The following is a 91,906-nucleotide window of genomic DNA, read 5'->3' as shown; positions in this document are numbered from 1 at the left end:
ATCAACGAACTGATCGACCATGTGCGTGAAGTGCTGAGGGCGATAGATTGACAAACTGGGCGCGGATACCCCTCCCCTCGAGGGGGAGGGGGACGCTGTGCAATTGGAGAGAGTTTGAATGGCTGCCCCCGGCGAGAATCTGCGAATCAATTCAGACCGTTTGTGGGATTCCATCATGGAGATGGCGAAGATCGGCCCCGGCATTGCCGGTGGCAACAATCGCCAGACCGTGACCGACGAGGACGGCGAGGGCAGGCATCTGTTCAAACGCTGGTGCGAGGCGGCCGGGCTCGAAATGGGCCTCGACGAGATGGGCACCATGTTCGCCCGCCGGGAAGGCGCCGATCCCAGTCTGCCGCCGGTCTATGTCGGCAGCCATCTCGATACGCAGCCGACGGGCGGCAAATATGACGGCGTGCTTGGCGTCCTCGGCGGGCTGGAGATCATCCGCTCGCTCAACGATCTCGGCATCACCACCAGGCATCCGATCGTCGTCACCAACTGGACCAATGAGGAAGGCTCGCGCTTTGCCCCGGCGATGATGGCGTCCGGCGTGTTCGCCGGCGTGCTGGAGCAGGCGGACGTGTACCAGCACACGGATAAACAGGGAAAAAAATTCGGCGAGGAGCTGGAGCGCATCGGCTGGAAGGGCACCGAGAAGGTCGGTGACCGCAAGATCCACGCCTTCTTCGAGCTGCATATAGAGCAGGGGCCGATCCTCGAGGATGAAGGCATCGACATCGGCGTCGTCACCCACGGCCAGGGGCTGAAATGGCTGCAGGTGACGCTGACCGGCAAGGAGGCGCATACCGGTTCGACGCCGATGCCCAAGCGCCGCAATGCCGGGCTCGGCATGGCCCGGGTGATCGAGCTGGTGCACGAAATCGCCATGGACTACCAGCCCGATGCCGTCGGCGCTGTCGGCCATATGGAAGTGTTTCCGAATTCGCGCAACATCATCGCCGGGCGCACCGTCTTCACCATCGACATCCGCTCGCCCGAGAAGGAAGTGCTGGACGCCATGGACGGCCGCATCCGCGAAGGCATCGACACGATCTGCGAGGCGCTCGACATCCAGTACAAGGTCGAACAGGTCGGCGCATTCGATCCGGTGACCTTCGACGCCGGATGCGTCAAGGCAATCCGCGATGCCGCCGATCGTCTCGGCTATTCCCACCGCAACATCGTTTCCGGCGCCGGTCATGATGCCTGCTGGATCAACCGGGTCGCGCCGACCGCCATGGTGATGTGCCCCTGCGTTGACGGGTTGTCACACAACGAGGCCGAGGAAATTTCGAAGGAATGGGCAGCGGCGGGTGCCGACGTGTTGTTTCATGCGGTGGTGGAGACAGCGGGGATCGTGGCGTGAACTAAAATCTGGGTTCAAACGACGCTCACAAAGAAGCGCGACAAGAACAAGGGAACACGAAAATGACCAAAGTCATCCGAAACGGCACCATCGTCACCGCCGACCGCACCTGGAAGGCCGATGTGCTGATGCAGCACGGCAAGATCGTCGCCATCGGCTCGAACCTGCATGGCGACCATGAGTTCGATGCCACCGGCTGCTACATCATGCCGGGCGGCATCGATCCGCACACCCATCTCGAAATGCCGTTCATGGGCACCTATTCGGCCGATGATTTCGAGTCCGGCACGCGCGCAGCGCTGTCCGGCGGCACGACGATGGTGGTCGATTTCTGCCTGCCGGCGCCGCAGCAGTCGCTGCTCGAAGCCTTGCAGATGTGGGACAACAAGACCTCGAAGGCGTCCTGCGACTACTCCTTTCACATGGCGATCACCTGGTGGGGCAAGCAGGTGTTCGACGAGATGGCGACCGTCGTCGACAAGGGCATCACTTCGTTCAAGCACTTCATGGCCTACAAGGGTGCGTTGATGGTCGACGACGACGAGATGTATGCGTCGTTCCAGCGCTGCGCCGATCTCGGCGCGCTGCCGCTGGTGCATGCCGAGAACGGCGATGTGGTCGCTGCCTTGTCGCAAAAGCTGCTCGCTGCCGGCAACAACGGCCCCGAGGGCCACGCCTATTCGCGGCCGCCGGAAGTGGAGGGCGAGGCGACCAACCGCGCCATCATGATCGCAGACATGGCCGGCGTGCCGCTCTATGTCGTGCATGTCTCCTGCGAACAGAGCCACGAAGCCATCCGCCGCGCCCGCCAGAAGGGCATGCGCGTGTTCGGCGAGCCGCTGATCCAGCATCTGACGCTGGATGAGAGCGAGTATTTCAACAAGGATTGGGACCATGCGGCGCGCCGCGTCATGAGCCCACCCTTCCGCAACAAGCTGCACCAGGATTCGCTGTGGGCCGGCCTTCAGGCGGGATCGCTGCAAGTGGTGGCGACCGACCACTGCGCCTTCACCACCAAGCAGAAGCGCAACGGCATCGGCGATTTCACCAAGATCCCGAACGGCACTGGCGGGCTCGAAGACCGCTTGCCGGTGCTGTGGACGACCGGCGTCAACACCGGGCGGCTGACGATGAACGAGTTCGTCGCGGTGACGTCGACCAACATCGCCAAGATCCTCAACATGTATCCGAAGAAGGGCGCCATCGTCGAAGGTGCCGATGCCGACATCGTCGTCTGGGACCCGAAGCGCAAGAAGAAGATCACGTCGAAGAAGCAGCAGTCGGTGATCGACTACAACGTCTTCGAAGGTTTCGAGGTGACGGGCCTGCCGCGCTTCGTGTTTTCGCGCGGTGAACTGTCGATCGAGGAAGCCGAGGTCAGGGCCAAGCCCGGCCATGGCGAGTTCGTCGCCCGTGAACCGAACGCGGCGGTCAACCGGGCGCTGTCGACCTGGAAGGACATTACCGCGCCTCGCAAAGTGGAACGCACCGGCATTCCGGCGACCGGGGTCTGAGGTTGCCGAATTCCGCAGCGCTCATGTCGTTGGTCGTGGCGATGGCGATCGCCGGTCCCGCAACCGCGGCCGACAGGCTGCTCGGTTCTTGGGGCAACGATGCCGGCTGCGTCGTCGCAAAGGCCGGTTATCAGGACGGCGACGACTATATCGTGCTGACCGCGGAGGGCATCGAGACCTGTGGCAGCGGCTGCCGGTTCGCTCAGCAATTGACCTCGACGCCGGGTACGCAATCGCTTGATGCGACCTGTTCGGCCGAGGGCGAGGCGGGGACGACGGCTGAAACCGTTGTGGTCACCAACGAGGGCGAGGGTGGTTTCTTCGTGACCATTCCCGGCCTTGAGGAAATGGGGCCGTTGCAACCGTGTTCGTGATTTTGGATTGGGGGGAATGAGCGTGCGTGGTTTTGGTCTCTTTGTAACGGTGCTTGCCGTTCTGGCCGCTGGTCAGGCTTTCGCGGCAGGCATCGACCTGTCGAAGCCCTATGGCGACAAATATGGCTGCATCAACCGCAACGGCCAGGAACTCGCCGCCGATCGGATGCTGCTGTTGACCGACGAGGCATTGGTCACCGCCGCCAGCGCCTGCACCTTCACGGACAAGCAGGCCCAGGCCGATGGATCGCTGGTGGTGACGGCAACCTGTGAAGCGGAAGGCGAAGAGGGCTCGGAGCCGACCAAGTTCACCATCAAGCGCAGCGCCAAGAACGCCAAGAAGCTGACGATCGCCGACGAAGACGGCAACGTCATGGGGGAAGTCTCGCGGTGCAAATGACCGCAGTCCTGCCGGTGTCAGGCGACCAGCGCATCCAGTTCCGGCAGCAGGACGACGCTTTCCTGTTCGTTGGGATCGGTGCGGGCGATGACGGCCGAGGATGGAGCGTTGCTCAGATTGGCCGGCAGATGCGGCACGCCGGCAGGAATGTAGAAGAGGTCGCCGGCCTTGACGACGATGTGGTGCTCCAGCCGGTCGCCATACCAGGTGTGGACCTCGCCGGAGAGCACATAGATCGCCGTTTCATGGCTTTCATGCAGGTGCGCCTTGGCACGGGCGCCGGGCGGCAGGGTGAGCAGATGCATGCAGATGCCGGACGAGCCGACCGTCTCGGCGGCAATGCCGGCGAAATAGGTCAATCCCTGCTTGCCTTCATAAGTGCTTTCAGGGCGGATAAGGTGACAGGTGGGTTTGGGCGACATCGGCAAGGCTCCGGGCGTCGGTTGAGTGGGATTGGACGAGTGGAAAACAACATCAGCGCAAATGTAACGGCATTTCATCGGGCGCGGCAGCGGCTGCGAAAGGCAGGCTGCGGCCAATGACGGGAACCTCGCCAGCCGTCGTTTCGGCAAGCAAACTTGGCCTCACCTTTCAGACCAATGACGGTCCGGTGCAGGCGCTCTCCAATGTCGACCTGACCATCGGCAAGGGCGAATTCGTCTCCTTTATCGGCCCGTCCGGCTGCGGCAAGACGACCTTGCTGCGCGTCATCGCCGATCTGGAGAAGCCGACTTCGGGCACCATCTCGGTCAACGGCATGACGCCGGAGCAGGCGCGCGAGAAACGCGCCTATGGCTATGTCTTCCAGGCGGCCGCGCTTTTCCCCTGGCGCACGATCGAACGCAATGTGGCGCTGCCGCTGGAGATCATCGGCCTCTCCCGGGTCGAGCAGGCCGAGCGCATCAGGCGCACAATGGAACTCGTCAATCTCTCAGGATTCGAGAAGAAATACCCCTGGCAGCTTTCCGGCGGCATGCAGCAGCGCGCCTCGATCGCGCGAGCGCTCGCCTTCGATGCCGACCTGTTGCTGATGGACGAGCCATTCGGCGCGCTGGACGAAATCGTGCGCGACCATCTCAACGAACAGCTTCTGGAACTGTGGGCGCGGACCAACAAGACGATCTGCTTCGTCACCCATTCGATTCCCGAGGCGGTGTATCTGTCGACGCGCATCGTCGTCATGTCGCCGCGCCCCGGCCGCGTCAGCGACGTCATCGAATCGACGCTGCCGAAGGAGCGGCCGCTGGATATCCGCGAGACGCCGGAGTTTTTGGCGATCGCCGCCCGGGTGCGCGACGGCCTCAGGGCAGGGCATAGCTATGATGATTGAGGGGGTGGCCCATCGCGACTTCGTCATCCTAGGGCGGAGCAAGGAGCGAAGCGACGCGACGCAGACCCTAGGATCCATGCCGTTACCTCAACGTTCCGCAGCGGTGCAGGCCGATGCACCTTACGCCGTGCGTTCGAAGGCGAACATTCTGGACCGCTTATACCCCTCGGCCAACGTCACGGAATGGATCCTAGGGTCTGCGCGACGCTTCGCGTCGCTCCGCCCTAGGATGACGAACGCGAAGGTGGTCGGCCTTCGCTTCGCTCCCTCCACCCTCTCCCCGGTGGGGAGAGGAGGAGGGCCGCGCTAAAATGGACACCTTCCGCGACAAGCTCATCCCCGTCACCTCGATCCTCCTGGGCGTGGTCGTGCTCTGGTATGTCTTTGCCGTCATCCTCAACGCGCCGTTCCAGCGAGACCTCGACCGCCGCGCCAACGAGACCTCCACGTTCAGCGAGTTCATCGGCAAGACGTTGTCGCAGCCGAAGCCGACCCTGCCGGCACCGCATCAGGTGGCGGTGAATTTCTTCGAGAACACCTTTCTGCGGCCCATCACCTCGACCCGCAGCCTTGTCTACAATGCCTGGGTGACCTTGTCGTCGACGCTGCTCGGCTTTGCCTTCGGCACCGCGCTCGGCATCATCATCGCCGTCGGCATCGTCCATGTGGCGACGCTCGACCGCAGCCTGATGCCGTGGATCATCGCCTCGCAGACGATTCCTATCCTGGCCGTGGCGCCGATGATCATCGTGGTTTTGGCGGCGATTGGCGTCACCGGTCTCATCCCGAAGGCGATGATTTCGACCTATCTGTCGTTCTTCCCGGTGACGGTGGGCATGGTGAAGGGCCTGCGCTCGCCCGAGATCATGCATCTCGACCTGATGCACACCTACAATGCCAGCGCCTCGCAGACCTTCTGGAAATTGCGCGTGCCGGCTTCCGTGCCATTCCTGTTCACCTCGATGAAGGTGGCGGTGGCGGCGAGCCTGGTCGGCGCCATTGTCGGCGAATTGCCGACCGGAGCCGTTGCCGGGATCGGCGCCAAGCTGCTCGCCGGCGCCTATTACAGCCAGTCCATCGACATCTGGTCCGCGCTGGTTGCCGGCTCGGTGGTGGCAGCACTTCTGGTCATGGTGGTCGGCATTGCCGGGCGCCTCGTCGACCGCGCCATGGGCGGGAGGCCGGCATGAACTGGCTGAAGCCCTCCTGGCAAGCGGTGCTGGCCCTTCTCCTGTGTCTTGTCGCTCTGGCGCTCGGCGCGATGTCTAAGCCGGAAGCGGCTGCACTTGCAGATCCGGCCGCCAGCTTCGACTACCCCTATTTCGGAATAAAGACGCCGATGATCGTCCTGGGCATGCTGGCGGGGCTGATCTCAATGCTCAGGATTTCGGAGCTGGCGGAGGCCGTGGTGCTGTTTGTCGGCGCCCACCTCGTCGCCTGGATGCTGATCTCGGGCATTACGGGTTTCGAAGGCACAGCATTGGCGCCGTACTTCCTGCTGCTCGCTGCTGCCTGGCTGCTTGCCTGGCGCTGCGTCGCGGTGCTGTCCGGTCTTCGGCCGATGGAAAAAGGGGTGCGGATGGCGCTGCGCCTGATCATCCCGGCGATCTTCGGCGCCTGGATCCTGATCATCTGGGAAGCGGTGACGCGCGGCGCCGGCATCCCCTTCATCCTTTTGCCGCCGCCAAGCGCCATCGGCGCGCGCATTGCGAGTTCCCTGCCGGTGCTCGGCGCCGATGTCCGGCAGACCATCTTCAAGGCGGTGATCTTCGGCTATGTCGTCGGCAGCGGCGCCGGCTTCCTCGTGGCGATCGCGGCCGACCGCGTGCCGTTCCTGCGCCGCGGGCTCTTGCCGATCGGCAACATGGTCTCGGCGCTGCCGATCATTGGCGTGGCGCCGATCATGGTGATGTGGTTCGGCTTCGACTGGCCTTCCAAGGCAGCTGTCGTCATCATCATGACCTTCTTCCCGATGCTGGTGAACACGGTCGCCGGCCTTGCCGCCTCCGGCCATATGGAGCGCGACCTGATGCGCACCTACGCGTCGGGCTACTGGCCGACGCTCTTGAAGCTCCGGCTGCCGGCAGCGGCGCCCTTCATCTTCAATGCGCTGAAGATCAACTCGACGCTGGCGCTGATCGGCGCCATCGTCGCCGAATTCTTCGGTACGCCAGTCGTCGGCATGGGCTTCCGCATCTCGACCGAGGTCGGGCGGATGAACATCGACATGGTCTGGGCCGAAATCGCAGTTGCAGCCCTTGCGGGTTCGGTCTTTTATGGCGTGGTCGCTCTCGTCGAGAGAGCCGTCACGTTTTGGCATCCCTCTGTCCGTGGTGGATAGGGCGGTGGGTTTTGGGTGTTAACTTCAGAGGGTAAAAACATGAAAAGACTGATCATTCCGATGCTGGCCAGTGCGATGTCGCTGGCCGCGTTCCAGGCCATGGCCGCCGACAAGGTGACCTTGCAGCTGAAATGGGTCACGCAGGCCCAGTTTGCCGGCTACTACGTCGCCAAGGCCAAGGGTTTCTATGAGGCCGAAGGCCTCGACGTCGACATCAAGCCGGGCGGTCCCGATATCGCGCCGGAGCAGGTGATCGCCGGCGGTGGCGCCGATGTCATCGTCGACTGGATGGGTGGGGCGCTCGCCGCGCGCGAAAAGGGCGTGCCGCTGGTCAACATCGCCCAGCCGTTCAAGAAGGCCGGCATGGAACTGGTCTGCCCGAAGGACGGCCCAATCAAGACCGAAGCCGATTTCAAGGGCCATACGCTGGGCGTCTGGTTCTTCGGTAACGAATATCCGTTCTACGCCTGGATGAACAAGCTCGGCCTCAAGACCGAAGGCGGCCCGGACGGTGTCACCGTTCTCAAGCAGAGCTTTGACGTGCAGCCGCTGATCCAGAAGCAGGCGGATTGCATCTCGGTCATGACCTACAACGAGTACTGGCAGTTGATCGACGCCGGCTACAAGCCGGAACAGCTGACCGTGTTCAACTACTCGGCGATGGGCAACGACCTGCTCGAAGACGGGCTCTATGCCTCGGAAGACAAGCTCAAGGATCCGGCCTTCGAGGACAAGATGGTGCGTTTCGTGCGCGCTTCGATGAAGGGCTGGAAATACGCTGTCGACAACAATGACGAAGCCGCAGGCATCGTCATGGATAATGGCGGCCAGGACGAGAATCACCAGAAGCGGATGATGAGCGAAATCGCCAAGCTGATCGACAATGCCGACGGCAAGCTCGATCCGGCGACCTACGAGCGCACCGCCAAGGCGCTGCTCGACCAGAAGATCATCACCAAGGCGCCGACCGGCGCCTACACCACGGCGATCACCGACAAGGCGATCAAATAAGCCTGGTTAGGTCGTTTCGATCTTGAGAGCGACGAAGAGCGGTTCGAAAGAGCCGCTCTTTTTCTTTGTTTGATGCATGTCGTTGCCCCAAAACCGCTGCACACTTTTGGGCGACATGCATTCAGAGGCGCCGTTCCTTTATGGTGTTCATGACGAAGCTGGTCTCGATCGAGGCGACGCATTTCAGCCGGGCGATCTTTTCCTTGATGAAGCGCTCGTACTGGTCGAGGCTGCCGGTCACCACCTTCAGCACATAGTCGCGCGACCCGGTGACGAGGTGGCATTCCAGCACCTCTTCCCAACCGCGGATCGCCTCCTCGAACATGACGATCTCGTCCTCGTTCTGGCGGCTGAGCCTGACGGTGGCGATGGCGACCATGTTCCAGCCGAAGGCGGCGGGATCGACCAGCGTGGTGTAGCCTCTGATAATGCCGGCTTCCTCCAGCCGCCGTACCCGCCGCAGGCAAGGTGACGGCGACAGGCCAATGCGCTCGGCAAGCTCGTTGTTGGTGATGCGGGCGTCGGCCTGCAGTTCGCGCAGGATTTTAAGGTCGAAATCGTCGGCTATCTTCTGCTGCACTTTTGCTCGCTCCTGGCAGTTTGTTGCCGGGATGCAGCCATGTGGGGCCGAAAATAGCAAGGACTGATGGATCGGGATCGCATAAATTGCCGCACGAGACTCCTCCAGAACGCAGGAAAAACCATGACCGCGCCGCGCCCGTCGAAAACCCATATCGGCAACCACAAGCTCCATCCCGAGACGCTGATGCTGAGCTACGGCTTTGATCCGCAGCTGTCGGAAGGCGCCGTCAAGCCGCCGGTGTTCTTGACCTCGACCTTCGTGTTCAAATCGGCGGAAGAGGGACGCGATTTCTTCGATTACACATCCGGCCGCAAGGAGCCGCCGAGCGGCACGGCGTCCGGCCTGGTCTATTCGCGCTTCAACCATCCCAACTCAGAGATCGTCGAGGACCGGCTGGCGGTCTATGAGGGGACGGATGCCTGCATCCTGTTTTCGTCGGGCATGTCGGCGATCGCCACGACGCTGCTCGCCTATGCCCGTCCGGGCGACGTCATCCTGCATTCGCAGCCGCTTTACGGCGGCACCGAGACGCTTTTGACGCGCACCCTGTCCGGCTTCGGCATCGGCGCTGTCGGTTTCGCGGATGGTGTGGACGAGAAGGCGGTGCGCTCGGCTGCGGACGCTGCCGTGGCGAAGGGCCGCGTCTCCGTCATCCTGATCGAGACGCCGTCAAACCCGACCAACAGCCTGGTCGATATCGCGCTGATCAGAAAGATCGCCGACGAGATCGGCGGCAAGCAGGGCTCGACGCCGATCATCGTCTGCGACAACACGCTGCTCGGCCCGGTGTTCCAGCGACCCATCGAACACGGCGCCGATGTCTCGGTCTATTCACTGACCAAATATGTCGGCGGCCATTCCGACCTGATCGCCGGTGCGGCCATGGGCGGCAAGGCGGTGACCAAGCCGATCAAGGCGCTGCGCGGCGCCATCGGCACGCAGCTCGATCCACATTCCTGCTGGATGCTCGGCCGCTCGCTGGAGACGCTGTCGATCCGCATGGAGCGCGCCAACGACAATGCGCGCCTGGTGGCTGAATTCCTGCGCGATCATGCCAAGGTCGAGAAGGTGCACTACCTGCCGTTCCTCCGCGAGGATACCTCTGCGGGCCGCGCCTATAAGGCGCAGTGCAGCGGCGCCGGCTCGACCTTTTCCTTCGACATCAAGGGCGGCGAGAAGGCGGCTTTCGCCTTTCTCAACGGGCTGCAGATCTTCAAGCTGGCGGTGAGCCTCGGCGGCACGGAATCGCTTGCCAGCCACCCGGCGGCGATGACCCATTCCGGCATTCCCTTCGACGTTCGTCAGCGCATCGGCGTGTTGGAGACGACGGTCAGGCTGTCTATCGGTGTCGAGCATCCGGACGATCTGATCGCCGATCTGACGCAGGCGCTGGCAGCGGTTTGATCGCCTGGCCAGGAGGGGCGGGCAATTGCGCCTTTTGTTTGCGACCGGTCACAAAACCGTGTGTTGGGAAACATTACGCTGTTCGGCCGTTCCAGCTTAGGCATGCGCGCGTCGGGGAGCCGCGGCGCATGTGACATGCAATCGGAGGTTCTTCATGCGCACACAATCCTTCCTGCCGGCGTTTTCGGCGCTCGCCGTTTCGGTCGCCTTTCTGTTCGCGTCACCCGCGATGGCCGAGGTGGTGAAGTACAAGGCCACACTCGATGGCAGCCAGCAGAATCCGGCGGTCACCACAAAGGGCAAGGGCACCGCTACCTTAACCTTCGATACCGCCAAGAAGAAGCTCAGCTGGAACGTCAAATATTCCGGCCTCAGCGGGCCGGCGACGGCTGCGCACATTCATGGCCCGGCGGCGATGGGTGCGAACGCAGCGCCCGTGATCCCGTTCAAAGGCAAGCTCAAAAGCCCGATCAAGGGTTCGGCGGAACTGACCGACGCGCAGGCCGCCGACCTCGCGGCCGGCAACTATTACGTCAATGTCCACACCGCCGCGAACAAGGATGGCGAGATTCGCGGACAGATCGAGGCGGCGAAGTAGGGCCGGACAGAATAGCGATTGCTTTGGAAGCCAAGCAATTGGCTTTCCGACCGCTGCGCGGAGCACTCCTCAACCCCCCACAAGGAGGGAGATCGGATTTCGCGACTGCTTCGCCAATCAGGCCTTGTCGCGGATCTGCGTCATCGTCCGCGTCGGGGTGATCGCCTCGGGATCGAGCCTGATCTCGACGATCGCCGGCTTGTCGCTTGCCCGGGCGCGCTCGAAGGCGGGGGCGAAATCGGCCGTCTTCTCGACCGTTTCGCCGTGGCCGCCATAGGCGCGGGCAAGGGCGGCAAAGTCCGGGTTCTTCAGGTCGGTGGCGACGACGCGGCCGGGATAGTCACGCTCCTGATGCATGCGGATGGTGCCGTAGATGCCGTTGTTGACGACGATGACGATGATCGGCAGGTCATACTGGACGGCGGTGGCGAATTCCTGCCCGTTCATCAGGAAGCAGCCGTCGCCGGCAAAGGCGATCACGGTGCGGTCCGGGTGGAGCGCCTTGGCGGCGACCGCAGCCGGCGTGCCGTAGCCCATCGAGCCAGAGGTGGGCGCGCCTTGCGTGGCGAAGCGGCGGAAGCGGTGGAAGCGATGCACCCAGGTGGCGTAATTGCCGGCGCCGTTGGTCAGAATGGCGTCGTCGGGTAGCACCTTTTCCAGGTAATTCATGATCGGTCCCATCTGGACCGGGCCAGGGCCGCTTTCAGGCGGCGTCGACCAGTCGAGATAGGCGGCATGTGCCTTCGCTGTCTCATCTGCCCAGGACGGCGTGCCAGCCGGCTTGCGGTTGGCGAACGCCTCGACGAAAGCCGATGGCGAGGCGTTGATGGCCAGCGTCGGCCGGTAGACGCGGCCGAGTTCACCGGCATCGGCATGGACATGGACCAGCGTCTGGTCGGGGTAGGGGCTCTTCAGCAGCGTGTAGTCGGAGGACGGCATCTCGCCCATGCGGCCGCCGATCAGCAGCACCAGGTCGGCCTGCTTGATCGCTGTCGCCAGCTTCGGATTGATGCCGATGCCGACATCGCCGGCATAGTTCGGGTGGAGATGATCGAACAGCATCTGGCGGCGGAAGGAGCAGCCGACCGGCAGCGACCATGCCTCGGCGATGGTGCGCATGCGTGCCACCGCTTCCTCGTCCCAGCGCGTGCCGCCGAGGATGACGAAAGGACGCTTGGCTTTGCCGAGCAGTTTCTCCAGCGCGTCGAGCTCGGCTTCGCCGGGCCGGGTTTCGACCGGTGTGTGTGGCAAGGCCGCGGGCGCTTCGACCAGACTGGTCAGCATGTCCTCGGGCAGCGAGATCACGACAGGACCGGGGCGGCCTGAGGTTGCCACCGCGAAGGCGCGGGTGACGAATTCCGGGATGCGCGCGGCATCGTCGATCTCGACGACCCATTTGGCGATGTCGCCGAAGAAGCGCTTGTAGTCGACTTCCTGGAAAGCCTCGCGCTCCTTGGCGTGGCTGGCGACCTGGCCGATGAACAGGATCACGGGAATAGAATCCTGCATGGCGATGTGAATGCCGGCCGAGGCGTTGGTGGCGCCGGGGCCACGAGTGACGAAGCAGATGCCGGGCTTGCCGGTCAGCCGCCCCTGGCAGTCGGCCATCATCGCGGCACCGCCTTCCTGGCGGCAGACAATGGTGCGGATCGACGAGTCATGCAGCGCGTCGAGCACGGCGAGATAGGATTCGCCCGGCACGCAAAAGATGCGGTCGGTGCCGTTGGCCTCGAGCGCGTCGACAATTAATTGTCCGCCGGTCTTCATTTTCCAGATTTCTCCAGTTCGGCAAGGATTTCTTCGGTGTGTTCGCCAAGGCGCGGTGAGGGGCGCTGATAGACCAGCGGCGTGCCGGACATCACCATCGGCGCGCGTACCGAAGGCAGACGGTTGCCGTGGCCATCGTCGAGGTCGAGGCGCATGCCGCGCGCAATGGTCTGCGGGTCGGCAAACATCTGGCCGATATTGTTGATCGGGCTCGCCGGCACGCTGGCTGCTTCGAGTTTCGCCAGCAGCGGGTCGCGATCCCAGTTCTTCAGCGTCTCGATCATATGCTCGCGCAGTTTCACCCGGTTGGCGACACGGGCAGGGTTGGTGGCGAAATCGGGATCCGCGGCGAGATGGTCGAGCCCGACAGCGGCGCAGAATTTGCCGAACTGGCCGTCATTGCCGACCGCGAGGATGATGTGGCCATCCCTGACCGGTACAACCTCATAGGGCGCGATGTTCATATGCGCATTGCCCATCTGCACCGGCGATTTGCCGGAGACGAGATAGTTGAGGTTCTGGTTGCCGAGTGCGGAGATCTGGGTGTCGAACAGCGCCATGTCGATGTGCTGGCCTTCGCCTGTCTTTTCGGCATGGCGAAGCGCTGCCTGGATGGCGATCACCGAATAGAGGCCGGTGAAGATATCGGAAATGGCGACGCCGGCCTTTTGCGGCTCGCGCCCGGCCTCGCCGGTGATCGACATCATGCCGGCCATGGCCTGGATGATGAAATCATAGCCCGCGCGGGGTGCGTAAGGCCCATCCTGGCCGAAGCCGGTGATCGAACAATAGACGAGCTTTGGATTGATCTTGCGCAGGCTCTCGTAATCGAGGCCGTATTTTTTCAGCCCGCCGAGCTTGAAGTTCTCGATCAGCACATCCGAGGTAGCGACCAGCCGGCATATCGTTTCAGCACCCTCAGGCGTCGAGAAGTCGATGGCGATGGAACGCTTGCCGCGATTGCAGGAGTGATAATAGGCGGCCGACAGGTTCTCGCCGTCATGGCTCATGACGAAGGGCGGACCCCATTTGCGGGTGTCGTCGCCGCCATCGGGACTTTCGACCTTGATGACATCGGCGCCGAGATCGGCCAGCAACTGCCCGGCCCATGGCCCGGCCAGGATGCGGGCCAGTTCGATGGCGCGGACGCCTTTCAGTGGAGGTTCAGCCATAAATCACCAGAGCGGGTCGGAACCGCAGCCTCTATCAATCCGGGATGCCGCTGTCACGAGGCTTGCGCTGGGCCAGCGATGTCACCGTTTCAGCACGCCGTCGGCCCAGGCGGCGAAATCGTCCATGACGGTGTCGCGATTCACCTCGTTCAGGCTTTCGTGGCGGGTGTTGGCGTAAACCTTTGAAACCAGATTCGAAAAGCCCATCGCGCGCATGCGTTTGGCGAGATGATCGATGGCTTTGCCGTAGTCGGAAGCCGGGTCTTTCTCGCCGCCGACGATGCTGACGGGAAGATCGCGCCTTATGCCGGCAAAGCCGGAATCCTTGCCGCCATTCTGCGCCATCTGGACGACGTCGCGCCACATCGAGATCGAGGCATCCCAGCCGCAGAGCGGATCGGCGACGTACTTGGCCACTTCCGCCTCGTCGCGCGACAGCCAGTCAAACAGCGTCTTGTGGTTGGGAACCGCCTTGCCCCAGGCCTGGAAGGTCAGCCGGGGCAAGATACGCGAGGGGATATCGGAGCCGAGCCTGAAGCGTTCATAGGCCAGGATGGTGAGCGCCAGCTGGCCAAGCAGGCCTTGCGAGAAATTGCCGTTCCAGATCGCGGCGGCGTGGACGCGTGGCGAGTGCGCCAACAGGTAGTTGAGCGCCACCGACGCGCCCATCGAGTGGCCGAACAGGATGACCGGGAGGCCAAGCTGCTCCTTTGCGATCAGGTCGTGAACGGCGTCGATATCGGCGACCACCTTGGCGGCGCCGTCGATGCCGGCGAACCTGCCGAGCGGCGCATCAGGCGCCTTGGTCGCGCCGTGGCCGCGGTGGTCGTGGACGTAGACGTGAAAGCCGCGCGGCGCGAGGTAATCGGCAAAGCGCGCATAGCGCGCGGCGTGCTCGGCCAGGCCATGGTTGATCTGGACGACGGCGCGCGGAGTGCCGCTCGCGTGCTTCACGTAAAGGTTGAGCGCGGCCCCGGTCGGTGAGGCCAGCGTCGTCTGCTTGTCAAATGCCATGTCTCGCTCCCTCAGCGACTGTTGGGCGACGGCGCGACCGACGTCAAGGGGGAGGTCGGGAAGCGTCAGCCGCACTTGGTGGAGATGTTTTTTGCGGCCGGCGAAAGAAATCGTAATTCTGACATGTCGTACGTTTCTAGCTTGCGCTATGACACGCTAGGAGTGCTGGAATGCGGATATCGGCAATAGTGGCTGCGGTGTTTTTTGCGCTGGCCGGCGCGGGCGCGGCGCAAGCCGACGTCAAGATGAGCGGCTCTTTCGTGGCAGATGCGGCCTGTCCGGCAACGCAGGCGATCAAGAGCGGCAGGAATCCGGGCAATATCGCGACAACGGCAGGGCAAAGCTACGATCTCCTGGCCGGCAACAAGGATGCGCCGACGCATTATCTCATCCGTGTGCCCGGCGCCGATCCGGAACGCCGCTGGGTCAAGGTCAGCTGTGGCCATGTTACCGGCGGCAGCGCGTCGGCCCAGCCGGCCGCGCCGGCTGATCAGGGCAAGCCTGCGGCTTCGGGAAAGCCCGAATATGTCTTTGCGCTGAGCTGGCAGCCGGCCTTCTGCGAAACCAGATCGAGCAAGCCCGAATGCCAGGCACAGACGGCGGGCGGTTTCGACGCGTCGCATTTCACGCTGCACGGGCTATGGCCGCAGCCGAACGGCAACTTTTATTGCCAGGTGCCGGCGAGCGACAAGGCCAACGACAATCCTGCCCATTGGGGCGATCTGCCGCCCGTCGATCTCGATGCCAACACGCGCGCCGAGCTCGACCAGGTGATGCCGGGCACGGCGTCCAAGCTCGAGCGGCACGAGTGGATCAAGCACGGCACCTGCTACGGCAAGAGCCAGCAGGAGTATTTTGCCGAGGCGCTGAACCTGATGCGGGCGGTGAACGCTTCGCCGGTGCGCGAGCTCTTCACCAAGAATGTCGGCAAGCAGCTGACCTCGGACCAGATCCGCAGCGCCTTCGACAGCGCCTTCGGCGCCGGTGCAGGGGCGCGGGTGCGCGTCTCCTGCCTGGTCGATCCGTCGAGCGGCAGGCGGCTGATCGGCGAGCTGACGCTCGGCCTGACCGGCCCGATCGGCCCGGACAGTTCGCTGGGCAATCTGATGCTAGCCTCGGCGCCGACGACCAAGGCCGGCTGCCCGAAGGGCTCGGTCGATGCGGCCGGGTTCCAGTAGGACATCCGTCTGTCGCTTGGCGACGACGCGGTGATATGGTCTGGACGCATTTCATTCGGCGGGGGTGGCGATGAGTGGCATGACATCAGGCGCGCTGGCGCGGCTGGCTTTCTGGGCCAGAGGGATGACCGCAATCCAGGACGGCCGCATGGAATGGCCGGGCTTTTCCTACACCGATGCCGAGTGGGCGCGCATGCGCGTGCTCGCCGCGCCGATCGGGGCCGGTCGCTACCAGCTGTTCACGATGGTCAATGCGGTGATCTTCATTGCCATCGCCGCGCTCGGGGTCGTCTGTGTCTTCCTGCCGCTGGCAAACCTTTTGTTTCCAGTGCCGGCCGAAACCAGCGCGCTCAAATTCTCGGCTCTGCTGGCGGCCTACGCGTTCCTTGTCATCGGTATTGGCCTGCCGATCTCGATGCGCCTGTCGAGCATGCTCCTGGCGTCCAGGGAGATGCGCGCCGGCCTTGTCACCGAGGCCGGCGACGAGGCGCTGGCGGCAAAGGTGTCCTGGCAGATCAACCGCATCATGCTCATCATGTGCGGCCTTCTGGTGCCGGGCATCCTGCTGTTCATCGCCTACGACATCGATGCCGGTCCGATCATCACCACGCTGAAATGGCTGGCGATCGTGCTGATGGCGGTCTCAGTTGCGGTCGCGCGTTGCAGCAGCGCAAGCGGAGCCAATAGGCGCCAGTGCTTCAGCCGCTTATGCCGCGTCCGCGTGTGAGCCTCCGCACGCCGAAATCTTCGGCATCGTCCCGCGCTTCGCCGACGACGCGGTCGCGTCCGGTGGACTTGGCCTTGTAAAGACGTTCATCGGCAAGGGCGAAGAGATCAGCAAGCGAGCCGACCGTCTCGTTGACGGTGGCGATGCCGGCGCTGACGCTGATGTCGAAGCGGTTTGCGGACGCCTTGACGGCATGGCGGATGTTTTCGCCGAGCAATCTGGCGACCGGATGCGGTTGCGAGCAAAGGATGGCGAACTCCTCGCCGCCGATCCTGAAAACCTGGTCCTGCGCGCCGGCTGCCTGGGTCAGCACCTGGGCGATCGATCTCAGCACCCTGTCGCCCTCGGCATGGCCGAAGCGATCGTTGATCGATTTGAAATGGTCGACGTCGACGATCAGCAGGCTGAGCGGCTGGGCCGTGCGCAGGCTGACGGCGACCGAATTTTCGCCATCGCTGTCAAAACGTCCCCTGTGCAACAGACCGGTCAAACCATCGCGGCCGACATGTTCGACCAGGGCTTCGTAGCGCTCGCGATAGGTCAAGGTATCGAAAACGTCGGACAAACCACGCGGCGCCACGGCCTGCCGCGTCTCGAACCATCTGAGATAGGCGACGAGCATGGCGCTGTAGGTAATGGCCGCGCCCATTTTGGCGAACCAGCCGCCGAAAAAGACTGCGATCGGCGCGCCAGCGACAAAATGCAGGGCGGTGAAAAATCCGGCCTGGTCGAAGGTCAGCACGCAGGCGACGCAAATCAGGATGCGGGAGAACTGAGCCTTGCGCAGATGGTGCCCGAGCTTTTCGTAAAGCAGGATGATCAGTATGGCGTCGATAAAGAGCAGTGTCGTGCCCCAGGCCATCAGCCAGCCCATCTCGTCGATGAAGCCGATGTCGGGCATCTTGCCATCGGGAAGGGGTGCGATGGCATGCATGCGCAGCAAAAGCCCCAAGCCAATCATCAGGGCGTTGCCGAACAGCAGGCCGTAGATGGGCTGGCGCACGGTTGCCGCGTCTTCCTTGATGTAGAGCAGAAGCAGCATGACCACCTTGCCGGAAAACAGCACCGCCGAACCCGGCGAGACCATGCCAAAGGGCAGTTCGACATAGAAGACGCTGGCGAGATAGGTTTCGAGGAAATGCATGGCGCCGAGCGCGCAGATGAAGACGCCGAGGCCGGTGCGGTCCCTGAAGCGGAACAGCGTGACCATGACGCTGAAATAGACGACCGCTTCGGCAAGGAGCAGGAGACTGTTCAGCACTGCCGTTGGTCCGATCTTTCTCTCGATCGCGCAAAACCGGCGATCCCTCCCGATCCTGTTGTGACTCCGAAGTGTTAACCGGAGATTTCAGCGCGGCTGTGGGCGGTTGAAAACTTGGCGGGCAGTGCACGCCCGGCTTGAAATGGCAAAAGCGATTGCCGTTCGGCCCGGCATCGCCTACATAGCGCCCAAACCTCCATTCAATCCGACATTTTCGGTCAACTGTCAGGGAAAGCGCGCGTGGCTCGCCAGTTCATCTATCACATGTCCGGCCTGTCCAAGGCCTATGGCACCAAGAAGGTGCTCGATAACGTCCACCTGTCCTTCTATCCGGACGCCAAGATCGGCATTCTGGGCCCCAACGGCTCGGGCAAGTCGACGATCCTGCGCATCATGGCGGGGCTCGACAAGGAGTTCCAGGGCGAGGCGTGGCTGGCCGAAGGCGCCACGGTCGGCTACCTCGCGCAGGAGCCGCAGCTCGACCCCAAGAAGACCGTGATGGAAAACGTCATGGAAGGCGTCGCCAGGAAGACCGCCATCATCGAGCGCTACAACGAGCTGATGATGAATTATTCCGACGAGACGGCCGACGAGTCGGGCAAGCTCCAGGACGAGATGGACAGGCTGAACCTGTGGGATCTCGAGCAGCAGGTCGAGATGGCGATGGATGCGCTTCAGTGCCCGCCGGGCGATTCCGAAGTGACCAACCTGTCGGGCGGCGAGCGCCGCCGTGTCGCGCTTTGCCAGCTTCTGCTGCGCCAGCCGGACCTGCTTTTGCTTGACGAACCGACCAACCATCTCGACGCCGAGACCACGGCGTGGCTGGAAAAGCACCTGCGCGACTATCCGGGCTCGGTGCTGATCATCACCCACGATCGCTACTTCCTCGACAATGTCACCGGCTGGATCCTCGAGCTCGATCGCGGCCGTGGCATTCCCTACGAGGGCAACTACACCAGATATCTCGACGCCAAGGCCAAGCGCCTGATCCAGGAAGGCCGCGAGGACGATGCTCGCCAGAAGTCGATCTGGCGCGAGCGCGAATGGATCCAGTCCTCGCCGAAGGCGCGCCAGACCAAGTCGAAGGCGCGTATCAAGGCCTATGAGGAACTGGTCGAGCAGTCGCAGAACCGCAAGCCGACCGACACGCAGATCGTTATCCCGTCGAGCGAGCGTCTCGGCAATGTCGTCATCGAGGTCGAAGGCCTGAACAAGGGCTTTGGCGACGAGCTTTTGATCGAGAACCTGTCGTTCCGTCTGCCGCCGGGCGGTATTGTCGGCGTCATCGGCCCGAACGGCGCCGGCAAGACGACGCTGTTCAAGACGTTCACCGGCCAGGAAAAGCCGGATGCGGGCTCGGTGCGCATCGGTGAGACGGTCAAGCTCGGCTATGTCGACCAGAGCCGCGACGCGCTCGATGGCAGCAAAACCGTATGGGAAGAAATTTCCGGCGGCGCCGAAATCATCAAGCTCGGCAAGCACGAGATCAACAGCCGCGCCTATTGCTCGTCCTTCAACTTCCGTGGCGGCGACCAGCAGCAGAAGGTCGGCAACCTCTCGGGCGGCCAGCGCAACCGCGTGCATCTGGCCAAGATGCTGAAGGGCGGCGGCAATGTGCTGCTGCTCGACGAACCGACCAACGATCTCGACACCGAGACGCTGGGCGCACTGGAAGATGCGCTCGAAGCCTATGCCGGCTGTGCCGTCATCATCAGCCACGATCGCATGTTCCTCGACCGTATGGCCACCCACATGCTTGCTTTCGAAGGCGATGCGCATGTCGAGTGGTTCGAAGGCAATTTCGAGGAATATGAGAAGGACAAGCTGCGGCGTCTCGGTGCCGAAGCAGCAGCCCCGCACCGCATGACCCACAAGCGGCTGACGCGGTAAGCGATTAATTCGGGCGGCGAATTCTCAAGATTTGAGGAGCTGAAATGGCTGATTGGTCCGCCGCCCAATATCTGAAATTCGAGGATGAGCGCACGCGGCCCGCGCGCGATCTCGTGGCGCAAGTGCCGGTCGACTTCCCGCGCCGGGTCGTCGACATAGGCTGCGGCCCGGGCAACTCGACCGAGCTATTGGTCGAGCGCTGGCCGGATGCGCAGATCAGCGGTTTCGACACCTCTCCCGACATGATCGAAAAGGCGAGGGCGCGGCTGCCCAGCGTCAATTTCGATCTCGCCGATGCGTTGACATGGCAGCCGGCCGAGCCGGTCAACGTGATCTTCGCCAATGCGGTGTTCCAGTGGCTGCCGACCCATCCGGCTGTCTTCCAGCGGCTGATGGGCTTTCTCGCGCCGGGCGGCGCGCTGGCTGTCCAGATGCCCGACAATCTGCTTGAGCCCTCGCATCAGCTGATGCGCAAGACCGCGGCCGAAATGCCGTTCGCCGTGAAGATGGCGGGTGCTGCCCGCGGGCCGTTGCCGCCGGTATCGTTCTACTATGATCTGTTGTCGCCACTCTCCGACCGGGTCGACATCTGGCATACCGCCTACAATCATCCGCTCGCCGGCGCCGAAGCGATCGTCGAGTGGGTGAAGTCGACGGGGCTGAAGCCGTTCCTCGATCCGCTGGACGCCGACGAGCGCAAGATGTTCCTCGATAGCTACACGGCCAAGATCGCCAAGGCCTATCCAAAGACCGCAAACGGAAAGGTGCTGCTGCGCTTCCCGCGTATTTTCATCGTCGCCAAGCGGGCCAGTTAGTACTCTGGCGAACGCCGCCAATGCCCACGGCTTAAGCCGGCGTTAAACCGGCCGGGCGAGAAAAGGGTTGCGCCGAACCTCTTCGTCGCCCACATGAGAACGACAACGCCTGCGCATGGACGGACTGGATATGCATCGCGTCATCATCAGCGGCATCGGCGTTGAAATCCCTGAAGCAAAGATCACCAATGAAGAACTGGTCGCCAGCTTCAATGCCTGGGTCGACGCTGAGAATGCGCGACGCGAGGTCTCGGGCGAGACGCTGCTGCAGAAATCGGACAGCGCTTTCATCGTCCATGCTTCAGGCGTCCAGACCCGGCATGTCATCGAGCGTGAAGGCATTCTCGATCCGACGCGCATGGCGCCGCGCATTCCGGCCCGGCCCGATGATGCGCTGTCGCTGCAGGCCGAGTTCGGTGTCGCCGCAGCAAAAAAAGCGCTCGACCATGCCGGCCTGAACCCGTCCGACATTGACCTGGTGATCTGCTCGGCCTCGCACCAGCAGCGGCCCTATCCGGCGATCGCCATCGAAATGCAGGAGGCGCTGGGCACCAAGGGCGCCGGCTTCGACATGGGTCTTGGCTGTTCGTCCGCCGCGGCCGCCTTGCACATCGCGGTCAATCTGGTGCGGACGGGCGCTCACAAACGCGTCCTGGTGGTCACGCCGGAGATCATCACCGGTCATCTCAATTTCCGCGACCGGCAGACGCATTTCATCTTCGGCGACGCGTCCGTGGCGATGGTGGTCGAGGGGCTGGCCAAGGGCGAAAAGCGGCCAGGACGCTTCGAAGTGCTGGACACGCGCACCTGGACGCAGATGTCGAACAACATCCGCACCAATCTCGGCTACCACACCCGCACCGCCCAGGACGATCCTTACATGATCAACCTCGAGGGCAATCTGATCAAACAGGTCGGCAACAAGGTGTTCAAGGAAGTCACCGTCGCCGGCCACAAATTCATCGTCGAATTCCTTGCCGAGCACGGGCTGACGCCGCGAGCCGTCCGCCGCTTCTGGCTGCATCAGGCCAATGCGCGGATGAACGCCATGATCCTGAAACTGGCCTTCGGCCATGAACTCGACCACGACCGTGCGCCGATGGTGCTGGAGCGGCTCGGCAACACCGCCGGCGCCGGCGCCATCATTGCGCTGTCGGAAAACCATGCCGACATGAAGCCCGGCGATTTCGGCGTGCTGTGCGCCTTCGGCGCCGGCTATTCGATTGGTGGCGCGCTGCTCAGAATGCTGTAGTCAGGCTGGGGTGAACGGCACCAGCATCGGCACCCGGCGGGCATAGTCGTCATAGGCGCTACCCAGTTCGCCGCGCAGAAAACGCTCCTCAAGCTTTGCCTTGACGACGATGCCGATGGTGAGAAAGACCGCGCCGGCGATGCCCCAGACCGTGCCCTTGGCTGCCATGGTGGCCAAGATCGCCAAGAGCAGCCCGGTGTAGATCGGATGGCGGACCAGCCCGTAGGGGCCGGTGTCGATGACACGGTGCTGGGCCTTCGCCGTGACCGAAGCCGACCAGAGGCGGCCGAGATGCAGCCGCGCCCACCATGCGAATAACAGGCCAATGGTAATGAGCCCGACGCAGATCCACGCTTCGGCAAGGGTCGGAAACCAGAACCGCAGCCGGTCTGCATAGCCGTGCGCGGGAATGAACAGCAGCACCGCGCCGATCATCCACAAAGCGCGATAGCGAAACTCCGCCTGGATGCCCGCGCGCTTTTGCGCGGGGTCGGACCAAAAGGCGGCTAGAAACCAGGACGCTACCCAGATCAGCCAGAGCAATGCGATTGCCGTACCGGGACGCATGGGAGATCTCCACCGACTGTCTCACCATGAAGCCGGCGCAGGACGGCGGCAATGCGGCGCAATACGGAACCGGTGCCGCTTTCAGGTAAGAAGATCGTGATCCGCGCTCATGGGCCGGAAAACATCCACTGCACGCCAAAGGCGTCGACCAGCATGCCGAAGCTGGATCCCCAATATTGCCGCGCCATCTGCACGGTGATCCGACCGCCTCCCGCCATTCGCTCGAAGAGTTCCCGCATTGCAGCGAGGTCGTCGAACTCCAGCATCAATGCGGAGCCTTTCATCGGCTCCGCATCGTCATTGTCGGAGGCATGAAACAGCACGCCCGGACCTTCGAACCGCGCATGCAGCACCTTTCCCCGCATGGCTTCGGTTCGCACCGGCATGCCATTGTCGCCCCAGCGCAGCAGGATGGTTGCCCGGCCGAGGCCGCACGCTTCGTAGAAAGCCAGCGCCGGTTCGCAATTGGTGGTGAAGAACAGCGAAGGGGAGAGCGCATCGGGTTGTTCCTGCTCGGTGCCGTTTGCCGATCACTGCGCCGCCGCAGTAGCGGCAGCTATGAGGGCCTCACCGGTAAATTGCCTGTCACCGATGCCCCAGCCGCCGTCGGGCGCATTGACGATGTTGATCCAGGTGTTTTCGGGCCTGTGACCGGGCACGCAGAGATCGGCGACAATGCTGGCGGCAGCGGCGATGAAGTCCCTGCGGGCTTCGAGCGAGCCGAGGCCGATGTTGGGCAATTTCAACTCGACCATGAGGACAGGCCGATTGGCACCGCCGGCATAGATGTGGTGCGGCGGCAGGATGTGGACAGTACCGCCGACGATCGCGGTGAAGAACGCATTCCCGGTGGCGCCGGAGGCTTCGATCAGGGCGGCGCTGAGACGCGGCAGGATCTCGCGCTCTCCGGCCGGGGTCAGTACGCCCTGCGGTGCGGTTACGGTGATGGGCATTTTTGTATCCTCTCCTGGAGATCGCATGGACTGCAGTTGCTGCTTGCCATGTTTCGTATCGATTGTTACGATACGCGGATAGGATGAGTCAACAGGTTTCGTATCGATCGATATGGATAATTTGGAAAAGTCACGTGGCGGCCGCCCGCGTGCCTTCGACCCCGACCGGGCACTGGATGCGGCGATGCATCTGTTCTGGGAGCATGGCTACGAGGCGACGTCACTCACCATGCTGCGCGAGGCGATGGGGCTGACGCCGCCGCAGATCTACAATGCCTTCACCGACAAGGAGACTTTGTTCCGCAAGGCGCTTGAGCGCTACCACCAGACAGAGATCGGCTTTGCGCTGGAGGCGTTGAGCGCACCGGTGTCGACGGGGGAGGCCATCCGGCGGTTGCTGCTCGGGGCAGCGGAGGCCTATTCCAGGCCCGGCAAGCCCGGTGGCTGCCTGTTCGTCAGCGGTGCGCTGGCGACCTCACCGCAGGCGCAAGCCATTGCCGATGAACTCAAGACATATCGCAAGGCGAGCGAAGCGGCGATCGCTGGACGGCTGGCGCAGGGCAAGGCAAAAGGTGACTTGCCGGAAGGAATTTCCGTCGAGGGCTTCGCCAAATACCTGGCCGGGACCATGAACGGCATGTCGATCCAGGCGCGGGACGGCGCTTCGGTGGAAGAGCTGCGGGCTTTGGCCGAAACCGCTCTTGCGGCCTTGCCGTTCGGGAGGCAAAACCAACGGCATGATTCAGAGACAGGACACCACGCTGGACCTTTTCCCCGAAGCTGAGAAGCCGGTCGAAATCATCCCGGCCAAGAAACTGGCCGCCAAAGTGGCGGCACTCTACGTCGCGCCATCAGATCATTTTCAGACTCGCCCGGTGGAAGCATTGCAGCTTGGCTTCGACGGCATATCAGGCGACTTTCATGCCGGCGCTACGCGACGCTCCGGCGGGCGCGAACCCTGGTATCCGCGCGGCACCGAAATGCGTAACGAGCGACAGGTATCGATTGTCGCGGCGGACGAGCTCGCCGTCGTCGCTAAGCGGATGGGACTAGCCGAGATTAAGCCGGAATGGATAGGCGCCAACCTGGTGATCGAAGGCGTGCCGCGTCTCTCGATGTTGCCGTCAGGCACGCTGCTGTTTTTCAAAGGCGGGGTGACGATCAAGGTCGATACGCAGAATGGGCCGTGTCGGCTCGCCGGGCGTTCAGTCGCCGAGAATGCTGATATGGCCGATCACGAGACGGGCGCGCTGGCCTTCCCGAAGGCGGCGAAGCGGCTGCGCGGCCTGGTTGCCTGGGTCGAGAAACCGGGCAACGTCACGGTCGGCGAAGAGATCTCGGTGCGCGTGCCGGAGCAGTGGATTTATCGACCGTAACTCTGCGATACGAGAGCCGGCTGCGCCGCCGGGACGGCGCAGCCGGATTTAACAGACGTGTTCAGGCCGCCTTGCGGTTCTTCTTCGCGCCCTGCGCCTCGATGGAAACGTGGTCCCATTTTTCCCAAAGCGCGATGCGGTTGGCGTACTCCTGCTTGATCATCGGCAGGCCGCCGTCGCCGAAGAACACTCGCAGCGGCGGCTCGGCAGCATCGACGATTTCGAGCATTGCCGGTCCGGTGGCGTCGGGATCGCCGGCCACGGCGCGGCTGCGGCGCTCGGCCATGGCGGCGCGGGCGGGTGCATAGGCCTCGATCGCTTTCGAGGTCTTGGCAGAGGCGCCGGACCAGTCGGTCGAGAAGCCGCCCGGCTCGACCAGCGTCACATGAATGCCGAACTCAGCGACTTCCAGGCTGAGCGACTGGCTGAAGGCTTCGAGCGCCCATTTCGAGGCGTGATAGAGGCCGAGCGAGGCAAAGGCGTTGACGCCGCCAATCGACGAGATCTGGATGATGTGGCCGGAACGCTGCGCCCGCATGATCGGCAGCGCCGCCTGGGTGACCCAGAGCGCGCCGAAGACGTTGGTCTCGATCTGGTCGCGGGCTTCCTGTTCGCTGACTTCCTCGATGGCGCCGAAATGGCCATAGCCGGCATTGTTGATGACGACGTCGAGCCGGCCAAAGCGCTTGTGCGCCTCGGCTATTGCCGCATCGACGGCTTTCTTGTCGGTGACGTCGAGCTTTATCGCGGCGATGTTGACGCCGTATTCTGCGACGAGATCGGCGAGCGTGCCGGCATCGCGGGCAGTTGCGGCGACACGGTCGCCACGGGCGAGCGCTGCCTCGGCCCAGACGCGGCCAAAACCTTTCGACGATCCGGTGATGAACCAAACCTTTGATGTCATGATGTGGAATCCTTGCCCATGCGGGCCGTGAATTGGGGATGGAAACGGAGGCTTCTCCGTTTCTGCCATATACGGCGCATCGCGCGATTTTCCAGAGGCGAGGAGGAATCTTTTTGCCCCGACCGTCCGGCTGAGCAAGGCGCTCGGCTGGTCAGGGGTAGCGCACCGGGCTCGACCAGGCCGGGTCGTCATGCTTTTGCCAGTAGAGCGCCATCAATCGGCTGGTGATTGCGCCTATCTTGCCGTCGGCGACAGGAGCGCCGTCGATCACCGTCACCGGCATGATGCCGCCGGCCGTGGAGGTGATGAAGACTTCGTCGGCTCCCTTCAGCGCGGCGACGCTGACATCGGCCGGGGTGGCGGCAAGGCCGGCTTCGGCGCAAAGATCGAAGACAGTGCGCCGGGTGATGCCGGGCAGCACGCCGATGGCCGGCGTCGACAGTTGGCCAGCCTTGACGCAGAACACGTTGAAGCCGGGACCTTCGGCGATATTGCCGTTGAAGTCGAGAATGAGCGCCGTCTCGGCGCCACGGTCATAGGCATCGTAGAGACCGCGCACCAGATCAAGCCAGTGGTAGTTCTTGATCGCCGGATCGATCGAGGGCGGCGGAATGCGCACCTTGTCGCTGATGGCGACATGCAGTCCGCGCCGCAACTGCTCGGCATTGGCGACCGAACCGAAAGGAACGGCGAAGGTCATGAAGCGGTTGACCGCCTGGCGCGGATCGCGGCTGAAGGTCGGCGAAGCCCCGCGCGTGCACAGCATCTCGACATAGGCGGCGCGGTGGCCCGAGAGCGCCACGCAATTGTGCAGGATCTCGCTGACGCCATCGCGATCGAACGGGATCGTCATGCGCAGCTTGTCCAGCCCGCCGAAGAAGCGGTCGAGATGCAGGTCGAGGCGGAAGAAGCTGCCGTTCCAGACATGCACGGTGTCGTAGGTGGCGTCGGAATGCAGAAAGCCCCAGTCCAGCACCGAGATTTTCGCCTGCGACATCGGCAGATACTGACCGTCGAGGAACGCGATGCCGTCGGGATAGGAATGCGGATCGATATGGCGGTCTGACAGAGTTGGTAGTGGCACAATACTACCGGCTGCGGCGCTTCGGTTCATGGCGACCGGCCCTTTCGGCTCAATGCGGCATGGTTCAAGCTAATAACCCCGGGCAGAAGGCATAGAGCCACCCGGGTGATGCTGTTTGTCCTAGGTCGGATATTGGATATGCCCTAGGGTCTGCCTTGAAAATATCCAGCCGGGAGGGGCAACATGGGCAGGCGTTTTCAGACCATCATCTTTGCAATTTTCCTCGTCATCATCACCGGCGAGGCCTTTGCGCAGTGCGCTCGCGAGGGGGAGGAGCTGTGCCAGAACGGCCAGACCTATCGCTGCGAGAAGACGGGCAGCGAACTGACGCCGATCTTCCAGAACGTGCCTTGCGTGGTCAACGCGACCGGGCTCAACGGCGTCTGGACCGGCAGCGGCCATCAAAGTCCGGCCGGGGCTGCCGGCGCCGACTGGGCGATCGCCATGACGATTGGCGATGGCGCTGGGTCGATCGATTATCCTTCGCTCGGCTGTGGAGGATCCCTGACCCAGATTTCCCGGGACGACAGTTCGGCGGAATACAGGGAGAACATCACCTACGGCCAGGACAAGTGCATCGATGGCGGCGGCATCACGGTCCGGTTCTTCAAGGGAAGCCTGTCCTGGACCTGGGTCGGGCAGGCCGACGGCCAGCCATACAACGCCGTTGCCGTGCTGAGCCGGCAATAGCCTAATGCATGTCGCTCAAAAGTGGTCCCGGTTTTGAGACAACGACATGCACAAAAAGAGTCATTCCTCTTCATCGTCGGCGTCGAGCAGGCGGGTGGCGCGCCAGCGGGTCAGCACCATGTTGGTCTGCTCGATGACGAAGAACCGCGCCGAGTCGCGGTCGTAGCCGTCGGCCAGCAGTTTCTCATAGTCGGTATGGCCGTGCCTGATATGGGCGATCGTTGCCAGCCATACGGCAATGCCCGGCGGCAGCGTCTTCATATGCACCGCCCCTGCCTCGGCGCGGATTTTCTCCATATCGGCATAGGGCGCCAGCGGCAGCAGTGCGGTCAGCGCCTTGGCGATGGCGCGGCGACGGCCGGTGGGCGCGCTCATGTCTCGTCGCGCCCGGCAATGGTCGCCTCGGCAAACGCGTCTGTCGAGGCGAAATAGGGCTTGATGTCGATCACCGGCGTGCCGTCGAGCACATCGATAGCGTCGATATCGATGCGGCCACTGCCGATGTCGACCGTGATCAGTCCGGCGACATGCAGTCCGATCGGGTTCGGCCGGGCCGGGGAGCGCAGCGAGAAAACGCCTTTCGGTTCAGCCGCATGGCGGGGTTTTTGCACAATCAGTCGCCGCGGCGCGTGATGCAACCAGGACAGTATGATGATGTGGCTGGCGCGCTCCAGCGCAAGCAGGCCCTCGCGATAGGGTGGGTCGATGAAAACCGTCGCCGCCTGTCCGGTTTCGCGGGCCGCTCGCATGTTCTTCGGGCAGCTTTCCCTAGATGTCCATGGCGAGGCGACGCGGCCGATGAACACGATGTGGCCATCGGGCGGCATGCCAGCCGGGTCTGATTGCAGGAGCTTTTCGCCGTCGCGCGTCTCGAACATGGCTTTCGCCTCTAGCACAAGTTTCCAGTCGATCGTGACGGAAAAGCGCTTCCTGGGCATGGGGATCACGCGTGCGGCATTTTCTTGTCAGGAAGCGACATAGGCCTTGCCATGTCGCCAAATCTGACATAAACATATGTTTATATCTTTTCAACGAGAATACGCCAATGCATGTCTCGCTCGATACGATGGTGGATACGTTGAAGGCGGCGGCCGAATCCAGCCGCTTGCGCATCCTGGCCCTGTTGTCGCGTGGCGACCTTACCGTGTCCGATCTCACCGAGATCCTCAGCCAGTCGCAGCCGCGCGTGTCGCGCCATCTGAAGCTGCTGATGGAAGCAGGGCTGATCGGCCGCTACCAGGAGGGCTCATGGGCGTTCTTCCGGTTGTCGGATACCGATTCTGCCCGCGACTTCGTCATGGGTCTGGTCTCCGGCATTCGCGGCGCCGACCCGCAGGTCGAGCGCGATCTCGAGCGGCTGGCTGCCGTCAAGCGCAAGCGGCAGGACCGCGCCGCCGAATACTTCTCCGAAAACGCTGCCAGCTGGGATCACATCCGCTCGCTGCATGTGCCGGACCGTGCCGTGGAAGCAGCACTCCTCAAACTGGTCGGCAAGCGGCCGTTCCAGTCGATGCTCGATCTTGGCACCGGCACCGGGCGCCTCCTTGAGATCTTCTCGCCGCTCTACCGGCGTGGCGTCGGCATCGATATGTCGCGCGAGATGCTGACGGTGGCGCGCGCCAATCTCGACAAGGCCGGCATTGCCAATGCGCAGGTCCGCCAGGGTGACATCTTTGCGCCGCCGGTCGAGCGCGATGCCTTCGACCTCGTCACCATCCATCAGGTGCTGCACTATCTCGATGACCCCGCCCGCGCCATCCGGGAGGCGGCGAGGCTGCTGCGCCCGGCGGGCCGGCTGGTGATCGTCGACTTCGCGCCGCATACGCTGGAGTTCCTGCGTGATCAGCATGCGCATGTCAGACTGGGTTTTTCCGACCGGCAGATATCAGAATGGTTTGCCGAGGCCGGGCTCGACCTCGAAGATGCCCAGGAGTTCGAGCCGCGCGGCGGCAACGAAGCCAGGCTCACCGTCAAGCTGTGGCTCGGCCGCGACCGCCGCATGCTGATCGCCGAGCCTTCAAACGACACGCTACCGGCCAAAGCATACCAAATTGGGGAAACCGCCTGATGAACCAGTTCCGCTTTTCCCGCCGCCCCGACATTGGCGACAAGGTCCGCGTGTCCTTCGAGTTCTTCCCGCCGAAGACCGATGAGATGGAGGCGCGGCTGTGGGACACCGTCACCAGGCTGGAGCCGCTGAGGCCGAAATTCGTTTCGGTGACCTATGGCGCCGGCGGCTCGACGCGCGAGCGCACGGCGCGCACCGTCAAGCGCATCCTCAACGAGACGACGCTGACGCCGGCGGCGCACATGACCTGCGTCGACGCCGCGCGCCATGAGGTCGACGCCGTGGTCCGCGAATTCGCCGAGATGGGTGTGAAGCGCTTCGTCGCCTTGCGCGGCGATCCGGCGGCGGGCGTCGGCACCGCCTACCGGCCGCATCCCGACGGCTATGCCAATGGCGCCGAACTGGTCGGGGCGCTGAAGGGCGCCGGCGATTTCGACATTTCGGTCTCGGCCTATCCGGAAAAGCATCCGGAAAGCCCTGACTTCGCCACCGATTTCGACATGCTGAAGCGCAAGGCCGACAATGGCGCGACCCGGGCGATCACCCAGTTCTTCTTCGACAACGATCTCTACGAGCGTTACGTCGAGAAGGCGCGCCGCGCCGGCATCTATATCCCGATCGTGCCCGGCATCCTGCCGGTGCACAATTTCACCCAGGTCGCCAATTTCTCGGCACGCTGCGGTGCGCTGGTGCCGGCATGGCTGGCCGAGCGCTTCGAGGGCCTGCAAAACGACTCGCAGACGCATGCTTTGGTGGCGTCGGCCGTGGCCGCAGAGCAGGTGCTCGACCTTGTCGAGCGCGGCGTCAGCGATTTCCACTTCTACACCATGAACCGGGCCGACCTGGTGTTCGCGATCTGCCACATGATCGGCATCCGCTCGCATGAGACGGAAGCGGCCGGATCAGCGGCAGCCTGAGCTTCATCGTGGTGTGAAACGGTGATCTGTAATGCAAAAGGCCGGGCGAAAAACCCGGCCTTTCGAATTTGTGGGCTATTTGCTGCTATCTTCTTCCGCTCTGGCGGTTACGGAAGAACGCCTATGATAAGGGCGCCAATGAAGGCAAATGCAGCACAGATCATCAATGCGTTGATTGGCCTCGTAAGTCCCATGTCATAGCCTCCTCTATGAAAGAGCTATGGGCGGAGTCTAGGGTCATTTGTGCCACAGGCAAGCGGAAAATATGCTGCAATGCGACGCGATTGTGGAATTTGCGACCTGCCGCTCGGCGTTAGGCATTGAAACTCTTCGGCAAATGCCCGCTGGCGGGCTGTGAATAAATTGTGACGGGTCTGTGGCGGAAGCGTGGCATGGCAGCGCTACCATCCCTAAAGCGCGTCGCGTTTGAGCGGATTCACGCGACGCGCTTTAGATCTTGTTTTTGTGCATGTCGTTCTCTCAAAACCGGGGCCACTTTTGAGCGACATGCATTTAGCGGCGACCGAACAGCCGCCCGTCGATCGTCACCAGGCCGAAGGCAATCAGCGCCATGCCGCAGAACTCAAACAGAGCGAGCCGCTCGCCGAGGAACAGTAGGCCGAGCAGGATGGCGCTGGCCGGGACGATAAGCGTCACCAGCGACGCGTTGGTGGCGCCGGCCGAGGCGACGAGATTGAAATAGAGAATGTAGGCAAAGGCGGTGGACAGCAGCGCCAGCGCCAACACCGCCGCCCAGACCGGCGGCGAGGCCGAGAACAGGCCGGCCGGGCCATAGGTGAACAGCACCACCGGGATCATGATGATGGTCGACGCCGTCAATTGTCCGGTGGCGATGACTGGCGAGGGCACGCCCTTGAAGCGGCGGGCAATCATCAGCGCGACAGCGTAGGACAGCGAGGCGCCGATCAGCGCGAACTTCGCCCAGACCGGGCCGCCGAGCCCGGCCAGCAGGCCGGGGCCGATCATGACCGCGGTGCCGGCGATGCCGAGCCCGATGCCGGCAAGCTTGTTCCACGACAGCTTTTCGTCCGATGTCAACGCATTGGCGAGGATCAGCGTCCAGAACGGCGTCGTCGCATTGAGCACAGAGGCGACGCCGGCGCCAAGCGCGGTCTGGCCGGCGAAGATCAGCGAGAACGGCACGACATTGTTGGCAAGCGCCAGGAGGAAAAACAGGCCGGCATGCGGAAAGGCGAGGCGGAAGGACGGGCCGCGAATGGCGAGATAGAGCTGCAGCGCAATGGCCGCGATGGCGACGCGAAACAGCACCAGCACCAGCGGGTGCATCTCGGCAACGGCGATGCGGGCAAAGAAGAACGAGCCGCCCCAGATCGCGCCGAGCAGCAGAAGCTGGCCCCAATCCCTGAGCGTCATCGGTCCGCGCTGCACGGATGTCGCGACTATTGCCATTTCGAATCGTCCTCCCCAGACGGCGCGAGCGCCAGTCGGTCAGGCAAAAGGCATATCGGGTCCGGCGACAAGGGCCACCCGAAACCTGATCGGATGGCAGACGTACCCATTTGGACCTAACGCCGTAGCATCAGCGCCGCGAGACACAGAATTGTTTTCATTGCAGCGCCGCGCGTCTCTAGAGACGCGCAAAGGACGCTGCAAGACTCATTCCTGGCGCATGACCCCGAAAGTCGAAATTGACTTTCGGGGTCATGCGCAAGCCGCTAGCTTGGATTAATTGTGCGCAGCCGAGAAGTTAGGGGATTCGTCCATGCAGCGATTCGGGAATGCCCGCGAGGCGGCGCTGGCGCTTCGTCCCGACGATCCGGTCTACTGCTTTCGCCCGCAGGTGCTGAAGGCGGATGCCAAACAATTCATGGGCATGTTTCCCGGGAAGACCGCCTATGCGGTCAAGACCAATGGCGAGCAGATCGTGCTGAAGGCGCTGGTCGAAGCCGGCGTCACCGCCTTTGACGTGGCTTCGCCGGGCGAGTTCGCTGCCGTGCGCGGGGTCTCACCCGATGCCGAGATGCTCTACATGCATCCGGTCAAGGCGCAGTCGGACATCAAGCTGGCGCTGGAGAAATACGCCATCCGCGTCATTTCGCTCGACCATGAGGACGAGATCACCAAGCTGACGCGGGTGGTGCGGGCGCTCGACATCGATCCGGGTGCCATCAGCGTGTTCGTGCGCATCCAGACCAAGGGCTCGGCGGCCTACGAACTGTCGAAGAAATTCGGCGCCGGGCCGGCCTATGCGGTGGAGCTTGCCGAGCGGCTCAACCGCACCGGCTACAAGGTCGGCCTGTGCTTCCATGTCGGCAGCCAGATCGAGGATCCCGACACTTATGAGCGGGCGCTGGCCTCGGCCGACTGGGTGCGCAACCGACTGACCTTCGACGTTGCCGGTCTCGATGTCGGCGGCGGTTTTCCCGCCGAATATGGCCATGACCCCAACCGAAAGCAGGTCGAGATGCCGTCGCTCGGCCAGATCATGTCGCGGCTGTCGGGCGACATCAGGGAATATCAGTTCGACCAGATGCCGCTGGTGGCCGAGCCCGGCCGGGTGATCGTGGCGCGCTGCCTGTCGCTGATCGTGCGCGTGCTGCTGCGCAAGGGCAAGCGGCTCTACATCAATGACGGCATCTGGGCGTCGCTGTCGGATTCCTGGACCGGCAAGATCACGCTGCCGGCCCGTTTCATCCCCGATCCCGCGATCCGCTCGCGCAATGGCGAGGACAAGAACATCGTGCCGTTCAAGGTCTGCGGCGCGACCTGCGATTCCGTTGACATTCTGTCCAGGCCATTCTGGCTGCCGGAAACCGTCGACACCGGCGACTGGATCGAGATCGGCCATATCGGCGCCTACTCGCTGTCGCTCAGGACCCGTTTCAACGGCTTTTATCCCGACACTTTCGTCGAGGTGACGACGCCCTTCGACGAAGGCGACGCGCCGCAGGGGTTTGCGAGTTTGGAGACGATGGCGGATTAGGCCACGCCACCGCCGGCCTGGATGTTTTCGCCGGTCAGCCAACGCGCCTCATCGCCGGCCAGGAAGACGGCGACGTCGGCAACGTCGCGTGGCGCGCCGATCCTGTTGAACGGCGACATGCCGGCAGCGACGGCGCGGTCGCGCTCGGGAAGCAGGTCCGTGTCGGTGAACCCCGGCGACAGTGCATTCACGGTAATCCCGCGCGGCCCGAGTTCGCGCGACAACACGCGCACAAACTGTTCGACGGCGCCCTTGCTGCCGAGATAGAGCGCTGTCTGCGTGAAGAACATCTTTGTTCCGCCCGTGGAGACGGCAATGATGCGGCCGCCGTCACGCACACGGAGCGCCGCTTCCTGAAGGGTGAAGAAGGTGCCCTTGGCGTTGGTGCCGAAGACGAGGTCGAAATCGGCTTCGGTTGCCTCCGTCAGCGATTTGATGACGGCGACACCGACATTGGCAACGACAATGTCGATCGCGCCCAGCTGGCTTTCCGCCTCGTGGAACAAGCGGCGGACCTCGGAAACACTTGAAATGTCGGCCTGGATGCCGACCGCCTTGCCGCCCTTGCCCACGATAGTCGCCACCACCTCGTCCGCGGCCTTCCTGTTGTTCACATAGTTGACGGCAACGGCCGCTCCATTCGCAGCCAGTCCTTCGGCGATGGCGCGACCAATGCCGCGCGAACTGCCGGTAACGATCGCGGTTTTGCCCTGAAGCGAATGAGACATGATCAATTCCTTTCGACCGTTCATTGCCGTGCGAAGCGGCTACCAAGGTCAAAAATAGGCTGAAGCAATTGATCGGATAATAGCCTATGATCTGACAGGCTTGTTAACCTAGGGATACACAATGCGCGGCTCCGAGTTCACAGAACTCAAGGCCTTCGCGGCCATCGTGGAGGCGGGCAGTTTTATCCGCGCGGCGGGCAAGCTTGGAATTTCACCGCCGGCCCTCAGCCAGACCATCCGGCAACTGGAAACACGGCTCGGCGTCCGGCTGCTCAACCGGACGACGCGTAGCGTGTCGACAACCTCGGCGGGCGAGACGCTGTTTGCACGGCTCGGCACCGCGTTCAGGGAATTGGAAAGCGCGGTCGCGGATGTTCATGCGTCGCGCGAACAGCCGGCGGGTTCGCTGCGCATCAACGTGCCGCGCGTGGCCGCGATGCGATTCATCGCGCCCGTACTGGGCGATTTCCAGCACGCCTATCCCGATATCAGCCTGACGGTCATTGTCGACGACATGCTGACCGACATCGTCGAGGGACGCTTCGATGCCGGGATACGGCTTGGCGAGCGGCTGGACAAGGACATGGTGGCGGTGAAGCTGAGCGAGGACCTGCGGATGGCCGCGGTGGCCGCTCCCGCCTATCTCACGGGGCGCAGTACGCCTCGCCATCCCAGCGATCTACATCAGCACCGCTGCATCAACTTCCAATGGCCAAGCGGCGGCAACATCTACCGGTGGGAGTTCGCGCGCGGCAAGCGGGTGCTGGAAGTCGCTGTCGAGGGCAGGCTGACCGTCAACGACACCGACCTGCTGCTCAACGCGGTGTTGGGTGGGGCCGGTATCGCCTACATGATGGACTATCAAGTCCGACCCTGGATCGAAAACGGCCAGCTTGTCCGTTTTCTTGAGGCCTGGTCGCCCAGTTTTCCGGGCTTCTACCTGTACCACCCGAGCACGCGGCACACGCCGCCCACCTTGCGGGCATTCATTGATTTTGTGCGGGAGAGGCGGAGGAGTGAATAGTCAGTACTCAGTACTCAGTACTCAGTAGAGAATTCACTACTCACTATTTCACAGCTTCTCCAGCAGCTCCGGCGTCGGCCAGCCATCGACCGGCAGCCCGAGCCGCATCTGTTCCTTGCGGACGGCTTCGCGGGTGTTGGTGCCCAGAATGCCGTCGACCGTACCGACGTCATAGCCCCTGGCCTCGAGCTTGGTCTGCAATTCCTTCATCTGGTCGCCATTGAGGCCGGTTTCGGGATTGCGCGGGTCGAACTGCTTTGCCCCGCCCAACCGTGCCGCGAGGTTTGCCGCCGTCAGCGCGTAGGTGAAGGACTGGTTCCATTCGAGATAGACGTCGAAATTGTCATAGGCGAGGAAGGCCGGGCCCCTGCGGCCCATCGGCAGCGCCAGACCGGCCTTGAGGCCGTTGTCGATCAGCGGCGTGCCGTCGGGATTGGTAACGCCCCAGGCGGCCCATTGCGACAGCGGCAGCTTGTTGGTGCGGCCGGTCTGCTCCCACGGCATGTCCTCGGGCACGCGCACTTCCTCGATCCAGGGCTGGTCGCGTTTCCAGCCGCGCGACAGCACCTTGTTGGCCGTGGTCATGATCACGTCGGGCACGCTGCGCCTGAGGTCGACGATGCCGTCGCCGTCGCCGTCGACGCCGCGCGCCAGATAGTCGGAGGGCAGGATCTGCGTCTGGCCGACCTCGCCGGCCCAGGCGCCGGTGACGTCGGCCGGCACGACGCCACGATCGATCAGCATCAACAGCGGCACCAGCTGCGGCCTAAACAGCTGCGGGCGGCGGCAGTCATGCGACAGCGTCACCAAGGCGCTCAGCGTGTGGAAATCGCCCTGCACGGCGCCGAAATCGGTCTCCAGCCCCCAGAAGGCGGTGATGATCGGCGCCTGGACGCCGAACTGCTGGTCGGCGCGGGCAAAGACGTCGGCATATTTCTTCAGATTGGCCGCGCCCTGCTTCAGCCGGTAGGCCGAGATCATGCGGTTGGAGAACTGTATAAAGGTCTGGGCGAAGACGCCCTGGGCGCGGTCGCGCGCCAGCACCTTGTCGTCGATGGAAGCGGCTTCCAGGGCGCTGAGGCCGACAGCGCCGACACCGGCTGCCTTGGCTTCCGCCGCCACGCCTTGTTTCCAGGCTTCGAAGTCGCCGCCGCATTCCTGCGCTGCCGCCGGCATGGCCGCGGCGCTGAGCAGCAAGGCCGCGAGCAGCCCGGAGCGCAGTCGGTTCTTCGACTGTTTCCGGCCCTGATATCCCTGTGGTTGCAAATCGGTTCGCATGGACCGTCGAAAAGCAGGCGGCAGCGCCGGTGTCAATGCGTGTTCTGCCGCAGCCACTTTTTCCAGGCGGCTTCGCTGCCGTTGAAAACGTTGATATCGGACTTGCCGGTCATACCGGGAACGATGCCGGTTCCAGTGTACTGCCAGAAGGTGAAGGGGTGGCTGCCGTATTTCTGGCGGGGGTGGCCGGCGACCGAGCGCAGCCAGTAGGGATAGCTGCGGAAATTCGCGAGTTCATTGTCGTCGAAGAAGTCGACCGAGGTATAGATGATCGGCTTCTTGCCGTAGTGCCGTTCGACGATTTCGAGAAAGGTGGTCATCTCCGCGCGCACCGTCGCCGGATCAGGGCGCAGCCGGCAGGTCGGCGATTTCGGGTTCCATTCCATGTCGAGCACCGGCGGCATGGCCGAGCGGTCGACGGGCACGTTCTCGATGAACCAGCGCGCCTGGGTGGCGGCCGGCGTGCAGAAATAGAAGAAATGGTAGGCCGCGCGCGGAATGCCATTGGCCCTTGTGCGGGCCCAATGCTCGCTGAAATACTCGTCGAAACGATCGCCGCCCTCGGTCGCCTTGATGAAGGCGAAGGAGATGCCGTTGGCCTTGGCTGTCGGCCAGTCGACCGACGTCTGGTACTTTGAGACATCGGTGCCGTGAACAGCGTAATTCCAGGGCGCGCCGCTGTCCCATTCATGCGGCTTGGAGTCTTCGAAGCGCGGTGCGCGCACCGCAACCGTCGGGCTGCTGGATGGCGACATAGACGGCACGAGATCGCCGGCGGTCGAGCAGGCGGCCAGCAGCGTCAACGTGATGAGGACCGCGAAACGGCGCATCGCATTTCCCGAGCCGGAATCAGCCGGTCGCTGTTGGGTTTTGTTGCTGCGGGTAGCCCCACCAGACCAGACGATCGCCCCACAGCATCGCCCGATTCATTATTCTCGTGCATGTCGTTGTCCCAAAACCGCTCAGCACTTTTGGGCGACATGCACCAGTGATCGCCGATCATGGTTGAGAACAGGTTGACGGCGCTCGACAAGAACACCGATTTTGCGGAAGCAATGGCGGCAAATCGATGACATAAATCGAGCCGCAAGCCCTCGGGCAGCGGAAAAGCAGGGACTTAAAAGGTGCGGGTCGTCGTGAAGATCATCAAATGGCTGCTTGGCCTGGTCGTGCTGGCGGTTGCCGCGCTGTTTGCCTGGCTCTATATCGCGCCGCCGGAACTGATCCGCGTCGGTTCGGGCTATTCGGCCAAGATCGTCTGCTCGAATGTTTTTATCGCCGGACGTGACCCCAACGAGGTGCTTGCCGTCGACGTGCAGGCACCCGGCCATCCGCTGCTGAGGCTGATGAAAGTGTCGGTGGACAAGAACAGGGGGACTGTCTCGGCCGGGCTGCTCGGCTTCCTCGGCAAGAGCGTTGCCGTCGCGCGCGACGGGCTGGGTTGCGCCTCGGTTCCCGATGGTGACGTCGGCAAAGTACGGCGCACGACAATCCGTGCCGAAGCGTCGGCGACCACCAAGGGGGATCTGTGGCCGGAGGGAGATCGGGTCGATGCCTCGCAGAATCCGGAGATCGGCAAGATCCTTGACGATGCAGGGATGACCGGAACCGGCATGCGCGCCGTGGTGGTGGTCAAGAACGGCCGCATCGTCGCCGAACATTATGGCGACGGTTTTTCGGCGAAAACGCCGCTGCTCGGCTGGTCGATGACCAAGACGGTCAACGCCGCGCTCGTCGGCACGCTGGTCAAGGACGGCAAGATGGCGGTGACCAACCAGGGCCTGTTCGGCCCCTGGAAGGCGGACGGCCGCGCCGCCATCAGTCTCGCCGACATGATGGCGATGTCGAGCGGGCTGGAGTTCAACGAGGATTATGGCGACGTCGCCGACGTCACGCGCATGCTTTATCTCGAGCCCGACATGGCGGGCTTCGCCGAGTCCAAGCCGATAACCGGCGAAGTGGGTAAGGTCTTCTCCTATTCGAGCGGCACGGCGGTGATGCTGTCGCGGCTGTGGCAGGACGCGATCGGCGACAAGGCGAAGGCGCTGGCTTGGCCGCGGACAGCGCTGTTCGCGCCGCTCGGCATGCACAGCGCGGTGCTCGAAACCGACGAGCAGGGCACGTTCGTCGGCTCGTCCTATCTCTATGCCACAGCGCATGACTGGGCGCGCTTCGCGCAGTTCCTGCTGCAGGGCGGCACCTGGAACGGCAACCAGATCCTGCCTGCCGGTTTCGTCGACTGGATGCGCGAGCCGGCGCCGGCCTCGAAGGTGTACGGCAAGGGCCAGGTCTGGATCGAAGGCCCGGGCGATGAGGAAAATCCCGGCGCGGGCGTCGCTGCAGGCCTGCCCAAAGACACCTACTGGATGGAAGGCCATGACGGCCAGACGGTTGCGATCATTCCGTCGGAGCAGTTGGCGGTGGTGCGGCTTGGATTGACGCCGGCCAAGCTTGGTTATCGGCCGCAGAGGATGGTTGGGGCGCTGGTGAAGGCGCTACACTGATCGCGTTTTTTATTTGCGGGATCCGATCACGCCGAGCCAGGCGTATCCGCGATAAAGCGTTCTGAAACAGAAGGTTGCGCCGGTGCGCTCCGATTCCGATTCAAGCACGTCACGCAGCGAAGCGCGCGGCTCGACATGGAATTTCCGCAGCCAGCCGCGCAGCAGCGCCCGGAACCAAAGCGGCAGGCCTTCCTGCTGGCCGAAATCGACGACATGCAATGAGCCGCCGGGCGCAAGTGCTGCAAGCGCTGCTGAAACCGTCTTTTCCCAGCCAGGGATCATCGACAGCGAATAGGACACGAAAATGCGGTCGAAGCGCTCGACGCCGAACAGCGCCTTGGCGTCGAAATCGGTGGCATCGCCTCTTGCCAGCGCGACCCGCCTGGACAGGCCTTCCCTGCCGATCGCCTTGCGGGCGGTTTCCAGCATCTCGGCCGAGATGTCGAGACCGAAGAACCGTGCATCGGGGTAGCGGCGGGCGGCAAGCGCAATGTTGCGGCCGGTACCGCAGCCGAGCTCGAGTACGGTGCCTTTCGCCGGCACATCCAGACCCGATATCATCTGATCGCGGCCGAGCAGATAGTATTTGCGCGTCAGGTCGTAGATGTGGCGCTGCCAGCGATAGACGCCATCCATCAGTTCGGCATGGTCGGCCGGCAGCTCGCTCGTGCTCATGCGGCGCACTTCACATAGAGGTGGAAGCCGCCATAGATGGCAGAGCGGTCGCGGGCCGAATAGTCGCGCGAGGCCTCGTCCTCGTAATTCCATTGGTCGAGCAGCGATGTCGAGACGCGGCCGGGCAGCAGGCTGGGTTCGGCGGCGGTGCGGAAGATGACACGGGCGCCGACCGAGGCGGTGCGGGTGATCTCCGACCACAGAGCATTGAGCTGGTCGTCCGTCATCCAGTCCTGCGCGTCGAGCAGGATGAAGCGGTCGACGGTCCCGGCGTCCTTGCCGGCCAGGAATTCGATCAGGTTGGCGTGATGAATGCCGACGCGATCGACATTGTTGCGGATCGCCTTGTAGTTGGCCTCTTCGAGATAGGCGGGCAGGGCGGCTTCGCCCGGATTGGGATAGCGGCGGGCAAAGGCCTGCCAGGCGAAGTAATTGTTCTTCAACGGAAAATCGCAGGCGAGCTTTTCCAGCCGGGCCTTCAGCACGCTGGCCATAGAGCCGTCGCCCGAGGTGATCAGCGAATCGTACTGCGCCGGCGGAATGCCGAGACCGAACAGGGAAGCCTTGCGCGACGTCGCCCAGCGCAACAGCTTCTTGTCGAAGACCGGCGCCAGCTCTTCGTTGAAGAAGCGACGCTGGTCGGCAATGCTCTTCGACGCCATGATCCCGGCGGGATCGACGCCGAAGAATTTGGCGGTGCGATGGCCCATGGCGATGAACAGGCCGAGCAGGCCGGTCTGGTAGAAATTGCGGTCGAAGACGGTGATGCGCCGGCGGCCGCGCCAGTTGCGGCGCTCCCAGTAGTGACGGCTGACCGGATCGAGATGCGGCGCGATGAAGCGGTCATAGGCTTCCGAATTGTGGCTGGTGTAGGCGGCGCCGAAGAAGCGGAACAGATCGCCCTGCGAAGGCAGATGCCGCACCGCCTCGAGCTTCATCCGGTTCAAGGCGATGTGGGCGGCGTTGAGATCGACCGCATCGACGCGTTCAGGCGACCGGGTGAGGTAGGCCAGGATGTTGCAGCCGCCGGAGGCGATGGTGACGACGCGGTGGCCCTGGCCAAGCTGCATGGCCTCCATATCGACTTCAGGGTCTTCCCAGATCTGCGGGTAGACGAGGCCGGAAAACAGAAGCGCAAACAGCCGCTCGGAAAGGCCGGCCTTCGATAGCGGGCGGTTCTGGTAGACGGCTTTTCCAACTTCCTTGCCACGGCGAAAGACCAGATCTGCCGAAACGTCCGTCATGGCTAATGATTCCCCATTTGCTTTGGCGCAAGCGGGTAGCGCAGCGTCATGACAGGCCAGTGACAGGCTGTTGACGCTTCAGCTTGTTGTTTTGATGCAAGTCGTTTTCCCAAATCGGATGAACAATTTTTGGGCGATGTGCATCAATCTTGGCCAAACCCTCCCGGCGTCGGCGTCGTCAGGATGACGGCGTCGCCGGCGTCGAGCACGGTCTGGTCGCAGGCCATCAACGTCTCGATGCTGCCGTCGTTGCGCCGCACCTTGGTCGAGCCGACCTCGCCATCGCCGCCGCCGTCCAGGCCTTGCGGCGGCCGGTTGCGGTGCGAGGACAGGATCGCGCATTCCATCTTTTTGAGGAAACGGATCGTGCGCCTGGTGCCGTCGCCGGCGCTCCATTTGCCTTTGCCGCCGGAGCCTTCGCGGATGTGGAAATCCTCGAGCAGGACGGGAAAGCGCAGTTCCAGCACTTCCGGATCGGTGAGGCGCGAATTGGTCATGTGGGTGTGGACGCCGGAGGTGCCGGCAAAGCCGCGGCCGGAGTTCATCTGTCCGGCCGGCGAACCCGAGCAGATCGTCTCGTAATACTGGTACTGCTTGTTGCCGAAGGTCAGGTTGTTCATCGTGCCTTGCGCATTGGCCATGGCGCCCATGGCGCCGAACAGCGCGTTGGTGACATGCTGCGAGGTCTCGACATTGCCGGCGACAACGGCGGCGGGATAGCTGGGTTTCAGCATGCAGCCGTCGGGGATGATGATGTTGATGGGCCTGAGACACCCGGCATTCATCGGGATCATGTCCTCGACCATGACCCGGAAGGCGTAGAGCACCGCTGCACGGGCGACGGGCTCCGGCGCGTTGAAATTGTTCTTCATCACAGGCGACGTGCCGGTGAAGTCAACGGTCGCCTCGCGCTTTTGCCGGTCGACCGCGATCTTCACCTTGATGACCTGGCCGGTGTCGGTCGGGTATTCATACTCAGAACTGTCGGGCAGCCGCTCCAGCACGCGGCGCACGCTTTCGGCGGCATTGTCCTGGACATGGCCCATATAGGCTTCGACGACATCGAGGCCGAAATGGGCGACCATCTTGCGCAGTTCCGCCACGCCCTTTTCATTGGCTGCGATCTGCGCCTTGAGGTCGGCGATGTTCTGGTGCGGGTTGCGGGCGGGGTAGGGGTGGTCGGTGAGCAGCGTTTGCAGTTCCGCCTCGCGGAATTTTCCGCGATCGACGACGCGGAAATTGTCGAACAAAACACCTTCCTCGTCGACGGTAGTGGCGAGCGGCGTCATCGAGCCGGGGGCCGTGCCGCCAATATCGGCGTGATGGCCGCGCGAGGCTACGTAGAAGATTATTTCCTCCCCCCTTGAGGGGGAGGTGGCGGCGGAGCCGCCGGAGGGGGTCGCCGCAGCAGTGCTCGACGTCCTTGCGGCGCCTTCTGAGAGGACCCCACCCGGCCGATTCGCGGCCACCCTCCCCTCAAGGGGGAGGGAGAACACCGGTGTCACCACGGTGATGTCGGGCAGATGCGTGCCGCCATTGTAGGGAGCATTCAGTGCAAAGACGTCGCCGGGACGGATGTCGCCGGAGTTCAGCCGGATGATGGTCTCGACCGAGCGATCCATGGAGCCGAGATGCACCGGCATGTGCGGCGCGTTGGCGACCAGCGCGCCATGGCGGTCGAAGACGGCGCAGGAAAAATCCAGCCTTTCCTTGATGTTGACGGAATAGGCGGTGTTCTGCAGCGTGACGCCCATCTGCTCGGCGATCGACATGAAGAGGTTGTTGAAGACCTCCAGCATCACCGGATCGGCTTGGGTGCCGAGGGCCGCAGCGCGCACTTTCCGTTCCGTGCGGCGAATGACGACGTGATTGAGATTGGTGATTTCGGCCCGCCAGCCCGGCTCGACAACGATGGTCTGGTTCGGCTCGATAATGAGAGCGGGGCCCCCGACCAAATTGGAGGGGCGCAGGTTTTCGCGGCGATGGATGCCGGCCTCATGCCACCGGCCTTCGGTGTAGATGCGCCGGGTTCCCGAAGCGTCGGCTTCAACCCGTGCAGGTCCTGCGGACGCATAGGCTTCGGCCCTGGCCTCTGCGATTTCGCTGCCTTCGACGCCAACCGTCTCGACGATCATCGGCTTGTCGTCATAGACGAAACCAAACTGCGCCTTGTGGGCGATCTCGAAATCGCGCCTGGCCTGGAAGATCGAGTCCTGCTCGAAATTCACCGGCAGCGTCGTGTCGGTGCCGTCGTAGCGGATGTGCAATACCGGCTTTGCGGCAACCTGGTCCTCGGCGATGCCTTGCACGGCCAGTTCGGCGATGACGGCCTTTTTCAACGTGGCAATGAGGCTGTCGATCTCTGACCTGGACTCTTCCGCCAGCGGCTTGAGCAGCGCCTGCTGGCGCGAGGCAAACACCGACGACAGGCCGATGCCGTAAGCCGACAGCAGGCCGGAGAAGGGGTGGATCAGGACCGCCTCCATGCCGAGCGCGTCGGCAACCAGGCAGGCATGCTGGCCGCCGGCGCCGCCAAAACAGTTCAGCAGATATTCGGTGACGTCATAGCCGCGCTGCACGGAGATCTTCTTGATGGCGTTGGCCATGTTTTCGACGGCGATGGTGACAAAGCCTTCGGCGACGGCCTCGGGCGTTCGGCCATCGCCGATTTCGGCAGCCAGGGTCGCGAATTTTTCGCGTACCGCGGTCGCGTCCAGCGGCTGGTCCTGGCCCGGGCCAAAGATCGACGGGAAGAAATCCGGCTGCAGCTTGCCCAGCATGACATTGGCGTCGGTGACGGCGAGCGGACCGCCGCGCCGGTAGGCGGCCGGGCCAGGATTGGCGCCGGCGGAATCGGGGCCGGCGCGGAAGCGGCCGGCTTCATAGTGCAGGATCGAGCCGCCGCCGGCAGCCACGGTATGGATACGCATCATCGGCGCGCGGATGCGCACGCCGGCAACCTCTGTGTCGAAGGCGCGCTCATACTCGCCGTCATAATGGGCAACGTCGGTCGAGGTGCCGCCCATGTCGAAGCCGATGACTTTCTCGAAGCCGGCGAGCTTCGCCGTCTCGACCATGCCGACGACGCCGCCGGCCGGGCCGGACAACAACGCGTCCTTGCCTTGGAACATGTCGGCGGCGGTGAGCCCGCCCGACGACATCATGAACATGAGGCGGGGGGATTGGCTGATCTCCCCCCTCGTGGGGGAGATGCCCGGCAGGGCAGAGGGGGGCGTGACGGAATGAGGCGCTGTCGGGACAGCGCCCCCCTCGGTCGGCTTCGCCGACTGCCCTTCGCTATGGCTCCGGGCGTTCGTCGCTGAAAAAGCCAAATCGTTGGCTTTTTCTCGGCCTTCGGCCGAGCGCTCCTCACCCCCCTCGAGGGGGGAGAGGGCGCCCAGCTCGCCCGCCACCCTTTGCACATACCTCGACAGGATCGGCGACAGATAGGCATCGACCACGGTGGTGTCGCCGCGACCGACCAGCTTGATCAGCGGCGAGACCTCATGGCTGACCGAAATCTGCGAAAAGCCGATCTTCCGGCAGACTTTCGCCACCGCCTTCTCGTGGTCGGGGTATTTCCAGGCATGCATGAAGACGATCGCCACCGCATCGATGCCGTCGGCGCGGGCCTGTTCGATCGCGGGACGGCAGGCGGGGATGTCGAGCAGGCGCTCGACATCGCCGTTGGCCCGCACGCGTTCGTTGATCTCGATGACACGCTCGTAGAGCTGTTCGGGAAGGATGATCTCCTTGGCGAAGATGTCGGGCCGCGCCTGATAGGCGATCTTCAGCGCATCGCGAAAGCCCTTGGTGATCAGCAAGAGCACGCGGTCGCCCTTGCGCTCCAAGAGCGCATTGGTGGCGACGGTGGTGCCCATCTTGATGTCGCCGATCAGGCCGGACGGAATGGCGGCGCCCGATTTCAGACCGAGCAACTCACGGATGCCGGCTATGGCCGCATCAGGGTAGGCTTCAGGATTTTCCGACAGGAGTTTCCTGGGATGCAACCCGCCGTCCGGGTCGCGCCCGATCACGTCGGTGAAGGTGCCGCCGCGGTCGATCCAAAAATCCCATTTCTTGTCCACGCAGAGCTCCGGCATTTCTTTTGGTTTCAAACTGTTAGTTCGCCATCGCGCGGCCTGCAATCGGCTACGGGGATGTTACATCAGGAAACGCAACGTTACGAAACTCATGGCCGTCTGATGCATTTCCTCTTCGAGCGTTCACTGCAATGTGAGCGTGTAGTGAAGGAGAGATGGTATGAAAAAGCTCATTCTTGCGTCCGTTTCTGCCCTGGCCCTGTTCGGCGTTGCCGCCTGCAGCGACAGCGGTACGGACAACACCACCACCCAGAGCACCAATCCGCCGGCCGCCGACCAGCCGATGCAGCCGGCAAACCCCGATACCCCGAAGCCTGCTGAACCGGCTCCGGCAACGCCTGCTCCTGCCGCCCCCGCGCAGTAGCAGCAGCCTCGGTCACTTTGATGTGACGAGAGAGTAGGCCGGCTTTGCGCCGGCCTTCCTGCATTTAGGGTCGGCTGGTGGCTTAATGGGCCTTGAATCGGCTAATTCCATCGATTTGGGATCTGGCGCATCGGTTGTTTGCGTAAATCGATCCACCCCTGCGGCACTGTCTTCGCTTGATAGCGGTGGCCGGCGGCCCTAATAAGCGCTCATGTCGATTTGGGATCGCCTTGGCGAGTTCATCAACCGCGTTTCCTCTTCAGCCAACTCGGGCGTCGCCGAAGTGGTCGAGGCCGTGCGAACTGTTTTTTCCGGCGATGCGGATCTGCGCCGGCGCGTTGCCTTCTCGGTGGCGATGATTGCGCTGTCGGCCAAGATGGCCAAGGCCGACGGTATCGTCACCCAGGACGAGGTGCGGGCCTTCCAGCAAATATTCGAGGTGCCGAGAGAGCAGACCCGCAATGTGGCGCGGCTCTACGATCTGGCCAAGCGCGACGTTGCCGGGTTCGAGACCTATGCCGAGCGCATGGCACAGATGTGCGGCTCGGGCCATTCGAACTGCGTCATGCTGGAAGACATACTCGACGGCCTGTTCCATATCGCCAAGGCCGATGGGCTGGTGCATGAACGCGAAGGCATTTTCCTGCACCGCATTGCCGAGATTTTCCGCATCGACGAGGTGCACTACGAGGCGATCATGGCCAGGCACGTCAATCTTGGCGCCGGCGATCCCTACGTCGTGCTGGGCATCGAGCGCGGCAAGCCGTTCGAGGAGGTCAGGAAGCGGTATCGCAAGCTGGTCTCCGACAATCATCCGGACCGGCTGATCGCGCGCGGCCTGCCGCAGGAATTCATCAAGATCGCCACGACCAGGGTCGCGGCGATCAACGCGGCCTATGAGATGATCGAGCGGGGCCTCAGGCACGCATGAGCGGCTTCCTGCCCGACGAGCCGAGTGCCGAGGTCAGGGTATCGCCGAATTTCGGCCCGCGGCGCGAGACGCTCAGGCCCGACATGATCGTGCTGCACTATACCGGCATGGCGACGGGTGCCTCGGCCGAAGCCTGGCTGTGCGACCCCGCCAGCGAAGTTTCCTCACACTATCTCGTCCACGAAGACGGCCGCATCGTCCAGATGGTGCGCGAGAGCGACCGCGCCTGGCATGCCGGCAGGAGTTCGTGGTTCGGGCGCACCGACATTAATTCTTGCTCGGTCGGCATCGAAATCGTCAATCCCGGCCATACGTTCGGTTATTCGGCCTTTCCGAAGAGGCAGATCGAGGCGCTGATTGGCCTCTGCAAGGGGATAATCGGGCGGCACTCCATAGCGGCTCAACGCGTGCTTGCCCATTCCGACATCGCTCCGGGGCGCAAGATCGACCCGGGCGAGAAATTCCCGTGGAAGGTGCTGTTTGCGGCGGGGGTCGGCCATCTCGTTCCTGCGGCGCCGATCCGGCGCGGCGCGGTGCTGAAAGCTGGCGATACCGGCGCCGAGGTCGAGGCACTGCAGTCGATGCTGGCGCTCTATGGCTATGGCGTCGAGATATCCGGCGTCTTCGACCGCCAGACCGAAATCGTCGTCGAAGCGTTTCAGCGGCATTTCCGGCCACGCCTGGTGGATGGCGTCGCCGACGGCTCGACGATCCGCACGCTGCAAAGCCTGCTGACTTCCCTTAGGTCAGTTGCGTCTAAATAACCTTTTCCTGATATTCGAGTTACAGCCTGTCACTGAAAGTGAATTGCCTCGCCTTGTTCGACACCAATTCGGCCATCAAAGGCAGTTCGTGCAAGTTATCAGGCCTTCATCCCCCCGGAAGTCCCGATATTGATTAGGCGTTGCTGCGTGAAGATCTTCGCGCGGCCCAGACAGAACAGGACCACATGCAGAAATTGACCGTTGTAACGGCAGCTATTGCTGCCGGCGTGATGACTTTTGTCTTCAGCGCGGCCGATGCCGCACCACTGAGCCAGAGGGCAGACCAGGGCTTCATCGCCACCCCCGCCAAAACCGCCATGACGAAAGCGAGCCCAAAAGCCAAGAGGACAGCCACTGCCAAAGTGCAGAAGGCAGCCGTGGTGAAGGTCAGAAAAGCGACGGCCAAGAGGCATTTGAAGCGCGGCAGGAAGAGCATCGACCTGACGACGACCGCGTCGATCGGTCCGAGCACCGCTGCAGCGTCGACGGCGGCGGCAGCCCTCGGCGGCCAGTATTCAGCAATCATCGCCCGCTATGCCGCTGCTGAAGGCGTGCCCGTGTCGCTGGCCAAGGCGGTCATCAAGATCGAGAGCAATTATCGCCCCAACATCGTCGGTAGCGCCGGTGAGATCGGCCTGATGCAGATCAAGCCAGCGACGGCGCGGATGATGGGCTATAGCGGCTCGGCCAAGGGCCTGTTCGATCCCGACACCAACATCAAATACGGCATGAAGTATCTTGCCATGGCGCGCAACCTCGGCGGCGGTACGACCTGCGGCACGATCCTGAAATACAATGCCGGCCATGCCGCGACGCGGATGAACCCGGTGTCGGCCGCCTATTGCGGCAAGGTCAAGGTGCAGATGGCAGCCCTTGGGTCTCCCGCATAAGTCTGCTTTTTCGTTTGCGTTTTGGAGCGTGAACCCCTTTATACGCTCTGCCAGCTGGCCGGGCGGCCGCACCCGCAAAGCCGAAAGGCTGCGGGTGAGGAAAGTCCGGGCTCCATGGAGACACGGTGCCGGTTAATGGCCGGCGGGGGCGACCCCAGGGAAAGTGCCACAGAAAGCAAACCGCCACGATTTATCGGGGTAAGGGTGAAAGGGTGGGGTAAGAGCCCACCGCGCGACTGGCAACAGGAGCGGCACGGTAAACCCCACCGGGAGCAAGACCGAATAGGGACGGTGCGAGGGGAAACCTTCGAGGGCTGTTTCCGGCCCACCGTCCGGGTAGGTTGCGTGAGGTGCATGGCAACATGTGCCCAAGATGAATGGCCGCCACGTTCTCGCTCTGCAAGGGGCGAGGGCCATACAAAACCCGGCTTACAGGCCAGCTGGCAATTCTCCGTGATATGGAAGATCCATTGAGATCAGCAGGTTGCGCCCTCGGGCGCGCCTGTTGATTCAAGCACCGATCTTGTCCAGCGATGCCTCGATCGCCTGCCAGAGTTCTTCCACCGGTTCGCAACCCACCGAAAGGCGCACGAAGCCCGGCGGAACGGCGTCGCCGCGCTTGGCGCGCCGCTCGGCCGAGCTGTGGACGCCGCCGAAGGATGTCGCCGCCTGCATCAGCGTGCAGTTGTTGATGAAATCTTCGGCCTTGTCAGCGGAGGCGAGTTCGAAGGAGACGAGAAAACCGAAGCGCTCCAACTGGGCGCGGGCGAGGTTGTGCGACGGGTCGCCTTCCAGCCCGGGATAGCGCAGGCCGCTCACCGCTCGATGGTTCTTCAGTCGCTGGGCGATCACCTCCGCCGAAGTGCACATGCGGTCGAAGCGCACGTCCAATGTCTCCAGGCCGCGATGCACCAGCCATGCCTCGAACGGGCCAGGAATGCCGCCCGCCATCTCGCGCCAGCCGGTGACGGCGGCAATGATGTCTGGGTTACGGCTCGCGACGTGGCCGAACAACACGTCGGAATGACCGTTGGCCGCCTTGGTGTCGGCGGCAACGACAATGTCGGCGCCGAGATCCAGCGGGCGCTGGCCGAATGGCGTCATCGTCGTGTTGTCGACGACGACCGTTGCTCCCGCGCGGTGGGCAGCGTCGGCGACGGCTGTGATGTCACAGATGTCCAGTCGCGGGTTTGACGGCGTTTCGATGTAGACGAGCCGATAGCCGTCGAAGCCGCCGTCGAGAAAGGTCGATGTCGGTCTGAGATCGTAGGTGATGCCGAATGGCTTCAGGAAACGCTCGGCCAGCGCGCGCGTGGCATGATAGCCGTCCGAGGGCAGCAGGACACGATCGCCCGATTTCAACAGGCCGAAAAACACCGCCGAGATCGCCGCCATTCCCGAGGGGAAGCCGACACTTGGAGCGTCCTCCAGATGCGCCAGCATATGCTCGACCGCATCCCAGGTGGGGTTGCTGTAGCGACCATACTGACTGTAGCCGGCGCCATCGCCTGGATTGTGGAAAATGGCAGCCATGGTCAGCGGCAGAGGGATGGGGTCGCCTTTGGCAAGCCCGTCGCGACGCAGATGGGCGAGGGAGGCCGCGCGTGACCTGGCTGTTTCGGACATGGATTTTCTAACCTTGTTGCTGGGCGGAAAGACGGCTGACGCTATGCGCGGCAGCGATGCGCGGCAAGCCGCTTCCGGTTGGGCCAAGCCGCTCTAAACGGTTCGTTAGGCTTAATGAGGGATAAAGACGGGAGCGTCGCCAGAGCTGCTCTCACCGGTTGTGGCGCGCGCGTTTGTGAAGCCTGATCCCGTTGACGCCCATAGTGCCCCATGATATCCCATTTCGATACCAAAGCCTTCGTTCCGCGTCAGGGTAAAGCGTACGCCAATCGGGCAGCCGCGGCGGCTGTGCGTTTGCCGGGTTTTGCCGTTGGGACCGAAGCAGATTTTCGGCAGGGGACGCGCAGTGGCGCGGACGAAAACATGGAGAGGGGTGCGGCGGCGGAAGCGGCTGTAGCGTGTCATGGACCGGTTTCTGTCAAGCGCGGTGAACAGGATCGATGCGAAGGGGCGGGTTTCCGTTCCGGCGCATTTCCGCGCGGTCGTGCAGAAACGCGGCTATGTGGACCTCTACGCGTTGCGTGGCCTGGACGTGCCGGCGATGGATGTCGGCGGGCTCGACCTGCTCGACCGCTACGAACAGCGCATCGCGCTGGAAGACCCTTTCCTGCAGACGGCGGACGACATGTCGTTCTTCTGCCATGGCGACGGGACGTTCCTGAAGCTCGATCAGGACGGCCGCATCACGATGAGCGATTTCATCCGCGAGCATACGGGCATCTCGAGCGAAGTGGCTTTTGTCGGTCGCGGCAATTTCTTTCAAGTTTGGGAACCCGGGCGGCTTGCCGCCTATGGGGCGCAGGCACGCGCCCGGCTTTTGCAGCTTCGGCAGGGGACGAAGGCTCACGAGGCCAAGGCTGGGGAGCGGCCGGAATGATGGCGGATCAAGGCGATGACATCAGCGCCGTTGGCGGATCGGTCCGTCACATTCCGGTCCTCCTTGCCGAAGTGCTGGAAGCGCTCTCGCCCAAAGCCGGCGATGTGATCGTCGACGGTACCTTCGGCGCTGGCGGCTACACCAAGGCGATCCTGGCGAGCGGCGCCTCGGTGGTGGCGATCGATCGCGATCCGGACGCCATCGCCGCGGGACGCAGCCTGGAGCAGCAATCCGGAGGCAGGCTGAGGCTGGTGCAAGCGCCGTTCTCGACGCTGGACGAGCAGGTCGAAAGCGCCGACGGCGTTGTGCTCGACATCGGCATTTCCTCCATGCAGGTCGACCAGGCCGAGCGCGGCTTTTCGTTCCGCGCCGACGGGCCGCTCGACATGCGCATGGCGCAGGCCGGCTTGAGCGCCGCCGATGTCGTCAACAGCTTCAAGACGGGCGATCTCGCCCGCATCTTCGGCTTCCTTGGCGAAGAGCGCAACGCCGGGCGCATTGCCCGCATGATCGAGAGCCGCCGCGAAAAACGCCCGTTCGAGCGCACGCTCGACCTTGCCGACGCCATCGAGACGCATATCGGCCGCGCGCCGAAGGACAAGATCCATCCGGCCACCCGCGTCTTCCAGGCGCTGCGCATCTTCGTCAATGACGAGCTGGGCGAGCTGGCCAAGGCGTTGGTGGCGTCTGAGCGCGTGCTGAAACCCGGCGGGCGGCTTGCCGTGGTGACGTTCCATTCGCTGGAAGACCGCATCGTCAAGCGCTTTATCGCCGACCGCGCCGACGCGGTGACCGGCTCGCGCCATATGCCCGAGGCGCATGCGCGCAGCGCGACCTTCCGCAAGGCCGGTGGCGGTGTGACGCCCGGCGACGCCGAAATAGCAGCCAATCCGCGGGCGCGCTCAGCCAGGCTGCGTGCTGCAATCCGTACCGAGGCGCCGGCGCGCGCCGGCGATCTTTCCATCTTCGGCCTTCCCAAACTTCCTGGGGCAAAGCTTCCCGGCACCCAGGCGCCGCGAGAGAGGTGAACAATTGTTTCGAACCAGCGACATAGTCCTGATCGCCGTCATGGTCTCGGCCGCGGCCTTCACCTACAAGGCCAAGCGCGAGGCTGAGGAACAACTGGCCTCGGTGCAAAAGATCGAGGCGCAGATCCGCTATGAGGAGGACACGATCGACCTGCTCAAGGCCGATTGGAGCCTGCTGACCCAGCCGTCGCGCCTGCAGAAGCTGGCTGAAACATACAAATCGCAGCTCGCACTCGAGCCGGTCAATGCGCGGCAGATCGTGGGGATCGACGACCTGCCGGCAAAACCGCTCAACATCGAGGACCTGTCGTCGCAGCGGCTCGGCGGCATGGCCGACAATTCCGGCAAAGGACCAGCCGGAAAGGATCCCGTCGTGACCGGAGCCATCGTGCAATGACCGTCGGGTTTCCAATCAGCGTCAAGCTTCCGAAGATCGGTGGGTTGCTGAAGCGCCGCGCAAGGACCGGCGAGGACGGCTCGATCGTCGTCGAAGGCGCGCGCAAGGCGACCGGCGGCAAGGCCAAGACCCGCATCATCATGACGATGGCGGTGTTCTTCGGCATCTATTCGACCATCGCCGGGCGGCTAGTCTATCTCGGTTTCCAGAATCCCGACATGTCGGGCGGGCCGCAGAGCCGGGTGACGGCGTCGCGTCCCGACATCGTCGACCGCAACGGCGAGGTGCTGGCGACCGACATCAAGACGGCATCGCTGTTTGCCGAGCCGCGCCGCATCGTCGATGCCGACGAGGCGATCGAAAAGCTGTCGACCATTCTGCCCGATATCGACCCTGAGCAGACCTATCACAAGCTGAAGAGCGGCGCCGGCTTCGTCTGGCTGCAGCGACAGCTGACGCCGAAGCAGCAAGCAGACATCATGCAGCTTGGTATTCCAGGCATCGGCTTTCGCACCGAAAAGCGCCGCTTCTATCCGGCCGGCGTGACCTCATCCTACATTGTCGGCCTCACCAACATCGACAATCAGGGCATCTCCGGGATGGAGAAATACATCGACGAGCAGGGCTTAAGCGACTTGCAGGCCTCTGGCCTTGCGGTGGCGAAGGACCTGAAGCCGGTGCAGCTGTCGATCGATCTGCGCGTCCAGCATGTGGTGCGCGACGAGATCGCCGCCGGCCTCGAACGCTACCGCGCCATGGGCGCCGGCGCCGTCGTGCTCAACATCAAGACCGGCGAAGTGGTGGCCATGGCCTCGGTGCCGGATTTCGATCCGAACAATCCCTTTAATGCGCAAGACAAGGATCGGCTGAATCGCATGTCGGCCGGCCTCTACGAAATGGGCTCTACCTTCAAGAGCTTTACCTCGGCGATGGCGCTCGATTCCGGCAAGGCTAACATGAACAGCCGTTTCGACGCGTCGCATCCGATCCGTGTCGGCCATCAGGCCATCCACGATTTTCATGGCAAGAACCGCGTGCTGTCGCTGCCGGAAGTGTTCCTTTACTCCTCCAACATCGGATCGGCCAGGGAGGCCGAGCTGGTCGGCATCGAGGGGCACCGCGAATTCCTGCATCGCGTCGGCCTTTTGGACAGGATGCAGACCGAGCTGCCTGAGGTCGCACGCCCGACCGAGCCCAAGGTCTGGAAACAGGTCAACTCGTTCACCATCGCGTTCGGCCATGGCGTGTCGACGACGCCGCTGCAGGCCGCGGTCGGCTGCGCGGCGCTGATGCAGGGCTACCTGATCCCGCCGACTTTCCTGGTCCGTAGCGAGCAGGATGCCATGGCGGTGGCCAAGAGAGTGGTCAGCGAAAAGACTGTGGAGGGCATGCGCTACCTCTACACGCTCAATGCCGAGAAAGGCTCGGCCAGAAACGCCAGGGCCCCTGGCTACCGCGTTGGCGGCAAGACCGGAACCGCCGAGAAAGTCATCAATGGCCGCTACTCGAAGGAACTGAATTTCAACACCTTCGTCGCAGCTTTCCCGATGGACGATCCGCAATATCTGGTGTTTACGATTGCCGACGCTCCGCACCCGGAAAAGCCCGGGATGACCGACGTTGCCGCCAACAATGCGGGGGTTATGGCCGGCAATATCATCCGGCGGGCAGCGGCCATGCTTGGCGTGAAGCCAGATTTCAGCCATGAAAATGGTGCAACGCTGGTTTCCTATCAGTGATTCTTAGGGCGCGCCGGCAACTGCGCGCTATTTTGTTGCGATGAACGGGGTTCGATGCACCTTAGAGATTTAGCCGGTATCCTGCCTGTCGAGGGAACAGCGTCCCGCGATCTGGAGGTAACCGGGATTTCGTCGGATTCCCGCCAGGTCAAACCCGGCGTCGTCTTTTTCGCGCTTGCCGGCAGCAAAGCGGACGGCGCCACCTATGTCGCCGATGCGGCAAAACGCGGCGCGGCGGCGGTTGTCGTGGGCAAGACCAGCGCAATTGCCGGCCTGTCGGTTCCGGTGCTGAGCGTCGATGATCCGCGTCTGGCGCTGGCGCTGAGTGCCGCGCGCTTCTTTGGCAGGCAGCCTGAAACCATGGTCGCGGTGACCGGCACCGCGGGCAAGACGTCGGTCGCCGCCTTCACCAGGCAGATCTGGGAGCAGGCTGGCTTCGCCGCCGCTTCAATCGGCACCACCGGCGTCGTGGCGCCGGGCCGCAACGAGTATGGCTCGCTGACCACGCCCGATCCGGTGGCTTTGCACCAATTGCTCAGGGAATTGGCGGTGGCCGGCGTCACGCACGCCTCGATGGAAGCTTCCAGCCACGGTCTCGACCAGCGCCGCCTCGATGGCGTCAAGCTCGCCGCCGGCGGCTTCACCAATCTCGGCCGCGACCATATGGACTATCATCCGACGGTCGAGGACTACCATCGCGCCAAATTGCGCCTGTTCGATGCGTTGCTGCCGAAAGGCGCGCCGGCCGTCATCTTCGCCGACGATCCGTGGTCGGCGCCGACGGTCAAGGCAGCGCAGGCCGCGGGGCTCAAGGTGTTGACGGTCGGCCGCCATGGCGATTTCCTGCGGCTGAAGCGGGTCGAGCACGAGCGCCGCCGCCAGCGCGCCGAGGTCGAAGCCGATGGCGTGCTCTACGAAATCGATCTGCCGCTGGCCGGTGACTTCCAGATTGCCAACGCCCTGGTTTCGGCGGGTCTGGCGATTTCCACTGGAACGCCAGTCGCCAAGGCTTTGATGGCATTGGAGAAACTCCAGGGCGCGCCAGGCCGGCTTGACCTTGTCGGCGCGACCGCCAATGGCGCGCCGGTCTATGTCGATTATGCCCACAAGCCGGACGCACTGGAAAATGTGCTGGCCGCTGTGCGCCCGTTCACCACCGGCCGCGTCATCGTCGTGTTCGGCTGCGGCGGCGACCGCGACCGGGGAAAAAGGCCGATCATGGGCGAGATCGCCACGCGGTTGGCCGATGTCGTCATCGTCACCGACGACAATCCGCGCTCGGAAGTGCCGGAAACCATCCGCGCCGCGATCCTGGCGGCTGCGCCCGGCGCCATCGAGATCGGCGACCGCCGCAAGGCGATCCACGATGCCGTCGCCATGCTCAAGGCCGGCGACACGCTGATCGTTGCCGGCAAGGGTCACGAAGAAGGTCAGACCATCGGCGCCGAGACATTTCCTTTCTCAGACCATCAGGAAGTCCGGTCTGCGCTGCGGGAGCGGGCCGCATGAGCGTGCTCTGGACTGCCGATGCGCTGGTTGACGCCATGGGCGGACGGCCGCTCGGGCCAATGCCGGAGGGCATATCGGGGATCTCGATCGACAGCCGCAGCCTGCAGCCGGGCGACGCCTTCTTCGCCATCAAAGGCGAGGTGATGGACGGCCACGATTTCGCGACTGCGGCGATCAAGGCCGGCGCCGGTGTTCTGGTTGTCGCCGAAGGCAAACTGCCATCGCTCGGGCGGCTGACGGCGCCGATGATCGTCGTTCAGGATGTGCTGGCGGCACTCGAAAAACTTGGCGTCGCCGCGCGCGAGCGTTCCAAGGCGAAGATCATTGCGGTGACCGGCTCTGCCGGCAAGACCACCACCAAGGAAGCGCTGCGCCATGTGCTGTCGGCCGTCGGCAAGGTGCATGCCTCGGCGCAATCCTTCAACAATCATTGGGGTGTGCCGCTGACGCTGGCCCGCATGCCGGACGATTGCGACTACGCGGTGTTCGAGATCGGCATGAACCATCCCGGCGAGATCCGGCCGCTGGTCAAGATGGTCCGGCCGCATGTCGCCATCGTCACGCTGATCGCCGCCGCACATCTCGGCTTCTTCAAAAATCTCGACGAGATCGCCAAGGCCAAGGCAGAGATTTTTGAAGGCATCGAGCCCGGCGGTGCTGCCTTGCTCAACCGCGACGATGGGCGCTGGAAGCTGCTCGACAAAATGGCGCGCGCCGCCGGCGTCGAACATGTCTTTAGCTTCGGCGAAAACGCCCGCTCGACCTACAAGCTCACCAAATGTGAGCTGCATGCCGACCATTCCGACATCGCTGCCAGGATCGGCGGGCAGGATGTGACGGCTCGCATCGGTGCGCCCGGCCGTCATATGGTGCAGAATGTGCTCGCTGTTCTGGGCGCGGCGCATCTGGTTGAAGCCGATATCGGCAAGGTGGCGGAGGCGCTGGCCGATCTCTCTGCCGAGCGCGGCCGCGGCAAGCGCCATGTGCTGCGCCATCCCGGGGGACCTATCACGCTGATCGACGAGAGCTACAACGCCAATCCGGCATCGATGAGTGCCGCCATGGCGCTGCTCAACGCGACGCCAGTGTCGGGCGAGGGCCGCCGGATCGCCGTACTCGGCGACATGCTCGAGCTCGGCGAACATTCGGCAAAGCTGCATGCAGCCCTTGCCGAGCTGATCGTCGGCACTGGGACAAATACAGTTTTTCTTGGCGGCCCGGAAATGCGGTCGCTGGCCGATATCCTGCCCGACGAAATCACCACGGAATACCGTGCCGGCGCCGAGGAGTTGAAGCCGCTGCTGTTGGCGGCGCTGAGGGCCGGCGACGTGGTGATGATCAAATCGTCGAAAGGCATCGGCTTTTCAAAACTGGTCGAGGCCTTGCTGGGTAAATATCCGGCGGAAGCCGCAGGCGCGAAACAGAACTAGTCCCGGGGGACGGAATCGCATGTTTACATTGCTCGTCGATTTTGCGGACAGGATCTCGGTCTTCAATGTCTTCCGCTACATAACCTTCCGCACCGGCGGCGCGCTGATCACCTCGGCGCTGATCGTCTTCATCTTCGGGCCGACCATCATCAATTCGCTCAGGCTCAGGCAAGGCAAGGGCCAGCCGATCCGCGCCGACGGGCCGCAGACGCATTTCAAGAAGGCTGGCACGCCGACCATGGGCGGGCTGATGATCCTGTGCGGCATCGTCGGCTCGTCGCTTCTGTGGGCGAACCTCTCCAGCATCTATGTCTGGGTGGTGCTTCTGGTGACGCTGGGCTTCGGCTCGATCGGCTTCTACGACGACTATCTCAAGGTGACGAAGCAGTCGCATCTCGGCTTTTCCGGCAAGGCGCGGCTGGCGCTGGAATTCGTCATCGCCGGCATCGCCGCCTGGGTGATCATGCACAATGGCCAGGCGCCGTTCTCGTCGTCGCTTACCTTCCCCTTCGCCAAGGAATTCATCGTCAATCTCGGCTGGTTCTTCGTTCCGTTCTCCTGCTTCGTCATTGTCGGCGCCGGCAATGCGGTGAATTTGACCGATGGCCTCGATGGGCTAGCGATCGTGCCTATCATGATCGCGGCGGCATCCTTCGGCGTCATTGCCTATCTCTCCGGCAATGCTGTCTTCGCCGAATATCTGCAGATCCATTTCGTGCCCGGCACCGGCGAACTGGCCGTTGTGCTCGGCGCCGTCATCGGCGCCGGCCTCGGCTTCCTCTGGTTCAACGCGCCGCCGGCGGCGATCTTCATGGGCGACACCGGTTCGCTGGCCATGGGCGGCCTGATCGGCACCGTCGCGGTCGCCACCAAGCACGAAATCGTGCTGGTCATCGTCGGCGGATTGTTTGTCGTGGAAATCCTGTCGGTCATCATCCAGGTCGGCTACTTCAAGATGACCGGCAAGCGCGTCTTCCTGATGGCGCCGATCCACCACCATTTCGAAAAGCTCGGCTGGACCGAAAGCCAGGTGGTGATCCGCTTCTGGATCATCGCCGTCATCCTGGCGCTGGTCGGCCTGTCTACGCTCAAGCTGAGATAGGAGCCCGCTTGATCCCCGCCGCATCCTTTTCGGGCAAACGCGTTTCGCTCTTCGGGCTCGGTGGCTCGGGGATCGCCACGGCGCGCGCGCTGATCGAGGGCGGGGCCGATGTGCTGGCCTGGGACGACAATCCAGATAGCGTCGCCAAGGCCGCCGGCCAGGGCATTGCGACCGCCGATCTGCGCGGCGCCGACTGGGCGAAATTCTCGGCCTTCGTGCTGTCGCCCGGCGTGCCGCTGACGCATCCGAAGCCGCACTGGACGGTGGAGCTGGCGCGTGGCGCCGGCGTCGAAGTGATCGGCGACATCGAACTGTTCTGCCGCGAGCGAATCTCGTGCGCGCCGACAGCCCCCTTCATCGCCATCACCGGCACCAACGGCAAGTCGACGACCACGGCGCTGACCGCGCATATCCTGAAATCGGCAGGGCGCGACACGCAGATGGGCGGCAATATCGGCCGCGCCATCATGACGCTCGATCCGCCGCAGCCGGACCGGCACTATGTCGTCGAATGCTCGTCCTACCAGATCGATTTGGCACCCTCGATCAATCCAACGGCCGGCATCCTGCTCAATCTGACGCCGGATCATCTCGACCGCCACGGCACCATGCAGCACTACGCCTCGATCAAGGAGCGGTTGGTCGCCGGCAGCGAGACCGCCATCGTCGGCGTCGACGATAGCTGGTGCGCGCAGATCGCCGACCGGCTGGAGCGGGCGGGCAGGCAGGTGATCCGCATTTCCAAGCGGCTGCCGCTGACAGACGGCTATTTCGCTGACGGCTCCAATCTGATGGAGGCCGTGCATGGCCGCTACAGCCGCGTAGCCTTCCTCGAAGGCATCGGTTCGCTGCGCGGCCAGCATAATGCGCAGAACGCGCTTGCCACGGTTGCCGCTTGCCTCAAGGTCGGCTTAAGCCTCGGCGAGATACAGGCGGGGCTCGAGAGCTTCCCGGGCCTTGCGCATCGCATGGAGCAGGTCGGCCGCAAGGACCATGTGCTGTTCGTCAACGATTCCAAGGCGACCAACGCCGATGCGGCGGCGCCGGCGCTGTCGAGCTTTTCGCGCATCTACTGGATCGCCGGGGGCCTGCCCAAGGAAGGCGGCATCGAGCCGTTGCGCGGGTTCTTCCCGCGCATCGCCAAGGCCTATCTGATCGGCGAGGCGGCGCCTGCCTTTTCGGCGACGCTGGGCGAAGCCGTCCCTTATGAAATCTCGGGCACGCTGGCCGCCGCGGTCGACCATGCCGCCCAGGACGCGGCCAAGGATGATAGCGGCGAGGTGGTGGTGTTGTTGTCGCCGGCCTGCGCCAGTTTCGACCAGTTCAAGAATTTCGAAGTTCGCGGCGAAGCCTTCAGGCAAGCTGCGAATGCTATCGAGGGTGTGAAACCCATCGGAGGGGCACGATAATGCAAAGCCGTCTCGACAAAAGCCCGGTTGCAACCTGGTGGTGGACGATCGATCGCTGGTTCCTGGCGGCGTTCCTGTCGCTGATGGGGTTGGGCATCGTGCTCTCCTTCGCGGCTAGCCCGGCGGTGGCCGAACGCATCGGCCTCGACAGTTTCCACTTTGCCACCAGGCAGATCATCTTCACCGTGCCGGCGCTCGGCGTGATGCTGGCGGTCTCATTCCTGGAATCGCGGCAGATTCGGCGCATGGCGTTGGTCATCCTGTGCATCATGCTGGTGCTGATGGTGGCGGTGCTCTACATCGGCGTCGAAGTGAAGGGCGCGCGGCGCTGGGTGTCGTTTGTCGGCATGTCGATCCAGCCGTCGGAATTCTTGAAACCTGCCTTTGTCATCGTCTGCGCGTGGCTGTTCGCCGAACACAAACGCCAGCCTGACATTCCAGGCAATTTGTTCGCGATGCTGCTTTTGATCCTGGTCATCTCGCTTTTGGTGGCGCAGCCCGATCTTGGCCAGACCATGCTGGTGACCGGCACCTGGGGCGTCATGTTCTTCATGGCCGGCCTGCCATGGCTGTGGATCATCGCGCTTGGCGCCACCGGCGCCAGCGGCCTGTTTGCCGCCTATACGGTGTTCCCGCATGTCGCCGCCCGCATCGACAAGTTCCTGACCGGCGAAGGCGATACGTTCCAGGTCGACATGGGCCGCGAGGCGCTGATCAACGGCCACTGGTTCGGCGTCGGACCGGGCGAGGGCACGGTCAAGCGCGTCATCCCCGACGCGCATGCCGACTTCGTGTTTTCAGTCGCAGGCGAAGAGTTCGGGCTGATCATGTGCTTCTTCATCATGTCGATCTTCGCCTTCATCGTGCTGCGCGGCCTCAACACGGCGCTGAAAGAGCACGATGATTTCACCCGTTACGCCGTCGGCGGGCTGGTCACCGTGTTCGGCCTGCAGTCGGTCATCAATATGTGCGTCAACCTGCAGCTGATGCCGGCCAAGGGCATGACGCTGCCGTTCATTTCCTATGGCGGCTCCTCGCAGATCGCCATTGCCATCTCGATGGGCATGGTGCTGGCCTTGACGCGCAAGCGTCCGGAAAAGCGCAAGCAGATGGGCTTTGCCCTGTCGCAGCGCGCCCTGCCGGCGGAGTGATATGGCGCGCGGTGTCATTCTTCTCGCGGCAGGTGGAACCGGTGGACATCTGTTTCCGGCCGAGGCGCTGGCGCATGAGCTGATCGAACGCGGCTGGAGCGTGCATCTGGCGACCGACGACCGCGCCGAGCGGTTTGCCGGCCATTTCCCGGCCACCGCCATCCATCCGATCCAGTCGGCGACCATGGGCTCGAAAAACCCCTTCGCCTTGCTCGGCGCGTTCTGGAAGATCTGGCGCGGCGTGCGCCAGGCCTCCGCGGTAATCGCCAGGATCAAACCTGACGCGGTTGTCGGCTTCGGCGGCTATCCGACCTTGCCGCCGCTTTATGCGGCAACACGGCGCAAGGTGCCGACGCTGATCCACGAACAGAATGCGGTGATGGGCCGCGCCAACCGGGCGCTGTCTGGCCGCGTCGACGCCATTGCCGGCGGCTTTCTGCCTGAAGACGAAAGTGCTGCCGGCGCCAAGACAGTCATAACAGGCAATCCGGTCAGGCCGCCGATCCTGGAGGCGGCAAGGACGCCCTACACGGCATCCCAAGGCGAGGAGCCGTTCCGGCTCCTGGTGTTCGGCGGCAGCCAGGGCGCGCAGTTCTTTTCAGATGCCATGCCGGCGGCCATCGCACTTCTGCCGGAGGCGCAACGCAAGCGGCTGGTGATCACCCAGCAGGCCCGCGCCGACGACGTGGCGCGGGTGAAGGCCGGCTATGCGGCCCTTGGCGTCCATGTCGAGGTCTCGCCGTTCTTCACCGATATGGCACAGCGAATGGCCACCGCGCATCTGGTGATTTCGCGCTCCGGCGCCTCGACGGTCTCGGAAATCGCCGTCATCGGCCGGCCGGCGCTGCTGGTGCCTTATCCCTATGCGCTGGACCATGACCAGGCGGCGAATGCAGCCGCTCTTGCCGCAGCCGGCGGCGGCGAGGTGCATCCGCAATCGTCGCTGTCGCCCGAGCGCATCGCGGCGCTTGTTGGCGGGCTGATGGACAGTCCCGAGCGGCTGGCGGCCATGGCTGCCGGCGCAAAATCGGTCGGCCGGCCGGACGCGGCACGGTTGCTCGCCGATCTCACAGAGGCTATTGCGTCCAGAAAAACCGTATCGGATTTCAGGAAGAGGACGCATTGATGAAGATGCCGCAAACCATCGGCCTTGTGCATTTCATCGGCATTGGCGGCATCGGCATGAGCGGCATCGCCGAAGTGCTGCACAATCTCGGCTACAAGGTGCAGGGCTCCGACCAGGCCGACAGCGCCAATGTGCAACGGCTGCGCGACAAGGGCATCGAATGCTTCGTCGGCCACAAGGCCGAGAATATCGGTGCTGCCGAAGTGGTGGTGGTGTCGACGGCGATCAAGAAATCCAATCCGGAGCTGAAAGCAGCGCGCGAGAAGCTTTTGCCGATCGTGCGCCGCGCCGAGATGCTGGCCGAATTGATGCGCTTCCGCCAGGCCGTCGCCATCGGCGGCACGCACGGCAAGACGACGACCACCTCGATGGTGGCGACGCTGCTCGATGCCGGCGGGCTCGACCCGACCGTGATCAATGGCGGCATCATCAATGCCTATGGCACCAATGCCCGCATGGGCGATGGCGAATGGATGGTGGTCGAAGCCGACGAAAGCGACGGCACTTTCCTCAAGCTGCCGGCCGAAATCGCCGTCGTCACCAACATCGATCCGGAGCATCTCGACCACTACGGCAGCTTCGACAAGGTGCGCGAAGCCTTTCGCCAGTTCGTCGAGAACGTGCCTTTCTACGGCTTTGGCGTGATGTGCACCGACCACCCGGAGGTGCAGGCGCTGGTAAGCCGCATCGAGGACCGCCGCGTCATCACCTATGGCGAGAACGCGCAGGCCGATGTGCGCTTCACCAACCATCGTATGGCTGGCGCTGCCTCCGAGTTCGACGTGGTGATCCGCGACCGCAAAACCGGCGGCCAGACGACGATATCGGACCTGCGCCTGCCGATGCCCGGCCGCCACAATGTCTCCAACGCGACTGCCGCGATTGCGGTTGCGCATGAACTCGGCCTGTCGGCCGAGGCGATCAAGAAGGGGCTGTCGTCCTTCGCCGGCGTCAAGCGGCGCTTCACCCATACCGGCTCGTGGAACGGCGTCGAGATCTTCGACGATTACGGCCATCACCCGGTCGAGATCACAGCGGTGCTGAAAGCGGCGCGCAGCGCCACCAAGGGCCGCGTCATTGCCATTGCGCAGCCGCACCGCTTCACCCGCCTGCACGATCTTTTCGACGAATTCTCTGTCTGCTTCAACGATGCCGACACGGTGATGGTGGCCCCAGTCTATGCAGCGGGTGAAGAGCCGATCAACGGCGTGACTTCGGAGGCGCTGGTGTCGCGCATCCGCTCGGGCGGTCACCGCGATGCGCGATATATCGACGGTGCTGCTGCCATCGCCCCCACCATCCGCGAACTGGCCAAGTCCGGCGACTTCGTTGTCTTCCTCGGCGCCGGCAACATCACCCAATGGGCCTATGCACTGCCCAAAGAACTTGGCGGTGCGGTCTCATGATGCGCGGCCAGGACCTGATCGACAGACTTGGCGGCCGGCTTGCCGGCCTGCGCGGCCGGCTGACGCCGAACGCCGAGATGGACAAGATCACCTGGTTCCGCGCCGGAGGGCTGGCCGAGGTGCTGTTCCAGCCGGCCGACGAGGAAGACCTTGCCGCTTTCCTGCGCGCGGTGCCGGAGGATGTCCCGCTGACCATCGTCGGTGTCGGCTCGAACCTTCTGGTGCGCGACGGCGGTATTCCGGGTTTCGTCATCAGGCTTTCGGCCAAGGGTTTTGGCGAAGCCGAGGTCATTTCGCCGACCGGCATCAAGGCGGGTGCTGCAACGCCGGACAAACGTGTCGCCGCCGTTGCCTATGAGGCCGGCATTGGCGGCTTCCATTTCTATCACGGCATTCCCGGCGCCATCGGTGGCGCGCTCAGGATGAATGCCGGCGCCAACGGCGTCGAGACGCGCGAGCGCGTCGTCGAGGTGCGGGCGCTCGACCGCAAGGGCAATCTGCACACGCTGAGCAATGAAGACATGGGCTATTCCTATCGTCACTCTGCGGCACCTGCCGGGCTGATCTTCACCTCCGCCATTTTCGAAGGCGTTTTGGAAGACAAGGCGGCGATCAAGGCGGCGATGGACGCCGTCCAGACGCACCGCGAGACGGTGCAGCCGATCCGCGAGAAGACCGGCGGCTCGACCTTCAAGAATCCGGAAGGCACCTCGGCCTGGAAGGAGATCGACAAGGCCGGCTGCCGAGGGTTGATGATCGGCGGCGCGCAGATGTCGCCGATGCACTGCAACTTCATGATCAACACCGGAACCGCGACCGGCTATGACCTTGAATATCTCGGCGAGACGGTGCGCGCCCGGGTGCTTGTAAATTCCGGCATCCGGCTGCAGTGGGAAATCAAGCGCATCGGCAATTTCCGCCCCGGCCACGCCGTGCAAGAGTTCCTTGGGCAACTTCTCTAGGCATCTTGGCGCAAGCTGAAGTTCATGTGATGCATGAACTTCAAACGGTCTGAAACAACCGCGCGACCGTTGCCCGAAAGACTCAACTGCACGCTTTTTGCCGCCGTTTTCGCGGAAAGTGAATCTGTCGGAATCATAAGCACTTGCCAGCGAATCAACTCTCTGATTCTCTGCCCTAAAGCGTTTCCTGATTTGAGTCGTTCGACGCGTCGACCGCGTTTTCCGTCTGGGGGGCAACCTGCCGGGAGACTCGGACTCCATCTGGTCGCTGAATGCGTGGTTGCGGGCCCGCCGTGAGAGGGATGACGGGATATGAAGAACAAGCATGTGGCTGTCCTCCTGGGCGGATTCTCGTCCGAGCGGCCCGTGTCTCTGTCTTCGGGAAAGGCGTGTGCGGATGCGCTTGAGAAGGAAGGCTACCAGGTTACCCGCGTCGACGTTGCGCGCGACGTCGGCGCTGTGCTTGGCGAGCTCAAGCCTGATGTTGTCTTCAACGCGTTGCACGGCCCGTTCGGTGAAGACGGCACTATCCAGGGCATCCTCGAATATCTCGCCATTCCCTACACCCATTCGGGCGTGCTCGCCTCGGCGCTCGCCATGAACAAGGAGCAGGCCAAGAAGGTCGCCAAGGCTGCAGGCATCGCGGTGGCGGAATCGAAAGTTGCCAGCCGCTTCGCCATCCAGAACAAGCACCCGATGAAGCCGCCCTATGTGGTCAAGCCGGTCAATGAAGGCTCGAGCTTCGGCGTCGTCATCGTGCATGAAGGGCAGTCGCATCCGCCGCAGGTCATCGGCTCGTCCGATTGGAAATATGGCGAGACCGTCATGGTCGAGCGCTACATCCATGGACGCGAGCTGACCTGCGCCGTCATGGGCGATGTGGCGCTGGGCGTCTGCGAGATCATTCCGACCGGCCATTCCTTCTACGACTATGATTCAAAATACGTCGCCGGCGGATCAAAACACGAAATCCCTGCTAAAATTTCACCGAATATTTACCAAAAAATACAGACACTGGCGCTCAAGGCACATTTGGCTATCGGCTGTCGGGGCGTTTCCCGGTCGGACTTCCGCTATGACGATCGTCACTCCGAAAACGGCGAAATTGTCTGGCTCGAGATCAACACTCAGCCGGGCATGACGCCGACGTCTTTGGTGCCTGAAATCGCCGCCCAAGCGGGGCATTCATTCGGCGATCTGTTGAGTTGGATGGTGGAGGACGCTTCGTGTCTGCGTTGAAATGGGGACAGGACAAGGGCAGGGGCGGCGCCGGGCCGGCGCTGTTCGGCATGCCGTTGTCGTTCGACCATTTCGTGCTGCCGCGCGTGCTGCGCCGGCCGGTGCGCGTGTTGGCGCGCCTGGGTGGCGGCGACTTCGTCGCGCCGCGCTTTTCCGCGGCCATCCTGTCCGCCTCGCTCATTGCGTCAAGCAGTCTGTACGGCGCCATTCTCGGCGGCCATGCCGACGACATCGTCCAGAGCATCACAGCCCGCACCGGCTTTGCCGTCGACCAGATCAAGGTGGTCGGCAACCGTCAGACCTCGGAGATCGACATACTGGACCGGCTTGAACTCGATGGCTGGACGTCGCTGATCGGCTTCGATGCCGAGGCAGCGCGTGAGCGCATCGATACTCTGCCCTGGGTCGAAGTGGCGGCGGTGCGCAAGGTCTATCCGCATACGCTGGAAGTTCGTGTCGAGGAGCGCGAACCTTTCGCGCTCTGGCAGCAGGGCTCGGAGCTTTCGGTCATTGAGCGCTCCGGCGCGGTGATCGCGCCGTTCTCGGGCGGCAAGCAGGCTTTGCTGCCGCTGATCATCGGCACCGGTGCGCCGGCCAAGGCGCCCGACTTCCTGGCCAAGATCAAGAAATTTCCCGAACTCGCGGCGCGGGTCAAAGGCTATATCCGCATCGGCGAACGGCGCTGGGACCTGAAGCTGGAAAACGGCATCACCGTCAAGCTGCCCGAGGATGGCGAGGACCAGGCAATCGCGGAGCTGGTTCGGATGGATCATGACAACGGTCTTCTGACGCGCGATATCGCCGCCGTCGACATGCGCATCTCCGATCGCCTGGTCGTGCAGCTGACGCCGGAAGCGGCGACGCAGCGCCAGGCGGCGCTCAACGAAAAACCGCAAAGCCTCAAGCGCAAGTCGGAGACGAAGATATGAGCTGGCTTGGCGGCAACAGCGATGCCTCTTCGCGCCGCTCCGGCACGCTGACCGTGCTGGATGTCGGCTCAAGCAAGGTTTGCTGCGTGGTGGCGAAGCTGAAGCCGCGCGAGGACGGCAAGCTGTTGCGCGGCCGCTCGCATCGCATCCAGGTGATCGGCATCGGCCATCAGAAGTCGCAAGGCGTGAAGTCGGGCGTGGTTGTCGATCTCGACCGCGCCGAGCACGCCATTCGCCTGTCCGTCGACGCCGCCGAGCGCATGGCGGGACTGACGGTAGACTCGCTGATCGTCAACATGACGGCCGGCCGGCTGAAGAGCGAGACCTATTCGGCCACCATCAACCTTGGCGGCCATCAGGCCGACGAGGCCGACATCAAGCGCGTGCTTGCCGCCGGCGCCAAGCAGGCGCTGAAGGCCGAGCGCGACGTGATCCATTCGCTGCCCGTTGGCTTTTCGCTGGATGCCGAACGCGGCGTGCGCGATCCGCGCGGCATGGTCGGCGATCAGCTCGGCGTCGACATGCATGTGCTGACGGGCGACGCCGCACCGCTGCGCAATCTGGAGCTATGCATCAACCGTTCGCATCTGTCGGTCGAGCGCATGGTGGCGACGCCCTACGCCAGCGGGCTTGCAGCCTTGGTCGACGACGAACTCGAAATGGGCGCGGCCTGCATCGACATGGGCGGCGGCACGACGACGATCTCGGTGTTTTCGGAAGGCAAGTTCGTCCATGGCGACGCCATCGCCATCGGCGGCAACCATGTGACGCTGGATATGGCCAAGGGACTGTCGACGTCGCTCGACGCCGCCGAACGCCTGAAGGTGATGCATGGCTCGGCGCTGCCCGGCAGTGCCGACGATCGCGACCTGGTGTCGATCCAGCCGATCGGCGAGGAAGGCGAGATGCCGCTGCAGATCCCGCGCTCGGTGATGACGCGCATCATTCGCGCCCGCATCGACGAGACGCTGGAGCTTCTGCGCGACCGGCTGAACAAGTCCGGCTACGGCAATGCCGTGGGAAAACGCGTAGTGCTGACCGGTGGGGCCAGCCAGCTTGCCGGCCTGCCAGAAGCAGCGCGCCGGATTCTGGGACGCAATGTGCGCATCGGTCGCCCGCTTGGCGTGGCAGGCCTGCCGGAAGCCGCCAAGGGGCCGGCCTTCTCGACGGCGGTCGGACTGCTGATCTATCCGCAGATGGCGAATTTCGAGAGCCATCCGGCGAAAGGAATTTCCGGTCTCAGGATGACCGGAACGGGCGGAAAACTGCATCGCATGAGTCAGTGGTTGAGAGACAGTTTCTAATTGACGGGGACAGCCCCATAGGCGGCCGCGGCGGCGAAGCGGCGGGAAAGGCAAAGGACGGAGACAATGACCATCAATCTGCAAAAGCCGGACATCACCGAGCTCAAGCCGCGGATCACCGTGTTCGGTGTCGGCGGCGGCGGCGGCAATGCCGTCAACAACATGATCACCGCCGGCTTGCGCGGCGTCGAGTTCGTGGTGGCCAACACCGACGCGCAGGCGCTGACCATGTCGAAGGCCGAGCGGCTAATCCAGCTCGGCGCGCATGTCACCGAGGGCCTCGGCGCCGGATCGCAGCCGGAAGTCGGTCGCGCGGCGGCGGAAGAGTGCATCGATGAGATCATCGATCACCTCTCCAACACCCATATGTGCTTCGTCACCGCCGGCATGGGCGGCGGCACCGGCACCGGTGCTGCTCCGGTCGTTGCCCGCGCGGCGCGCGAAAAGGGTATCCTCACCGTCGGCGTCGTCACCAAGCCGTTCCATTTCGAAGGCCAGCGTCGCATGAAGACGGCGGATATGGGCATCGAGGAACTGCAGAAATGCGTCGACACCCTGATCGTCATCCCCAACCAGAACCTGTTCCGGCTGGCCAATGACAAGACCACCTTCGCCGACGCCTTCGCCATGGCCGACCAGGTGCTCTATTCCGGCGTTGCCTGCATCACCGACCTGATGGTCAAGGAAGGCCTGATCAATCTCGACTTCGCCGACGTCCGCTCGGTGATGCGCGAGATGGGCAAGGCGATGATGGGCACCGGCGAGGCTTCGGGCGAGGGCCGCGCGATGGCCGCCGCCGAGGCAGCGATCGCCAACCCGCTGCTCGACGAGACCTCGATGAGGGGCGCCAAGGGCCTGCTGATCTCGATCACCGGCGGCCGCGACCTGACCCTGTTCGAAGTCGACGAAGCCGCGACCCGCATCCGTGAGGAAGTCGACCAGGACGCCAACATCATCCTCGGCGCCACTTTCGACGAGGAACTCGAAGGCGTCATCCGCGTCTCGGTGGTCGCCACCGGCATCGACAAGTCGGCGGCTGAAATCGCCGCGGTGCCGATCTCGATCCGCGCCGTGCCGCCGCAGCAGAAGCCAGTCAGCCGTCCGGCTCCGGCCGCGGAAGGCCGGCCAGCGCCGGTCCAGCAGACCTATGAGACGCGCGCGGCCGATCCGGTCGCCGAGGCGATTCAGCTTGCCGAAGCCAATGCGGCGGCAATGGCTCGTCCGGCGCCGATAGCCCAGGCGGAAGATTTCCGCCCGCAGAGCAAGATCTTCCAGGCCCCTCCTGCCCAACCACAGCCTGTCGTGCATCAGGTGATGCAGCCGGCGCCGCTGCGCGAAATGCCGCAGCCGGTGGCTGCCGCGCCGCAGCGCATGCCGCGGGTGGAGGATTTTCCGCCGGTGGTGAAGGCCGAGGTGGAAGCCAAGGGCCGTCCGGCCGACCATGAAAACAGCGGGCCGATGGGGCTTCTCAAGCGGCTGACCAACGGGCTGACGCGCCGCGAGGAAGAGCCAGCCCGGCTGCAGCCGGCGCAGCCGCGCGAACCGAAACTGCGCCAGGCGGCGCCGGAAATGCGCCGCCTTGCCAGCCAGGATCCGCAGCTTTATGCGCCGCGCCGCGGCCAGCTCGACGACCAGGGCCGGTTGACGCCGCAGACCAGGTCTGCCCAGGAAGACGACCAGCTGGAGATCCCGGCTTTCCTGCGCCGCCAGGCCAACTGAGGCGTTAACGGTATGTAACACTTGTTAACAGGCAGACGAGAGATCGTTTGCCTGTTAACCAAAAAAATCCTTTAATACCATAGTGTTACGAAGTGACGCTCACGGTCGGTCGCGGTTACACAGAGTAAGAAACCGTGATTTGGAGTCTCCCTGACGGACCACTATCTTTGCCGCAGCACTTTCGGTGTGCTGGGATTCGGGGAGTTGGCCCTGCCTGCCGATAATCAAGAGCCGCGCCCTTTGGGGCTATAAAGCGGACATGGGCGTTATGGGCTATGGGGTTTGTCTTGCAAGACTACCAGACGACACTTCGATCGCGTGCAACGCTGACAGGTACCGGCGTTCATAGCGGCAAACCGGTCACCGTCAATTTCCTCCCCGCGGACGCCGACACCGGCGTCGTCTTCCTCCTTTCGACCGGAAGCGAGAGCCGCGAGTTCCGTGCGCTGGTTGCCGAAGTCGGCGCGACCGACCTCTGCACCATGCTCGGCGATCCGGCAGGCGAGCATATCGCCACCGTCGAACATCTGATGGCGACGCTCTTCGGACTCGGCATCGACAACATCGTCATCGAGATCGACGGCCACGAGGTTCCGATCCTCGACGGCAGCGCGGTGGCGTTCGTCGAAGCCATCGACCAGGCCGGCATCGAGACGCTGGCGGTCAAGCGCCGCTACATCAGGGTGGTCAAGCCGGTCCGGATCGAGAACGGCGCGTCCTGGGCTGAATTCAGGCCTTATAGCGGCACCCGTTTCGAGGTCGAAATCGATTTCGAGAGCCCGGCGATCGGCCGGCAGCTGTTCGCCTCCGACATCAATCCCGACGTCTTCCGCCAGGACATCGCGCGCGCCCGCACCTTCGGTTTCATGAAGGACGTGGAGCGACTGTGGGCGGCCGGCTATGCGCTGGGCTCCTCGCTGGAGAACTCGCTGGTGATCGGCGACGACAACCGGGTGATCAATATGGGCGGCCTGCGCTATCCCAACGAGTTCGCCCGCCACAAGACGATGGACGCGATGGGCGATCTGGCGCTCGCCGGCGCTCGCTTCATCGGCTGCTTCCGCTCCTATCGCGGCGGTCACCGGATGAATGCCGCGGCCTTGCGGCGGCTTTTGTCCGACCGTTCAGCCTTCGAGGTCGTCGAAACCACACGCCGCGAGCGCGGCCGCACTGCCGAGATGAGCGCCGTCACCGGGCCTGTCTTCGCGCCCTGGGTGATCTGATTCTTAACGATTTTCTGGCTTTCTGAGCGCCGGCTGGTGTTGCACGGATGCATCACCTGCCGGTGAAAGCGCATAGCTTTCGAGGCAACACCAAGCCGCCACAAAAATGTGCGATTGGCTAGACATAGCGTTGCTGGGCAAGACAGTTATGGTTTATGGCTGCTGCCGTCGATTAGACGCATGTCGCTCAAAAGTGGGGACCAGTTTTGAGGGAACGCCATGCGAAAGGCATTGAAATAACGCCGAAAGGGCGCAATCCAATCATGTTCTTCACGCGAGTTGGTCAATCGAAAGCGCCGTATCGGGCTGTTTTCCTGGCGCTTTCGATAGTTGTGCCATCGCTGTTCTTGTCGGCCTGCATGTCGTCCGAGAAAGACGTCGATTTGTCGACCTATGTCGACCAGACCGAACCGGCCGACGTCCTTTACAATCAAGGCCTTGCCAATCTCAACGCCGGCCGCCTGGATGAGGCGAGCAAGAAGTTCGACGCCGTCGACCGCCAGCATCCCTATTCCGAGTGGGCCCGCAAATCGATGGTGATGGGCGCCTTCGCCGACTATCGCGCCGGCCACTATGACGAGGCGATCGGCTCGGCCAAGCGCTATCTCACGCTCTATCCGTCGACCGACGACGCCGCTTACGCCCAGTACATCATTGGCCTGAGCTACTACCGCCAGATCAAGGACGTCACCCAGGATCAGAAGGAAGCACGCCAGACCGTGCAAACCATGCAGGATCTGGTGACGCGCTGGCCGACTTCGGAATATGTCGACGACGCCAAGGAAAAGATCCGTTTTGCCAACGACCAGCTCGCCGGCAAGGAGATGCAGATCGGCCGCTACTATCTCGAGCGGCGTGAATACATCGCCGCCGTCAAACGCTTCCGCAATGTGGTCGAGAACTATTCCAACACCCGCCATGTCGAAGAGGCGCTGGCGCGCTTGACCGAGAGCTATTACGCGATGGGCTTGACCTCGGAAGCGCAGACGGCCGCAGCCGTGCTCGGCACCAACTATCCTGACAGCCAGTGGTACAAGGATTCCTACAAGCTCTTGCAGAGCAACGGGCTTGAGCCGCGCGAGAATGCCGGATCGTGGATATCCAAGGCCGGAAAGCTGATCACCGGCGCTTGAAGCCTCTACAGAAGCGGACACAGCGCTTTTCGGATTGATCCGACGCTCAAACAAAAAGATAGTGCGGCGCTGCGACTCCACCGGTCGCATGCCGCATTGAGGCGTGTCGCGCCGTTAAGTCTTTTGTTTTGTGCATGCCGTTGCCCCAGACCGGTCCGCTTGGGGCGACATGCGATAGGTTCGGGTTCTGATGCTTTCCAGACTGTCGATCCGCGATATCGTCCTGATCGAGAAGCTGGATATCGACTTCCAGCCCGGCCTTTCTGTGCTGACCGGTGAAACCGGCGCCGGCAAATCCATCCTGCTCGACGCGCTGTCGCTGGCGCTTGGCGCGCGCGGCGATGCCTCGCTGGTGCGGCACGGCGCCGCCCAGGGCCAAGTCATTGCCGTGTTCGACGTGCCCCGCAATCACCCTGTACGTGCGCTGCTGGCCGAAAACGCCATCGAGGACGACGGCGACATCATCCTGCGCCGGCTGCAGACAGCGGATGGCCGCACGCGTGTCTTCGTCAACGACCAACCGTCGAGCGTCACCTTGATGCGAGACATCGGCCACGCACTGGTCGAAATCCACGGCCAGCATGATGAGCGGGCTCTGGTCGATCCTGGCGCGCATCGCGAATTGCTGGATAGTTTTGGCGGCCATCTCGGTGCTGCCCGTGCGACGGGCGAGGCGTGGCGCTATTGGCGCGGCTGCGAGCAGGACTTTGCCAGACATCGCGCCAAGGTCGAGGCGGCGGCGCGCGAGGCCGATTATCTCAGGGCGTCGGTCGCTGAGCTGGCCAAGCTCGATCCGCAGCCCGGCGAGGAGACGCAGCTGGCGGAACTGCGCACCACGATGATGCGGGCGGAAAAGATCGCCTCGGAAATACACGACGCGCAGGATGTGCTGTCAGGCCCATCCTCGCCGTTGCCGCAACTGGCCAGCCTGCTGAGAAGGCTGCAGCGCAAGGCCAGCGAAGCACCTGGCCTGCTTGAGGATGTTGTGAAGTCGCTCGATGAGGCGATGCTGTCGCTGGATGCCGCGCAATCCGGTGTCGAGGCGGCGCTGCGCGCCACCGAATACGATCCACAGCGGTTGGAGAAAGCGGAAGAGCGGCTGTTTTCGCTGCGCGCGGCGTCACGCAAGCACAGCGTGGCGGTCGACGATCTGGCGCAGCTGCGCGACACGATGTCGGCCGACCTTGCCGATCTCGATGCCGGCGAGGAACGTCTGCATGGGTTGGAGAAACAGGCCGCCGCGGCGCGCGAGGCCTATGACATTTCGGCGGCCCAGCTGTCCTCGCTTCGCCATGCGGCTGCGATCGGCCTGACCAAGGCTGTCATGGCCGAACTGCCGGCGCTGAAGCTCGAGCGGGCCGAGTTCATCGTCGGGCTGACCAGCGATGGCGAAAACCGCATGGAAGAAGGCATCGATCAGGTCGAGTTCTGGGTCCGCACCAATCCCGGCACAAGGCCCGGCCCGATGATGAAGGTTGCATCCGGCGGCGAGCTGTCGCGCTTCCTTCTGGCGCTCAAGGTGGCGCTGGCCGACCGTGGCTCGGCGCCGACATTGGTCTTCGACGAAATCGACACCGGCGTCGGCGGCGCCGTGGCCGATGCCATCGGCCAGAGACTGGCCAGGCTGTCGACGCGGGTGCAGGTGCTTTCCGTGACACATGCGCCGCAGGTGGCGGCGCGCGCGGCAACGCATTTCCTGATTTCCAAATCCGGCGGCACCGACCGGGTCGCGACCGGCATTGCCGAAATGGACCGGGCGGCGCGCCAGGAAGAGATCGCGCGCATGCTGGCCGGCGCCACCATCACCGACGAGGCGCGCGCGGCCGCGGAGCGGTTGCTCCGCGAGAACACGGCGGCGGCTTAACAACCGGCAGATGCCCGAATTGGCTTTTCCGGAAAGAGTCAGGATATGGCGACATCCTGCTGTTCGGGTTTGATTTTTCCACAGCCTATCTCGCTGACAGCAAATCCTGATTTATAGTGGCCCACCAGAATTCGAGGACCGCGTTGCATGTCTGAAAAACCAGTCGAATCGTTGAGCGAAAGCGAAGCCGCGGATGAGCTTGCGTGGCTGGCCGAGGAGATCGCCGGCCACGACCGGCGCTACCATGCCGAGGACGCGCCGACGATCACGGACGCCGAATACGATGCGCTGCGGCGGCGCAACCTTGCCATCGAAGAGCGCTTCCCAGGTCTGGTGCGCGAGGATTCTCCCTCGCTGCGGGTCGGTGCCGCGCCGGCCGAAGGCTTTGCCAAGGTGCGCCATGCGGTGCCGATGCTCAGCCTCGCCAAGGCCTATACCGACGAGGACGTCACCGATTTCATCGAGCGTGGCCGCCGCTTCTTCGACCGCGACAAGGATCTCGACATCGCGTTTACGGCCGAGCCGAAGATCGACGGGCTGTCGGCGTCGCTGCGCTACGAACGCGGCGTGTTCGTGCAGGGCGCCACGCGCGGCGACGGTGCGGTGGGTGAAGACATCACAGCCAATCTCAGGACCATCGCCGACATCCCGGCGAAGCTGAAAGGTTCTGGCTGGCCCGAGACCATCGAGATACGCGGCGAGGTCTACATGACCTATGCCGAGTTCGAGGCGCTGAAGGCGCGCTCGGCGGCCGTCGGCGGTCAGGACTACGTCAATCCGCGCAACACGGCTGCCGGCTCGCTGCGCCAGAAGGATGCATCTGTCACCGCCAGCCGCAACCTCAAATTCTTCGCCTATGCCTGGGGCTATACGACGGAAGACCCGGCGCCGACCCAATACGGGTCGGTGCAGAAATTCGCCGAATGGGGCTTCAAGGTCAGCCCGCTGATGGTGCGGGCGAAGTCGGTCGAGGATCTCATCGCGCAATATCACAAGATCGAGGAACTGCGCTCGTCGCTTGGCTACGACATCGACGGCGTCGTCTACAAGGTCGACCAGCTGGAATTGCAGCGCCGTTGGGGGTTTGTCACCGGCGAGCCGCGCTGGGCCGTCGCGCACAAATTCCCTGCCGAACAGGCGATGACGACGGTGCAGAAGATCGATATCCAGGTCGGCCGCACCGGCACGTTGGCGCCGGTGGCGCGGCTGGCGCCGGTCACGGTTGGCGGCGTGGTGGTCGAAAACGTGACGCTGCACAATGAGGATTACATCAAGGGATTCGACAGCAATGGCCTGCCGATCCGCGACGGCATCGATGTGCGCATCGGTGACACGGTTGTCATACAACGGGCAGGCGACGTGATTCCGCAGATCGTCAGCGTCGTCATCGACAAGCGGCCGGGCGATGCGGTGCCTTACGAATTCCCCCACACCTGTCCGGTCTGCGGTTCGCCGGCGACGCGCGAGGTCAACGAGAAGACCGGCAAGGAGGATTCGCGGCGGCGCTGCACCGGTGAACTGATCTGCGCCGCGCAGGCCGTGGAACGGCTGCGCCATTTCGTGTCGCGCGGCGCGCTCGATATCGAGGGCTTGGGTGCCGAAAACATCGACCTGTTTTTCAATTCGGGGCTGGTCAAGACCGCCGCCGACATCTTTACCCTGAGGGATCGCCGGCCGGCGGTCACCAGGGCGCTGGCCGAGCGGCGCGAGGAGCAGGCGAGGCAGCGCGAGGCGGCATCGGGCAAGGCGCGCAAGAATGTGCGCGGTGTCGAGGACCGCAACTATGAAGGCCTCGACAAGCTGTTCGCGGCAATCGATTCGCGCCGCGAGCCGGAACTCGACCGCTTCATCTTCGCGCTAGGCATCCGCCATATAGGCGAAACGACAGCGGCGGTGCTTGCCCGCACCTTCTCGACCATCGAGGAGCTGATCCGCGTCGGAAAGGAGACGGCAGCGGCGGAAGATCCGCACAGTGTTTTCCCCTCGATCAACGGCATCGGCGACACGGTGATCGATGCGCTGCGCGATTTCTTCGGCAATGAGCGCAATGACGACGTGCTCGACAGACTGCTCGAGCAGGTCAAGCCGAAGCCCTACATCGTCACCGTCTCTGCCGACAGCGAGGTTGCCGGCAAGACCATCGTCTTCACCGGCACGCTGGAAAAGATGACCCGGTCCGAAGCCAAGGCGATGGCCGAACGGCTCGGTGCCAAGGTGGCGGGTTCGGTGTCGGCAAAGACGGATCTGCTGGTGGCCGGGCCGGGTGCGGGCTCCAAACTGAAGCTTGCCAGTGAACTCGGCGTCGAAGTCGTCGACGAAGACACCTGGTTGCAGCGGGTCGGCAAGGCGTGACCGGCGGTTCGTTCAAAGGGTTCGGGCAAAAGGCCATTCCGTTCCTGAAGGCGCTGGACTTCCACCAGAGCCGCGAATGGTTCCAGGAAAACCGCGCGCTTTACGACAGCGAACTGCACGAGCCGTTCTGCGATCTGGTCGAGACGCTGACCGAGCGCTTTGCGGCGGCGGGTCTGGGCTTGCGCGGCGATCGCAAGAAATCGCTGTTTCGCATCAATCGCGACGTGCGCTTCGCCAAGGACAAGCGGCCCTACAACCAGCATCTGTCGGCCATGCTGTCGCCAGACGGCACCAAGATGGAGCAGGGCGTGTTCTTCGTCTATGTCGGGATCGACCGCTGCTTTGCCGACGTTGCCTGGTGGAACCCGGAGCCGCCCCTGCTGCTGGCGATGCGCAAGGCCATTATCGCCCGGCCAGCCGAATTCCGAAAACTGCTTTCAACGCTGAAGAAAAACGGCTTCGAACTCGAAACCCAGGGTCGGTTGAAGCGCACGCCGCGCGGCTTCGAGCAGGTCGACGAACCCGATCTCGTCGACGCCATCCGCAACCGGCACTTCTATGTTCAGCACATGATCGATCCGGCCGGTATCCACGCGCCGGCGCTGGTCGACGAGCTTGTCGATTTCACATTGCGCGCCAAGCCGTTGCTCGACTGGGGCAGGGCGATCCAGGGCACGGCGCCGCGGAGCTAGGCCGACGCGCTGCTCGGCTACATCCGCATCAAAAGACCGCCGTCGACGGCGAGTTCGATGCCGGTGATGTAACTTGCCGCGTCGGAAAGCAGGAAGAGCGCCGCATTGGCCATGTCCTGCGGCGTGCCGATGCGGCCGAGCGGCGTGTAGCCGGCAACGGCAGCGCGCTTCTCCTCAGTGTCCCAGCGCGCCTGCAGCGGCGTCAGCGCCATGCCCGGGCAGATCGAATTGGAGCGGATGCCATCGCCCGCCAACTGCATGGCGAGCGACTTCGACAGCGCACAGACGCCGGCCTTGGAGGCCTGGTAGGCATCCTGCGGTTTGGGATCGCCGCGATACCACTGGATGGTCGAGAAATGCACCATGGCGCCGCCGCGCCCGCCGGCGCGCATATGCGGAACAACCGCCCGCGCCATGTGGACGAAGGATTTCAGATTGATGTTGAAGACCTGGTCCCAGACATCGAGGTCCATTTCGAGGGCCGACTTGTCGCGGCCGAACCAGAGTACGCCTGCGACATTGGCGAGATAGTCGATGCGGCCACGCGAGCGGCCGGCAGCATTGATGGTCTGTTCGACAAAGGCTGCGTCGGTGAGGTCGCCCTGCGCGAAGGTGAGCCGGTCGTCATGGGCGGCAAGGGACGCCGGACGCGGCTTGATGTCGATGGCGGTGACGGAGGCGCCGGCCTCGAGCAACGCCAGCGTGATCGCCTCGCCCATGCCGCCACCAGCTCCGGTGACGACCGCATGCCTGCCGGTGAAATCATAAGCGATCATGTGAACCCCTCGTGAAGCTTCGCGACGCCTGACATCAGTTTCGCTGATCTGTTGGCTCAAGCGAATTCGTCTGACTTTTTAGCCGCTCGAACCTAAATATCAGCGCGATCTGGGAATGCGAGATGTCAGCTGAGACCTTAACCGAAAATTCTGTGGCCACCGATTTCTGGGACGGCGTATGGCTGTCGACGCCGGTGGTCGTCGCCGCGGCGCCGTTTGGACTGCTTTTCGGCGCCATTGCTGTCGATAATGGCTTCTCCGTTCTCGAAGCTTCTTTGATGAGCGCGCTGATCTTCGGCGGTGCCAGCCAGATGGTTGGCATCGAATTGTTCGGCCAGCATGTTGCGCCATGGCTGATCGTGCTGTCCATCTTCGCGGTCAATTTCCGTCACGTGCTTTACTCCGCTAGCATCGGCCGACGCATCGCGCATTGGCCGGTGATCCAGCAGGCACTGGGCTATTTCGTGCTCACCGATCCACAGTACGCGGTGGCCGAGCGCAAAGCCGAGGCCGGCGAGACCGTTGGCTTCGCCTGGTATATGGGGCTGGGCCTGCCGGTCTATGTGTTCTGGGTGATCGAGAGCGCCCTGGGTGCCGTTTTCGGCAAGCTCATCCCGGACACGCACGCACTCGGCATCGATTTCCTGCTGCCGATCTATTTCCTTGGCCTGGTGCTGGGCTTTCGCAAGCGACCTTTGTGGCTGCCGGTCGTGATCGCCAGCGCTGCCGCCTCGATCATTGCCTACAAGACAGTCGGTTCGCCCTGGCACGTTTCCATCGGCGCCATTGCCGGCGTGCTTCTGGCCGTCATCCTGCCGCCGCATCATAGCGGCGTGGAGGCAAAGCGATGAGCACCACCTTCTGGATCATCATCGCCGGTGCGGTCGCCACCTATCTCACCCGCGTCGGCGGCCATCTGGTCATCTCGCGCTTCGACCACATCCATCCACGCGTCGAGGCCGGCCTCAACGCCGTGCCGGCCGCGGTGCTGACGACGCTGGTGGCGCCGGCCGCCCTTGGCGCCGGCCCGGCCGAATGGGCGGCGCTGATCGTCACCGCTGTGGTGTCGTTGCGCGGCGGCCTGATGGCGATGTTTCTGGCCGGGGCGGCGGTGCTGATCCTGGCGCGGCAGTTCGTCGGGTAGAAGCTCAAATCTTCGCGTCGTGCGGCAGCGGGGCGGTTGCTTTCTCCAGCCAGGCCAGCGTCTCGCCGTCGAGCATCTGGCCGATCTCAGCCAGCACGCGCGCATGATATGCGTCCAGCCATTGCAGCTCTTCCCTCTGCAAGAGGTCGGTCCGGATGAGCCTGACGTCGATTGGCGCCAGCGTCAGCGTCTCGAAACTGTGCATGGCGATGTCCCCGCCTTCGACAGCTTCGGCCGGCGTCACCAGGATCAGGTTCTCGATGCGGATGCCGTAGGAGCCTTCCTTGTAGTAGCCGGGCTCGTTGGAGAGCATCATGCCGGCGAGCAGCTTTTCGGTGCCGGTGCGGGCAATGCGCTGCGGCCCTTCGTGGACGGCGAGATAGGAGCCGACGCCATGCCCGGTGCCGTGCGCGAAGTCGCAGCCATGCTTCCACAACGCCATGCGCGCCACAGCGTCGATTTCGGAGCCGCGCGTGCCGGCCGGGAAGCGCAACGTCGAAATGCCGATCATGCCCTTCAGCACCAGTGTGAAACGTTCGCGCATCTCTTCGGTCGGCTGGCCGATCGGCACGGTGCGTGTGATGTCTGTCGTGCCGTCCTGATACTGGGCGCCAGAATCGAGCAGGAACAACTCGCCAGCCGCGAGTTTGCGATTGGTGGCGCGCGATACACGATAGTGCATGATGGCGCCGTTCGGGCCAGCGCCGGAAATAGTGTCGAAGGAGACGTCGCGCAACGGCATCTGCGTTTCCTCGCCGGTCATCCGGCGCGTCTCTTCCAGTTTGGTGACGACGGTTATTTCGTCGAGCGAGCCCGGCTTCTGCCGCTCCAGCCAGCACAAGAGTTTCGCCACCGCTACCCCGTCGCGTCGGTGCGCGGCGCGGCTGCCGGCGATCTCGGCCTGGTTCTTGGTCGCGCGCGGAATGCGGGCGGGATCGGGCGCGGCAACAAAGGTGCCGCCATTGTCCTCGACCAGCATTCTGAGCTTTTCGGCCGCCAGCACCGGATCAAGCGCGATCTTTGCGCCACCTTTGGCAAGGGCGATGATTGCCGCCTCGAATTCGCCCGGCTCGTGTAAGTCGGCAAGCTGGGTGAGATAGGCGGCGACGGTGCGCGAAAATTTGCGCTGGTCCATGAACAGCTGGTGCTTGCCGTCGGCGGCGAGGATGGCAAAACCGAGCGCCAGTGGCGTGTGCGGCACATCACCGCCGCGGATGTTGAAGGCCCAGGCGATCGAGGAGGGGTCGGTCAGCACGGCGTGCGTGGCGCCGTCCTTGGCGATCGCCGCTGCCAGCCGCACCAGCTTGTCCTTGGCCAGTTCGCCGGCAAAGCCGATCGGGTGGATCTCGACCGGCGCCACCGGTGGTGCCGGCTGACCCTTCCAGATGATATCGATCGGGTTCTTGTCGAGCGGAACCAGCGTGGCGCCGGATTGCTCGGCCGAACCATTCAGCGCCTTGACCTCATTGATCGTGTGCAGCCAGGGGTCGAAGCCAAGTCGCGCGCCCTTGCCGAGATTGTCCTTGATCCAGGACGCCGGCGGGTTGTCGACGAGGCTCTCGATGGCGAAAATGTCGAGATCGACCTCGTGGCGGACCTGCAGCGTGTAACGCCCGTCGACGAACATGAAGGCGCGGTCGCGCAGCACGAGCGCGACGCCGGCCGAACCGCTGAAGCCGGTCAGCCATTTCAGCCGCGCCGAGCGGTCGGCGACGTATTCGCCCTGGTGCTCGTCGGCGCGGGGCACCAGGAAACCGTCGAGGCCATTGTCCGCCAGCCATTGCCGCAGCAACTTCACGCGCGGCTTTCCGACCCTGGGATCGCCGGCGGAATCGAAGGTCTGGAACATGGCGGGTTCTCCTATATTGCGAGCGACCGTAGCGCATGACCCGGAAAACCGGAATCGATTTTCGAGAGCTCGGATTGGTCCAAGCCGGGTTTCCCCCTGCGGCTCGGCGCTCTGTTCAGTGCTTGAGGTGGATCGTCACCCAGCCTTCGCGGTGCAAGGTCCTGACATGGCGAAAATTCTGGCCGACATAGGCCGAGATCACCGCGTTGCATTGGCGCTCGAGGATGCCGGACAGCACGATCGAACCGCCGAGCCTGATGTGCCTGGCCATTTCAGGCGCCAGCCGCATCAGCGGCCGCGCCAATATGTTGGCGACGATGAGGTCGAAAGGCGCGCGTTTGCCGAAGATGGGGTGATGAAAACCGGGCGCCGTCACGGTTTCGACCAGCGCCTTGACGTGGTTGAGGCGGGCGTTGGCGGCGGCAACCCTGACAGCGATCGGATCGATGTCGGTCGCCAGCACCGGAATATGCGCCAGCTTGGCGACGGCGATCGCCAGCACCGCGCTGCCGGTGCCGAGGTCGAGGGCATTCCTGGGATGCTCGCGCCGCACTACGCGCTCCAGCATTTCGAGGCAGCCGGCGGTGGTGCCGTGATGGCCGGTGCCGAAGGCAAGGCCGGCCTCGATCTCGATGGCGAGTTCGCCGCTGTGGCGCTTCGGGCGGTCATGCGCGCCATGGACGAAGAAACGCCCGGCGCGTACCGGTTTCAGCCCCTCCAGCGAGCGCGCCACCCAGTCGATGTCGGGCAAGACCTCGCGTTCGATAGGCTTCGACAGGGACAGCCCGGCAAGGATGTCTTTTAGCCTGACCTCAACCGCGTCGACATCGCCGTCGGCATAGAGCGAGACTTCATAAATGTCGCGGTCTTCGTCGACTTCGAGCACGGCAAGCGGCAGGCCTTCATCCTCGAAAGCCAGTTCGAGCGCGGCGAAGATGCTGTCGGCTTCGACCTTCCCGGCCGTGAAATGGAGCCTGGTCTGCACCATCAGCTGGTCTTTTGTTTGAGCATGATCTTTTCCGAAAACCGGGTTCCACTTTTCGGGATCATGCTTAGCCTGCCGCCAGCCGCTTAAGTTTGGCGATCGCCGTCTCGGCGCTCTCACCGTAAGCGATCGTGCCGGCGAACTCGCCCTTGGCATTCAACAACAGCACCGAGGCGGTGTGGTCCATCGTGTAGTCGCCGTCGCCGGTGTCGACCTTTTTCCAGTAGATGCTGAACGACTTCGCCATCGCGTGCACTTTATCGGGATCGCCCGATATGCCGACGATGCGGTCGGAAAAATTGCCGACATAGGTTTTCATCACCTGCGGCGTGTCGCGCTCCGGGTCGACGGTCACGAAATAGGCGTTGAGGTTCTTGCCGTCGTCACCCAGCGTCTTCAGCCAGCCGGCGAGTTCGAACAGCGTGGTCGGACAGACTTCCGGGCAATGGGTGAAGCCGAAGAAGATCACGCTGGGATGGCCGCTCCTTAAGGCGGCTTCCGTGACCGGTGCGCCTTTCTGGTCGACCAGTGTGAAGACGCCGCCATACGGCTCGCCTCCATAGTGGCCCTTGTACCAGTCGAAGGTGAGCCAGCCGATGCCGGCCGCCATCAGGACGAGAATGCCGACCAGGATTGAACGCATCATCAGGAAGTGTCCGTCGTGATTTTGATGGGCGCCGGATTGGCGCCTGCAGCGGCAGTCTTAGCCGGTCGCGAGGGTCTAGGCAAAGATGCCGCGTTGCCGCAACCGGGCTGAGCACTACCTTGCAAACAGCCGGCCCCTATCCCACCTGAGGCCGGCAAACCTGAGGAGGCTCCCTTGCAGAAACTGATCGGTGGCGCGCTGGCCGCATGCATTGCCCTTGGCGCCGGTGCTGCCGCGGCCGAGGAAGTCGGCAAGGTCGGCGTCGACTGGCTCGGCAACGACATCATCGTCGAGGCCATCAAGGATCCCAAAGTCGACGGCATCACATGCCACGTCTCCTATTTCGACCGTGGTGTGATCGACCGGTTGCAGAAAGGCAACTGGTTCGAGGACCCGTCGGATTCCTCGATCTCGTGTCGCCAGACCGGGCCGATCACCATCGGCGACATCGACATGAGCGAAGGCGGCGAAGAGGTGTTCAAGCAAGGCATCAGCCTGATCTGGAAGAAGCAGGTGGTGAACCGCATCTACGACAAGGAAAACGAGACGTTGATCTATCTATCGCATTCGCGCCAGGTCCAAGACGGCTCGGCGAAAATGTCGGTGACCACCGTGCCGCTGTTCGGCCAGAACGTGGTATGGACAAACGGCCAGCCGAAATAGGGCGATTACTCCCGACGCGACAATTGCTTCCGCAATTGCGCGGAGGTAAATCCGCGCCATGGACCGTACTGAAAACCTTGTCCTCAAAGATCCTGAACCGCGCATTCATCCGACGGCCGAGCTGAAGGCGTGCAAGCTCGGCCGCTATGCCTCCATCGGCGAGCGGGTGGTGCTGCGCGAAGTCAATGTCGGCGATTTCTCCTATTTCGAGCGCCACGCCGAAGCGATCTACACGACGATCGGCAAATTCTGCTCGATCGCCGCCAACAGCCGCATCAACGCGCTGGAGCACCCGATCGAGCGGGTCACGCAGCACAAGCTCAGCTACCGCCCGAACGAGTATTTCCGCTGGCTGGGTGTCGATGCGGCGTTTCGCGCGCGGCGGCAGGCGAAAGCTGTCAGCATCGGCAACGATGTCTGGATCGGCCATGGCGCGGTGATCATGCCCGGCATCAGCATCGGCAATGGCGCCATTGTCGGCGCGAATGCCGTGGTGACGCGGGATGTGCCGGCCTACGCGATCGTCGCCGGCGTGCCGGCGAAGCCATTGCGCCCGCGTTTTCCTCCTGAGATCGCGGCGCGGATCGAAAGCCTCGCCTGGTGGGACTGGCCGCCGGAAAAACTCGCCAAAGCGGTTCCCGACATGCAGGCCCTGGCGATCGAGGATTTTCTCGACCGTTGGGAACGCGATCCTTCCTGAGTGCTCAGATAAGCATGCCGCCTGAGACTTCGATGCGCTGCGCGTTGATCCAGCGGTTGTCCTCCGAAAGCAGCGAAGCGATCATCGGGCCGATATCGTCGGCGACGCCGGGCGTCCGAGCGCCGTCACCTGGCCGACCATGCGCTGCATATCGGGATTGTCGCGCAACCGGCCGCCATTGAAATCGGTGGCGATGGCGCTGGTGAGATACGCAATGTTTCGCTGCCGGCCCGCATAAGCGTCACCAACTCCGAAACCTATGCAGCACTTGCCCGCCTCGGCTTCGGCCTGATGCAGGCGCCACGCTATCACTATGCCGGCGATGTCGCTGCCGGCCGGCTGGTCGAAGTGTTGCCGCAGCATCCGCCGACACCGATGCCGATCTCGGTGCTCTACCCAAAAAGCCGCCAGCTCTCGCCGCGCGTGCGCGTCTTCATCGACTGGCTGGTCGAAATCCTCGCGCCCAGATTCTGAACCGCGCACCCGTCGGGAAGAGAGCCGCTGGTCTGCGACAACAGAACCCCCTTCCGCTCTGCGGGGGTGGCGCAGCGGAAGGGGCTTTGGAGATAAACCGCCGTGAAGCGGAAGGACCAGGCTCTCCGGCCTGCATAGCGACTGTGGCAGGAAACCCATAAGGCGGCTTTTCAGGGTGCTGCGCTTTTGGCGTGTATTCAATTGTAGCCGCGATATCGCCTGCGACAGGGAACCGGGAGCGGCTGCCGGTTGTTTCTTGCTGGAGCGATGAATGCGGCTCCCATCGGCTTGGGCCCTTGAGGGATTTTTTGAATGATGGAAAAGCTGTTCACCAAGATCGCCAACACGGTTGCTCATCTGGCCGGGCTGCCGCTGACCTTTGTCGGCTGCTGCGCGATTATCGTCGTCTGGGCGGTCAGCGGGCCGTTCTTCGGCTTTTCCGATACGTGGCAGCTGGTCATCAACACCGGAACCACGATCATCACTTTCCTGATGGTGTTCCTGATCCAGAACACGCAGAACCGCGACGGCGCCGCGATCCAGGCCAAGCTCGATGAACTGATCCTGGTCGGCAAGGGCCACAACCATTTCATCGGCATCGAGCACCTGACCGAGACTGAGGTCGAGGAAATCAGAGACAAATGCGAACGGGCGGCAAAACGCCATGACCGCGAGATCGCCGAACTGGCCGCCAAGAAAGCCGTGGCCCAGAAACGCACTCCCAAAAAACGCGCCGCGTGAACCGTTGCTCAGCGCTCCATAAAGGCCGCGAAGGCGTCCTTGTGGTCGGGGTGCCAACGCGACAGAGCCGGGCGGTTCTCGATGATGTCGCCGATCGCCCAGGCCATGCGTTTCTCATCCATAGGCCGCTTCACGTCATTGTCGGGGCAGAGGATGTAGAAATCGCCGCGCATCAGCGAGGCCAGCATGAAGTCGACCACCTGTTCGCCGGTCCAGGCGCCAGCCGGTTTTTCGGTCGCTCCCTCGGTAAGGCCGGTGAAGGTGAAGCCGGGGATGAGAAGATGCGCGCCGACCTTGGCACCCGGCTCGTTGCGCAGCGCATGTTCCAGGCCTTCGGTAAACGTCTTCAGCGCCGATTTGGAGACGTTGTAAGCGAGATTGCCGGGCGGCGTGGTGATGCCTTGCTTGGAGCCGGTGTTGACGATAAGGCCGGGTTTGCCGGAGGCCAGCATGGCAGGCGCGAAGGCCTCGACACCGTGCACGACGCCCCAGAAATTGATGTCGATCAGCCGCTTCCAGGCCTCGCCGTTTTCCCAGGGTTTTCCCGGATTGTTGCCGACGCCGGCATTGTTCATCAGCAGCGAAACAGTGCCGAAGGCGTGGTGCGTCGTCTCCGCCAACCGGCCGAGTTCGTCCGCCTTCGAGACGTCGGTGGCGACGGCAAGCACGGCATCCTTGCCGGCGATCGCGGTGACCGCCTGGCGGGCCGCATCGAGGCGCGCACCGCCCATGTCGGCCAGCACCAGCTTCATGCCCATAGCCGCCAGCCTTTTGGCCGCGGCAAGGCCGATGCCGCTGGCGCCGCCGGTAACGACGGCGACGTTGCCTTTGCTGAGGGCGGGCAGAGCGGTCTGGATTTCGGCGTCGGAGGTCATGATCTTTTCCTTGGGTTCGGGTTGCGCCGAATTTAGCGCCAGATGTAGCTCAGACAAGCCCATAGCGGCGGCTTTGGGTTGACCGGAGTGGCGGGCGCTGTGCATGTTGCCCGCCATCGAAGGAGATCGACCGATTGACCGACTGGATCGCAATCCTGAAGGAGCAGACCGCTACCGGCGATCAGATGGGCCGTGAGGTACCGCAGATGCTCGCCAATCCCGACATCAGCGAAGCGCAGGTGAAGACCTTGTTTTCGGCGCTGGAAAAGCAAGCCGAGTTCGTCGAGAAATTGCGCATGGCGCTGGAAAAATTCGGCCATGACTTTTCGATCATCAAGGCGGCGGAGCGGCTGGAGGAACGCTATGCCGACCTAGCGGCGTCGGTCGCCGAAAAGCTGAAAGCGATGCGCACGTAGAAGCAGCTACTTTTCGATCACCCGCGAAAACCGCGTATCCGGCACGAACCAGATGGCAGCCACCAGAAAGTAGATCGCGACGCCGATCCACTGGTTGACGAAGGTCAGCAGCACGGCGGTTATGTAAAGCGCCACCGAAATCTTGCCCTTGCGGTCACTGCCCAGCGCCTTGGCGAAGGCGGTTTCGTTGCCATGCAGATGGTGCAGCTTGGTCACAAGAATCCTGTAGGCGGCCGCACACAGCACGAGGTCGACGCCATACACGGCGACAGGGACCGGCGCGAAATGATTCTCGCCCATGAAGGCCGTCGTGGCCGGGATCAGCGACAGCCAAAACAGAAGGTTGAGATTTGCCCACAGCACGCGGCCGTCGACGCGCTGCACGGTGTGGAACATGTTGTGCAGATTGTTCCAGTAGATGCCGACATTGATGAAGGACAAGACATAGCTGAAGAAGATCGGCCACAGCGGCGCCAGCGCGGAAAGATCCTCGCCATGCGGCACTTTCAGCTCCAGCACCATGATGGTGATGATGATGGCGACGACGCCATCCGTGAATGCCTCGACCCTGCCTTTACCCATGGTTCCTCCCTCTCGATGGACAGACGTTACGGGAGGATTTCGCGCATGGCCATCCTGACAAGATTGTCAGGAGTGGGTTCGGCAAGCGGAATGGCCGTCCTTACATGGACGTTGGGTTTCGATTGGGCGTTGGGGCAACCGGCCGGAGGTTGCCATGACCAGTTATGCCGAGACGACGACGCGCAGCCATGAACTCGGCGGCCGTACCGCGATGGCTGCGGTCGCCACCATGATCGCGGCGTTGTTCGCCGGCAGCACGGCGCTGACGCCGCTTTACATCATCTACAAGCAGGCTTTCGGTTTCTCGCAGATCACCTCTATGCCGTCTATGTCGTCGGCAATCTGGGCGCATTGCTGATGTTCGGACGCTTGTCCGACGGCATTGGCCGCCGTCCTGCGGCGCTGGCATCGATGGCGGTGGCGGTGGTCAGCGCGCTGGTGTTCCTGCTGGCCGAGAATGTCGCCTGGCTCGACGCGGCCCGCATCCTGAGCGGGCTTGGCATCGGCATCGGCGCGGGGACCGGCACGGCCTGGCTTGCCGAGCTGATCGAAGGCAAAGACAAGTCGCGCGCGGCTGTCACCGCCACCAGCACCAACTTCGTAGGCCTTGGCCTTGGCGCGCTGGTCTCTGGGCTGCTCGCCGAATATGCGCCCTGGCCGCTCAGGCTGACGTTTACGGTCTATCTGGCGGTGCTTGTCGTGGTCACGCTCATGATCTGGCGCACGCGTGAAACCGTCTTGCAGCCTGGGCGGCTGGCCGATGTTTCGCTGCGGCCACGGCTGTCGGTGCCGGCCGATATCCGCGCCGCCTTTGTGGCGCCGGCGGTGACCGGCTTCGGCGCCATGGCGCTGGTCGGCTTCTATGCAGCGCTGGCGCCGAGCATTCTGGCGCAGCAGCTGCATGTTGCCAACCATGCCGAGGCAGGCGGGCTGTTCTTCGAACTGTCGATCGTTGCAGCCGCAACCATCCTGGGCACAACCTGGCTGTCCAGCCGTGCCGGCATGCTGGCGGCGCTGGTACTGATGATCCCGGCAGCGGCGCTGGTGGTTGCCGCGCAGGTCTTTGCCTCGATGCCGCTGATGATTGCCGCCACTGCTTTGTGTGGTGGGGCGGCGGCCCTCGGCTATCGCGGCGGCCTGCAAGTGGTGAACCAGATCGCGCCTGCCGACCGCCGCGCCGAAGTGGTGTCGGCGTTCTTCATCTGCTGCTTCTGCGGCAATGCGCTGCCGGTCATCGGCATCGGGCTGTTGTCGAACTGGAGCAGCCCGACGACGGCAAGCCTGGCGTTTGCCGGTATGATCACGGTCTTCTCGCTAATCGCGTTGGGATTCGGCGCAAAATACGCGCGCTGAGAATCATCCGTTAGGCGTCTCGGGCGCCATGTTGGCTCGCTGGCGCGGTATGCCGAGGCCGGTGTCGGGCGGCTCGCCGGCGGCCGGACGGTCCTCGATCATGTGCATGCTGCGCCAGCGGCCGAAGCGATAGTAGGCGGCGGCCAGTACCAGCGAGGTGATCGAGCCTGCCGGAAAGCTCCACCACAGCGCTTCCTCGCCGATGTAGCTCCGGAAGAAGTACGCAAAGCCGGTGCGCACCACGAGCACTGAGATCACCAGGATGACCAGCGGCGGCATCACAGCACCTGTGGCGCGCACGGTGGCGAACAGCACGATGGTGACGCCGAACAGGATGAAGGACCAGGACGCCACCTTGTTGATATGGGCGGCAATGTCGATCGCGGTGCTGTCGCCGCTGAGGAACAGGCCAAGCACCGGCCTGTCGAAGAAGAACAGCAACGCCACCAGCGAGCCGGTGAGCACGAGGTTGAAGCCGACGCCGGCCGCGGCGACCTTGCCGATGCGGTCCCAGCGCCCGGCGCCGACATTTTGCGCCGCCATCGAGGAGACAGCGGCGCCGATCGCCAGCGCCGGCATCTGGATATAGGTCCACAGCTGGGCGGCGATGCCGTAGGCGGCGGCGACCTGCGAGCCGTAGGAATTGACGATGCCCATCACCGTCAGTGCCGCCGCCGAAATGACGATCATCTGCAGGCCCATCGGCACGCCCTTGAAGACGACGATCCTGAGCAGCGTCGGGTCCGGCCGCAGCAGAGCGAGGTCGGCGCCGGCGATCCTGAGCGGATGCTTGCGGGCATACAGCACGACGAGGATGGCGATCACGCTGACCGACTGGCCGACCAGCGTCGAGGTGGCGGAGCCGGCAATGCCGAGTTCGGGGAAGGGGCCGATGCCGCGGATCAGCAGCGGATTGAGCACGATGTCGAGCACGACAGCGAGCGCCATGAAGAAGAACGGCGTGCGCGAATCGCCCGCGCCTCGCAGCACCGTCATGACGAAGGACAGAAGGTTCATCATCGGCACGGCGACGAAGATAATGCGCAGATAGGAGCGCGCCAGCGGCAGCGCATCTGGTGGCGTGCCAAGCGTGTTGAGAATGGCGTCGACCCAGATCCAGCCGCAGACGGCGAAGACCACCGAGACGAGGAAGAAGAAGGTAGCGCTGGTGCCGACGATGCGCCGCGCCTCGGGCAAATCGCGGGCGCCGACCGATTGCGCCACCAGGATGGTCGCCGCCATGCCGATGCCGAACACAGTGCCAAGGATGAGGAACAGCACCAGATTGGCGTTGGACGTCGCGGTCAGCGCCGATTCACCGAGAAAGCGGCCGACCCAGACGGCGTTGATCGAACCGTTGAGCGATTGCAGTACGTTGGAGCCGAGCACCGGCAAGGCGAAGAGCAGCAGCGTGCGCGGGATCGGGCCTGTGGTCAGATCACCGGTGCGCCGGCGCGCAGGCTTTTTTTCGTCCATGGGCTGCTCGGCGAAGGTTCATCTCAAAGGCCGCCCGGCAATGATTGCCGATTTAACGGATAAGGTCGATGCCGCATCGGAACATTCCGCCTTGCGCGTCTGAGCCAATCAGGTTCTCAAAGCATCCGGAATGGGCTATGGGTCATCGCCGGGTGGGGCCGCAAACCGGGGGGATCATGTCCGACAATCCGCTTTTTTCCGAGCGCATGAACCGCCGCGTGTTTCTCGGGGCATCCGCCTTGGGCGCCGCTTCCGTGGCGCTTTCGGGCTGCACAACGACGGACGTGGCGCCGCCGGTGGTAGCGCCGCCGCCGCCAAGCGATTCGGCTCTCGGCGCTGCCGAAAGCATGTACGCGGCGCGCGTCGACGAGGGTTTTTCGCTGCCGGCGATCCCGATATCCAAGCTCGATCCGAAGTTCGTGCGCCAGATCGTGACCGACCCGACCGGCGAAAAACCCGGCACCATCGTCGTCGATACGTCGGAACATTTCCTCTATCTGGTGCGCGATGGCGGCAAGGCGATCCGCTACGGCGTCAGCCTCGGCAAAGCCGGTTTCGGCTGGACCGGCAGTGCGGTGGTCCAGGCGCGCAAGAAGTGGCCGGTGTGGACGCCGCCGCCGGAAATGATCCAGCGCCGGCCGGAACTGGCGAAATACAAGGATGGCATGCCGCCGGGACCGCAGAGCCCGCTCGGCGCCCGCGCGCTCTACCTGTTCCGCGACGGCAAGGACACGATGTACCGGCTGCACGGCACGCCGGAATGGGATTCCATCGGCAAGAACGCGTCGTCGGGCTGCGTGCGCTTCATGAACCAGGACATCATCGACCTATACAGCCGGGTCAACGGCGTAACCCAGGTCCATGTGCGCGCGAACTTCTCAGTCGCCGGGGAGAGCTCCGCCGTATCGAACAGGACCGCCGAGCCGATCGATGCCGGCGTGCCGAAAGACGCGGAAATCTTGAAATAGGCTTCGCGGCATCGCTGATCGTCGATAAGCAGTTAAGGCGGACGCGTTTGGCGCGTCCGCCTTTTTCTATGCTGCTATTTCTTGGCGAGGCCGGGAAGCGTGATCTGATAGACCAGGAACATGGTGTCGACATCGGCGCCGTCTTCGGCCTTGTAGGGCGCGCCGACCTGGAAGCCGTCCTGAGCGAGGAAATCGTTGTCGTTGCCGACGAACAGGAAATAGTCGTCGGGCAGCGCCGGATCGAGTACGCTGACCACCGACATCGCTTCCCACTTCTCCGAGAGGTTGTTCTTGTCGTTCGGCTTGCTGTCATGCAGGCCGAAGCGGCCGAGTTCCTTGTTGTCGTTGATGTCGATGAATGGTGTCAGCTTGGCCGGCGTCACCGAGGGATCGAGCACGCCCTTGGGCGCCAGCGGCTTGTCGGCGGCATCGAAGGCGCCGCCGGCAACGTCGGTCGCGGCCGAGACGTCGACGACGAAGATCTTGCGCACAAGCGAGGTGTCGCCCTTCACCCCCTGGCCGTTGCCGCTGTCGCGCGCCAGCATCAGGAAGGTCTTGTCGGACAGCGCGACGATCTCGCTCTGCGCGGCGATCTTGGTCTTGCCCTTATCGTCCTTGAACACCGGCAGCGGCACGACATATTCGTGCGCCAGCTTGAGGTGTTCCGGGTCGGAGGCGTCATAGACCAGCGCGCGGGTGTTCTGGCGCGTTGCGCCGGAATCGCCGCCATCCTGGCGGGGCGCGGACTGCAGCACCGCGATCAGCGACTTGCCGTCCGGCGTCAGCGCCACGCCTTCGAGGCCCTGGTTGTTCTGACGGCCGGTTTCGGGATCCTTCGGATCTGGTTCGGCGGCACCCGGGCCCGGATTGTCGGAGGCGAAGTTCGGCTTGCCCTTGCGCATCGGCACCAGGGCCGCCGGCGGCTGCGTCGCCGACATCAAATGGCCGTCGGCCGAGAAGCGGTAGATGTTGGGCCCGTATTCGTCGGAGATGAACATGGTGCCGTCGGGCAGCCGCGCGATGGCCTCATTGTCGAGCGCCAGCTTGCCGTTGGCCTCGGGCAGGATCGGCATGTCGCCGCTGGCCGCGCGCACGCCGTTGAGCGGATCGAGGCCGGTCGCGTCGGCACCCTTGTCGTCGGTGAGCAGCAGGGAATCAGCAAGCGTCGCCTTGACGCCGGTCTGTTCCTGGCCGGCGGCGGGCACAGCACCCAGCGCGGTCGGCGTGAGCTCGATACGAATAGTGTTGAGGCGCGGCCGGTAGTCGGTGGTGCCGACGACATTGTAGCCGCGGTCGGGCAGCAGCCAGAGCGAACCCTTGTAGCCATTGGCGTCATGCGTCCAGCTCGAGGCGTCGATCGACATGCCGGAGCCGGAGCCGAAGGTCTCGCCGAACTTGTCCTTCAGGTCGGCCGGGATGCGGCCGACGCCGACCAGGCCCTTGTTGACGAAGCTGACGCCGCCGACGGTGGCGGTGCTGTCGGCAAGGGCAGGGGTCAAAGCGGTAAACAGCGCCAATGCGGCGCCGAGCGACACGGTTCGATGCGAGATTTTCATGGAGATCCTCTTTGTGACAAGCCTTCAAGCGGCGCAAAGGGCCCCGCATCGCATCGACGATGTGGCAAGCGCCCTCCCGCAAAGCGGTCTAGGACGAGAACATGATACTTGCGTGACAAGTGCGTTCTGCCGGCCATTGGCATTCGGCGCTTGCCGTGCAGAAATGGCTGCCATGCACGAAACACTCATCGCGGTGGCCGTTTTCCTCTGCCTGACGGCGGCGCCGCTGGTCAGCATGGCTGTCTATGGCAAATTGCCCGCGCATCACCGCGAGGACGACACCAACAATGTGGTACGGCTGGCCGCCAACCTGTTCGTGGTCATGACCTCGCTGGTGCTTGGTCTGATGATCAACTCGGCCAAGAACACTTTCGAGTCGATCGACCGCAACGTGCACACATATGCGACCGAGTTGATCCTTCTCGACCGGTCGCTTCGGCAATATGGGCCTGAGAC

At 63.4% G+C, this 91,906-nt stretch carries 88 protein-coding genes, 1 other RNA gene and 1 pseudogene (1 of these 90 cut by a window edge); 60 read left to right on the top strand and 30 right to left on the bottom strand.

The window, feature by feature from the left end; genetic code table 11:
• Positions 1-118 precede the first annotated feature (118 nt).
• The 4 genes from FJV77_RS03575 (at position 119) to FJV77_RS03560 (ending at position 3,657) form a co-directional block, all read left to right on the top strand.
• Positions 119-1,369, top strand: coding sequence for a Zn-dependent hydrolase (locus tag FJV77_RS03575; RefSeq protein WP_142865487.1), 1,251 nt, complete (start codon positions 119-121; stop codon positions 1,367-1,369).
• 62 nt (positions 1,370-1,431) lie between these two features.
• Complete coding sequence (hydA, locus tag FJV77_RS03570; RefSeq protein WP_142865486.1) at positions 1,432-2,883, top strand: dihydropyrimidinase; 1,452 nt, start codon at positions 1,432-1,434, stop codon at positions 2,881-2,883.
• Between the two features lie 41 nt (positions 2,884-2,924).
• The gene (locus FJV77_RS03565) at positions 2,925-3,257 is read left to right on the top strand and encodes a hypothetical protein (protein ID WP_246691124.1); all 333 of its coding nucleotides are present in this window, start codon (positions 2,925-2,927) and stop codon (positions 3,255-3,257) included.
• A 16-nt stretch (positions 3,258-3,273) separates the two neighbouring features.
• Entirely contained in the window at positions 3,274-3,657 is a 384-nt protein-coding gene (locus FJV77_RS03560) for a hypothetical protein (RefSeq protein ID WP_142865484.1), read from the top strand.
• 17 nt (positions 3,658-3,674) lie between these two features.
• Here FJV77_RS03560 and FJV77_RS03555 read toward each other — a convergent pair whose 3' ends face one another.
• On the bottom strand, positions 3,675-4,085 hold the full coding sequence (locus FJV77_RS03555) for a cupin domain-containing protein (protein WP_181055698.1): 411 nt from the start codon (positions 4,083-4,085) through the stop codon (positions 3,675-3,677).
• Between the two features lie 110 nt (positions 4,086-4,195).
• Here FJV77_RS03555 and FJV77_RS03550 point away from each other — a divergent pair, with 110 nt between their 5' ends.
• The 4 genes from FJV77_RS03550 (at position 4,196) to FJV77_RS03535 (ending at position 8,339) form a co-directional block, all read left to right on the top strand.
• A complete protein-coding gene (locus FJV77_RS03550) occupies positions 4,196-4,987 on the top strand; it encodes an ABC transporter ATP-binding protein (protein WP_142865482.1) in 792 nt (263 codons plus the stop codon).
• A 311-nt stretch (positions 4,988-5,298) separates the two neighbouring features.
• Positions 5,299-6,177 carry an ABC transporter permease gene (locus FJV77_RS03545; protein WP_142865481.1) on the top strand — a complete coding sequence of 293 codons (879 nt, stop codon included), beginning with the start codon at positions 5,299-5,301 and terminating at the stop codon, positions 6,175-6,177.
• A complete protein-coding gene (locus FJV77_RS03540) occupies positions 6,174-7,328 on the top strand; it encodes an ABC transporter permease (RefSeq protein WP_142865480.1) in 1,155 nt (384 codons plus the stop codon). Before FJV77_RS03545 ends, FJV77_RS03540 begins: the two co-directional genes overlap by 4 nt.
• Before the next feature lie 39 nt (positions 7,329-7,367).
• Positions 7,368-8,339, top strand: a complete 972-nt coding sequence (locus tag FJV77_RS03535; RefSeq protein ID WP_142865479.1) for an ABC transporter substrate-binding protein — start codon at positions 7,368-7,370, stop codon at positions 8,337-8,339.
• A gap of 121 nt (positions 8,340-8,460) precedes the next feature.
• On the opposite strand, the gene FJV77_RS03530 is transcribed toward FJV77_RS03535, so the two are convergent.
• Positions 8,461-8,919 (bottom strand): Lrp/AsnC family transcriptional regulator, encoded by a 459-nt coding sequence (locus tag FJV77_RS03530; RefSeq protein ID WP_142865478.1) that lies wholly within the window; start codon positions 8,917-8,919, stop codon positions 8,461-8,463.
• Between the two features lie 123 nt (positions 8,920-9,042).
• On the opposite strand from FJV77_RS03530, the gene FJV77_RS03525 reads away from it, so the two are divergent.
• Both FJV77_RS03525 and FJV77_RS03520 read left to right on the top strand, forming a co-directional pair.
• On the top strand, positions 9,043-10,326 hold the full coding sequence (locus FJV77_RS03525; protein WP_142865477.1) for a cystathionine gamma-synthase family protein: 1,284 nt from the start codon (positions 9,043-9,045) through the stop codon (positions 10,324-10,326).
• A 154-nt stretch (positions 10,327-10,480) separates the two neighbouring features.
• Positions 10,481-10,924: a CHRD domain-containing protein gene (locus FJV77_RS03520; protein ID WP_142865476.1), complete on the top strand. Its 444-nt coding sequence runs from the start codon at positions 10,481-10,483 to the stop codon at positions 10,922-10,924.
• Between the two features lie 117 nt (positions 10,925-11,041).
• On the opposite strand, the gene FJV77_RS03515 is transcribed toward FJV77_RS03520, so the two are convergent.
• The 3 genes from FJV77_RS03515 to FJV77_RS03505 form a co-directional block, all read right to left on the bottom strand.
• The gene (locus FJV77_RS03515; protein WP_142865475.1) at positions 11,042-12,691 is read right to left on the bottom strand and encodes a thiamine pyrophosphate-binding protein; all 1,650 of its coding nucleotides are present in this window, start codon (positions 12,689-12,691) and stop codon (positions 11,042-11,044) included.
• Entirely contained in the window at positions 12,688-13,863 is a 1,176-nt protein-coding gene (locus tag FJV77_RS03510) for a CaiB/BaiF CoA-transferase family protein (RefSeq protein WP_142865474.1), read from the bottom strand. Before FJV77_RS03510 ends, FJV77_RS03515 begins: the two co-directional genes overlap by 4 nt.
• Positions 13,864-13,944: 81 nt before the next feature.
• Positions 13,945-14,877: an alpha/beta hydrolase gene (locus FJV77_RS03505; protein WP_142865473.1), complete on the bottom strand. Its 933-nt coding sequence runs from the start codon at positions 14,875-14,877 to the stop codon at positions 13,945-13,947.
• A gap of 170 nt (positions 14,878-15,047) precedes the next feature.
• Between FJV77_RS03505 and FJV77_RS03500 the strand changes: the two genes are divergently transcribed.
• Positions 15,048-16,055, top strand: a complete 1,008-nt coding sequence (locus tag FJV77_RS03500) for a ribonuclease (protein ID WP_142865472.1) — start codon at positions 15,048-15,050, stop codon at positions 16,053-16,055.
• Positions 16,056-16,125: 70 nt separating this feature from the next.
• Positions 16,126-16,782 carry a hypothetical protein gene (locus FJV77_RS03495; protein ID WP_142865471.1) on the top strand — a complete coding sequence of 219 codons (657 nt, stop codon included), beginning with the start codon at positions 16,126-16,128 and terminating at the stop codon, positions 16,780-16,782.
• Here the strand turns inward: FJV77_RS03495 and FJV77_RS03490 are convergent.
• Positions 16,754-18,043, bottom strand: coding sequence for a GGDEF domain-containing protein (locus tag FJV77_RS03490; RefSeq protein WP_142865470.1), 1,290 nt, complete (start codon positions 18,041-18,043; stop codon positions 16,754-16,756). The two genes, FJV77_RS03495 and FJV77_RS03490, sit on opposite strands and share 29 nt — an antisense overlap.
• 240 nt (positions 18,044-18,283) lie before the next feature.
• On the opposite strand from FJV77_RS03490, the gene ettA reads away from it, so the two are divergent.
• The 3 genes from ettA to FJV77_RS03475 all read left to right on the top strand — a co-directional run bounded on the left by ettA (position 18,284) and on the right by FJV77_RS03475 (position 22,000).
• Positions 18,284-19,933, top strand: coding sequence for an energy-dependent translational throttle protein EttA (ettA, locus tag FJV77_RS03485; protein ID WP_142865469.1), 1,650 nt, complete (start codon positions 18,284-18,286; stop codon positions 19,931-19,933).
• Positions 19,934-19,977: 44 nt separating this feature from the next.
• Positions 19,978-20,748: a trans-aconitate 2-methyltransferase gene (gene tam, locus FJV77_RS03480; protein ID WP_142865468.1), complete on the top strand. Its 771-nt coding sequence runs from the start codon at positions 19,978-19,980 to the stop codon at positions 20,746-20,748.
• A gap of 130 nt (positions 20,749-20,878) precedes the next feature.
• Complete coding sequence (locus tag FJV77_RS03475) at positions 20,879-22,000, top strand: beta-ketoacyl-ACP synthase III (RefSeq protein ID WP_142865524.1); 1,122 nt, start codon at positions 20,879-20,881, stop codon at positions 21,998-22,000.
• Here the strand turns inward: FJV77_RS03475 and FJV77_RS03470 are convergent, their stop codons facing one another.
• The 3 genes from FJV77_RS03470 to FJV77_RS03460 all read right to left on the bottom strand — a co-directional run bounded on the left by FJV77_RS03470 (position 22,001) and on the right by FJV77_RS03460 (position 23,520).
• The gene (locus FJV77_RS03470; RefSeq protein WP_142865467.1) at positions 22,001-22,567 is read right to left on the bottom strand and encodes an isoprenylcysteine carboxylmethyltransferase family protein; all 567 of its coding nucleotides are present in this window, start codon (positions 22,565-22,567) and stop codon (positions 22,001-22,003) included.
• 107 nt (positions 22,568-22,674) lie between these two features.
• Positions 22,675-23,049, bottom strand: a complete 375-nt coding sequence (locus FJV77_RS03465; protein ID WP_142865466.1) for a glyoxalase/bleomycin resistance/extradiol dioxygenase family protein — start codon at positions 23,047-23,049, stop codon at positions 22,675-22,677.
• 48 nt (positions 23,050-23,097) lie between these two features.
• Positions 23,098-23,520: a tautomerase family protein gene (locus FJV77_RS03460; protein WP_142865465.1), complete on the bottom strand. Its 423-nt coding sequence runs from the start codon at positions 23,518-23,520 to the stop codon at positions 23,098-23,100.
• Between the two features lie 112 nt (positions 23,521-23,632).
• Here FJV77_RS03460 and FJV77_RS03455 point away from each other — a divergent pair, with 112 nt between their 5' ends.
• Entirely contained in the window at positions 23,633-24,304 is a 672-nt protein-coding gene (locus FJV77_RS03455; protein ID WP_246691123.1) for a TetR/AcrR family transcriptional regulator, read from the top strand.
• On the top strand, positions 24,258-24,896 hold the full coding sequence (locus FJV77_RS03450; RefSeq protein ID WP_142865464.1) for an MOSC domain-containing protein: 639 nt from the start codon (positions 24,258-24,260) through the stop codon (positions 24,894-24,896). The genes FJV77_RS03455 and FJV77_RS03450 overlap by 47 nt, the downstream gene beginning before the upstream one ends.
• A gap of 61 nt (positions 24,897-24,957) precedes the next feature.
• On the opposite strand, the gene FJV77_RS03445 is transcribed toward FJV77_RS03450, so the two are convergent.
• Together FJV77_RS03445 and FJV77_RS03440 are read right to left on the bottom strand one after the other, a co-directional pair.
• Positions 24,958-25,800: an SDR family oxidoreductase gene (locus FJV77_RS03445; protein ID WP_142865463.1), complete on the bottom strand. Its 843-nt coding sequence runs from the start codon at positions 25,798-25,800 to the stop codon at positions 24,958-24,960.
• A gap of 151 nt (positions 25,801-25,951) precedes the next feature.
• Positions 25,952-26,914 carry an aminotransferase class IV gene (locus FJV77_RS03440; protein ID WP_142865462.1) on the bottom strand — a complete coding sequence of 321 codons (963 nt, stop codon included), beginning with the start codon at positions 26,912-26,914 and terminating at the stop codon, positions 25,952-25,954.
• A gap of 153 nt (positions 26,915-27,067) precedes the next feature.
• On the opposite strand from FJV77_RS03440, the gene FJV77_RS03435 reads away from it, so the two are divergent.
• A complete protein-coding gene (locus tag FJV77_RS03435; RefSeq protein ID WP_142865461.1) occupies positions 27,068-27,574 on the top strand; it encodes a hypothetical protein in 507 nt (168 codons plus the stop codon).
• 60 nt (positions 27,575-27,634) lie between these two features.
• Here FJV77_RS03435 and FJV77_RS03430 read toward each other — a convergent pair whose 3' ends face one another.
• On the bottom strand, positions 27,635-27,949 hold the full coding sequence (locus FJV77_RS03430; protein WP_142865460.1) for a DUF2293 domain-containing protein: 315 nt from the start codon (positions 27,947-27,949) through the stop codon (positions 27,635-27,637).
• Positions 27,946-28,452, bottom strand: coding sequence for a tRNA (N6-threonylcarbamoyladenosine(37)-N6)-methyltransferase TrmO (gene tsaA, locus FJV77_RS03425; protein WP_185970179.1), 507 nt, complete (start codon positions 28,450-28,452; stop codon positions 27,946-27,948). The genes FJV77_RS03430 and tsaA overlap by 4 nt, the downstream gene beginning before the upstream one ends.
• A gap of 167 nt (positions 28,453-28,619) precedes the next feature.
• Between tsaA and FJV77_RS03420 the strand changes: the two genes are divergently transcribed.
• Together FJV77_RS03420 and metF are read left to right on the top strand one after the other, a co-directional pair.
• A complete protein-coding gene (locus FJV77_RS03420; RefSeq protein WP_142865458.1) occupies positions 28,620-29,642 on the top strand; it encodes a metalloregulator ArsR/SmtB family transcription factor in 1,023 nt (340 codons plus the stop codon).
• A complete protein-coding gene (gene metF / locus FJV77_RS03415; protein WP_142865456.1) occupies positions 29,642-30,559 on the top strand; it encodes a methylenetetrahydrofolate reductase [NAD(P)H] in 918 nt (305 codons plus the stop codon). The genes FJV77_RS03420 and metF overlap by 1 nt, the downstream gene beginning before the upstream one ends.
• Positions 30,560-31,072: 513 nt before the next feature.
• Here the strand turns inward: metF and FJV77_RS03410 are convergent.
• Positions 31,073-31,990 carry a DMT family transporter gene (locus tag FJV77_RS03410; RefSeq protein WP_142865454.1) on the bottom strand — a complete coding sequence of 306 codons (918 nt, stop codon included), beginning with the start codon at positions 31,988-31,990 and terminating at the stop codon, positions 31,073-31,075.
• Positions 31,991-32,303: 313 nt separating this feature from the next.
• Between FJV77_RS03410 and FJV77_RS03405 the strand changes: the two genes are divergently transcribed.
• Positions 32,304-33,524 (top strand): alanine racemase, encoded by a 1,221-nt coding sequence (locus FJV77_RS03405; RefSeq protein WP_142865452.1) that lies wholly within the window; start codon positions 32,304-32,306, stop codon positions 33,522-33,524.
• Here the strand turns inward: FJV77_RS03405 and FJV77_RS03400 are convergent.
• Positions 33,521-34,252 carry an SDR family oxidoreductase gene (locus FJV77_RS03400; RefSeq protein WP_142865450.1) on the bottom strand — a complete coding sequence of 244 codons (732 nt, stop codon included), beginning with the start codon at positions 34,250-34,252 and terminating at the stop codon, positions 33,521-33,523. The genes FJV77_RS03405 and FJV77_RS03400 overlap by 4 nt on opposite strands.
• 121 nt (positions 34,253-34,373) lie before the next feature.
• Here FJV77_RS03400 and FJV77_RS03395 point away from each other — a divergent pair, with 121 nt between their 5' ends.
• Complete coding sequence (locus tag FJV77_RS03395) at positions 34,374-35,276, top strand: LysR family transcriptional regulator (RefSeq protein WP_142865448.1); 903 nt, start codon at positions 34,374-34,376, stop codon at positions 35,274-35,276.
• 48 nt (positions 35,277-35,324) lie between these two features.
• On the opposite strand, the gene FJV77_RS03390 is transcribed toward FJV77_RS03395, so the two are convergent.
• A complete protein-coding gene (locus tag FJV77_RS03390; protein ID WP_142865446.1) occupies positions 35,325-36,554 on the bottom strand; it encodes a lytic murein transglycosylase in 1,230 nt (409 codons plus the stop codon).
• Between the two features lie 32 nt (positions 36,555-36,586).
• Positions 36,587-37,384: a GH25 family lysozyme gene (locus tag FJV77_RS03385; protein ID WP_142865444.1), complete on the bottom strand. Its 798-nt coding sequence runs from the start codon at positions 37,382-37,384 to the stop codon at positions 36,587-36,589.
• 294 nt (positions 37,385-37,678) lie between these two features.
• Between FJV77_RS03385 and FJV77_RS03375 the strand changes: the two genes are divergently transcribed.
• Positions 37,679-39,058, top strand: coding sequence for a serine hydrolase (locus FJV77_RS03375; protein ID WP_142865440.1), 1,380 nt, complete (start codon positions 37,679-37,681; stop codon positions 39,056-39,058).
• Positions 39,059-39,067: 9 nt separating this feature from the next.
• On the opposite strand, the gene FJV77_RS03370 is transcribed toward FJV77_RS03375, so the two are convergent.
• The 3 genes from FJV77_RS03370 to FJV77_RS03360 all read right to left on the bottom strand — a co-directional run bounded on the left by FJV77_RS03370 (position 39,068) and on the right by FJV77_RS03360 (position 45,065).
• On the bottom strand, positions 39,068-39,733 hold the full coding sequence (locus FJV77_RS03370; RefSeq protein ID WP_142865439.1) for a class I SAM-dependent methyltransferase: 666 nt from the start codon (positions 39,731-39,733) through the stop codon (positions 39,068-39,070).
• Positions 39,730-40,977, bottom strand: a complete 1,248-nt coding sequence (locus FJV77_RS03365) for a DUF3419 family protein (protein ID WP_142865437.1) — start codon at positions 40,975-40,977, stop codon at positions 39,730-39,732. Before FJV77_RS03365 ends, FJV77_RS03370 begins: the two co-directional genes overlap by 4 nt.
• A 143-nt stretch (positions 40,978-41,120) precedes the next feature.
• Positions 41,121-45,065, bottom strand: a complete 3,945-nt coding sequence (locus FJV77_RS03360; RefSeq protein WP_142865435.1) for a hydantoinase B/oxoprolinase family protein — start codon at positions 45,063-45,065, stop codon at positions 41,121-41,123.
• A 175-nt stretch (positions 45,066-45,240) separates the two neighbouring features.
• Here FJV77_RS03360 and FJV77_RS03355 point away from each other — a divergent pair, with 175 nt between their 5' ends.
• The 5 genes from FJV77_RS03355 (at position 45,241) to rnpB (ending at position 48,477) form a co-directional block, all read left to right on the top strand.
• Positions 45,241-45,444, top strand: coding sequence for a hypothetical protein (locus FJV77_RS03355; RefSeq protein ID WP_142865433.1), 204 nt, complete (start codon positions 45,241-45,243; stop codon positions 45,442-45,444).
• 211 nt (positions 45,445-45,655) lie between these two features.
• Complete coding sequence (locus FJV77_RS03350) at positions 45,656-46,375, top strand: DnaJ family molecular chaperone (RefSeq protein ID WP_142865431.1); 720 nt, start codon at positions 45,656-45,658, stop codon at positions 46,373-46,375.
• Positions 46,372-47,139: an N-acetylmuramoyl-L-alanine amidase gene (locus FJV77_RS03345; RefSeq protein WP_142865429.1), complete on the top strand. Its 768-nt coding sequence runs from the start codon at positions 46,372-46,374 to the stop codon at positions 47,137-47,139. The genes FJV77_RS03350 and FJV77_RS03345 overlap by 4 nt, the downstream gene beginning before the upstream one ends.
• Positions 47,140-47,324: 185 nt before the next feature.
• Complete coding sequence (locus FJV77_RS03340) at positions 47,325-48,029, top strand: transglycosylase SLT domain-containing protein (protein ID WP_142865427.1); 705 nt, start codon at positions 47,325-47,327, stop codon at positions 48,027-48,029.
• Between the two features lie 50 nt (positions 48,030-48,079).
• Positions 48,080-48,477, top strand: an RNA gene (gene rnpB / locus FJV77_RS03335) — RNase P RNA component class A.
• 62 nt (positions 48,478-48,539) lie between these two features.
• Here rnpB and FJV77_RS03330 read toward each other — a convergent pair.
• Positions 48,540-49,655, bottom strand: coding sequence for a cystathionine gamma-lyase (locus FJV77_RS03330; protein ID WP_142865425.1), 1,116 nt, complete (start codon positions 49,653-49,655; stop codon positions 48,540-48,542).
• Positions 49,656-50,058: 403 nt separating this feature from the next.
• Here FJV77_RS03330 and mraZ point away from each other — a divergent pair, with 403 nt between their 5' ends.
• The 21 genes from mraZ to FJV77_RS03225 all read left to right on the top strand — a co-directional run bounded on the left by mraZ (position 50,059) and on the right by FJV77_RS03225 (position 76,246).
• Entirely contained in the window at positions 50,059-50,532 is a 474-nt protein-coding gene (mraZ, locus tag FJV77_RS03325; protein WP_142865423.1) for a division/cell wall cluster transcriptional repressor MraZ, read from the top strand.
• Positions 50,529-51,560 (top strand): 16S rRNA (cytosine(1402)-N(4))-methyltransferase RsmH, encoded by a 1,032-nt coding sequence (rsmH, locus tag FJV77_RS03320; RefSeq protein ID WP_142865421.1) that lies wholly within the window; start codon positions 50,529-50,531, stop codon positions 51,558-51,560. The genes mraZ and rsmH overlap by 4 nt, the downstream gene beginning before the upstream one ends.
• 4 nt (positions 51,561-51,564) lie before the next feature.
• Positions 51,565-51,957: a hypothetical protein gene (locus FJV77_RS03315; protein ID WP_142865419.1), complete on the top strand. Its 393-nt coding sequence runs from the start codon at positions 51,565-51,567 to the stop codon at positions 51,955-51,957.
• Entirely contained in the window at positions 51,954-53,696 is a 1,743-nt protein-coding gene (locus FJV77_RS03310; protein WP_142865417.1) for a penicillin-binding protein 2, read from the top strand. The genes FJV77_RS03315 and FJV77_RS03310 overlap by 4 nt, the downstream gene beginning before the upstream one ends.
• A 54-nt stretch (positions 53,697-53,750) precedes the next feature.
• Complete coding sequence (locus FJV77_RS03305; RefSeq protein WP_142865415.1) at positions 53,751-55,205, top strand: UDP-N-acetylmuramoyl-L-alanyl-D-glutamate--2,6-diaminopimelate ligase; 1,455 nt, start codon at positions 53,751-53,753, stop codon at positions 55,203-55,205.
• The gene (locus FJV77_RS03300; RefSeq protein ID WP_142865413.1) at positions 55,202-56,635 is read left to right on the top strand and encodes a UDP-N-acetylmuramoylalanyl-D-glutamyl-2,6-diaminopimelate--D-alanyl-D-alanine ligase; all 1,434 of its coding nucleotides are present in this window, start codon (positions 55,202-55,204) and stop codon (positions 56,633-56,635) included. Before FJV77_RS03305 ends, FJV77_RS03300 begins: the two co-directional genes overlap by 4 nt.
• 19 nt (positions 56,636-56,654) lie before the next feature.
• The gene (gene mraY, locus FJV77_RS03295; protein ID WP_142865411.1) at positions 56,655-57,737 is read left to right on the top strand and encodes a phospho-N-acetylmuramoyl-pentapeptide-transferase; all 1,083 of its coding nucleotides are present in this window, start codon (positions 56,655-56,657) and stop codon (positions 57,735-57,737) included.
• An 8-nt stretch (positions 57,738-57,745) separates the two neighbouring features.
• Positions 57,746-59,146 (top strand): UDP-N-acetylmuramoyl-L-alanine--D-glutamate ligase, encoded by a 1,401-nt coding sequence (gene murD, locus FJV77_RS03290; RefSeq protein ID WP_142865409.1) that lies wholly within the window; start codon positions 57,746-57,748, stop codon positions 59,144-59,146.
• On the top strand, positions 59,146-60,297 hold the full coding sequence (gene ftsW / locus FJV77_RS03285; protein ID WP_112560384.1) for a putative lipid II flippase FtsW: 1,152 nt from the start codon (positions 59,146-59,148) through the stop codon (positions 60,295-60,297). Before murD ends, ftsW begins: the two co-directional genes overlap by 1 nt.
• Position 60,298: 1 nt before the next feature.
• Positions 60,299-61,423, top strand: a complete 1,125-nt coding sequence (gene murG, locus FJV77_RS03280) for an undecaprenyldiphospho-muramoylpentapeptide beta-N-acetylglucosaminyltransferase (protein ID WP_142865407.1) — start codon at positions 60,299-60,301, stop codon at positions 61,421-61,423.
• Entirely contained in the window at positions 61,423-62,829 is a 1,407-nt protein-coding gene (gene murC, locus FJV77_RS03275; RefSeq protein WP_142865404.1) for a UDP-N-acetylmuramate--L-alanine ligase, read from the top strand. Before murG ends, murC begins: the two co-directional genes overlap by 1 nt.
• Positions 62,826-63,791 carry a UDP-N-acetylmuramate dehydrogenase gene (gene murB, locus FJV77_RS03270; RefSeq protein WP_142865403.1) on the top strand — a complete coding sequence of 322 codons (966 nt, stop codon included), beginning with the start codon at positions 62,826-62,828 and terminating at the stop codon, positions 63,789-63,791. The genes murC and murB overlap by 4 nt, the downstream gene beginning before the upstream one ends.
• A gap of 312 nt (positions 63,792-64,103) precedes the next feature.
• Positions 64,104-65,030 carry a D-alanine--D-alanine ligase gene (locus tag FJV77_RS03265; protein ID WP_142865401.1) on the top strand — a complete coding sequence of 309 codons (927 nt, stop codon included), beginning with the start codon at positions 64,104-64,106 and terminating at the stop codon, positions 65,028-65,030.
• Positions 65,018-65,959, top strand: a complete 942-nt coding sequence (locus FJV77_RS03260; protein ID WP_142865399.1) for a cell division protein FtsQ/DivIB — start codon at positions 65,018-65,020, stop codon at positions 65,957-65,959. The genes FJV77_RS03265 and FJV77_RS03260 overlap by 13 nt, the downstream gene beginning before the upstream one ends.
• Positions 65,956-67,263, top strand: coding sequence for a cell division protein FtsA (gene ftsA / locus FJV77_RS03255; protein WP_142865397.1), 1,308 nt, complete (start codon positions 65,956-65,958; stop codon positions 67,261-67,263). The genes FJV77_RS03260 and ftsA overlap by 4 nt, the downstream gene beginning before the upstream one ends.
• Positions 67,264-67,329: 66 nt before the next feature.
• Complete coding sequence (gene ftsZ, locus FJV77_RS03250; protein WP_142865395.1) at positions 67,330-68,982, top strand: cell division protein FtsZ; 1,653 nt, start codon at positions 67,330-67,332, stop codon at positions 68,980-68,982.
• 275 nt (positions 68,983-69,257) lie between these two features.
• Positions 69,258-70,205: a UDP-3-O-acyl-N-acetylglucosamine deacetylase gene (gene lpxC / locus FJV77_RS03245; protein WP_142865393.1), complete on the top strand. Its 948-nt coding sequence runs from the start codon at positions 69,258-69,260 to the stop codon at positions 70,203-70,205.
• A gap of 263 nt (positions 70,206-70,468) precedes the next feature.
• Positions 70,469-71,338 carry an outer membrane protein assembly factor BamD gene (locus FJV77_RS03240; RefSeq protein WP_112560393.1) on the top strand — a complete coding sequence of 290 codons (870 nt, stop codon included), beginning with the start codon at positions 70,469-70,471 and terminating at the stop codon, positions 71,336-71,338.
• A gap of 190 nt (positions 71,339-71,528) precedes the next feature.
• On the top strand, positions 71,529-73,202 hold the full coding sequence (gene recN / locus FJV77_RS03235; protein ID WP_142865391.1) for a DNA repair protein RecN: 1,674 nt from the start codon (positions 71,529-71,531) through the stop codon (positions 73,200-73,202).
• Positions 73,203-73,349: 147 nt separating this feature from the next.
• Positions 73,350-75,554: an NAD-dependent DNA ligase LigA gene (ligA, locus tag FJV77_RS03230; protein WP_142865389.1), complete on the top strand. Its 2,205-nt coding sequence runs from the start codon at positions 73,350-73,352 to the stop codon at positions 75,552-75,554.
• Positions 75,551-76,246, top strand: coding sequence for a TIGR02453 family protein (locus tag FJV77_RS03225; RefSeq protein ID WP_142865387.1), 696 nt, complete (start codon positions 75,551-75,553; stop codon positions 76,244-76,246). The genes ligA and FJV77_RS03225 overlap by 4 nt, the downstream gene beginning before the upstream one ends.
• Before the next feature lie 17 nt (positions 76,247-76,263).
• Here the strand turns inward: FJV77_RS03225 and FJV77_RS03220 are convergent, their stop codons facing one another.
• A complete protein-coding gene (locus FJV77_RS03220) occupies positions 76,264-77,022 on the bottom strand; it encodes an SDR family oxidoreductase (RefSeq protein WP_142865386.1) in 759 nt (252 codons plus the stop codon).
• A gap of 122 nt (positions 77,023-77,144) precedes the next feature.
• On the opposite strand from FJV77_RS03220, the gene FJV77_RS03215 reads away from it, so the two are divergent.
• Both FJV77_RS03215 and FJV77_RS03210 read left to right on the top strand, forming a co-directional pair.
• A complete protein-coding gene (locus FJV77_RS03215) occupies positions 77,145-77,873 on the top strand; it encodes an AzlC family ABC transporter permease (protein WP_142865385.1) in 729 nt (242 codons plus the stop codon).
• On the top strand, positions 77,870-78,166 hold the full coding sequence (locus tag FJV77_RS03210) for an AzlD family protein (RefSeq protein ID WP_142865384.1): 297 nt from the start codon (positions 77,870-77,872) through the stop codon (positions 78,164-78,166). The genes FJV77_RS03215 and FJV77_RS03210 overlap by 4 nt, the downstream gene beginning before the upstream one ends.
• A gap of 4 nt (positions 78,167-78,170) precedes the next feature.
• Here the strand turns inward: FJV77_RS03210 and FJV77_RS03205 are convergent, their stop codons facing one another.
• The 3 genes from FJV77_RS03205 to FJV77_RS03195 form a co-directional block, all read right to left on the bottom strand.
• The gene (locus FJV77_RS03205) at positions 78,171-80,015 is read right to left on the bottom strand and encodes an aminopeptidase P family protein (protein ID WP_142865383.1); all 1,845 of its coding nucleotides are present in this window, start codon (positions 80,013-80,015) and stop codon (positions 78,171-78,173) included.
• A gap of 115 nt (positions 80,016-80,130) precedes the next feature.
• A complete protein-coding gene (locus FJV77_RS03200) occupies positions 80,131-81,003 on the bottom strand; it encodes a 50S ribosomal protein L11 methyltransferase (protein ID WP_142865382.1) in 873 nt (290 codons plus the stop codon).
• Between the two features lie 64 nt (positions 81,004-81,067).
• Positions 81,068-81,646 (bottom strand): SCO family protein, encoded by a 579-nt coding sequence (locus tag FJV77_RS03195; protein ID WP_142865381.1) that lies wholly within the window; start codon positions 81,644-81,646, stop codon positions 81,068-81,070.
• Between the two features lie 174 nt (positions 81,647-81,820).
• Between FJV77_RS03195 and FJV77_RS03190 the strand changes: the two genes are divergently transcribed.
• A complete protein-coding gene (locus tag FJV77_RS03190) occupies positions 81,821-82,309 on the top strand; it encodes a CreA family protein (protein ID WP_142865380.1) in 489 nt (162 codons plus the stop codon).
• Between the two features lie 58 nt (positions 82,310-82,367).
• A complete protein-coding gene (locus FJV77_RS03185; protein ID WP_142865379.1) occupies positions 82,368-83,009 on the top strand; it encodes a DapH/DapD/GlmU-related protein in 642 nt (213 codons plus the stop codon).
• Positions 83,010-83,013: 4 nt separating this feature from the next.
• Here the strand turns inward: FJV77_RS03185 and FJV77_RS32765 are convergent.
• Positions 83,014-83,207: pseudogene (locus FJV77_RS32765) on the bottom strand (SDR family oxidoreductase); the annotation flags it as partial.
• Between FJV77_RS32765 and FJV77_RS03175 the strand changes: the two are divergent.
• Together FJV77_RS03175 and FJV77_RS03170 are read left to right on the top strand one after the other, a co-directional pair.
• Positions 83,139-83,483 carry a LysR substrate-binding domain-containing protein gene (locus FJV77_RS03175; RefSeq protein WP_142865378.1) on the top strand — a complete coding sequence of 115 codons (345 nt, stop codon included), beginning with the start codon at positions 83,139-83,141 and terminating at the stop codon, positions 83,481-83,483. The pseudogene FJV77_RS32765 and the gene FJV77_RS03175 sit on opposite strands and share 69 nt — an antisense overlap.
• A gap of 315 nt (positions 83,484-83,798) precedes the next feature.
• Positions 83,799-84,224, top strand: a complete 426-nt coding sequence (locus tag FJV77_RS03170; protein ID WP_142865522.1) for a low affinity iron permease family protein — start codon at positions 83,799-83,801, stop codon at positions 84,222-84,224.
• Between the two features lie 8 nt (positions 84,225-84,232).
• On the opposite strand, the gene FJV77_RS03165 is transcribed toward FJV77_RS03170, so the two are convergent.
• The gene (locus FJV77_RS03165) at positions 84,233-85,099 is read right to left on the bottom strand and encodes an SDR family NAD(P)-dependent oxidoreductase (protein WP_142865377.1); all 867 of its coding nucleotides are present in this window, start codon (positions 85,097-85,099) and stop codon (positions 84,233-84,235) included.
• 134 nt (positions 85,100-85,233) lie between these two features.
• Between FJV77_RS03165 and FJV77_RS03160 the strand changes: the two genes are divergently transcribed.
• A complete protein-coding gene (locus FJV77_RS03160; protein WP_142865376.1) occupies positions 85,234-85,515 on the top strand; it encodes a hypothetical protein in 282 nt (93 codons plus the stop codon).
• 6 nt (positions 85,516-85,521) lie between these two features.
• Here the strand turns inward: FJV77_RS03160 and FJV77_RS03155 are convergent, their stop codons facing one another.
• Positions 85,522-86,097 (bottom strand): TMEM175 family protein, encoded by a 576-nt coding sequence (locus tag FJV77_RS03155; RefSeq protein ID WP_142865375.1) that lies wholly within the window; start codon positions 86,095-86,097, stop codon positions 85,522-85,524.
• 154 nt (positions 86,098-86,251) lie between these two features.
• On the opposite strand from FJV77_RS03155, the gene FJV77_RS32760 reads away from it, so the two are divergent.
• On the top strand, positions 86,252-86,455 hold the full coding sequence (locus FJV77_RS32760; RefSeq protein ID WP_246691122.1) for a hypothetical protein: 204 nt from the start codon (positions 86,252-86,254) through the stop codon (positions 86,453-86,455).
• Positions 86,455-87,450 carry an MFS transporter gene (locus FJV77_RS03150; RefSeq protein WP_246691121.1) on the top strand — a complete coding sequence of 332 codons (996 nt, stop codon included), beginning with the start codon at positions 86,455-86,457 and terminating at the stop codon, positions 87,448-87,450. The genes FJV77_RS32760 and FJV77_RS03150 overlap by 1 nt, the downstream gene beginning before the upstream one ends.
• A 3-nt stretch (positions 87,451-87,453) precedes the next feature.
• On the opposite strand, the gene FJV77_RS03145 is transcribed toward FJV77_RS03150, so the two are convergent.
• Positions 87,454-88,926, bottom strand: coding sequence for an MATE family efflux transporter (locus FJV77_RS03145; protein WP_142865374.1), 1,473 nt, complete (start codon positions 88,924-88,926; stop codon positions 87,454-87,456).
• A gap of 176 nt (positions 88,927-89,102) precedes the next feature.
• On the opposite strand from FJV77_RS03145, the gene FJV77_RS03140 reads away from it, so the two are divergent.
• A complete protein-coding gene (locus tag FJV77_RS03140; RefSeq protein ID WP_142865373.1) occupies positions 89,103-89,894 on the top strand; it encodes a L,D-transpeptidase in 792 nt (263 codons plus the stop codon).
• Between the two features lie 74 nt (positions 89,895-89,968).
• Here FJV77_RS03140 and FJV77_RS03135 read toward each other — a convergent pair whose 3' ends face one another.
• Complete coding sequence (locus FJV77_RS03135) at positions 89,969-91,450, bottom strand: esterase-like activity of phytase family protein (RefSeq protein WP_142865372.1); 1,482 nt, start codon at positions 91,448-91,450, stop codon at positions 89,969-89,971.
• A gap of 172 nt (positions 91,451-91,622) precedes the next feature.
• On the opposite strand from FJV77_RS03135, the gene FJV77_RS03130 reads away from it, so the two are divergent.
• Positions 91,623-91,906, top strand: partial view of a DUF4239 domain-containing protein gene (locus FJV77_RS03130; RefSeq protein ID WP_142865371.1) — the start only. Its footprint extends 472 nt past the window's final position; only the first 284 of its 756 coding nucleotides appear in the window; it begins with the start codon at positions 91,623-91,625; its stop codon lies beyond the right edge, outside the window.

The organism is Mesorhizobium sp. WSM4306 (assembly GCF_007003975.1).
Classification (GTDB): domain Bacteria; phylum Pseudomonadota; class Alphaproteobacteria; order Rhizobiales; family Rhizobiaceae; genus Mesorhizobium.
The sequence above is the reverse complement of the archived record's forward strand: the minus strand, read 5'-3'. Positions and strand labels throughout refer to the sequence as shown.

What these genes read in the sequence shown, in the direction of transcription:
- FJV77_RS03575 (WP_142865487.1), top strand. Translation starts at nt 119, where the DNA reads ATGGCTGCCCCCGGCGAGAATCTGCGAATCAATTCAGACCGTTTGTGG.
- hydA (WP_142865486.1), top strand. Translation starts at nt 1,432, where the DNA reads ATGACCAAAGTCATCCGAAACGGCACCATCGTCACCGCCGACCGCACC.
- FJV77_RS03565 (WP_246691124.1), top strand. Translation starts at nt 2,925, where the DNA reads ATGGCGATCGCCGGTCCCGCAACCGCGGCCGACAGGCTGCTCGGTTCT.
- FJV77_RS03560 (WP_142865484.1), top strand. Translation starts at nt 3,274, where the DNA reads ATGAGCGTGCGTGGTTTTGGTCTCTTTGTAACGGTGCTTGCCGTTCTG.
- FJV77_RS03550 (WP_142865482.1), top strand. Translation starts at nt 4,196, where the DNA reads ATGACGGGAACCTCGCCAGCCGTCGTTTCGGCAAGCAAACTTGGCCTC.
- FJV77_RS03545 (WP_142865481.1), top strand. Translation starts at nt 5,299, where the DNA reads ATGGACACCTTCCGCGACAAGCTCATCCCCGTCACCTCGATCCTCCTG.
- FJV77_RS03540 (WP_142865480.1), top strand. Translation starts at nt 6,174, where the DNA reads ATGAACTGGCTGAAGCCCTCCTGGCAAGCGGTGCTGGCCCTTCTCCTG.
- FJV77_RS03535 (WP_142865479.1), top strand. Translation starts at nt 7,368, where the DNA reads ATGAAAAGACTGATCATTCCGATGCTGGCCAGTGCGATGTCGCTGGCC.
- FJV77_RS03525 (WP_142865477.1), top strand. Translation starts at nt 9,043, where the DNA reads ATGACCGCGCCGCGCCCGTCGAAAACCCATATCGGCAACCACAAGCTC.
- FJV77_RS03520 (WP_142865476.1), top strand. Translation starts at nt 10,481, where the DNA reads ATGCGCACACAATCCTTCCTGCCGGCGTTTTCGGCGCTCGCCGTTTCG.
- FJV77_RS03515 (WP_142865475.1), bottom strand. Translation starts at nt 12,691, where the DNA reads ATGAAGACCGGCGGACAATTAATTGTCGACGCGCTCGAGGCCAACGGC.
- FJV77_RS03510 (WP_142865474.1), bottom strand. Translation starts at nt 13,863, where the DNA reads ATGGCTGAACCTCCACTGAAAGGCGTCCGCGCCATCGAACTGGCCCGC.
- FJV77_RS03505 (WP_142865473.1), bottom strand. Translation starts at nt 14,877, where the DNA reads ATGGCATTTGACAAGCAGACGACGCTGGCCTCACCGACCGGGGCCGCG.
- FJV77_RS03500 (WP_142865472.1), top strand. Translation starts at nt 15,048, where the DNA reads ATGCGGATATCGGCAATAGTGGCTGCGGTGTTTTTTGCGCTGGCCGGC.
- FJV77_RS03495 (WP_142865471.1), top strand. Translation starts at nt 16,126, where the DNA reads ATGAGTGGCATGACATCAGGCGCGCTGGCGCGGCTGGCTTTCTGGGCC.
- tam (WP_142865468.1), top strand. Translation starts at nt 19,978, where the DNA reads ATGGCTGATTGGTCCGCCGCCCAATATCTGAAATTCGAGGATGAGCGC.
- FJV77_RS03475 (WP_142865524.1), top strand. Translation starts at nt 20,879, where the DNA reads ATGCATCGCGTCATCATCAGCGGCATCGGCGTTGAAATCCCTGAAGCA.
- FJV77_RS03470 (WP_142865467.1), bottom strand. Translation starts at nt 22,567, where the DNA reads ATGCGTCCCGGTACGGCAATCGCATTGCTCTGGCTGATCTGGGTAGCG.
- FJV77_RS03460 (WP_142865465.1), bottom strand. Translation starts at nt 23,520, where the DNA reads ATGCCCATCACCGTAACCGCACCGCAGGGCGTACTGACCCCGGCCGGA.
- FJV77_RS03455 (WP_246691123.1), top strand. Translation starts at nt 23,633, where the DNA reads ATGGATAATTTGGAAAAGTCACGTGGCGGCCGCCCGCGTGCCTTCGAC.
- FJV77_RS03450 (WP_142865464.1), top strand. Translation starts at nt 24,258, where the DNA reads ATGATTCAGAGACAGGACACCACGCTGGACCTTTTCCCCGAAGCTGAG.
- FJV77_RS03445 (WP_142865463.1), bottom strand. Translation starts at nt 25,800, where the DNA reads ATGACATCAAAGGTTTGGTTCATCACCGGATCGTCGAAAGGTTTTGGC.
- FJV77_RS03440 (WP_142865462.1), bottom strand. Translation starts at nt 26,914, where the DNA reads ATGAACCGAAGCGCCGCAGCCGGTAGTATTGTGCCACTACCAACTCTG.
- FJV77_RS03435 (WP_142865461.1), top strand. Translation starts at nt 27,068, where the DNA reads ATGGGCAGGCGTTTTCAGACCATCATCTTTGCAATTTTCCTCGTCATC.
- FJV77_RS03430 (WP_142865460.1), bottom strand. Translation starts at nt 27,949, where the DNA reads ATGAGCGCGCCCACCGGCCGTCGCCGCGCCATCGCCAAGGCGCTGACC.
- tsaA (WP_185970179.1), bottom strand. Translation starts at nt 28,452, where the DNA reads ATGTTCGAGACGCGCGACGGCGAAAAGCTCCTGCAATCAGACCCGGCT.
- FJV77_RS03420 (WP_142865458.1), top strand. Translation starts at nt 28,620, where the DNA reads ATGCATGTCTCGCTCGATACGATGGTGGATACGTTGAAGGCGGCGGCC.
- metF (WP_142865456.1), top strand. Translation starts at nt 29,642, where the DNA reads ATGAACCAGTTCCGCTTTTCCCGCCGCCCCGACATTGGCGACAAGGTC.
- FJV77_RS03410 (WP_142865454.1), bottom strand. Translation starts at nt 31,990, where the DNA reads ATGGCAATAGTCGCGACATCCGTGCAGCGCGGACCGATGACGCTCAGG.
- FJV77_RS03405 (WP_142865452.1), top strand. Translation starts at nt 32,304, where the DNA reads ATGCAGCGATTCGGGAATGCCCGCGAGGCGGCGCTGGCGCTTCGTCCC.
- FJV77_RS03400 (WP_142865450.1), bottom strand. Translation starts at nt 34,252, where the DNA reads ATGTCTCATTCGCTTCAGGGCAAAACCGCGATCGTTACCGGCAGTTCG.
- FJV77_RS03395 (WP_142865448.1), top strand. Translation starts at nt 34,374, where the DNA reads ATGCGCGGCTCCGAGTTCACAGAACTCAAGGCCTTCGCGGCCATCGTG.
- FJV77_RS03390 (WP_142865446.1), bottom strand. Translation starts at nt 36,554, where the DNA reads ATGCGAACCGATTTGCAACCACAGGGATATCAGGGCCGGAAACAGTCG.
- FJV77_RS03385 (WP_142865444.1), bottom strand. Translation starts at nt 37,384, where the DNA reads ATGCGCCGTTTCGCGGTCCTCATCACGTTGACGCTGCTGGCCGCCTGC.
- FJV77_RS03370 (WP_142865439.1), bottom strand. Translation starts at nt 39,733, where the DNA reads ATGAGCACGAGCGAGCTGCCGGCCGACCATGCCGAACTGATGGATGGC.
- FJV77_RS03365 (WP_142865437.1), bottom strand. Translation starts at nt 40,977, where the DNA reads ATGACGGACGTTTCGGCAGATCTGGTCTTTCGCCGTGGCAAGGAAGTT.
- FJV77_RS03355 (WP_142865433.1), top strand. Translation starts at nt 45,241, where the DNA reads ATGAAAAAGCTCATTCTTGCGTCCGTTTCTGCCCTGGCCCTGTTCGGC.
- FJV77_RS03350 (WP_142865431.1), top strand. Translation starts at nt 45,656, where the DNA reads ATGTCGATTTGGGATCGCCTTGGCGAGTTCATCAACCGCGTTTCCTCT.
- FJV77_RS03345 (WP_142865429.1), top strand. Translation starts at nt 46,372, where the DNA reads ATGAGCGGCTTCCTGCCCGACGAGCCGAGTGCCGAGGTCAGGGTATCG.
- FJV77_RS03340 (WP_142865427.1), top strand. Translation starts at nt 47,325, where the DNA reads ATGCAGAAATTGACCGTTGTAACGGCAGCTATTGCTGCCGGCGTGATG.
- FJV77_RS03330 (WP_142865425.1), bottom strand. Translation starts at nt 49,655, where the DNA reads ATGTCCGAAACAGCCAGGTCACGCGCGGCCTCCCTCGCCCATCTGCGT.
- mraZ (WP_142865423.1), top strand. Translation starts at nt 50,059, where the DNA reads ATGGACCGGTTTCTGTCAAGCGCGGTGAACAGGATCGATGCGAAGGGG.
- rsmH (WP_142865421.1), top strand. Translation starts at nt 50,529, where the DNA reads ATGATGGCGGATCAAGGCGATGACATCAGCGCCGTTGGCGGATCGGTC.
- FJV77_RS03310 (WP_142865417.1), top strand. Translation starts at nt 51,954, where the DNA reads ATGACCGTCGGGTTTCCAATCAGCGTCAAGCTTCCGAAGATCGGTGGG.
- FJV77_RS03305 (WP_142865415.1), top strand. Translation starts at nt 53,751, where the DNA reads ATGCACCTTAGAGATTTAGCCGGTATCCTGCCTGTCGAGGGAACAGCG.
- FJV77_RS03300 (WP_142865413.1), top strand. Translation starts at nt 55,202, where the DNA reads ATGAGCGTGCTCTGGACTGCCGATGCGCTGGTTGACGCCATGGGCGGA.
- mraY (WP_142865411.1), top strand. Translation starts at nt 56,655, where the DNA reads ATGTTTACATTGCTCGTCGATTTTGCGGACAGGATCTCGGTCTTCAAT.
- ftsW (WP_112560384.1), top strand. Translation starts at nt 59,146, where the DNA reads ATGCAAAGCCGTCTCGACAAAAGCCCGGTTGCAACCTGGTGGTGGACG.
- murG (WP_142865407.1), top strand. Translation starts at nt 60,299, where the DNA reads ATGGCGCGCGGTGTCATTCTTCTCGCGGCAGGTGGAACCGGTGGACAT.
- murC (WP_142865404.1), top strand. Translation starts at nt 61,423, where the DNA reads ATGAAGATGCCGCAAACCATCGGCCTTGTGCATTTCATCGGCATTGGC.
- murB (WP_142865403.1), top strand. Translation starts at nt 62,826, where the DNA reads ATGATGCGCGGCCAGGACCTGATCGACAGACTTGGCGGCCGGCTTGCC.
- FJV77_RS03265 (WP_142865401.1), top strand. Translation starts at nt 64,104, where the DNA reads ATGAAGAACAAGCATGTGGCTGTCCTCCTGGGCGGATTCTCGTCCGAG.
- ftsA (WP_142865397.1), top strand. Translation starts at nt 65,956, where the DNA reads ATGAGCTGGCTTGGCGGCAACAGCGATGCCTCTTCGCGCCGCTCCGGC.
- ftsZ (WP_142865395.1), top strand. Translation starts at nt 67,330, where the DNA reads ATGACCATCAATCTGCAAAAGCCGGACATCACCGAGCTCAAGCCGCGG.
- lpxC (WP_142865393.1), top strand. Translation starts at nt 69,258, where the DNA reads ATGGGGTTTGTCTTGCAAGACTACCAGACGACACTTCGATCGCGTGCA.
- FJV77_RS03240 (WP_112560393.1), top strand. Translation starts at nt 70,469, where the DNA reads ATGTTCTTCACGCGAGTTGGTCAATCGAAAGCGCCGTATCGGGCTGTT.
- recN (WP_142865391.1), top strand. Translation starts at nt 71,529, where the DNA reads ATGCTTTCCAGACTGTCGATCCGCGATATCGTCCTGATCGAGAAGCTG.
- ligA (WP_142865389.1), top strand. Translation starts at nt 73,350, where the DNA reads ATGTCTGAAAAACCAGTCGAATCGTTGAGCGAAAGCGAAGCCGCGGAT.
- FJV77_RS03220 (WP_142865386.1), bottom strand. Translation starts at nt 77,022, where the DNA reads ATGATCGCTTATGATTTCACCGGCAGGCATGCGGTCGTCACCGGAGCT.
- FJV77_RS03215 (WP_142865385.1), top strand. Translation starts at nt 77,145, where the DNA reads ATGTCAGCTGAGACCTTAACCGAAAATTCTGTGGCCACCGATTTCTGG.
- FJV77_RS03210 (WP_142865384.1), top strand. Translation starts at nt 77,870, where the DNA reads ATGAGCACCACCTTCTGGATCATCATCGCCGGTGCGGTCGCCACCTAT.
- FJV77_RS03205 (WP_142865383.1), bottom strand. Translation starts at nt 80,015, where the DNA reads ATGTTCCAGACCTTCGATTCCGCCGGCGATCCCAGGGTCGGAAAGCCG.
- FJV77_RS03200 (WP_142865382.1), bottom strand. Translation starts at nt 81,003, where the DNA reads ATGGTGCAGACCAGGCTCCATTTCACGGCCGGGAAGGTCGAAGCCGAC.
- FJV77_RS03195 (WP_142865381.1), bottom strand. Translation starts at nt 81,646, where the DNA reads ATGATGCGTTCAATCCTGGTCGGCATTCTCGTCCTGATGGCGGCCGGC.
- FJV77_RS03185 (WP_142865379.1), top strand. Translation starts at nt 82,368, where the DNA reads ATGGACCGTACTGAAAACCTTGTCCTCAAAGATCCTGAACCGCGCATT.
- FJV77_RS03170 (WP_142865522.1), top strand. Translation starts at nt 83,799, where the DNA reads ATGGAAAAGCTGTTCACCAAGATCGCCAACACGGTTGCTCATCTGGCC.
- FJV77_RS03165 (WP_142865377.1), bottom strand. Translation starts at nt 85,099, where the DNA reads ATGACCTCCGACGCCGAAATCCAGACCGCTCTGCCCGCCCTCAGCAAA.
- FJV77_RS03155 (WP_142865375.1), bottom strand. Translation starts at nt 86,097, where the DNA reads ATGGGTAAAGGCAGGGTCGAGGCATTCACGGATGGCGTCGTCGCCATC.
- FJV77_RS32760 (WP_246691122.1), top strand. Translation starts at nt 86,252, where the DNA reads ATGACCAGTTATGCCGAGACGACGACGCGCAGCCATGAACTCGGCGGC.
- FJV77_RS03150 (WP_246691121.1), top strand. Translation starts at nt 86,455, where the DNA reads ATGTTCGGACGCTTGTCCGACGGCATTGGCCGCCGTCCTGCGGCGCTG.
- FJV77_RS03145 (WP_142865374.1), bottom strand. Translation starts at nt 88,926, where the DNA reads ATGGACGAAAAAAAGCCTGCGCGCCGGCGCACCGGTGATCTGACCACA.
- FJV77_RS03140 (WP_142865373.1), top strand. Translation starts at nt 89,103, where the DNA reads ATGTCCGACAATCCGCTTTTTTCCGAGCGCATGAACCGCCGCGTGTTT.
- FJV77_RS03135 (WP_142865372.1), bottom strand. Translation starts at nt 91,450, where the DNA reads ATGAAAATCTCGCATCGAACCGTGTCGCTCGGCGCCGCATTGGCGCTG.